Origin of the sequence: Streptomyces viridochromogenes DSM 40736, assembly GCF_000158955.1 — a bacterium.
In the GTDB taxonomy this organism is placed as follows: domain Bacteria; phylum Actinomycetota; class Actinomycetes; order Streptomycetales; family Streptomycetaceae; genus Streptomyces; species Streptomyces venetus.
This window is the reverse complement of sequence record NZ_GG657757.1, coordinates 303,291-413,643: the sequence shown is the minus strand read 5'-3', so window position 1 is coordinate 413,643 and position 110,353 is coordinate 303,291. Positions and strand designations below refer to the sequence as shown.

Annotated in this window: 111 protein-coding genes and 5 pseudogenes (1 of these 116 running past the window's edge); 53 read left to right on the top strand and 63 right to left on the bottom strand. The window is 72.1% G+C overall.

Annotation, left to right across the window (positions count from 1 at the left end; all coding sequences use genetic code 11):
• The 6 genes from SSQG_RS01970 to SSQG_RS01945 form a co-directional block, all read left to right on the top strand.
• Positions 1-452, top strand: partial view of a Zn-ribbon domain-containing OB-fold protein gene (locus SSQG_RS01970; protein ID WP_003987993.1) — the end only. It extends 499 nt beyond the left edge of the window; 452 of the gene's 951 nt are visible here — the last part of the coding sequence; the start codon falls outside the window, past its left edge; its stop codon occupies positions 450-452.
• The gene (locus tag SSQG_RS01965; RefSeq protein WP_003987992.1) at positions 449-1,513 is read left to right on the top strand and encodes a thiolase domain-containing protein; all 1,065 of its coding nucleotides are present in this window, start codon (positions 449-451) and stop codon (positions 1,511-1,513) included. Before SSQG_RS01970 ends, SSQG_RS01965 begins: the two co-directional genes overlap by 4 nt.
• On the top strand, positions 1,510-2,676 hold the full coding sequence (locus SSQG_RS01960; RefSeq protein WP_003987991.1) for a thiolase domain-containing protein: 1,167 nt from the start codon (positions 1,510-1,512) through the stop codon (positions 2,674-2,676). Before SSQG_RS01965 ends, SSQG_RS01960 begins: the two co-directional genes overlap by 4 nt.
• An 82-nt stretch (positions 2,677-2,758) precedes the next feature.
• Entirely contained in the window at positions 2,759-3,001 is a 243-nt protein-coding gene (locus SSQG_RS01955) for a DUF397 domain-containing protein (RefSeq protein ID WP_003987990.1), read from the top strand.
• A gap of 162 nt (positions 3,002-3,163) precedes the next feature.
• Positions 3,164-4,066, top strand: coding sequence for a universal stress protein (locus SSQG_RS01950; protein ID WP_003987989.1), 903 nt, complete (start codon positions 3,164-3,166; stop codon positions 4,064-4,066).
• Positions 4,067-4,257: 191 nt separating this feature from the next.
• Entirely contained in the window at positions 4,258-4,755 is a 498-nt protein-coding gene (locus SSQG_RS01945) for a hypothetical protein (RefSeq protein WP_003987988.1), read from the top strand.
• A 74-nt stretch (positions 4,756-4,829) separates the two neighbouring features.
• Here the strand turns inward: SSQG_RS01945 and SSQG_RS01940 are convergent, their stop codons facing one another.
• The gene (locus SSQG_RS01940; RefSeq protein ID WP_039931773.1) at positions 4,830-5,969 is read right to left on the bottom strand and encodes an aminoglycoside phosphotransferase family protein; all 1,140 of its coding nucleotides are present in this window, start codon (positions 5,967-5,969) and stop codon (positions 4,830-4,832) included.
• A gap of 234 nt (positions 5,970-6,203) precedes the next feature.
• Here SSQG_RS01940 and SSQG_RS01935 point away from each other — a divergent pair, with 234 nt between their 5' ends.
• Positions 6,204-7,697 carry a hypothetical protein gene (locus SSQG_RS01935; RefSeq protein ID WP_003987985.1) on the top strand — a complete coding sequence of 498 codons (1,494 nt, stop codon included), beginning with the start codon at positions 6,204-6,206 and terminating at the stop codon, positions 7,695-7,697.
• A 5-nt stretch (positions 7,698-7,702) separates the two neighbouring features.
• Here the strand turns inward: SSQG_RS01935 and SSQG_RS01930 are convergent, their stop codons facing one another.
• The 3 genes from SSQG_RS01930 to SSQG_RS01920 all read right to left on the bottom strand — a co-directional run bounded on the left by SSQG_RS01930 (position 7,703) and on the right by SSQG_RS01920 (position 12,134).
• A complete protein-coding gene (locus tag SSQG_RS01930) occupies positions 7,703-9,109 on the bottom strand; it encodes a PP2C family protein-serine/threonine phosphatase (protein WP_003987984.1) in 1,407 nt (468 codons plus the stop codon).
• 272 nt (positions 9,110-9,381) lie between these two features.
• Positions 9,382-10,476 carry a hypothetical protein gene (locus SSQG_RS01925; RefSeq protein WP_003987983.1) on the bottom strand — a complete coding sequence of 365 codons (1,095 nt, stop codon included), beginning with the start codon at positions 10,474-10,476 and terminating at the stop codon, positions 9,382-9,384.
• A gap of 89 nt (positions 10,477-10,565) precedes the next feature.
• Positions 10,566-12,134, bottom strand: a complete 1,569-nt coding sequence (locus tag SSQG_RS01920) for an alpha/beta hydrolase (protein ID WP_039931772.1) — start codon at positions 12,132-12,134, stop codon at positions 10,566-10,568.
• Between the two features lie 298 nt (positions 12,135-12,432).
• Here SSQG_RS01920 and SSQG_RS01915 point away from each other — a divergent pair, with 298 nt between their 5' ends.
• Positions 12,433-13,101 carry a chaplin gene (locus SSQG_RS01915; RefSeq protein WP_003987981.1) on the top strand — a complete coding sequence of 223 codons (669 nt, stop codon included), beginning with the start codon at positions 12,433-12,435 and terminating at the stop codon, positions 13,099-13,101.
• Positions 13,102-13,169: 68 nt separating this feature from the next.
• On the opposite strand, the gene SSQG_RS01910 is transcribed toward SSQG_RS01915, so the two are convergent.
• A complete protein-coding gene (locus tag SSQG_RS01910; protein WP_003987980.1) occupies positions 13,170-13,655 on the bottom strand; it encodes a nucleoside deaminase in 486 nt (161 codons plus the stop codon).
• Between the two features lie 124 nt (positions 13,656-13,779).
• On the opposite strand from SSQG_RS01910, the gene SSQG_RS01905 reads away from it, so the two are divergent.
• Complete coding sequence (locus tag SSQG_RS01905; protein ID WP_039931771.1) at positions 13,780-14,556, top strand: GNAT family N-acetyltransferase; 777 nt, start codon at positions 13,780-13,782, stop codon at positions 14,554-14,556.
• A 92-nt stretch (positions 14,557-14,648) separates the two neighbouring features.
• Positions 14,649-15,608: an NAD-dependent epimerase/dehydratase family protein gene (locus SSQG_RS01900; RefSeq protein ID WP_003987978.1), complete on the top strand. Its 960-nt coding sequence runs from the start codon at positions 14,649-14,651 to the stop codon at positions 15,606-15,608.
• A 150-nt stretch (positions 15,609-15,758) separates the two neighbouring features.
• On the opposite strand, the gene SSQG_RS01895 is transcribed toward SSQG_RS01900, so the two are convergent.
• Positions 15,759-16,022 (bottom strand): GlsB/YeaQ/YmgE family stress response membrane protein, encoded by a 264-nt coding sequence (locus tag SSQG_RS01895; protein ID WP_003987977.1) that lies wholly within the window; start codon positions 16,020-16,022, stop codon positions 15,759-15,761.
• A gap of 174 nt (positions 16,023-16,196) precedes the next feature.
• The gene (locus SSQG_RS01890; protein ID WP_003987976.1) at positions 16,197-16,637 is read right to left on the bottom strand and encodes an SPW repeat protein; all 441 of its coding nucleotides are present in this window, start codon (positions 16,635-16,637) and stop codon (positions 16,197-16,199) included.
• Between the two features lie 229 nt (positions 16,638-16,866).
• Between SSQG_RS01890 and SSQG_RS41680 the strand changes: the two genes are divergently transcribed.
• The 4 genes from SSQG_RS41680 to SSQG_RS01880 all read left to right on the top strand — a co-directional run bounded on the left by SSQG_RS41680 (position 16,867) and on the right by SSQG_RS01880 (position 19,288).
• Positions 16,867-17,043: a hypothetical protein gene (locus SSQG_RS41680; RefSeq protein ID WP_167545774.1), complete on the top strand. Its 177-nt coding sequence runs from the start codon at positions 16,867-16,869 to the stop codon at positions 17,041-17,043.
• A gap of 121 nt (positions 17,044-17,164) precedes the next feature.
• Positions 17,165-17,248 carry a putative leader peptide gene (locus SSQG_RS43845; RefSeq protein WP_423654966.1) on the top strand — a complete coding sequence of 28 codons (84 nt, stop codon included), beginning with the start codon at positions 17,165-17,167 and terminating at the stop codon, positions 17,246-17,248.
• Between the two features lie 185 nt (positions 17,249-17,433).
• The gene (ssuE, locus tag SSQG_RS01885; protein ID WP_003987972.1) at positions 17,434-17,988 is read left to right on the top strand and encodes an NADPH-dependent FMN reductase; all 555 of its coding nucleotides are present in this window, start codon (positions 17,434-17,436) and stop codon (positions 17,986-17,988) included.
• 100 nt (positions 17,989-18,088) lie between these two features.
• On the top strand, positions 18,089-19,288 hold the full coding sequence (locus SSQG_RS01880; protein WP_003987971.1) for a serine hydrolase domain-containing protein: 1,200 nt from the start codon (positions 18,089-18,091) through the stop codon (positions 19,286-19,288).
• On the opposite strand, the gene SSQG_RS01875 is transcribed toward SSQG_RS01880, so the two are convergent.
• Positions 19,285-20,334, bottom strand: a complete 1,050-nt coding sequence (locus SSQG_RS01875) for an acyl-CoA dehydrogenase family protein (protein ID WP_003987970.1) — start codon at positions 20,332-20,334, stop codon at positions 19,285-19,287. The genes SSQG_RS01880 and SSQG_RS01875 overlap by 4 nt on opposite strands.
• A 107-nt stretch (positions 20,335-20,441) precedes the next feature.
• Here SSQG_RS01875 and SSQG_RS01870 point away from each other — a divergent pair, with 107 nt between their 5' ends.
• Entirely contained in the window at positions 20,442-20,792 is a 351-nt protein-coding gene (locus tag SSQG_RS01870; protein ID WP_003987969.1) for a YciI family protein, read from the top strand.
• Positions 20,792-22,024 (top strand): RNA polymerase sigma factor, encoded by a 1,233-nt coding sequence (locus SSQG_RS01865; protein ID WP_003987968.1) that lies wholly within the window; start codon positions 20,792-20,794, stop codon positions 22,022-22,024. The genes SSQG_RS01870 and SSQG_RS01865 overlap by 1 nt, the downstream gene beginning before the upstream one ends.
• On the opposite strand, the gene SSQG_RS01860 is transcribed toward SSQG_RS01865, so the two are convergent.
• Positions 21,999-23,102 carry a substrate-binding domain-containing protein gene (locus SSQG_RS01860; RefSeq protein WP_003987966.1) on the bottom strand — a complete coding sequence of 368 codons (1,104 nt, stop codon included), beginning with the start codon at positions 23,100-23,102 and terminating at the stop codon, positions 21,999-22,001. The genes SSQG_RS01865 and SSQG_RS01860 overlap by 26 nt on opposite strands.
• A gap of 79 nt (positions 23,103-23,181) precedes the next feature.
• Here SSQG_RS01860 and SSQG_RS01855 point away from each other — a divergent pair, with 79 nt between their 5' ends.
• The 4 genes from SSQG_RS01855 (at position 23,182) to SSQG_RS01840 (ending at position 27,077) form a co-directional block, all read left to right on the top strand.
• Complete coding sequence (locus SSQG_RS01855) at positions 23,182-23,619, top strand: MarR family winged helix-turn-helix transcriptional regulator (protein WP_039931770.1); 438 nt, start codon at positions 23,182-23,184, stop codon at positions 23,617-23,619.
• 185 nt (positions 23,620-23,804) lie between these two features.
• Entirely contained in the window at positions 23,805-24,695 is an 891-nt protein-coding gene (locus SSQG_RS01850; RefSeq protein ID WP_003987963.1) for a glycoside hydrolase family 19 protein, read from the top strand.
• A 66-nt stretch (positions 24,696-24,761) separates the two neighbouring features.
• Positions 24,762-26,123, top strand: coding sequence for a hypothetical protein (locus tag SSQG_RS01845; RefSeq protein WP_003987962.1), 1,362 nt, complete (start codon positions 24,762-24,764; stop codon positions 26,121-26,123).
• A gap of 42 nt (positions 26,124-26,165) precedes the next feature.
• The gene (locus tag SSQG_RS01840) at positions 26,166-27,077 is read left to right on the top strand and encodes an oxidoreductase (RefSeq protein WP_003987961.1); all 912 of its coding nucleotides are present in this window, start codon (positions 26,166-26,168) and stop codon (positions 27,075-27,077) included.
• An 83-nt stretch (positions 27,078-27,160) separates the two neighbouring features.
• Here SSQG_RS01840 and SSQG_RS01835 read toward each other — a convergent pair whose 3' ends face one another.
• Entirely contained in the window at positions 27,161-27,994 is an 834-nt protein-coding gene (locus SSQG_RS01835; RefSeq protein WP_003987960.1) for a PIG-L family deacetylase, read from the bottom strand.
• Positions 27,995-28,132: 138 nt separating this feature from the next.
• Between SSQG_RS01835 and SSQG_RS01830 the strand changes: the two genes are divergently transcribed.
• A complete protein-coding gene (locus tag SSQG_RS01830; RefSeq protein WP_003987959.1) occupies positions 28,133-28,411 on the top strand; it encodes a hypothetical protein in 279 nt (92 codons plus the stop codon).
• 270 nt (positions 28,412-28,681) lie between these two features.
• Here the strand turns inward: SSQG_RS01830 and SSQG_RS01825 are convergent, their stop codons facing one another.
• Entirely contained in the window at positions 28,682-29,140 is a 459-nt protein-coding gene (locus tag SSQG_RS01825; RefSeq protein WP_003987956.1) for a pyridoxamine 5'-phosphate oxidase family protein, read from the bottom strand.
• A 296-nt stretch (positions 29,141-29,436) separates the two neighbouring features.
• On the opposite strand from SSQG_RS01825, the gene SSQG_RS01820 reads away from it, so the two are divergent.
• On the top strand, positions 29,437-29,829 hold the full coding sequence (locus SSQG_RS01820) for a VOC family protein (protein ID WP_003987955.1): 393 nt from the start codon (positions 29,437-29,439) through the stop codon (positions 29,827-29,829).
• A gap of 48 nt (positions 29,830-29,877) precedes the next feature.
• Positions 29,878-30,957: an adenosine deaminase gene (locus SSQG_RS01815; protein ID WP_003987954.1), complete on the top strand. Its 1,080-nt coding sequence runs from the start codon at positions 29,878-29,880 to the stop codon at positions 30,955-30,957.
• Here SSQG_RS01815 and SSQG_RS01810 read toward each other — a convergent pair.
• Both SSQG_RS01810 and SSQG_RS01805 read right to left on the bottom strand, forming a co-directional pair.
• Positions 30,939-31,454: a mycothiol transferase gene (locus SSQG_RS01810; protein WP_003987953.1), complete on the bottom strand. Its 516-nt coding sequence runs from the start codon at positions 31,452-31,454 to the stop codon at positions 30,939-30,941. The genes SSQG_RS01815 and SSQG_RS01810 overlap by 19 nt on opposite strands.
• Before the next feature lie 41 nt (positions 31,455-31,495).
• Positions 31,496-32,380 (bottom strand): LysR substrate-binding domain-containing protein, encoded by an 885-nt coding sequence (locus SSQG_RS01805; protein ID WP_003987952.1) that lies wholly within the window; start codon positions 32,378-32,380, stop codon positions 31,496-31,498.
• A 117-nt stretch (positions 32,381-32,497) separates the two neighbouring features.
• On the opposite strand from SSQG_RS01805, the gene mgrA reads away from it, so the two are divergent.
• On the top strand, positions 32,498-33,490 hold the full coding sequence (gene mgrA / locus SSQG_RS01800; protein ID WP_039931769.1) for an L-glyceraldehyde 3-phosphate reductase: 993 nt from the start codon (positions 32,498-32,500) through the stop codon (positions 33,488-33,490).
• 50 nt (positions 33,491-33,540) lie between these two features.
• Here the strand turns inward: mgrA and SSQG_RS01795 are convergent, their stop codons facing one another.
• Positions 33,541-33,828 (bottom strand): DUF1905 domain-containing protein, encoded by a 288-nt coding sequence (locus tag SSQG_RS01795; RefSeq protein WP_003987949.1) that lies wholly within the window; start codon positions 33,826-33,828, stop codon positions 33,541-33,543.
• Between the two features lie 78 nt (positions 33,829-33,906).
• Entirely contained in the window at positions 33,907-34,290 is a 384-nt protein-coding gene (locus SSQG_RS01790; RefSeq protein ID WP_003987948.1) for a nuclear transport factor 2 family protein, read from the bottom strand.
• 335 nt (positions 34,291-34,625) lie between these two features.
• Here SSQG_RS01790 and SSQG_RS01785 point away from each other — a divergent pair, with 335 nt between their 5' ends.
• The 4 genes and pseudogenes from SSQG_RS01785 to SSQG_RS01770 all read left to right on the top strand — a co-directional run bounded on the left by SSQG_RS01785 (position 34,626) and on the right by SSQG_RS01770 (position 39,412).
• The gene (locus SSQG_RS01785) at positions 34,626-35,036 is read left to right on the top strand and encodes a hypothetical protein (protein ID WP_003987947.1); all 411 of its coding nucleotides are present in this window, start codon (positions 34,626-34,628) and stop codon (positions 35,034-35,036) included.
• A gap of 46 nt (positions 35,037-35,082) precedes the next feature.
• Complete coding sequence (locus tag SSQG_RS01780; RefSeq protein WP_039931767.1) at positions 35,083-37,413, top strand: FHA domain-containing protein; 2,331 nt, start codon at positions 35,083-35,085, stop codon at positions 37,411-37,413.
• Positions 37,414-37,422: 9 nt separating this feature from the next.
• Positions 37,423-37,973: pseudogene (locus SSQG_RS42380) on the top strand (hypothetical protein); the annotation flags it as partial.
• Positions 37,974-38,425: 452 nt separating this feature from the next.
• Positions 38,426-39,412 carry a serine/threonine-protein kinase gene (locus tag SSQG_RS01770; RefSeq protein ID WP_003987943.1) on the top strand — a complete coding sequence of 329 codons (987 nt, stop codon included), beginning with the start codon at positions 38,426-38,428 and terminating at the stop codon, positions 39,410-39,412.
• Between the two features lie 107 nt (positions 39,413-39,519).
• Here the strand turns inward: SSQG_RS01770 and SSQG_RS01765 are convergent, their stop codons facing one another.
• Positions 39,520-40,818, bottom strand: a complete 1,299-nt coding sequence (locus SSQG_RS01765; RefSeq protein ID WP_039931765.1) for a streptophobe family protein — start codon at positions 40,816-40,818, stop codon at positions 39,520-39,522.
• Positions 40,819-40,997: 179 nt separating this feature from the next.
• Between SSQG_RS01765 and SSQG_RS01760 the strand changes: the two genes are divergently transcribed.
• Entirely contained in the window at positions 40,998-42,125 is a 1,128-nt protein-coding gene (locus SSQG_RS01760; protein WP_244299012.1) for a DUF6777 domain-containing protein, read from the top strand.
• A 1-nt stretch (position 42,126) separates the two neighbouring features.
• Here SSQG_RS01760 and SSQG_RS01755 read toward each other — a convergent pair whose 3' ends face one another.
• Genes SSQG_RS01755 through SSQG_RS41675 form a run of 3 tightly spaced genes read right to left on the bottom strand, consistent with a single transcriptional unit; the run spans position 42,127 to position 43,261 of the window.
• A complete protein-coding gene (locus SSQG_RS01755) occupies positions 42,127-42,543 on the bottom strand; it encodes a PRC-barrel domain-containing protein (RefSeq protein WP_003987940.1) in 417 nt (138 codons plus the stop codon).
• A complete protein-coding gene (locus tag SSQG_RS01750; RefSeq protein ID WP_003987939.1) occupies positions 42,540-43,124 on the bottom strand; it encodes a PRC-barrel domain-containing protein in 585 nt (194 codons plus the stop codon). The genes SSQG_RS01755 and SSQG_RS01750 overlap by 4 nt, the downstream gene beginning before the upstream one ends.
• A complete protein-coding gene (locus SSQG_RS41675; protein ID WP_167545773.1) occupies positions 43,121-43,261 on the bottom strand; it encodes a hypothetical protein in 141 nt (46 codons plus the stop codon). The genes SSQG_RS01750 and SSQG_RS41675 overlap by 4 nt, the downstream gene beginning before the upstream one ends.
• 189 nt (positions 43,262-43,450) lie before the next feature.
• On the opposite strand from SSQG_RS41675, the gene SSQG_RS01745 reads away from it, so the two are divergent.
• Complete coding sequence (locus SSQG_RS01745) at positions 43,451-43,915, top strand: ATP-binding protein (protein ID WP_003987938.1); 465 nt, start codon at positions 43,451-43,453, stop codon at positions 43,913-43,915.
• A gap of 92 nt (positions 43,916-44,007) precedes the next feature.
• Here the strand turns inward: SSQG_RS01745 and SSQG_RS01740 are convergent, their stop codons facing one another.
• A complete protein-coding gene (locus tag SSQG_RS01740) occupies positions 44,008-44,895 on the bottom strand; it encodes an RNA polymerase sigma factor SigF (protein ID WP_003987937.1) in 888 nt (295 codons plus the stop codon).
• Positions 44,896-45,111: 216 nt separating this feature from the next.
• On the opposite strand from SSQG_RS01740, the gene SSQG_RS01735 reads away from it, so the two are divergent.
• Complete coding sequence (locus tag SSQG_RS01735; protein ID WP_003987936.1) at positions 45,112-45,534, top strand: helix-turn-helix domain-containing protein; 423 nt, start codon at positions 45,112-45,114, stop codon at positions 45,532-45,534.
• Positions 45,535-45,552: 18 nt separating this feature from the next.
• Here the strand turns inward: SSQG_RS01735 and SSQG_RS01730 are convergent, their stop codons facing one another.
• Positions 45,553-46,155, bottom strand: a complete 603-nt coding sequence (locus SSQG_RS01730) for a ClpP family protease (RefSeq protein WP_003987935.1) — start codon at positions 46,153-46,155, stop codon at positions 45,553-45,555.
• Between the two features lies 1 nt (position 46,156).
• The gene (locus SSQG_RS01725; protein WP_039931763.1) at positions 46,157-46,795 is read right to left on the bottom strand and encodes an ATP-dependent Clp protease proteolytic subunit; all 639 of its coding nucleotides are present in this window, start codon (positions 46,793-46,795) and stop codon (positions 46,157-46,159) included.
• A 350-nt stretch (positions 46,796-47,145) separates the two neighbouring features.
• Here SSQG_RS01725 and SSQG_RS01720 point away from each other — a divergent pair, with 350 nt between their 5' ends.
• Positions 47,146-47,628, top strand: a complete 483-nt coding sequence (locus SSQG_RS01720) for a VOC family protein (protein ID WP_003987933.1) — start codon at positions 47,146-47,148, stop codon at positions 47,626-47,628.
• A 33-nt stretch (positions 47,629-47,661) separates the two neighbouring features.
• Here the strand turns inward: SSQG_RS01720 and SSQG_RS43610 are convergent, their stop codons facing one another.
• The 6 genes from SSQG_RS43610 to SSQG_RS01690 form a co-directional block, all read right to left on the bottom strand.
• Positions 47,662-47,931, bottom strand: coding sequence for a hypothetical protein (locus tag SSQG_RS43610; RefSeq protein ID WP_003987930.1), 270 nt, complete (start codon positions 47,929-47,931; stop codon positions 47,662-47,664).
• Between the two features lie 31 nt (positions 47,932-47,962).
• Positions 47,963-48,862: an SGNH/GDSL hydrolase family protein gene (locus tag SSQG_RS01710; protein ID WP_003987929.1), complete on the bottom strand. Its 900-nt coding sequence runs from the start codon at positions 48,860-48,862 to the stop codon at positions 47,963-47,965.
• Positions 48,863-48,951: 89 nt separating this feature from the next.
• Positions 48,952-49,839 carry a geranyl diphosphate 2-C-methyltransferase gene (locus SSQG_RS01705; protein ID WP_039931762.1) on the bottom strand — a complete coding sequence of 296 codons (888 nt, stop codon included), beginning with the start codon at positions 49,837-49,839 and terminating at the stop codon, positions 48,952-48,954.
• 43 nt (positions 49,840-49,882) lie between these two features.
• On the bottom strand, positions 49,883-50,950 hold the full coding sequence (locus SSQG_RS01700) for a family 2 encapsulin nanocompartment cargo protein terpene cyclase (protein WP_052310425.1): 1,068 nt from the start codon (positions 50,948-50,950) through the stop codon (positions 49,883-49,885).
• Between the two features lie 34 nt (positions 50,951-50,984).
• The gene (locus SSQG_RS01695) at positions 50,985-52,442 is read right to left on the bottom strand and encodes a family 2B encapsulin nanocompartment shell protein (protein WP_039931760.1); all 1,458 of its coding nucleotides are present in this window, start codon (positions 52,440-52,442) and stop codon (positions 50,985-50,987) included.
• A 990-nt stretch (positions 52,443-53,432) separates the two neighbouring features.
• Positions 53,433-54,440 carry a zinc-binding alcohol dehydrogenase family protein gene (locus SSQG_RS01690; protein WP_208865704.1) on the bottom strand — a complete coding sequence of 336 codons (1,008 nt, stop codon included), beginning with the start codon at positions 54,438-54,440 and terminating at the stop codon, positions 53,433-53,435.
• Between the two features lie 151 nt (positions 54,441-54,591).
• Between SSQG_RS01690 and SSQG_RS01685 the strand changes: the two genes are divergently transcribed.
• Together SSQG_RS01685 and SSQG_RS01680 are read left to right on the top strand one after the other, a co-directional pair.
• Positions 54,592-55,389, top strand: a complete 798-nt coding sequence (locus tag SSQG_RS01685; RefSeq protein ID WP_003987923.1) for a VOC family protein — start codon at positions 54,592-54,594, stop codon at positions 55,387-55,389.
• 43 nt (positions 55,390-55,432) lie between these two features.
• Positions 55,433-56,134: a ribonuclease H family protein gene (locus SSQG_RS01680; protein ID WP_003987922.1), complete on the top strand. Its 702-nt coding sequence runs from the start codon at positions 55,433-55,435 to the stop codon at positions 56,132-56,134.
• A gap of 1 nt (position 56,135) precedes the next feature.
• On the opposite strand, the gene melC2 is transcribed toward SSQG_RS01680, so the two are convergent.
• Together melC2 and melC1 are read right to left on the bottom strand one after the other, a co-directional pair.
• Positions 56,136-56,957, bottom strand: a complete 822-nt coding sequence (gene melC2 / locus SSQG_RS01675; protein ID WP_003987919.1) for a tyrosinase MelC2 — start codon at positions 56,955-56,957, stop codon at positions 56,136-56,138.
• A gap of 31 nt (positions 56,958-56,988) precedes the next feature.
• Positions 56,989-57,354 carry an apotyrosinase chaperone MelC1 gene (melC1, locus tag SSQG_RS01670; protein ID WP_039931758.1) on the bottom strand — a complete coding sequence of 122 codons (366 nt, stop codon included), beginning with the start codon at positions 57,352-57,354 and terminating at the stop codon, positions 56,989-56,991.
• Between the two features lie 417 nt (positions 57,355-57,771).
• Here melC1 and SSQG_RS01665 point away from each other — a divergent pair, with 417 nt between their 5' ends.
• Together SSQG_RS01665 and SSQG_RS01660 are read left to right on the top strand one after the other, a co-directional pair.
• Entirely contained in the window at positions 57,772-59,226 is a 1,455-nt protein-coding gene (locus tag SSQG_RS01665; protein WP_039931757.1) for an MFS transporter, read from the top strand.
• Positions 59,223-59,807, top strand: coding sequence for a TetR family transcriptional regulator (locus tag SSQG_RS01660; RefSeq protein WP_003987916.1), 585 nt, complete (start codon positions 59,223-59,225; stop codon positions 59,805-59,807). Before SSQG_RS01665 ends, SSQG_RS01660 begins: the two co-directional genes overlap by 4 nt.
• Here the strand turns inward: SSQG_RS01660 and SSQG_RS01655 are convergent.
• Positions 59,797-61,522: pseudogene (locus SSQG_RS01655) on the bottom strand (cholesterol oxidase substrate-binding domain-containing protein). The gene SSQG_RS01660 and the pseudogene SSQG_RS01655 sit on opposite strands and share 11 nt — an antisense overlap.
• 154 nt (positions 61,523-61,676) lie before the next feature.
• Here SSQG_RS01655 and SSQG_RS01650 point away from each other — a divergent pair.
• The gene (locus SSQG_RS01650) at positions 61,677-62,660 is read left to right on the top strand and encodes an aldo/keto reductase (RefSeq protein ID WP_003987915.1); all 984 of its coding nucleotides are present in this window, start codon (positions 61,677-61,679) and stop codon (positions 62,658-62,660) included.
• A 15-nt stretch (positions 62,661-62,675) separates the two neighbouring features.
• On the opposite strand, the gene SSQG_RS01645 is transcribed toward SSQG_RS01650, so the two are convergent.
• Positions 62,676-63,023 (bottom strand): hypothetical protein, encoded by a 348-nt coding sequence (locus SSQG_RS01645; protein ID WP_003987913.1) that lies wholly within the window; start codon positions 63,021-63,023, stop codon positions 62,676-62,678.
• A gap of 149 nt (positions 63,024-63,172) precedes the next feature.
• On the opposite strand from SSQG_RS01645, the gene SSQG_RS42375 reads away from it, so the two are divergent.
• On the top strand, positions 63,173-63,670 hold the full coding sequence (locus tag SSQG_RS42375; RefSeq protein ID WP_003987912.1) for a DUF6328 family protein: 498 nt from the start codon (positions 63,173-63,175) through the stop codon (positions 63,668-63,670).
• 126 nt (positions 63,671-63,796) lie between these two features.
• On the opposite strand, the pseudogene SSQG_RS01635 reads toward SSQG_RS42375, so the two are convergent.
• From SSQG_RS01635 to SSQG_RS01625, 3 genes and pseudogenes are all read right to left on the bottom strand, one after another.
• Positions 63,797-64,303 (bottom strand): annotated as a pseudogene (locus SSQG_RS01635) (DUF2238 domain-containing protein); the annotation flags it as partial.
• A gap of 82 nt (positions 64,304-64,385) precedes the next feature.
• On the bottom strand, positions 64,386-64,811 hold the full coding sequence (locus SSQG_RS01630) for an SsgA family sporulation/cell division regulator (protein ID WP_003987910.1): 426 nt from the start codon (positions 64,809-64,811) through the stop codon (positions 64,386-64,388).
• A gap of 62 nt (positions 64,812-64,873) precedes the next feature.
• Positions 64,874-65,914, bottom strand: a complete 1,041-nt coding sequence (locus SSQG_RS01625; protein WP_039931755.1) for a hypothetical protein — start codon at positions 65,912-65,914, stop codon at positions 64,874-64,876.
• Positions 65,915-66,062: 148 nt separating this feature from the next.
• Between SSQG_RS01625 and SSQG_RS38730 the strand changes: the two genes are divergently transcribed.
• Positions 66,063-66,755, top strand: coding sequence for a hypothetical protein (locus tag SSQG_RS38730; protein WP_003987908.1), 693 nt, complete (start codon positions 66,063-66,065; stop codon positions 66,753-66,755).
• Here the strand turns inward: SSQG_RS38730 and SSQG_RS01620 are convergent.
• Positions 66,652-67,623, bottom strand: a complete 972-nt coding sequence (locus tag SSQG_RS01620) for an LLM class F420-dependent oxidoreductase (protein WP_003987907.1) — start codon at positions 67,621-67,623, stop codon at positions 66,652-66,654. The two genes, SSQG_RS38730 and SSQG_RS01620, sit on opposite strands and share 104 nt — an antisense overlap.
• Positions 67,624-67,695: 72 nt before the next feature.
• On the opposite strand from SSQG_RS01620, the gene SSQG_RS01615 reads away from it, so the two are divergent.
• Positions 67,696-69,129, top strand: a complete 1,434-nt coding sequence (locus SSQG_RS01615; RefSeq protein ID WP_039931754.1) for a serine hydrolase domain-containing protein — start codon at positions 67,696-67,698, stop codon at positions 69,127-69,129.
• Here the strand turns inward: SSQG_RS01615 and SSQG_RS01610 are convergent.
• The 4 genes from SSQG_RS01610 to SSQG_RS01595 all read right to left on the bottom strand — a co-directional run bounded on the left by SSQG_RS01610 (position 69,121) and on the right by SSQG_RS01595 (position 74,108).
• The gene (locus tag SSQG_RS01610) at positions 69,121-70,767 is read right to left on the bottom strand and encodes a serine/threonine protein kinase (RefSeq protein ID WP_003987905.1); all 1,647 of its coding nucleotides are present in this window, start codon (positions 70,765-70,767) and stop codon (positions 69,121-69,123) included. The genes SSQG_RS01615 and SSQG_RS01610 overlap by 9 nt on opposite strands.
• Positions 70,768-71,110: 343 nt before the next feature.
• Complete coding sequence (locus SSQG_RS01605) at positions 71,111-72,169, bottom strand: polyprenyl synthetase family protein (protein WP_039934616.1); 1,059 nt, start codon at positions 72,167-72,169, stop codon at positions 71,111-71,113.
• Positions 72,170-72,180: 11 nt separating this feature from the next.
• Positions 72,181-73,248, bottom strand: coding sequence for a tetratricopeptide repeat protein (locus SSQG_RS01600; RefSeq protein WP_003987903.1), 1,068 nt, complete (start codon positions 73,246-73,248; stop codon positions 72,181-72,183).
• A 182-nt stretch (positions 73,249-73,430) separates the two neighbouring features.
• Positions 73,431-74,108, bottom strand: a complete 678-nt coding sequence (locus SSQG_RS01595; RefSeq protein ID WP_003987902.1) for an AIM24 family protein — start codon at positions 74,106-74,108, stop codon at positions 73,431-73,433.
• Between the two features lie 333 nt (positions 74,109-74,441).
• Between SSQG_RS01595 and SSQG_RS01590 the strand changes: the two are divergent.
• A pseudogene (locus SSQG_RS01590) lies at positions 74,442-75,639 on the top strand (SGNH/GDSL hydrolase family protein).
• A gap of 24 nt (positions 75,640-75,663) precedes the next feature.
• Here SSQG_RS01590 and SSQG_RS01585 read toward each other — a convergent pair.
• From SSQG_RS01585 to SSQG_RS01570, 4 genes are read right to left on the bottom strand one after another with little or no spacing between them, the layout of a single operon-like run.
• Positions 75,664-78,582 carry a helix-turn-helix transcriptional regulator gene (locus tag SSQG_RS01585; RefSeq protein ID WP_244299009.1) on the bottom strand — a complete coding sequence of 973 codons (2,919 nt, stop codon included), beginning with the start codon at positions 78,580-78,582 and terminating at the stop codon, positions 75,664-75,666.
• A 43-nt stretch (positions 78,583-78,625) separates the two neighbouring features.
• The gene (locus SSQG_RS01580; RefSeq protein ID WP_003987898.1) at positions 78,626-78,979 is read right to left on the bottom strand and encodes a UBP-type zinc finger domain-containing protein; all 354 of its coding nucleotides are present in this window, start codon (positions 78,977-78,979) and stop codon (positions 78,626-78,628) included.
• Positions 78,976-80,421: an ATP-binding protein gene (locus SSQG_RS01575; protein ID WP_003987897.1), complete on the bottom strand. Its 1,446-nt coding sequence runs from the start codon at positions 80,419-80,421 to the stop codon at positions 78,976-78,978. Before SSQG_RS01575 ends, SSQG_RS01580 begins: the two co-directional genes overlap by 4 nt.
• On the bottom strand, positions 80,418-82,094 hold the full coding sequence (locus SSQG_RS01570; protein WP_003987896.1) for an FAD-dependent oxidoreductase: 1,677 nt from the start codon (positions 82,092-82,094) through the stop codon (positions 80,418-80,420). The genes SSQG_RS01575 and SSQG_RS01570 overlap by 4 nt, the downstream gene beginning before the upstream one ends.
• A gap of 204 nt (positions 82,095-82,298) precedes the next feature.
• On the opposite strand from SSQG_RS01570, the gene SSQG_RS01565 reads away from it, so the two are divergent.
• The gene (locus SSQG_RS01565; RefSeq protein WP_039931752.1) at positions 82,299-83,180 is read left to right on the top strand and encodes a universal stress protein; all 882 of its coding nucleotides are present in this window, start codon (positions 82,299-82,301) and stop codon (positions 83,178-83,180) included.
• Positions 83,181-83,193: 13 nt separating this feature from the next.
• Here the strand turns inward: SSQG_RS01565 and SSQG_RS01560 are convergent, their stop codons facing one another.
• From SSQG_RS01560 to SSQG_RS01550, 3 genes are all read right to left on the bottom strand, one after another.
• Positions 83,194-84,426: a DUF4032 domain-containing protein gene (locus SSQG_RS01560; protein WP_003987894.1), complete on the bottom strand. Its 1,233-nt coding sequence runs from the start codon at positions 84,424-84,426 to the stop codon at positions 83,194-83,196.
• Between the two features lie 41 nt (positions 84,427-84,467).
• Positions 84,468-85,214: an MBL fold metallo-hydrolase gene (locus SSQG_RS01555; protein WP_003987893.1), complete on the bottom strand. Its 747-nt coding sequence runs from the start codon at positions 85,212-85,214 to the stop codon at positions 84,468-84,470.
• 115 nt (positions 85,215-85,329) lie between these two features.
• Positions 85,330-85,953: an alpha-ketoglutarate-dependent dioxygenase AlkB gene (locus SSQG_RS01550; RefSeq protein ID WP_003987892.1), complete on the bottom strand. Its 624-nt coding sequence runs from the start codon at positions 85,951-85,953 to the stop codon at positions 85,330-85,332.
• 113 nt (positions 85,954-86,066) lie between these two features.
• Between SSQG_RS01550 and SSQG_RS01545 the strand changes: the two genes are divergently transcribed.
• Entirely contained in the window at positions 86,067-86,705 is a 639-nt protein-coding gene (locus SSQG_RS01545; RefSeq protein ID WP_039931751.1) for a TetR/AcrR family transcriptional regulator, read from the top strand.
• Between the two features lie 16 nt (positions 86,706-86,721).
• The gene (locus SSQG_RS01540; RefSeq protein WP_003987890.1) at positions 86,722-88,395 is read left to right on the top strand and encodes an FAD-binding dehydrogenase; all 1,674 of its coding nucleotides are present in this window, start codon (positions 86,722-86,724) and stop codon (positions 88,393-88,395) included.
• 22 nt (positions 88,396-88,417) lie between these two features.
• Here SSQG_RS01540 and SSQG_RS01535 read toward each other — a convergent pair whose 3' ends face one another.
• The 3 genes from SSQG_RS01535 to SSQG_RS01525 form a co-directional block, all read right to left on the bottom strand.
• Positions 88,418-88,768 carry a DUF488 domain-containing protein gene (locus SSQG_RS01535; protein WP_003987889.1) on the bottom strand — a complete coding sequence of 117 codons (351 nt, stop codon included), beginning with the start codon at positions 88,766-88,768 and terminating at the stop codon, positions 88,418-88,420.
• A 150-nt stretch (positions 88,769-88,918) separates the two neighbouring features.
• Complete coding sequence (locus SSQG_RS01530; RefSeq protein WP_003987888.1) at positions 88,919-89,170, bottom strand: WhiB family transcriptional regulator; 252 nt, start codon at positions 89,168-89,170, stop codon at positions 88,919-88,921.
• A gap of 103 nt (positions 89,171-89,273) precedes the next feature.
• Positions 89,274-90,491: a saccharopine dehydrogenase family protein gene (locus tag SSQG_RS01525; RefSeq protein ID WP_003987887.1), complete on the bottom strand. Its 1,218-nt coding sequence runs from the start codon at positions 90,489-90,491 to the stop codon at positions 89,274-89,276.
• A gap of 110 nt (positions 90,492-90,601) precedes the next feature.
• On the opposite strand from SSQG_RS01525, the gene SSQG_RS01520 reads away from it, so the two are divergent.
• On the top strand, positions 90,602-91,309 hold the full coding sequence (locus SSQG_RS01520) for a TetR/AcrR family transcriptional regulator (protein ID WP_039931750.1): 708 nt from the start codon (positions 90,602-90,604) through the stop codon (positions 91,307-91,309).
• A 4-nt stretch (positions 91,310-91,313) separates the two neighbouring features.
• Here the strand turns inward: SSQG_RS01520 and SSQG_RS01515 are convergent, their stop codons facing one another.
• Positions 91,314-92,210, bottom strand: coding sequence for a LysR family transcriptional regulator ArgP (locus SSQG_RS01515; RefSeq protein WP_039931749.1), 897 nt, complete (start codon positions 92,208-92,210; stop codon positions 91,314-91,316).
• 80 nt (positions 92,211-92,290) lie between these two features.
• Between SSQG_RS01515 and SSQG_RS01510 the strand changes: the two genes are divergently transcribed.
• The gene (locus SSQG_RS01510; protein WP_003987883.1) at positions 92,291-92,908 is read left to right on the top strand and encodes a LysE/ArgO family amino acid transporter; all 618 of its coding nucleotides are present in this window, start codon (positions 92,291-92,293) and stop codon (positions 92,906-92,908) included.
• Between the two features lie 84 nt (positions 92,909-92,992).
• Positions 92,993-94,285, top strand: coding sequence for an MFS transporter (locus tag SSQG_RS01505; RefSeq protein WP_003987882.1), 1,293 nt, complete (start codon positions 92,993-92,995; stop codon positions 94,283-94,285).
• 4 nt (positions 94,286-94,289) lie between these two features.
• On the opposite strand, the gene SSQG_RS01500 is transcribed toward SSQG_RS01505, so the two are convergent.
• Together SSQG_RS01500 and SSQG_RS01495 are read right to left on the bottom strand one after the other, a co-directional pair.
• Positions 94,290-94,745 (bottom strand): cyclic nucleotide-binding domain-containing protein, encoded by a 456-nt coding sequence (locus tag SSQG_RS01500; protein ID WP_003987881.1) that lies wholly within the window; start codon positions 94,743-94,745, stop codon positions 94,290-94,292.
• A 361-nt stretch (positions 94,746-95,106) separates the two neighbouring features.
• Entirely contained in the window at positions 95,107-95,328 is a 222-nt protein-coding gene (locus tag SSQG_RS01495; RefSeq protein WP_039934613.1) for a hypothetical protein, read from the bottom strand.
• 279 nt (positions 95,329-95,607) lie between these two features.
• On the opposite strand from SSQG_RS01495, the gene SSQG_RS01490 reads away from it, so the two are divergent.
• From SSQG_RS01490 to SSQG_RS01470, 5 genes are all read left to right on the top strand, one after another.
• The gene (locus SSQG_RS01490; protein ID WP_003987879.1) at positions 95,608-96,042 is read left to right on the top strand and encodes an ATP-binding protein; all 435 of its coding nucleotides are present in this window, start codon (positions 95,608-95,610) and stop codon (positions 96,040-96,042) included.
• A 202-nt stretch (positions 96,043-96,244) separates the two neighbouring features.
• Complete coding sequence (locus tag SSQG_RS01485) at positions 96,245-97,108, top strand: SigB/SigF/SigG family RNA polymerase sigma factor (RefSeq protein ID WP_003987878.1); 864 nt, start codon at positions 96,245-96,247, stop codon at positions 97,106-97,108.
• A gap of 29 nt (positions 97,109-97,137) precedes the next feature.
• A complete protein-coding gene (locus SSQG_RS01480) occupies positions 97,138-97,404 on the top strand; it encodes a DUF5133 domain-containing protein (protein ID WP_003987877.1) in 267 nt (88 codons plus the stop codon).
• 174 nt (positions 97,405-97,578) lie between these two features.
• Positions 97,579-98,418 (top strand): DUF1206 domain-containing protein, encoded by an 840-nt coding sequence (locus SSQG_RS01475; protein WP_003987876.1) that lies wholly within the window; start codon positions 97,579-97,581, stop codon positions 98,416-98,418.
• 28 nt (positions 98,419-98,446) lie between these two features.
• A complete protein-coding gene (locus tag SSQG_RS01470) occupies positions 98,447-98,884 on the top strand; it encodes a hypothetical protein (RefSeq protein WP_003987875.1) in 438 nt (145 codons plus the stop codon).
• 31 nt (positions 98,885-98,915) lie between these two features.
• On the opposite strand, the gene SSQG_RS01465 is transcribed toward SSQG_RS01470, so the two are convergent.
• The 8 genes from SSQG_RS01465 to SSQG_RS01430 form a co-directional block, all read right to left on the bottom strand.
• The gene (locus tag SSQG_RS01465) at positions 98,916-101,156 is read right to left on the bottom strand and encodes an FUSC family protein (protein ID WP_003987874.1); all 2,241 of its coding nucleotides are present in this window, start codon (positions 101,154-101,156) and stop codon (positions 98,916-98,918) included.
• An 87-nt stretch (positions 101,157-101,243) separates the two neighbouring features.
• Entirely contained in the window at positions 101,244-102,614 is a 1,371-nt protein-coding gene (locus SSQG_RS01460; RefSeq protein WP_003987873.1) for an NAD(P)/FAD-dependent oxidoreductase, read from the bottom strand.
• A 220-nt stretch (positions 102,615-102,834) separates the two neighbouring features.
• Positions 102,835-104,565: a PP2C family protein-serine/threonine phosphatase gene (locus SSQG_RS01455; RefSeq protein WP_003987872.1), complete on the bottom strand. Its 1,731-nt coding sequence runs from the start codon at positions 104,563-104,565 to the stop codon at positions 102,835-102,837.
• The gene (locus tag SSQG_RS38725; RefSeq protein ID WP_244299007.1) at positions 104,562-105,602 is read right to left on the bottom strand and encodes a SpoIIE family protein phosphatase; all 1,041 of its coding nucleotides are present in this window, start codon (positions 105,600-105,602) and stop codon (positions 104,562-104,564) included. Before SSQG_RS38725 ends, SSQG_RS01455 begins: the two co-directional genes overlap by 4 nt.
• A gap of 430 nt (positions 105,603-106,032) precedes the next feature.
• Positions 106,033-106,473: an anti-sigma regulatory factor gene (locus SSQG_RS01445; RefSeq protein WP_003987870.1), complete on the bottom strand. Its 441-nt coding sequence runs from the start codon at positions 106,471-106,473 to the stop codon at positions 106,033-106,035.
• Entirely contained in the window at positions 106,473-106,889 is a 417-nt protein-coding gene (locus SSQG_RS01440; RefSeq protein ID WP_003987869.1) for an STAS domain-containing protein, read from the bottom strand. Before SSQG_RS01440 ends, SSQG_RS01445 begins: the two co-directional genes overlap by 1 nt.
• Positions 106,886-107,773 carry an STAS domain-containing protein gene (locus SSQG_RS01435; RefSeq protein WP_003987868.1) on the bottom strand — a complete coding sequence of 296 codons (888 nt, stop codon included), beginning with the start codon at positions 107,771-107,773 and terminating at the stop codon, positions 106,886-106,888. Before SSQG_RS01435 ends, SSQG_RS01440 begins: the two co-directional genes overlap by 4 nt.
• A gap of 173 nt (positions 107,774-107,946) precedes the next feature.
• Positions 107,947-108,426 carry an STAS domain-containing protein gene (locus SSQG_RS01430; protein ID WP_003987866.1) on the bottom strand — a complete coding sequence of 160 codons (480 nt, stop codon included), beginning with the start codon at positions 108,424-108,426 and terminating at the stop codon, positions 107,947-107,949.
• Between the two features lie 344 nt (positions 108,427-108,770).
• Between SSQG_RS01430 and SSQG_RS01425 the strand changes: the two genes are divergently transcribed.
• Complete coding sequence (locus tag SSQG_RS01425; protein WP_039931748.1) at positions 108,771-109,142, top strand: hypothetical protein; 372 nt, start codon at positions 108,771-108,773, stop codon at positions 109,140-109,142.
• A gap of 42 nt (positions 109,143-109,184) precedes the next feature.
• On the opposite strand, the gene SSQG_RS01420 is transcribed toward SSQG_RS01425, so the two are convergent.
• Positions 109,185-109,619 (bottom strand): ATP-binding protein, encoded by a 435-nt coding sequence (locus SSQG_RS01420; protein WP_003987862.1) that lies wholly within the window; start codon positions 109,617-109,619, stop codon positions 109,185-109,187.
• A 116-nt stretch (positions 109,620-109,735) separates the two neighbouring features.
• Positions 109,736-110,353 (bottom strand): annotated as a pseudogene (locus SSQG_RS01415) (AMP-binding protein); the annotation flags it as partial.

Here is a 110,353-nt window from a genome sequence, read left to right as displayed (position 1 = left end):
CCGCCGCCCGCCTCGACTACACCTACTCACCCGGCCGCGCCCAGACCGCCTACATCAACGCCCTCGCCGGCCGGCGGACCGTCGGCGAGCGCTGCCCGTCCTGCCGGAAGGTGTACGTCCCCCCGAGGGGTGCGTGCCCCACATGTGGGGTGGCCACATCCGAACAGGTCGAGGTGGGGCCGCGCGGCACCGTCACCACCTTCTGCATCGTCAACATCAAGGCTGCGCATACGGCGAATCTCGACATCGAAGTGCCCTACGTATACGCCCACATCGCCCTCGACGGCGCCGGTCTCGCGCTGCACGGCCGTATCGGCGGCATCCCGTACGACGAGGTCCGCATGGGGCTGCGCGTCGAACCGGTGTGGACGGAGGGCGCCCGCTATCCCGACCACTACCGGCCCACGGGCGAGCCCGACGCGGACTACGACACCTACAAGGAGCTGCTGTGACGAGCGCACCGCGGGACCGCGAGATCGCCGTCGTCGCCTTCGCCCAGACCGCGCACCGTCGCACCAGCGAGGAGCTCTCCGAGGTGGAGATGCTCATGCCGGTGCTGCACGAAGTCCTCGACCGGACCGGACTGAAGACCGCCGACATCGACTTCACCTGCTCCGGCTCCAGCGACTACCTCGCCGGACGCGCCTTCTCCTTCACCCTCGCCCTCGACGGTGTCGGCGCCTGGCCGCCGATCTCCGAGTCGCACGTCGAGATGGACGGCGCCTGGGCCCTCTACGAGGCCTGGACCAAACTCCTCACCGGCGACGCCGACACCGCCCTCGTCTACGCGTACGGCAAGTCCTCCCCCGGCTCGGTCCGCGACGTCCTGACCCGCCAGCTCGACCCGTACTACGTGGCACCCCTGTGGCCCGACTCCGTGGCGCTCGCCGCCCTCCAGACGCAGGCCCTCATCGACACCGGCGACACCGACGAGCCCGCCCTCGCGGCCGTCGCCGCACGCAATCGGGAGGCGGCGTCCGCCAACCCCCACGCGCAACTCAAGGGCACCGTGCCGCACGGCGAATACCTGGTGCGGCCGCTGCGCACCGGCGACTGTCCGCCCATCGGCGACGGCGCCGCAGCCGTGATCCTTGCGGCCGGGGACCGGGCCCGTGACCTGTGCGCACGTCCCGCCTGGATCCGGGGCATCGACCACCGCATCGAGGCCCACGGCCTCGGCGTGCGCGACCTGACCGACTCACCCTCCACCCGCCTCGCCGCCGAACGGGCCGGAGCCTTCGAGCGACCCGTCGACACCGCCGAGCTGCACGCGCCCTTCACCGCGCAGGAGATCGTCCTGCGCACGGCGCTCCGCCTCGGCGACGACGTGCACGTCAACCCGTCCGGCGGAGTCCTCGCCGCCAACCCGATCATGGCGGCCGGCCTGATCCGCGTCGGCGAGGCCGCCGCCCGCATCCACCGGGGGGAGTCCGACCGCGCCCTCGCCCACGCCACGTCCGGCCCCTGCCTCCAGCAGAACCTGGTCGCCGTACTCGAAGGGGAGCCCCGATGAGCAAGGAGCCCGTGGCCGTCGTCGGTATCGGCCAGACCAAGCACGTCGCCGCCCGCCGGGACGTGTCGATCGCCGGGCTCGTCCGGGAGGCGGCCCGCCGGGCCCTGGACGACGCCGAGCTGACCTGGGCCGACATCGACGCCGTCGTGATCGGCAAGGCGCCCGACTTCTTCGAGGGCGTCATGATGCCGGAGCTCTACCTCGCCGACGCGCTCGGCGCCGTCGGCAAACCCATGCTCCGAGTGCACACCGCCGGCTCGGTCGGAGGCTCCACCGCGCTCGTCGCGGCGGGCCTCGTCGCTGCCCGAGTCCACGGCACCGTCCTCACCCTCGCCTTCGAAAAACAGTCCGAGTCGAACGCCATGTGGGGGCTGTCCCTGCCCATCCCGTTCCAGCAGCCCCTGCTGGCCGGGGCCGGCGGATTCTTCGCCCCGCACGTGCGCGCGTACATGCGGCGCAGCGGCGCCCCGGAGACGGTCGGAGCCCTGGTCGCCTACAAGGACCGGCGCAACGCGCTCAAGAACCCCTATGCCCACCTGCACGAGCACGACATCACCCTGGAGCGGGTGACGTCCTCGCCCATGCTGTGGGACCCGATCCGCTACTCGGAGACCTGCCCCTCCTCCGACGGCGCCTGCGCCATGATCCTCACCGACCGCGCCGGAGCAGCCCGGGCCCCCCGGCCGCCCGCCTGGATGCTCGGCGGCGCGATGCGCAGCGAGCCGACCCTCTTCGCCGGCAAGGACTTCGTCTCCCCGCGGGCCGGCCGGGACTGCGCGGCCGACGTCTACCGGCAGGCCGGGATCACCGACCCCCGCCGCGAGATCGACGGCGCCGAGATCTACGTGCCGTTCTCCTGGTACGAGCCGATGTGGCTGGAGAACCTCGGCTTCGCCGCCGAGGGCGAGGGGTGGAAACTCACCGAGGCGGGCGTGACCGAACTGGACGGGGACCTGCCCGTCAACATGTCGGGCGGCGTGCTGTCCACCAACCCCATCGGCGCCTCCGGCATGATCCGCTTCGCGGAGGCGGCCCTCCAGGTGCGGGGACAGGCCGGAGAACACCAGGTGGAGGGCGCCCGCAGGGTACTCGGCCACGCCTACGGCGGTGGATCGCAGTTCTTCTCGATGTGGCTCGTGGGAGCACAGCCACCCGACTCCTGAAAGGTCCCCTTCACGTGCCCTGTTGGCCATGGGGCACGATCGCTAGGCTGGCCGCGTTCGACGAATCGGGAGGAGCACGGACGTGGCCGAGACCACCATCCAGCAGCGCCCGCTCACGGGCTGGGACAAGCCGGAGCTGGACCTCAGCAACGCGGCGTGGCAGTCCAGCAGCCGAGGCTTGGGGGATGTCCAGATCGCCTTCGTGGAGGGCTTCATCGCCATGCGGAACAGTGCCCGCCCGCAGAGCCCTTCCCTGATCTTCACGCCCGCCGAGTGGGGCGCGTTCGTGTCGGGGGCGCGGGAAGGGGAGTTCGACCTCACCTGAAGACGGGGCGGCGAGTCAGCCCGGCGGCCGTGATCCGACGGCCGATCCGGGGGTGTTCCGCCCGCTTTTCCGGACACGAGACCGGAGACATCCTCCCGGGGCCGGCCCCTGAGCCACGTCGGCCCCAGGAGGGACGGTCCGTATCCCGGAGGTGAGGAACACATGAGCACCCTGCCGGTCATCGCGGCGGTCGACGGTTCGGACGACAGCCTGCGCGCCCTGGAGTGGGCCCTCGACGCCGCCCGCAGGTGCTCGGCGCCGCTGCGCGTGGTGCACGTACGCCAGTACGCCCACTGGGCACAGCCCGAGGTGCTCACCGCCGGACCCCCGGACCCGCAGGACGACCCGGTCCTCGCACAGGTCCGCACCCGTCTGGAGGGCCGCGCCGACCCGCCCGACACGGAGTATCTGGGACTGGAGGGCGCGCCCGGCGCCGTCCTGCCCGAACTGGGCGCCTCCGGCCGACTGCTGGTGCTGGGCTCGCGGGGCCGCGGTGGTTTCGCCAGTCTGCTGCTCGGGTCCACCGGCATGGCCGCCGCCCGCGACGCCGAGTGCCCCGTCGTGGTGGTGCCGCGATCGGCAGGCGAGGTGCGGGACGAGACCCCGGCCGGCCCCGGGGCGCGCGTGGTCGTCGGCCTGAAGGTGGACGGCCCCGACGAGGCCACACTTGCCTTCGCCTTCGCCGAGGCCGCCCGTCGCGGAGCCCGGCTCCAGGCGGTCGCCGCCTACCCGTGGCCGGCGCAGCCCTGGATGATGCCCGGCGAACTGCCGCCGCCGACCGTCGACCAGGACGTGATCGAGGACGAGGCCCGGGTCCTCGCCGAGGGCTTCCTCGCCCCGTACCGCGAGCGGCACCCCGAGGTCCCCACCGAGACGGTCGCGGTGGCCGGCGACGCGGCCGGCCGGCTCGTGGCGGCCTCCCGGGACGCCGATCTGGTCGTCGTGGGCCGCCACCGACGTCACCTGCTCGCACCCGCCCGCATGATGGGCTCGGTCACCCAGGCCGTCCTGCTGCATGCGGCGAGCCCCGTGGCCGTGGTCCCGCCGGCGCCGCCCGAGAGCTGACCCCGGGGGCGATCAACACCGGCAGGCCTGCCATCAGCACCGTGCGCGAACAGATCAGCGGGGACGCCAAGCCGTCCTGCGGCAGCCGGGCCAAGGTGGCCCCCAACCTCGAACGGCACAGGGCGACGGCACAGCGGATCGGGTCGGCGCCCGCCCGGCACTTCGCAGGCCGGGGCACGTACCATGGCGACATGTCGTTCCTCCGCCGCCGCAGCGCCACCCCCGCCGGGCCCGACTTCGACGTACTGGCCATGGACCCGGGCGACTGGCCCGGCAACCTCGGTGCGGGACTGCTGCCCGCGCCCGACGGCACCTGCCAGGGCGTCTTCCTGCGCTACGACCTCTTCGGCGGCCGCGGTCCCGCGATGATCATCGGCAACCTGCCGGAGGGCTCCCCGGCCCGCGAGGTCCCCGAGGGACAGGTCCCCTTCGAGGTGGCCCAGCTGCTGCTCGCGCTGGAGAACGACGAGGAGGTCACCGTCGTCAGCACCGAGGACGTGCCGGTGATGCAGGGCGACAACCTGCTGATCGTGCGCCGCGTGAAGCTCTCCGAGGGCCGGATCTCCTGCGTGCAGTTCGACCGCAGCGACAACGTCCTGGTGACCATCGCCGCCTGGGACCGCCCCATCACGGACGACCTGTACGCCCTCCTCAAACCACTGCCCGCGGAGCTGTTCCAGCAGGGCTGAGCCCCCGCGAAAGACGCATACACGAAGGGGCCGCTGTGCGCCTGACCAGGCACGCAGCGGCCCCTTCGGATGCGTCAGCGAGTACCGACCGCCGCGCGCACCGCCCGCCGGGCCAGCTGACAGTCGTCGTGCAGCCGCCGCAGCAGCAGCCGCTGCTCCTCGCCGGACGGCACGGCACCGGGCTGGGCCGCCCCCGGTGCCGCCGGGGTCGCGTCGTTCATCGAACGCTGCACGGCCGTCTCGTAGGTGCGGATCTCACGGGTCAGCACCAGCATCAGGTTCACCAGGAAGGCATCCCTGGACGCCGGGCCCGCCGACTGCGCGATCTGGCTGATCTGGCGACGGGCCACCGGTGCGTCCCCGAGCACCGACCACAGCGTCGCCAGGTCGTACCCCGGCAGGTACCAGCCCGCGTGCTCCCAGTCCACCAGCACTGGACCGGCCGGTGAGAGGAGGATGTTCGACAGCAGCGCGTCGCCGTGGCAGAACTGGCCCATGCCCTGCCGCCCGGACGCCTGCGCGATGCCGTGCAGCAGCTTCTGCAGGTCGCCCAGGTCCCGGTCGGTGAGCAGGCCCAGTTCGTGGTACCGGGAGATCCGGGTCGCGTAGTCCAGCGGGGCGTCGAACGTGCCCGCCGGCGGCCGCCAGGCGTTCAGCCGGCAGATCGCGCCGAGTGCCGCTCTGATGTCCGCCCGGGGCGGCGCCTCGGCCGGGTGCCGCTGGAGCGCCGCCACCCGCCCGGGCATCCGTTCGATGACCAGTGTGCAGTTGTCCGGGTCCGCCGCGATCAGCCTCGGCACACGCACCGGAGGGCGGTGCCGGACGAACGAGCGGTACGCCACTATTTCGTGGCGGATCCGCTCGGACCATGCGGGGGAGTGGTCCAGTAAACACTTGGCGACGGCCGAGCTGCGACCGGTCGTACCGACCAGGAGCACGGCCCGTCCGCTGCGGCGCAGGACCTGCACCGGGGCGAACTCCGGGCAGATGCGGTGCACCGACGCGATCGCCGTGCGCAGCTGCGCGCCCTGGGCGCCGGACAAGTCGAGTCTCCCGCTGAGCGGTTGGGAGCCGAGGACCGCGCCGCGCCGTGCCCTGCCCGCACCGAGCACGGGGGCCACCGGCCGCGCGGGGGCGAGGTAGGGGCCGCTGTCCGTGGGACGGGGGTGGAGCGACCGGGGCGGTGCGGACACGGAGGACGATGCTGCGTACATGGGCGAGACAGATCCCTTCGTGTGCCTGCGACGACAGCGCACCACCCGGCCCGGACGCCCGGGAGCACCCTGGGGAATGTCCCTGCGGCGACCGGGTCGGGGTGGCGCGTTCCTACCTGACACCGGATGGCACGTGGCACACCATCTGGCGCACCCTGGCGAACCCTGGCGAATAGTCGCCCGGCAAGTCTGGCCGGGCTACTGTCAACTCAGCCGAGAACCTGGGGGCTTGATGTGAGCGGACAACCCAACACCCGGCTCGCGGATCTGTTCGGTCTGGCCGGCTGGTCCAAGGGCGAACTCGCGAGGCTGGTCAACCGGCAGGCGGCGGCCATGGGCCATCCCCAGCTGTCGACCGACACCTCCCGGGTGCGGCGGTGGATCGACACGGGAGAGATCCCGCGCGATCCGGTGCCGCGGGTGCTGGCGGCTCTGTTCACCGAGCGTCTCGGCCGTGTCGTGACCATCGAGGACCTCGGTCTGGTCCGGCACGGGCGTGCGGGGAAACGGCAGGGCGGCGGGAGCGCGGAGCCTCCCGACGGAGTGCCGTGGGCGCCCGAGCGGACCGCCGCGGTCCTCACCGAATTCACGGGAATGGACCTCATGCTCAACCGACGCGGCTTGGTGGGCGCGGGCGCCGCGCTCGCCGCGGGATCCGCACTCAGCAACGCCATGTACGACTGGCTGCACACCGACCCTGCCCTGGCGGCCGACGCCCCCGACCCGGACCGTTTCCTGCACGCCGACCCCGCTGGGTTCGACCGTTACGAGGCCGCCCCCATCGGGTCGCAGGAGATCGAGGAACTGGAGCGCTCGGTCGAGGTGTTCCGCGCCTGGGACGCGGCCCGCGGCGGCGGGCTCCAGCGCAAGGCCGTGGTGGGCCAGCTCAACGAGGTGGGCGGCATGCTCGCCTACCGTCACCCACCCCACCTCCAGCGGCGCCTGTGGGGCGTCGCCGCCAACCTCGCCGTCCTCGCGGGCTGGATGTCGCACGACGTCGGCCTGGAGCCCACGGCCCAGAAGTACTTCGTCATCGCCGCGCACGCGGCCAGAGAGGGCGGGGACCGGCCCCGCGCGGGCGAGGCCCTCTCCCGCGCGGCCCGCCAGATGGTGCACCTGGGCCGGCCCGACGACGCCCTGGACCTGATGAAGCTCGCCACGTCCGGTTCGGGCGACGAGGTGCTGCCCCGTACCCGGGCGATGCTCTACACCATCGAGGCCTGGGCACAGGCCGCCATGGGCAAGGGCCAGGCGATGCGCCGCACCCTCGGGCAGGCGGAGGACCTGTTCGTCTCCGACAAGGCCGACGTACCCCCGCCGGACTGGATGCAGACCTTCAAGGAGGAGGACCTGTACGGCATGCAGGCGCTGGCCTACCGCACGCTCGCCGAGTTCGAGCCGGGCGCCGCCGCGCATGCCCGGCACTACGCGGAGAAGGCGCTGGCCCTGCGGGTCGACGGCCGGCAGCGGTCGAAGATCTTCGACTACCTGTCGATGGCCTCGGCCTGCTTCATCGCCGACGACCCCGAACAGGCGGACCGGTACGCGCGGCTGGCCCTGGTGTCGATGGGATCCAACTCCTCCCACCGCACCTGGGACCGGCTGCGCCAGATGTACCGGCTCACGGCCGAGTACTCCGGTTACCCGAGGATCCAGGAGCTGCGGGAGGAGATCAAGCTCGCTCTGCCGAAGACGAAAGGGAGGGGCGGGAACAGCACATCGGCCTGAGTTTCCTATGACATGACCTTGGCGACGAGCACGCAGGCATTGTCCTCGCGCGCGCTCTCGCCGAACTCCTGGACGACCGTGCGCACGCAGTCCTCCGCCGTGCGGTTCCCGGCCAGACGCGGGGCCAGGTCGAGCAGGAGGGCCGCGGCCGCCGTGCCGGTGTGCCCGGGTACCAGGCCGTCGGTGTGCAGGAGCAGCAGGTCGCCCACCTCGAGGGTCTCCTCGGCCTGCCCGTAGGAGGCGCTCGAGGTGGCGCCGAGCAGGACACCGTCCGGTGCGCTCAGGGCGCGCCCCGTCCCGTCGCGGAACAGCAGCGGGGCGGGGTGTCCGGCCTGTGCCCACACCAGGGTGCGCGTGGCGGGCCGGTAGCGGCAGCAGACGGCGCTGCCGAGGGCGGGTTGCACGGTGGCGTCGAGTAACTGGTTCAGCAGGGCCATCAGTTCTCCCGGCCGTGCACCCGCCATCGCCATTCCGCGCACGGCACCGAGCAGCATGGTCATGTTCGAGGTGACTCCGACGCCGTGCCCGGTGAGGTCGCCGACGCCGAGGAGGGTCTCGCCGTCGGTCAGTTCGAGCGCGTCGTACCAGTCACCGCCGATCAGGGTGGCGGTGGACGCCGGCAACTGGTGGGTCGCGACGTCCAGGGCCCCGGGGCCGCGTTGCGGGAGCCGCAGGGAGCCGCGCCACGGCGGCAGCACGGCCTCCTGCAGCTCGACCGCGAGCCGGTGCTCGGTCCGCGCGGCCTGCCGCTGGTCGTGGAGCGAGTCACGGGTCTCGCTCACCACCCGCTGGCTGCGGCGCAGTTCGCTGACGTCGCGCAGCACGGCCCACATCGAGGCGGTGCTGCCGTCGGCGTCGAGTACCGGTTCGCCCATCATGTGCACGGTCCGTACGTCACCGTCCCGGCGTGCGATGCGGAACTCGCCGTCGATGGGCCGGGCGTCGACGAGGCAGTCGGTGACCATCGCCGTCAGCTTCGGCCGGTCCTCGTCGAGGACCACCGACGGCAGCTCGTCGAGGGTGAGTGGGGGAGCGTCGGGGTCACGGCCGAGGATGTGGTACAGCTCCCCCGACCAACTGGCCTCGTCCGTCAGCAGGTTCCACTCGGCGCTGCCCACCCTGCTGAGCAGCGAGCCGGGTGCGGGTGCGGGGGGTTTTGCGGACGCCGTGGGCAACGGCCCGTCCCGCAGCTGGGCCAGGTGCTCGTCGAGATCGTTGAGCTGGTGCAGGGCCAGGTCGTACAGGGCGCGCTGCCAGCGTCCCCGCGGGTGGTCCGACTCTTCCCCCTCGGCGTCGCGCCGCACCGCGTCCACATCGCCTTTGAGCCGCCGCGTCTGCGAGATGAGCGCGTCGACCGAGCCGCGTCCGGGCGGCTGGGCGGCGGGGCGGTCCGCGGAGAGGTGGGACGGCATGACGCACTCCGATGCGGGGACGGTACGGCCAAAGGCGGACGGAGGGACCGTTACGACTGTTGCACAGGCCGCCACGGCCTGTAAGGGATTTGGCAACACACGATACGGTGGTGCTTCTGGCATATGCCACAGTCTCGCGGAGTTACTCCGAGGTAGGTGCGGGGCGCCCTACCGGAAGGTCCAAGTCGTAGGTTACACAGGCGAATTGACGACCCGTCGGTAACCTGGGACGCGACTGCCCCGGGTGTTCGACGGCCCTGTGTTCGACGCTTTCAGTACCGCAGTACTCCGGCGATGCCGTCCGCCTCTCCGAGCATGCCGTCCGGTACGAAGCGCACGTCTGCTCCGGTCTCCAGACACTGCTCGACGATCTCGTCCACGACGTCCTCGCGGGAGCCGAGATCGCCGCTCTCGGTGAGGATCAGGTGGTCCCCGGCGTCGTGGGCCGACACGCGGTAGTTCTCCTCGACGGCCAGCAGCCGGACGCGGCCGTCCCGGGCGCTCTGCCACAGCTCGTCGACGCCGGCGGCGAACTCCCGTCGCCCGCGGGCGGTTTCGAGGGCCCGCGCCACGGCGTCCGTGCTCCTGCGGGCCTCCGCCTCGAGAACCGGCCGCATGGCCTGCCACACCGCCTCGGGCGTACCGTGCGCGAGTCCGCCGCGCGGGACGTGCACCGCGCCCCCGGCGGTGCCGCCGACCTCGTCCAGCAGCGTCAGCGCGGCCGGCTCGCCGGTCACGTACAGCCGTCGCGGGTGGTCGCGCAGGACGGCGCTCATCGCGGCATCGGTCTCGCGCAGGAACTGGCGGGTGCGCTCCTCCCGGAAGGCGCTCGGCAGGTCACCGACCCGCTGCTGCCGTTCCGGGTCGAAGTTCTCCACCCGCCGGGTCAGCGGGAAGCCGCCGACGCGCGCCTCGGTGACGCGGTCCGCGCCGCCGTTCCACAGCGTGACGCGGTCGGCGGCGAGCGACAGCACCCAGTACGGCCGGTCGGCCGTCTGGGCGGAGACGAGGTTGCGGGTGAGGAACGTGTCCGAGAGTACGACGCGTTCGGGCACGCTCCGGGCGAGCGACCACACCTGGTGCTCGCCGGAAGCCGCGAAGATCACCAGGCCGTCCTCGGCGTGCGTCAGGTCGACCTCGGACAGGGCCCGGTCGAGGCGCCGCGCGACCTCGGCCCGTCGTTCCCGGCTGACCGCCGGATCGGCCTCCAGCTGCCGTTTGGCCTCGGCCACGACATTGCGCAGCCGGACCTGGTCCTGGGCGTTGTAGGGCTCGCGCCGGTGCGTCGGCGTCAGTACGGAGACCGCCGGGTAGGGGCGCGGGCGCCGCAGCTCGGTGAGGGTCGCTGGACTCAGAACGTGCTCCATGACAGCACGATAGAGCCAATTCACCGTTAGGGCATTTGGGGTAATCGATCTGAATGCGGCACCGGGTGTCAGGGGCGTGTACGCCCTGATCAGGAAGGCTCGGTGTCACGGTCGGGACCGCAGGAACTGCCGTTCGGCGGGAGAGTGCCGTACAGCAGGAACGCGTCGACCTTGCGGTGCACGCACTTGGAGGAGCCGTAGCCGGTGTGACCCTCGCCCCGGTTGTCGAGCACCACGGCCGACGATCCGAGCCGCTCGGCCGTCTCCACCGTCCATCGGTACGGGGTGGCCGGATCGCCCCGGGTGCCCACGAGCAGCATCCTCGGAGTGTCGAGGTCCTTGACCTCGTCCCGGATGAAGTCGGTGCCCTTGGGGCGGCCGTAGCACATCAGCACCTGGGTGAGCCGGTACCGGCCGAAGACCGGGGACGCCTGCTCGTACCGGGTGCGCAGCCGGCCGAGGTCCCTGGCGACCTGCGCGGCGGCGGGGCGGTCGGGATCGTCCGCGCAGTTGACCGCCATCAGCGCCGCCGGCAGGTTGTCCAGCGGCACGTCCTCCGGGTCGACCAGCCCGCGGTGGGGGCGCAGCGGCGGCAGCGTGACGCCCCCGGAGGCGAAGACTTCCAGAGCGCGTGTGTCGCCGTCCTCCAGCAGCTGCGCGATGGCCCGCTGGAGTGAAGGCCACAGCTCTCTGCTGTAGAGCCCCTGAGCGAGGGCCCCCACGAAGTCCTGGCCGGAGAACGCCTCGCCGAAGTCCGTCGGCACCGGGTCCTCGTCGAGCGACTCGACCACCTGGACGATGTCCTCCCTGGCCTCCCGCGGGTTCTGCCCGAACGGACAGGCGATGTCCTCGGTGCACCAGGTGAGGAAGTTCTCCAGAGCGGTCTGCTGACTCTGCGCGCTCACCACACCCTGCTCGGACAGCGGCTCGGTCAGTGTGTCGACGCCGTCCAGCACCATCCTGCCGACCTTGCCGGGGAACTGGGCCGCGTACACCGCGCCCAGCCGGCTTCCGTAGGAGAAGCCCAGGTAGTTCAGCTTGGAGTCGCCGAGCGCGTCGCGTATGACGTCCAGGTCGCGTGCCGCGTTCACCGTGCCGATGTGGGGCAGGACGGGGCCCGAGTGCTCGGTGCACTCGGCCGCGGCGTCGCGCAGCCTCTCCAGTACGGCCTGCGGATCGGCCACGGCGGCGTCCGTCTCGCCCAGCGCGTCGTCGGGGGCGTTCCCGCAGCTGACCGGCGAGGAGCGACCGACGCCGCGGGGATCAAAACCGACCACGTCGTACCCGTTCGTCAGGCCCATGAACTCCTTGCCCGCGATGGCGAGTTGTCCCACGCCCTGACCGCCGGGGCCGCCGAAGTTCAGCAGCACCGAGCCCCGGGACTTCCCTGTGGCCCGGAAGCGGGCCACGGCGAGATCGAGCGTCCCCTTCCCGGGTGCGGCGTAGTCGAGCGGGACGGTGACCTTCCCGCACCGGAGGTCCTTCGGCATGTCCGTGCCCTCGCAGGCCGACCAGGTGACCTTCTGGTCGTAGAAGCGCGACAGGCCGGGCGGGGGGTCGTCCGCGGCCGGCAGCCCCGCACCCAGCAGTGCGAGCCCGGCCGCGCCGGCGACGGCGCAGCGCCGGACCGAGGGGCGCACGGACAGCTTGGCCAGCATCAATGCCTCCAGGGGGCGCCCCACAGCGGACCGGGTACCGGCGCCCTCGCTCACCATATGCGGGCACCGGAAGCCCCGCCTCCGGGCGAGCCGGGGAGCCGGTCGGGGCGGTGAACCGGGCGGGGCGGAGGCCTGCGCCGCGTGAGGGCGTCGCACATACGAAGGGCTTTACCGCTAGTTCGACAACCGGGCCGCTCGATGGAGTGAAAGGCCGATTAGCCACTAACCAGGATCGGGCGTCCGCGTTCTACCCCGTGCGGGTGAGTGCCCGCGACGATGTCTGGAAGGCAGGGACCCTATGAGACGGGTTACCCGAAAGGGTGTGATCGCTGTCGCCGCCGCCTCGGGCGCGATGGCCGTGACCGTACCCGCGTACGCCGGTTCCGGGGCGGACGGCTCGGCGGCCGGTTCGCCCGGGGTGGTCTCCGGCAACACGGTTCAGCTGCCGGTGCACGTCCCGGTGAACGTGTGCGGAAACACCGTGAACGTGGTGGGACTGCTCAATCCGGCCGCGGGAAACACGTGCGCGAACAAAGACCGGCCGGGCGACCGGCCGGGCGGCGGGCCCGGCGGCGGTGCGGTCGCCGAGGGCAGCGGAAAGCATTCACCGGGCGTGGCCTCCGGCAACAGCGTGCAACTGCCCGTCGACCTGCCGGTCAACGTCACCGGCAACACCGTGAACGTGGTCGGCGTCGGCAACGCGTCGGTGGGCAACGAGTCCTCGAACACCCCGGGCGACCGCCCCGTGCGCCCGGACCGGCCCCGGCACCAGAAGCCGACGCCCGAACCGTCGACGCCGCCCCCGGCGCGGACGGCCCCCGAACCGGCCCCGCACACCCCGCGGCACACACAGGCCCTGGCCCACACGGGTGCGGACCACACCCTCCCGGCCGTGGCGGCGAGCGCGGCGCTCGTGCTCGGCGGAGTGGCCCTCCGCCGCCGCTTCCGCTCCGGGGCGGACGACTGATCGCACGGCCGGGGCGGTGAGGGGGGAACAGCACCCCTCACACCGCCCCGGCCGTCCCGGTCGGCGGCTCAGACGCGTCCGCTGTGGAAGCGCGCGTGCAACTCCCGGATCCGCTCCGCCAGTTCGGGCACCGGGCCGTCCACGACCACGCCGGGCGCGACGTCGTGGACGGGGAGTGTCCGCACGGGCGGGGCGGGGACTCCCAACTCGTCCAGCCAGGACGCGAGTTGTTCCGACGAGGCGACGTAGACGATGCGTCCCAGGCCGACCCAGGCGTGCGCGGCCGCGCACATCGGGCAGTGCTCGCCGGAGGTGTAGACCGTGGCCGCCGCTCGCTCCTCGGGCGTGAGATGAGAGGCCGACCAGCGGGCCAGTTCGAACTCGGGGTGCCGGGTGTGATCGCCCGAGGCCACCCGGTTGTGGTCCTCACCGAGGACCGTGCCGTCTCCGCCCACCAGAACCGAACCGAACGGCTCGTCCCCGGCGTCCAGCGCCTCGGCCGCGAGCTCCACGCAGCGGCGCAGGTACGGCAGTTCCGTGTCCTTGACGACCATGGTGCCGGGCCCTTCCTCGTGACGACGTGATCAACAGGACTCTACGGCGGGCGGGGCCCGCGGACGTACGGGAAAACCCGTTGCCGGGCCGCCCGGCCGATGGTGGGGTGTGCCCATGCCATCTGTGGATCACGCCGCGCTGCTCGCCCTGTTCGATCGCGAGCTGCGGGAGGGAGCGCGGCCGGACGGCCCCGGCGCGCGGGTCGAGCGGACCGGTGACGTGGTGCGCTGCGTCAGCACCGCGCAGGGCTGGAACGGCGTGGTGTGGTCCGCCCTCGACGAGGCCACGGCGGACGCGGCGATCGCCGGGCAGATAAAGGACTACACCGCGCTCGGCCTGGACTTCGAGTGGAAGCTCTACGGACACGACCGCCCCGCCGACCTCGGGCCCCGCCTGCGCGCCGCCGGGTTCACACCCGATCCCGAGGAGACCGTGATGGTCGGCGAGATCGCGGACCTGGACCTCGGCGCCACACCGCCGCAGGGCGTCCGCGTCGTGCCGGTCACCGACCGGGCCGGAGTCGATCTCGTCGCCGACGTCCACGAGAAGGCGTTCGGCGAGGACAGCTCCTGGCTGCGCCACCAGCTTCTCGCCCGGCTCGCGGCCGATCCGGACACCGTCGTCGCCGTGGTGGCGATGGCCGGGGACGAGCCGGTGAGCGCGGCCCGTATGGAACTCGTACCGGGCACGCGGTTCGCCGGCCTGTGGGGCGGCGGTACCGTCGAGGGCTGGCGCGGACGCGGGATCTACCGCTCCCTGGTGGCCCATCGCGCCCACGTCGCCGCGGCACGCGGCTACCGCTGTCTCCAGGTCGACGCCACCAGCCAGAGCCGCCCCATCCTGGAACGCATCGGCTTCGTACCGCTGACCACGACGACGCCGTACGTGTACAGGCCGTAGCCGCGAGCCGGAACCGGGAGCCGACGCAAGCCCTGGCCGACTCGCCGCGGCCCGGATGTCACATCCGCGCCCGCCCGATCCGTCGCATCGTCATGACGACGATCCAGAAGGACCAGAAGGACCAGAAGGACCACAGGGACCAGAAGAAACAGAGCATCCTCCTCGCCGGTGCGAGCGGAGTCCTCGGACGGCACGTCGCCCACGCCCTGACCGGGGCGGGCCACAAGGTCACCGGACTCGGCCGGGGCCCGGACAACGGCGTCCGCGCCGACCTGGGGGACCGCGACGCGCTGCTGCGCGCCATCGACGGCCGGCATTTCGACACCGTGATCCACGCCGCGACGGCCCTGCGCAAGCCCCCCGTGCGCGACCGCGACATGTATGCCACCGACGCGCTGCGCACCGAGGGCACGGCCCACCTCGTCGAAGCCGCCCGGCTCACCGGTGCCCGGCGCTTCGTCGTGGAGTCGATGGTCTTCGGCTACGGCTTCGGGGACCACGGGGACCGCCCGCTCACCGAGGACACCCCGTTCGGCCCGCGCGGCCGGACAGCGAGGCTGGAGCGGCACATCGCGGCCATGCGGACCAAGGAGCGGCTCGCCTTCGACTCGGAGGGGCTGGAGGGCGTCGCGCTCCGCTTCGGCCTGTTCTACGGCCCCGGCGGCACCGAAGCCCTGCTGCCTCTGCTGCGGAAGCGGCAACTGCCCATGCCCGCCGACCACGGACGGGTGCTGCCGTGGGTGGAGCTCACCGACGCAGCCCGCGCGGTGGCCGCCGCCGTGGAACGCGGGCGGCCGGGCCGGGCGTACAACATCGCGGACGGCACACCGCTCGGCTTCCGCGCCCACGTCGAGACCGTGGCCATGGCCTTCGGGCTGCCGAAGCCGATGACCGTACCGCTGTGGCTGATGAGACCGATGTCGTACGCGCACACCGTGATGGCGTCACGGCTCCGGGTCTCCAGCGCCAGGGCGGATCACGAACTGGGCTGGACGCCGCGCTACCCGTCCACCCGTGAGGGGCTCGACGCGATGGTGCCGGCCGACCGCTGACACCCGGACCCGGCCGCCGCCATGGCCGCCACCACGGCCGACGGTATGGGCCAGGTGTGCCGGGCCGCCGGGCCACGGCACACCGGATGCCGGGTTCTCCTGTCGCGCACGCATGGTGCGCCGCGGGTGCGCCGCCGCTGTCCTACGCTGTCAGCGACGTGCCTTCGCGCGGTCCAGAGCGGCCACGCCGAGCGCGGCCAGAGCGATCTGGATGAGCCACTCGACCCAGTCGACTCCGTCGGTGTCCGCCACGCCGAGCGCGGCGGCGAGCGCGGAGCCGACCAGCGCGGCAAGGATGCCGACGAGGATCGTCCACAGAATGCCGATCCGCTGACGGCCCGGGACCACGAGGCGGCCCAGGACGCCGATGACGATGCCGATCACGATGGCACTGATGATCCCGCCGATCTCCATCTCCGCCCCTTCTCCTCAGAACCCCCGCAGTAGTGCGTGTGCCCCCTGGCGGCCGGGACACTCCGGGCCCGGGGCCCTCTCGTGGGCTCGCGGCCTGGTGCGCACACGGAAGGGGCCGGTCCGGAGCGCGGACCGGCCCTCTGCTCCCTTCCGGCAGAGTCATGTCAGCGGGGTCTAGGGACTCGGGGCCGCTTTCGCCGCCGTGCCGGCGCACACCAGCCCCAGGATCACGGCCAGTGCGCCGATGACGATGTTGTTCCACACGACACCGGCGTCCGGGCTGTCGCCGACGATCCACGGCGCGATGATCATCCACACCCCGAGGGCGCACATGGCCCAGCTCAGGCCGTACATACGCTCGGGAGCGCGCGTGAACCCGAGCGCCAGCAGGCCGATCGCGATCCCCATGATCAGGTTGTGGGTGACGAGCGGCGGCTGGCTGGTCGTGTAGTGGAGTATCCACGGGGAGGTGGCGCAGTACAGACCGAGCAGGAACACCGGTCCGTCCACGAGCGCCACATCACGACCACCGAGCATGCGGGCGTACCGGGCCCGCATTTCGGAGGCATCAGGGTGGCTGGTTATGTCACCTCTGCTGGGCGAGACGTTGGCCATGACTCGTCTCCTTCGTCTTACAGGGCGACCGCGTCTGGTGGGGTATGCGGTAAACGCCGCGTAAAGCTCATTCTGCTCTTATTTTTCCTTTATGTGTAGAGGTCCGTGGGGGCTGTGGTGTCTTACCGGGCGGTACATGTCCGGGCGGATCGGGGGCAGCCGGATGTGTACGACAGCGACCGATCGGCGCCGCCCCGGCGGGCGGCCCGGGACAGGGAGGGCAGCGGACGTGTCAGCGGCCACGAGCGCGAAGGTGTTGGAGCGGTTTCCGGCGGGAGCACCGCGCGGATCGTGGCCGGCGGAGGAGTACGCGGCACGCCGCCGCGCGGAGGGCGAGCCCGCCACCGTCGTGATGGACCTGGAGTCGGACGCCTTCCTCGTGGTGGTCCCGTCGGACGACGACTGAACGCAACTGCCGGGGCGACCAGGCGATTCCGGGAGCCCATCGCCGAAACGCCTGGTCCGGGATACGAGATGAGCCGCGGATTCCTTGACGGGCCTCGCTCGCCACTGCGACGATCGATGGCATGACCATGCGACTGGACCTCACGCGGCGACGCCACGTCGACCTCGCACGCGTATCCAGCGCCTTCTGTCGCGCCGCAGCCTGAGTCTCCCGGCTCGCCGCTTCTCCACACCGCCGTATCCGCGGCCGGCCGAACTCCGCTTCGCCCGGGCCGTCATGGGCGGTGCTTCCCCTCCCGCCTGAATCCGGTGTCCATCACGCCTTTTCCCCGCGCGCCCCCGGATTCGGCGCTGCCACGTGCAGTCGCGCCTCTCCCGGAAAAGAGAACCCATGGCCACCGTCCTGTCCGTCTCCGGAAGCCCCTCCGCCTCCTCCCGCACCGGCCGGCTGCTGCGCCACCTGGACGAACGGCTCGTCGCCCAGGGGCATGACGTGATCCCGCTCGACGTCCGCACCATCCCGGCCGACGCCCTGCTCGGCGCGGACTTCAGGCACCCCGCCATCGTCGAGGCCACCGAGTTGTTCGCGCGGGCCGACGGCGTCGTCATCGGTACCCCCGTCTACAAGGCGTCCTACTCCGGTGTCCTCAAGGCCCTGCTGGATCTGCTCCCGCAGTACGCGCTCACCGGCAAGACCGTGCTGCCCCTCGCCACCGGCGGCAGCATCGCCCATGTGCTGGCCATCGACTACGCCCTACGGCCCGTGCTCACCTCCATGGGCGCGGCCCACACGGTGCAGGGCTGGTTCACCCTCGACACGGACCTCACCGTGCACGACGACGGCTCCCTGACCATCGCGCCGTCCGCCGCCGAGGCGCTCGTCCAGGTCGTCGACCAGTTCTCCACGGCACTCGGCCGCACCCCGCTGCTGGCCGTGGCAGGGTGACGGCCATCGCCGCACCCAACGATCAACCCCGTGGCCCGCGTTCGGCGTCCTCGGCATCAGGGGCAGGCGTTGCCCCTCGGTGACCGGGAGGCACACATCCATGAAGCAGCGGGCCGCGCGCACTGTCTCGTCAGCCCTTGCCGTGGCGTTGTCCGCCGCCGGAGCGGCACTCGCCCCGGCGGCGCAGGCGGCAGAGCAGGGGCATCGACATGAGGCGACCAGAGCCGCACTGCGCGACATCGTCGACCAGGGCGGACTCCCCGGAGTGGCCGCGAAGGTCCGCGACAGCAGAGGCAGTTGGTTCGCGGCCTACGGCCACGCGGACACCGCCACAGGACGGGAGCGTTCGGCCGCCGACCACTTCCGCGGCGCCAGCATCACCAAGACGTTCGTCGCGACCGTCCTGCTCCAACTGGAGGCGGAAGGCGGACTGAGCCTGGACGACACCGTCGAGAAGTGGCTGCCGGGGCTGCTGCGCGGCAACGGCTACGACGGCGGCGAGATCACCCTGCGTCAGCTCCTCAACCACACCAGCGGCATAGCCGACTACACCGACGACCCCGCGTTCATCCACGGCGCCGCCGGCCCCGGCTTCCCGGAACACCGGTACGACACGCACACGCCCGAAGAACTCGTGGCGATCGCCCTGAAATACCCGCCCCGGCCCGACCAGCGGGCGGCACCCTCGTACTCGAACACCAACTTCGTCATCGCAGGCATGGTCATCGAGAAGGCGTCGGGGCACTCGTACGCGCACGAGATCACCCACCGCATCATCCGGCCGCTGAAGCTGAGGGGCACGTCCTTCCCCGGTACGGCGCCGCAGATGCCGAAGCCGCACCCCGTCGGCTACTCCCGGCTCCACCAGGAGACGCCCGACGCCGAGATCCACGACGCCACCGAACAGAACATGACCTGGCTGGGCGCGGCAGGTGACGCCATCTCCACCAGCGGCGACCTCAACCGCTTCCAGCGGGCCCTGATCAAGGGCGAGTTGCTGCCCCGGGCGCAGATGAGGGAGATGCTCGAAGAGGTCCCGGCCGGGGGCGGGTTCGGGTACGGACTCGGCGTCGAGTTCGCCGAGCTGTCCTGCGGTGTGCGGGTGGTGGGCAAGAGCGGCCGTACGAACGGCTCCCTGTCCGCGATGGTCGGCACCCCGGACGGGGAGCACCAGCTGACGTTCAACATCAACGGCGACTGGCTCCAGGACTCCACGCTCTACACCGACGTGATCGAAGCGGAGTTCTGCGGCAAGGTACCGGCCCGCGCCGGCCGGCCGGCGCCGCCCCAGCTCGGCTAGCCGGACGCCAGCGCGCCGAGGTGCGCCCGGCGTGCCTCGGCCGTCTGCCCCTGCACCAGCAGGAACATCCCCTCGCGTGCCAGCCGCTGGGCCCGGCTGTCCAGGGTCATGGACCGGCCGCCCCCGGACACGATCGCCGCGGTCGTGGCCGCGCGCAGCACGTCGTACGCCCTCGTCCGCACCGCCAGACGTTCCGGGACGGACTCGTGCGGGGCGGGGTGGTCGGCCAGGGCGTAGGCCTCACGCCGGACCTCGTCGAGCCGGGCCCGCAGCGACTGTGCCGGCCCCTCGCCGTCGGGGCTGCGTGCCAGCAGGTCCAGCGCCGCCTCGGCCACTCCGAACACGGCCGGACTGGCGTTGGCGGCCCTGGGCAGGTCGACCAGGGCGAACTCCTCCCGCGGGGTGCGCAGCACCACGTCCCCCTCCGGCACCCACAGGCCGTCCAGCTCCAGGGAGACCGTACGGGCGGCGCCGAGGGCCGCGAGCCGCAGCGGCGCCGACGGGCGCATCCCCCGCTGCTCGCGGGCCTCGGTGATGACGAACACCACCTCGGCCGTGTCCGTCACCCCCGCCAGCAGCAGCACGTCGTTGAGACCCCAGCCCGTGTACCAGGGCACCGTGCCCTCGAAGCGCCAGCCGCCCCGCTCCGGCACGGCCCGCACGGGAACGCGGGGGAAGGCACGGACATGCGCGTACGCGATGCCGGCCAGCACCTCGCCGGTCGCCAGCGGGCGCAACAGCTTCTCCCGGACCGGCGAGTCGTATGTGGCGAGCAGCTTCACCGGTGTGTGGTGCTGTGTCTGCACGAACCATGTGGAGCAGCACGCCCCCGCCAGGATCTCCGCGGTCTCCCGCGCCACGCCGACGGGCGCGTCCGCCCCGCCGTACTCCCGGGGCGCGCCCATCCCGAGCAGCCCCGACCGCTTCACCGCCTCGATATGACTCGCCGGCACACCTTCCTGGTCGACGCGCTCGGCGTGCGGGACGAGGAGTTCGTGCGCCAGCCGCCGCGCGGCGGCGACGAGGGGATGGGGTGCGGTGGTCATGAGGGGAATTCTCGCGCTCGCGCTGCGCGGGTTGTCGATCCGGGGGTGTGTCGTTCGTGTAGGAGGTGCAAGGACACCCGGACGACCAGAGGCCGAGGAGGCCCGTCATGAAGTACTACCTGCTCAGCGTGATGCAGCCGGTCGGCGACCCGCCCGCCCCCGAGGTCCTCGAGGAGATCGGCGAGAATCTCGGCGCCTTCCACCGGGAACTGCGCGAGGCGGGCGCGTGGGTCTTCGCCGGAGGGCTGCACGGTCCGGAGTCCTCCACCGTGCTGCGGCCCGGCGACGGCGACGTCCTGATCACCGACGGCCCCTACGCCGAGGGCAAGGAGATGCTCGGCGGTATCTGCCTGCTCAAGGCACCCGACCTGGACGCCGCTCTGGAGTGGGGACGCAAGGCGGCCCTGGCCACCACCCTGCCGATCGAGGTGCGCCCCTTCATGGGAGACGCCGACTGATGGATGTGGATGTCGAGGCGGTCTTCCGCGCGGAGTACGGCCGCGCGGTCGCCGTCCTCGTCCGCTTCCTCGGTGACATCGACCTCGCCGAGGAAGCGGTCCAGGACGCCTTCACCACGGCGGTCCGGCGCTGGCCGGAGACCGGCGTCCCGCCGAGCCCGGCCGGGTGGATCATCACCACCGCCCGCAACCGGGCCGTCGACCGTCTGCGCCGCGAGTCGTCCCGGCCCGCCCGGCACGCCGAGGCGGCCCTGCTGCACGCCCCCGACGCACCGCCCGAGGAGGGCCCCGTGCGCGACGACCGGCTCCGCCTGATCTTCACCTGCTGCCACCCCGCGCTCGCCCTCCGGACCCGGGTCGCCCTGACCCTCCGGCTCCTCGGCGGCCTCACCACGGCGCAGATCGCCCGTGCCTTCCTGGTGCCGGAGCCGACCATGGCGCAGCGGCTGGTCCGCGCGAAGGCGAAGATCCGCGACGCCGGCATCCCGTACCGGGTGCCCCGCGACGCCGACCTGCCCGACCGGCTCGGCGGCGTCCTGGCCGTCGTCTACCTGATCTTCAACCAGGGGTACGAGGGCTCGCCCGAGTTGTGCGCGGAGGCGCTGCGGCTGGGACGGCTGCTGGCCGCACTCATGCCGGACGAACCCGAGGCGACCGGCCTGCTCGCGCTGATGCTCCTCGTCGAGTCACGTCGCGACGCCCGCGAGAGCGACCGGGGCGACCTGGTGCCGCTGCCCGAACAGGACCGGGCCCGCTGGGACCGCGACCTGATCACCGAGGGGCAGGCACTCGTCCGCCGCTGCCTGCGCCAGAACCGGCCCGGGCCCTACCAGGTCCAGGCCGCCATCCAGGCCGTCCACAGTGACGCGCCCCGCGCGGAAGCCACCGACTGGGCCCAGATCCGGCAGCTGTACGACCAGCTCATGGCGATCGCGCCCAGCCCGGTCGTGGCGCTGAACCGGGCCGTCGCCGTGGCCGAGACCGACGGTCCGGGGCCCGCCCTCGCCCTCGTGGACGCCCTCGACCTCGACGGCTACCACGTCTTCCACGCCGTCCGCGCCGACCTGCTGCGCCGCCTGGGCCGTGTCAGCGACGCCGTCCAGGCCTACGAGGAGGCCGCCACGCTCGCCGGGAACCCCGCGGAACGCGCGTTCCTCGCCGGCCGCGGGAGGGCGCTCGCCCGGCGACGCGGACCGGACGGTCCGGTCACCGACGCGGATCCAGCTCCGTGAGCACGTCGAAGTCGAGCCCGCCGGCCCGAGCCAGGTAGATCCGCTGGCGCACATGCGCGTCCCGCAGGTGCAGCAGCCCGCGCGGGCCCTCGTACGACACCGCGCCCGCCGCCGCCCCGATGGCCGCCACGTCCAGTGTCCCGGCCCTCCTCAACAGTGCGGCCAGCAGCAGCACGCCCTCGTAGCAGGACTCACCGAGGCTGCCGACGGCGGGCGCCTCGACGCCGAAGCGGGCCGCGTACCGGCCGTGGAAGTCGAGGGTGTCCCGGTTGGCCAGCGAGGCGAAGAAACCGGCCGTGCTGTACAGGTCCTCGGTGGCCGCCGGGCCGCTCGCCATCAGCATGTTCTCGTCCATGAGCGTGCTCAGCCGCAGACAGCGCGCGTGCAGGCCGTGCGTCGCGAAGGCCCGGTTGAAGCGCACCGCGTCGCTGCCGACGAGCAGCATCAGGACCCCGTCGGCCTCCGCGTGCTCGATGCGCCGCATCACCGGCTCGAAGTCATGGGTGCCGAGCGGGAGATACGCCTCGTCGGCGACGCATCCGCCGGACGCCCGCGCATACCCGCGGGCCGCCCGAGCCGTACGCCGCGGCCACACGTAGTCGTTGCCCACCACGAACCACCGCCGCACCCGGCGCTCGCGCGCCAGCAGGTCCATCGCGGGCCGCAGTTGGTCGCGCGGGGTCTCGCTGGTCAGGAACACGCCCGCGGTGTGCTCACCGCCCTCGTACAGCGCGGTGTACACGTACGGAACGCGGTGCGCGACCCTCGGTGCCACCGCCCGGCGCACCGAGGAGATGTGCCAGCCCGTGACGCCCTGGACGACGCCCAGGTCCACCAGCGCCTCGACGTGCCCGGCGACCTCGCCCGGCGGGCCCGAGCCGTCGACCGGCACCAGCCGCAGCTCCCTGCCGAGCACGCCGCCGTCCCGGTTGACCTCCTCGGCGGCCAGCCGCGCGCACAGCTCGCAGGTGGGCCCGAAGATACCGGCCGGCCCCTGCAGCGGAAAGACGAGCGCCACACCGAGCACGGAGTCGTCGGCCGTGAACCACTCGGGCGCGGTGAGGTCGTGCCGGAACATGGCGTCATGATTACGGCTCGCCCGTACGAACTCCAGTGCGTCTCCTACGATGGACATCCCTCTTGAGCTAGGAGCAGGGATGCTGACCCCAACCCCGCGTCGGCCCGACGACCTCGTGCATCTGCTGACACGGGCCGAGCGGCTCGCGGCGCGGCGGCTGCAGGCCGTGCTGGAGGTGGAGGGCTGCTCGCTCGACGCGTGGCGGGTGCTGGCCCTGCTGTCCGACGGCGAGGGGTACCACATGACGGCGATCGCGGAGGCCGCCCTTCTGCCGCCCCCGACGCTGACCAAGCTGATCGACCAGCTCGTCGACCAGAACCTCGTGCACCGGCGGGTCGACCCGTACGACCGCCGCCGCGTCCTCGCCCATCTCACCCCGCGCGGCCGGGAGTACTGGCAGCGCGTCGACCACGCGGTCCGCGCCGGCCGGCCGACTCTCGGTGACGACGAGGACGACCTGTTGCGGTCCCTGCTGGCCCGGCTGGCGGCGACGCTGGAGGAACAGGCCCACGTCTGAGGCCCCGTCGCACGATGACTGGTCTACACCCTTGACTGGTACAGACCAACGCGGTTGAGTGTGCCTCCACACCCCCCACCCACGGCCGCCCCACGCCGTGACCGGTCCACCGGTGCGTGCGGTCAAGGCTCTGCTCCGCCCTGCCCTTGTCGGCGTGCGGCCGTGCTCCGCAAAGGAGTTGATCCGTGTCGAGACGCCGTGTCTCCGCCGTCCTGGCTACTCTCGTCCTCGCGGGCACCGCGCCCGTCCTCCTGCCCGCCTCCAGCGCCTCCGCCGCCGCCTGCTCCAGCTACCCGAGCTGGGTGGCGGGGAGGTCGTACGCCGCCGGTGACATCGTCCGCTACACCGACGGCAAGGCGTACATCGCCGAGCACGCCAACCCGGGCTACGACCCGACCATCAGCACCTGGTACTGGGAGCCGTACGCCTGCGACAGCGGTCCGGGCACGCCCAACGCGCGCTTCGTGGTGAGCGAGGCACAGTTCAACCAGATGTTCCCGAACCGGAATGCGTTCTACACCTACAGCGGTCTCACCGCGGCCCTGAGTGCCTATCCCGGTTTCGCCAACACCGGCAGCGACACCGTGAAGAAGCAGGAGGCCGCCGCCTTCCTCGCCAACGTCGGTCACGAGACCGGCGGTCTGGTGCACGTGGTGGAGCAGAACACCGCCAACTACCCGCACTACTGCGACTGGAACCGGCCCTACGGCTGTCCGGCGGGCCAGGCCGCCTACTACGGGCGCGGCCCGATCCAGCTGAGCTGGAACTTCAACTACAAGGCCGCGGGCGACGCGCTCGGCATCGACCTGCTGAACAACCCCTGGCTGGTGCAGAACGACGCGGCCGTGGCCTGGAAGACGGCCCTGTGGTACTGGAACACCCAGACCGGCCCCGGCACCATGACCCCGCACAACGCCATGGTCAACGGCGCCGGTTTCGGCCAGACCATCCGCAGCATCAACGGCTCCCTGGAGTGCGACGGCAAGAACCCGGCGCAGGTGCAGAGCCGCGTCAGCAACTACCAGCGGTTCACGCAGATCCTCGGGACGTCGGCCGGCGGCAACCTCTACTGCTGACGCCCCGGGCGTGGTGTCATGCGGGATGTCATGCACCTGACCCAAGTTGGATGAAGGGCACCTCCCATGCGCACCCCCCACGCACTGCTCGCCACGACCGTCGCGCTGGCCGCGGCGGTCGTGGCACCTCAGCCTGCCGCCGCCGCTGTCCCGGCGCCGGGCACGTACTACGTCCAGAGCGCCACGACCGGGCTCAACGCGGCCGACAGCGGCGGAGCCGTCGAGCAGCACAGACCCCGCGGCAACGAGGACCGCCAGCAGTGGCGGCTGAAGCCGAACGGGACCTCCCACCTGCTGGAGAACACCGACGCGCCGGGCAACTGCCTCGGCCGCAGCGGCGATCAGGCCGCGACCGTCACGTGTGCGAGCGCCGACGCCGCCTGGGAGATCACCCCGGCCGGGGACGACCGGTACACGCTCACGGCCCCGGGCACCACGCGTCACCTCACGGTGGCCCCCAAACCGTCAGGCGCAACCTACCCCGCCCGCCTCGGTGTCGGCGGGGCGGGCGACCTCGCCACCTGGTACCTCACCCCCGTCGACCCCGCCACCGCCCCCATGCCGCCCGAGGACCGGCGCACCCTGGACCAGGTCACGTTTCTCACCGCGCACAACGCGTACGCCAACGGCGTCGACGGCGGCTTCGCCCCGCCCTTCGTCAACCTCGTGCCCAACCAGACCCGCGGCATCGAGCGGCAACTCTCCGACGGTGTCCGCGGATTCATGCTGGACATCCACCAGACCCCGGACGGCGCGATCCTCTGCCACAACAGCTGCACCCTCGTCAGCAGGCCCGTCGCCCTGTGGGTCGACCTCCAGCGCATGGTCGACTTCCTCGAGGCCCACCCCGACCAGTTCGTCACCGTCTTCCTGGAGGACTACGTCGACCCGGGAGTCCTGCGCGCCGAACTCGCCCGTGTCGACGGCCTGTCGGACGTGCTGTACCGGCCCGACCGCACCGGCGTCCGGCAGAACGGCTGGCCCGCCATGGCCGACCTGATCGCCGCGAACGACCGGCTCCTGATCTTCACCGACCACAGCCGCTCGGCCGACCAGTCCGCGGGCCTGACCCGGGACAGCTTCGGCGTCATGTACCAGCGCGAATGGACCGTCGAGAACTACTGGTCCATGGGTTCCGGTGTCGGCTCCTCCGACTGGTCCTGCTACAGCCGCTGGTACGACGCCGGCACCAACATCCCGCTGACCCGCACCGAACCCGGATTCCGCCCGCTGTTCGTCATGAACCACTTCCGTGACGTCCCGATCGCCGGCACGGCCGGCACGGACAACACCAAACTCGCCGACCGGGCCCGGCGGTTCTGCCAGCCCGCCGCCCGGAAGAAGCCCACCTTCCTCGCCGTGGACCACTACGACCTCGGCAACCCGGCCTCCGCCGTCGCCACCCTCAACTCGTACACGTATCCGTAAAACGGCTATGCCGGTCCACGCGCCCCGTGTGAGACTCCGCCGATGAGCTCACAGACGATCACCGCGGACGCCGCGGGCACCTGGAAACTCGGCGACCTGCCCGTCCACCGCCTCGGGTTCGGCGCGATGCGGCTGACGGGCAGCGCCGCCTTCCACCACGGCACCCCGAGCGACCGCGACCGGTCGATCGCCGTCCTGCGCGGGGCGATCGACCTCGGTGTGAACCACATCGACACGGCCGCCTTCTACTTCTCGTCGGTGCGCTCCGCCAACGAACTCATCAACAGCGCGCTGGCGCCGTACCCGGACGACCTGGTGATCGTGACCAAGGTGGGCCCGCACCGGACGTACTCGGGGGAGTGGGGTACCTCGGCCCGTCCCGACGAACTGCGCGGGCACGTGGAGGAGAACCTGCGCCAGCTCGGCCGCGACCACCTCGACGTGGTCAACCTGCGCCGGATGCCGAAGTACGACTCGATCGCCGAGCACTTCGGTGCCCTCGCGGAACTGCGCGAGGCGGGCCTGATCCGGCACCTGGGCATATCCAACGTCGAGCCCCGCCACCTCGCCGAGGCACAGGCGGTCGCGCCGGTGGTCTGCGTGCAGAACCGGTACGCCATCGACCGCCCGGACCCGGCCACCGACGAACTGCTGCGGATCTGCGGCCGACAGGGCATCGCCTTCGTGCCGTTCTACGCCGTCGCCGGCGAGGTCGGGGAGCGCGGCGCCACCACCGCCCATGACGAGGAGGTGCGTGCCGTGGCCCGGGCTCACGGTGCGAGTCCGGCGCAGATCCGCATCGCCTGGACACTGCACCAGGGCCCGCACGTCCTCGCCATCCCGGGCACCGGCGACCCCGACCACCTCGCGGAGAACGTGGCAGCGGGTGCGATCCGCCTCACCGGCGAGGAACTGGAGCGGCTGGGCGCGTCGCGGGGCGGGGCCGAGACGTGAAAGGGGTTCTGACCGCGTTTCCGTGATGACTATCGCGCCGTGCGGCCGATGAGCTTTCCCGGGCTCCGCTCCGGATGGGTGGATCAGCGCAGTCCGGCGAAGAGATCGTTCTCGGGTACGGCCGCTCCGGTGGGGTCCTTGACACGTACGAAGGTCTCCATGCCCATCAGCTCGCCGAACCTCTCCTTGCCCATCTTGAGGAAGAAGATGTTCTCGCCCTGACTGGCGTGCGCGGCCAGCGCGTCGAACTTCTGACCACTGAACGCGGTGGTGTCCACCCACGTGGTGATCTCATCGTCGGGCAGACCGATCTCGGCCATCGCGGCGGCTTCGGCAGGATCCGGCTCCGGCATGTCCGGATGAAACTCGCGCATGATCTCCCCGAACCGGCGCATCCCGGAGCGGGGCATCGTGGTCCAGTACACCTTCGGTGTCAGCGCGGTCATCTCCAGCGCCGCCATCGTGATGCGGTGGGCCTGGATGTGATCAGGGTGGCCGTAGAAGCCGTTCTCGTCGTAGGTGACGACCACATCAGGTCGGTAGTGCCGCATGAGTTCCGCGAGTCGGGCCGCGCCTTCCTCCACGGGGGTCTGCCAGAAGGACCCGGGGGCGTCGTTGCTCGGCCAGCCCATCATCCCGGAGTCGGCATAGTCCAGCATCTCCAGATCGCTGATCTTCAGGACGTCGCGGCTCGCCTCGAGTTCTTGACGGCGTATCAGGGCGACCGCGGCGGGATCGTGCCCGGGGTCGCCCGGCTTGGCACCCCCCGGTCCGTCACCGCAACCGCCGTCGGTACATGTCACGAGAACCGTGCGGATGCCTTCCGCCGCGTACCGCGCGAGGACCCCTCCGGTTCCGGTGGCCTCGTCGTCGGGGTGGGCGTGCACCGCCATGAGCGTCAAGGGCCGGTCAGTCATCAAGCAGTCCTCCTGCAGAAATACGTCTTGGTCCGAGTGCGCCGCGGGCATCCCGCGATCGCAGGGCCCGGATCCTGCCGGGGCGGACGACCTTGCGATCCCCGTGTTCCCCGCCCGTGCGGTCCGGTCCCTCGGTTGATGCAACCGTGCCGGCCGGCCCGCCTGTTCCCGGCGCGGCTCCTCGTCGCTCGCCTCGGCGTCGTAGAGGTCGAAGAGCTTCTCCTCGGCCGCGTCCAGTCCGGCCGCTTCCATGGCCTGGAGCAGGGCCTTGTGGTGGGCGCAGTGCTGCGCGGCGAGTTCTTCGACTTGCGGGTCATGGGGATCGACGCTGTCGTCGAGGGCGGCGTCGGCCGCGTCGAGACGGTCTGCCTCGGCCCGTGGGTCGGGGTGGCCAGGACGATGAACACGCTGGCCTGAAGCTGTGGGCCTGGGCCACCGCCCTGATCCCCGTACCGCTGGTCGCGGGCATCTGGCGCCACCAGCGCCACCGCGTGCCGCTCGGTTACGAGCCGGCCTAGTGGTGCATCGTCTTCCCGCTGGGCATGTACGCCACGGCGACCGCCCAACTGGCCGCCACGCACAGGGGTGTCGGGCCGTCGGCCGTGGTGCCCCTGGCGATCCGGGCCGCGGCGGTCGTATGGCTCGTGGTGGCCGTCCGCTGCCTGACCGCTCACGCCGGTCAGGCGCTCAGACCACCCAGGCCCCGTCCCGCATGAGGTGCCGCCGGGGCAGCTCGTGCGCCTCGCACCACGCCTGCACCGCGTACGGCCGTACCCGGAAGAACGCGTACGAGGCGTGGTCCTCGCGTGGGTCCCAGCCGGTCTTCGCGTGGAAGGCCTCGACCGCTGTCCGTGGTGCCTCGGCGGTCGTGAAGGTCTCCACGTCACCATCGACGAGCACGACGTCCCTGGTGTCCCCGAGGGCCAGCCTGGCGCGTCGGCCGTCCCGCAGATTGCGGCCGGTGGGATTGGTCAGCCGGGTGCACAGCCACACGGACTCCTCATGCCACACGAACCACAGCGGGACGAGGCACGGCAGACCGTCGGTGTCGGCCGTGGCGACCCAGATGTCCATTTCCCGCCGCAGGCGCTCCAGCAGGTCCGTCTTGCGCTGCCCTGGCGTGCGGGACGGCTGGGTGATCTTCATGGTCGGGACGCTAGCGTGCGGGCCGGGTGTCCCGCCTCGGGCTGTGGGCCTAGGTCTTCCGGACGTTGAGCTTCTGGGGACGACGAACACGTGCTTCTGGTAGTCGTCGTACCGGAGGATGCTGCCCGTGCCGTCGTGGTCCACCAGGACCTGGAACGGGTCGTCGGGCGGGATGCCCGTATGTGTACATGTGTACATGTGTACACACCAGTGGTTACAAAAGTTGGAGCGTGGTTGGCGTCCTGCGGGTTTTACGTATAACCTCTCGCGTCAACCCCACCCTCCGAGAGGCCCCGATGAGACGTATCGCCCTGGTCACCCTCGTCGTCGACGACTACGACGAGGCGATCCGCTTCTACACCGAGGCCCTCGGATTCAGGCTCGCCGAGGACGCGCCCCGGCCCGACGGGTCCCGCTGGGTCGTCGTCGAACCCGGCACCCCGGGAGCGGGCACCGGCCTGCTGCTCGCCCGCGCCAAGGGAGAGGGCCAGGCCGGCCGGGTCGGGGACCAGACCGGCGGGCGGGTCGGGTTCTTCCTGCACACCGGCGACTTCGCCCGCGACCACGCCCGGATGACAGCCGCGGGCGTGACCTTCCTGGAGGAGCCGCGACACGAGCCCTACGGAACCGTCGCCGTCTTCCAGGACCTGTACGGAAACCGCTGGGACCTGCTCCAGCCCGCCGGCTGACCCTCTCCTCCCTTCGATTCGAACCACCCGCTCGAGGAAAGACCCGCCATGACTGCTACGCGCGTAGACGCTGACGTGATCCGCCGCCTCCCCAAGGCCGTGCTGCACGACCACCTCGACGGCGGCCTGCGCCCCGCGACCGTGGTGGAGCTCGCGGACGCGGTCGGCCACACCCTGCCGACGACCGACCCCGGCGGGCTCGCCGACTGGTACTACGAGGCCGCCAACTCCGGCGACCTGGTGCGCTACATAGCCACCTTCGAGCACACCCTCGCCGTCATGCAGAACCGCGAGGGGCTGCTGCGCACGGCCGAGGAGTACGTCCTCGACCTCGCCGCGGACGGCGTCGTGTACGGCGAGGTGCGCTACGCCCCCGAGCTGATGCTGAACGGCGGGCTGACCCTGGCCGAGGTCGTGGAGACCGTCCAGGAGGGCCTCGCGTCCGGGATGGCCAAGGCGGCCGCCGCGGGCACGCCGGTGCGGGTCGGCACCCTGCTGTGCGGCATGCGCATGTTCGACCGCGTGCGCGAGGCCGCCGACCTGGCCGTGGCGTTCCGGGACGCCGGTGTCGTCGGCTTCGACATCGCCGGCGCCGAGGACGGGTTTCCGCCCGCCGACCACCTCGCGGCCTTCGAGCACCTGCGCCGCGAGAACGTGCCGTTCACCATCCACGCGGGTGAGGCGCACGGCCTGCCCAGCATCCACCAGGCCCTGCAGGTGTGCGGCGCCCAGCGCATCGGGCACGGTGTGCGCATCACCGACGACATCCCCGACCTCGCGGTCGGCAAGCTCGGCCGGCTCGCCGGCTGGGTCCGTGACCGCCGGATCGCGCTGGAGATGTGCCCCACCTCCAACCTCCAGACCGGCGCCGCGACCTCCATCGCCGAGCACCCGATCACCGCGCTGAAGGACCTCGGCTTCCGCGTCACCCTCAACACCGACAACCGGCTGGTCTCGGGCACGACGATGACCCGCGAGATGTCCCTGATGGTCGAGCAGGCGGGCTGGACCATGGAGGACCTGCGCACGGTCACCGTCAACGCGCTGAAGAGCGCGTTCCTCCCGTTCGACGAGCGGAACGCGCTCATCCGGGACGTGGTGCTGCCGGGTTACGAGGCGAGCGTCTGAAGCAGTCCCCGGAGGTAGGCGGCCTGTCCGATGTGCTGCAGATCGTCGGACAGGACGCTCACCAGCCGCACGCCCAGGGTGACCGGCGGGTCCCAGCGGTCGTCGACCACGCGCTCCAGGTCCTTGGCGGCCAGTGAACGCAGGGCGCCGAGGGTCTGCGCGTGCACCGCGTCGTAGTAGCCGGTCAGCAGGTCGCCGGAGTCGACCCGGACCTTGGCGACCTTGGCCGGGCTGTGGCCGTAGCCCGTGTCGTGGCGGGGCAGGCCCAGCCCGAAGCGCTTCTCCCAGTCCTGGGACAGCCACACCTGGTCGAGGTCGAAGGCGTCGGCGATGTGATCGTCCTGGACGCGGGTGAGGTGCCATACCAGCCAGGCGACGGAGTTGGTGTCGGGGGAGGGGCGGGCGCTCAGTTCGTCCGGCCCGAGCCCCTCGACGGTGGCGTGGACTTCTTCCTGGACGCGGCTGTAGCCCTCGATGAGGATGTCCTTCGCATGCATGGCTCCACCATCGCGCATCGCCGCGTGCCGTGCGTCCCCGTCTACCCGCCCGTGGTCTCCAGCAGCGCCATCAGTGCCCGGGCCGCCGGGCTGGTGGCCTGCCGGGGCGGCAGCAGCGCCACCGTCTCGTAGACGGCCTCACCGGTGCCCTTCACGGGCAGCGCGGTCAGGGAGGAGCGCTTGTGCGCGAAGTGCCGCGGCACGACGGCGACGCCGAGGTTCTCGTCGACGAGGTCGAGCAGCGTGTGCACGTCGTTCACCTCCAGGGCCACGGTCCGCCGTACCCCCGCGGCGGCGAACACCGTGTCGGTGGTGCGGCGCGGACCCCAGTCCGGGTGGAAGTCGACGAACACCTCACCGCCCAGCTCCTGCGGTGTGACCGCCGCGCCGGCGGCGGCCAGCGGGTGACTGGAGTGGCACAGCAGCGTCATCGGTTCGCAGGTCAGCGGCACCGACCGCAGCTGGTCGGTGTCCGCCTGTGTCCGCACGGCGAACGCCAGGTCGAGCCGCCCGGCCTCGACGTCCTCCGCGAGCGCGCCAGAGCCGGCCTGCCGCAGACAGATCTCCACGTCCGGATGCCGGTGCCGGAATGCGGCGAGCAGCCCCGCCACATGCACCCCGGCGATGCACTGCTCGCTGCCCAGCGTGAGCATGCCGCGCAGCACACCCTGCACCGCCGCCACCGCCTCGTGGGCCGTCCGCACCTGGGCCAGGATGCGCTCCGCCTCGACGAGCAGTGCCCGCCCGGCCGGGGTGAGCGTCACCCGGCGGGTCGTGCGCACGAACAGCGGCGTCTGGAGCTCCCGCTCCAGCGCCCGGATGGAGGCCGACAGGCCCGACTGGGACACCAGGAGCCGTTCCGCCGCCCGGGTGAAGTGTTGGTCCTCGGCGACCGCGACGAAGTGCTGCAGGTGACGCAGTTCCATGACTGAGAAGCGTAGCCGCTGAATTCCATCGGATTCTTCTGTTGGACGCATGGGAGCAGGTCACGCCAGAGTGGGCAGCGGTTGTTTCCCGACCGTGCCAACCCCTCTGGAGTCGCGTTGTACACCGCACACCCCGACCGCTACGCGGATATGCCCTACCGGCGCACCGGACGCAGCGGCCTGAAGCTGCCCGCGCTCTCGCTCGGCCTGTGGCACAACTTCGGCCCGGACCGGCCCGTGGAGACCCAGCGCGCCATCCTGCGCCGCGCCTTCGACCTCGGCGTCACCCACTTCGACCTCGCCAACAACTACGGTCCGCCGCCCGGTGCCGCCGAGTCCGCGCTGGGTGAGTTCCTGAAGTCGGACTTCGCGGCCTACCGAGACGAGCTGGTCATCTCCACCAAGGCCGGTTACCTGATGTGGCCCGGCCCGTACGGCGAGTGGGGCTCGCGCAAGTACGTGCTGTCCTCGCTGGACCAGAGCCTGACGCGGATGGGACTCGACTACGTCGACATCTTCTACTCGCACCGGCCCGACCCGGACACCCCGCTGGAGGAGACGATGGGGGCCCTGCACTCGGCGGTGCAGCAGGGCAAGGCGCTCTACGTCGGTGTCTCCAACTACTCCGCCGAGCAGACCCGCGAGGCTGCCCGCATCCTGGGCGAGCTGGGCACCCCGCTCCTCATCCACCAGCCGCGCTACTCGATGCTGGACCGCCGTCCCGAGGACCAGGGACTGCTGGACGCGCTCGACGAGCTCCAGGTCGGCTCGATCGTCTTCTCCCCGCTGGAGCAGGGCCTGCTCTCCGCCCGCTACCTCGACGGCATCCCCGAGGGCTCCCGGGCCGCGAGCGACAGCCCGTTCCTGAACTCCGACGCCGTCACCGAGGACCTGGTGGGACGGCTGCGCGAGCTGAACGACCTCGCCGAGTCGCGTGGCCAGAGCCTGGCCCAGATGGCGCTCGCCTGGGTGCTGCGCGGTGGCCGGGTCACCTCCGCGCTGGTCGGCGCGAGCAGCGCGCAGCAGCTCGAGGACAGTGTCGGCGCCATCCGCAACCTGGACTTCGACGCGGACGAGCTGGCGCGGATCGACGCGATCGTCAAGCCGTAGCCCGCTGCGCCCGGCCCGGGGGCGGCTGCCCGCCCCCGGGCCGGAGAGGTCTAGGAGCCGATCCGCTCCTCCAGGCGCACGGTCACCGTGTCGCCTTCCTGCTTGCCGATGGCCCTGCGGAGATCGGCCTTCACCGGCAGCTTGTGCGTGCCGTCGCCCAGTGCCATGAAGGAACTGCGGAACGGGTGCCCGTCGATGGTCCCGCGGACCTTGACCAGGCCGCGGGTGCCGAAGAACTCGGCGGACCGGGGCCAGACCAGGTAGGTCCAGCCGCCGCCGGCGGGGCTCTTGCGCAGGGTCGCGGTGAATTCCGTGTCCAGTTTTCCGTGCGTGGTCATGACGTGCGTCCTTCGCTCCCGGTGGCCTCTCACGGAAAAGACCCCCGGGAGCCGGGAAACTCATCGCTCCCTTCGGTCTCAGGCGCCGGCGGGCACCCGGTCCAGGAATCCGAGCACGGCCCTGATCCGGCCCTGCTCGTCGAGCGTGATCACATCCGAGCCGGCGACCGGTGCCGAGCCGTCGGCCGCGCTGACCAGCTCCCACGAGAAGCGCGCGATGTCGTGGTGGCCGTCGACAGCGCCGGAGAGCCGGAACACGAACCCGGGGAACTGCTCGTGGGCCGCCGTGATCACCGCGGCGATCTGCTCGTGGCCGCTGACGTCGGCCAGGGGGTCGGTGTAGCCGCCGTCCTCGGTCCAGGCGGCGGCCACCGCCTTCTCCCGTGCGGCCGGGTCCTCGGCGTTCCAGGCCTCGAAGTAGCGGGCGACGGCGTCCTCGTAACGGCGGGTGGTTGCGGACATGGGCGATCAGCCTCCAGGGAGGTCGGGTCTGCTGGTCGGGAGCCGGATCGACGCTCGCGGTGAACCCGGCACCCACCACCCTGCCCGGGCCCGGCAAGAGCGTCGATTACCTCCGGAGTCATGCGCCCGAGGGCAGCCCGACGCGTTTCGGCCAACTCGAGGTGTGAATATGCCAGGAGACTGGCCGGAAAGACATGGTGACAGTGTTTCAGCAGTGAACATACTGACCTGCGAGAGCGTTTTCACATCCAGCGACGGCGCCCTCACGCACAGCACGCGAGTCGCGGGACGACTTGGCCGGGCCGGCAGACGGGCGGGCGACGGGGGAGGGTCACGTGCACGACGAGTTTCTGTGCCATGTCACGGCCTACGGAGTCTGCGACGGCCGCCGCATCGGCGTCCCCCTGGGAACCTACCGGGCGCCCACCCTCGCCCTCGCCCTGTGGTGGCTGCGCGACCGCGCCTCCTGGATCGCCCAGCGCCTCGACCCCCGGCCCGACGCCGAGCACTTACCGCCGGGCGCGCTCGTGCCGGTCGCCGAGACCGTACCCGACGTGCCCACGCTGCTGCGCGCCTGGTGCGCCGATCCCGCCCAGCAGGAGCGGGTCGCCGAGGAGTTGGCGGCCGGACGGCTGGTACGGATCGCCACCAGTGACGACACCACCGAGTACGAACTGCTCGCCGAGTCCGTGGACGCCCTCCGGATGCAGCGGGCGGCGCCCGTCCTGGGCATCCCCGTGGCCTGACCCGCTCGCCGAGTCAGATACCGGGCAGATCGGTAGAATCTTGGCCATGGCGCAACCGTCGGTAGCACCAGAACTCGTCCTGGAGACCGAGACGGGCTCCACGGTGATGCTGCCGGGCCACGACTACCACGTGGGACGCGACCCGTTGAGCGACATCGTCATCGACGACGACCGGGTCTCCTGGCACCACGCCGTGCTACGGCCCGAAGACGGACACTGGACCATCGAGGACGAGAACAGCACCAACGGCACCTACGCCGAAGGGCGGCGCATCCGCGAGCGGGACGTCGGCCCCGGCAGCGTCATCCGCTTCGGCAACCCGGCCGACGGGCCGCGCATGGTCCTGCTGGGCCGCCCCCCGCCCGCACCGGAACGCCCCTCCGGCGTCTCCATGCCGGCCATGACCGGCACCTACCGGCGGCCCACCACCGTGCGCCCGTTGCCCACCCGGACCGTCCGTATCGGCCGTGCCGCGGACAACGACCTGGTCATCGACGACCTGGTGGTCTCCCGCCGGCACGCCGAACTGCGCGCCCTGCCCGACGGCACGTACGAGATCACCGACGTCGGCAGCCACAACGGTACGTACCTCAACGGCAGCCCCGTGACCAGCGCACCGGTCCGCCAGGGCGACATCGTCGGCATCGGCCACTCGGCGTTCTGCCTGGTCGGCGACGAACTCCAGGAGTATGTCGACACCGGCGAGATCTCGCTCGACGTGCAGGACCTCACGGTCAGTGTCGACCACGGCCGCAAGACCCTGCTGGACCACGTGTCGTTCCCGGTGGGGGAGAAGTGCCTGCTCGCCGTCGTCGGCCCGAGCGGCGCCGGCAAGTCCACGCTCCTCAACGCCCTCACCGGCCAGCGGCCCGCCGACCACGGCACCGTGCTCTACGACGGCCGCGACCTCTACCGCGACTACGCCGAGCTGCGCCAGCGCATCGGCCTGGTGCCGCAGGACGACATCCTGCACGCCCAGCTGACCGTCCGCAAAGCCCTCTCCTACGCCGCGGAACTGCGCTTCCCGCAGGACACCGCCAAGGCCGAGCGGCGCGCCCGGGTCGACGAGGTGATCCGTGAACTGGGCCTGGAACAGCGCGCCGACCAGCACCTGCACAGCCTCTCCGGCGGCCAGCGCAAACGCGTCAGCGTCGCCCTGGAACTGCTGACCAAACCGTCGCTGCTCTTCCTCGACGAGCCGACCTCCGGCCTCGACCCCGGCATGGACCGCTCCGTGATGCACATGCTGCGCGGCCTCGCCGACGACGGCCGGACGGTCATTGTGGTCACCCACAGCGTGCTCAGCCTCGACGTGTGCGACCGGCTCCTCGTGCTGGCACCCGGCGGGAAGATCGCCTACTACGGGCCGCCCGAGGACGCCCTGGCGTACTTCGGCTTCGAGCAGTGGCCGGAGGCCTTCGAGGCGTTCGACCGGGACACGGACCGGGACTGGGCCGAGGAGTACCGCGCCTCGCCCTTCTACGGCCGGTACATCGCCGACTCCACCGCCCAGCCCCGGCAGCCGCGGTCCGGGCCGGTCGTCATCACCGCGCCGCCCCGGCCGCGCAGCAGGACCGCCCAGCTGAACACGCTGGTGCGCCGGTACGCCTCCGCGCTCAGCGCCGACCGCACGTTCCTGATCATCATGATCGCCCTGCCGTTCGTGATGGGGGTGATGGCGCGGGCCCTGTCCGGCGGCGAGCTGACCGCTGACACGGCGATGAACACGCTGCTCATCCTGTGCGTCGGCGCGGTGCTCACCGGCGCCGCGAACGCCGTGCGCGAACTCGTCAAGGAACGCGTGATCTACCAGCGGGAGCGGACGGTGGGCCTGTCCAGATCGGCGTACCTGATGTCCAAGGTCGTCGTACTGGGCGTCATCACCGTGCTGCAGGCCCTGGTGCTCACCGTCGTCGCCCTGCTCGGCGTCGACCTCGGCGCGCCCGGCGACGAAGGTGTGATGATGCCGCCCCTGGTGGAAATAGCCGTCGCCGTCGCCCTGTTGGCGTTCACGGCGATGATGCTCGGGCTGCTCATCTCGGCGCTGGTGCGCAAGGAAGAGGTGACGATGCCGCTGCTGGTGCTCGTCGCCATCGTCCAGGTCGTCTTCTGCGGTGCCCTGCTGAAACTGGACGGCGTGCCCGGGCTTGAGCAACTCGGCTGGCTGGTGCCGGCGCGCTGGGCGCTGGCCGCGATGGCCGGCACCGTCGACCTGGCCCGGATCGTGCCCGACGATCTGACCAAGGACCCGCTCTTCGACCACTCGGCGGGCACGTGGCTGCTCGACGTCGGGATGCTGGTCGTGCTGTCGGTGCTCTTCGGCTTCCTCGTGTCCCGCCTGCTGCGCCGGCACGAACCGGCCGTGATGCGGAAGTAGAGGGCGCCCGTGACGACTCCCGATTTCCGCCCCACCCACGTCGTCCCGCAGCACGGGATGCCGGCCTGGGAGGCCCCCGACCCGGCGCGGCCCACCGTGGACCTCGACCCCCTGCTGCCCGTGCAGCTCCTCGAACGGCAGGGCGACTGGGGGCATGTGCTGTGCTTAAACGGCTGGTCGGCCTGGTCGACGGCCGCCGCCTGGTCGCCGTACCGCAGGACCCGCCCTCGGCGGACGGCCCGCTCACCCGCACCGCCGACCCGCGTCCGCTGCTGGGGCGCGCGCAGGAGGCGCTGGCGCGCTACCGCTCGGCGGTCGAGGATCTCGCGAACGGCCTCGACCGGGAGTCGTTCCACACCCGCACACGCGGGCTGCGCATCGGTGTCGTCGTCGACGGCGAGTCCGTGTGGCTCTACGACGCCGCGCACGGGCACTGGGTGTACGCCGAGGGCGCCGGGGCGAGCACGTACGCGACGGACGAGACACCCCGGGCCGACGACTCGTCGCCCGGCCCGGCCGAGGCCCCGGCGCGCGCCCCCACGCGGGTGGTGCCGCCCGAGCCCACGGAGGAGCCCCCCGTGGCCGCCGAGGAGCCACCCGGTCCGCAAGAGCCGCCCCACGCCGAGGAAGCCCCCCACCCGACCGAGCCGCCCCTCACCCCGGCCGAACCCCCAGAACCGACACGCGTGGTGTCGCCGGAGGCGCCTGAGCCGACGCGCGTGGTGGCGTCTGAGGAGCTGGGGCCGGAGCAGGCCGTGCCGCCCGAGGCTCCCGCATCCACGCCGGCCGTGTCGCCTGAGGGGCCTGAGCCCACGCGGGTGGTGGCGCCCGAGCCGGAGGAGGCCGGGGAAGCCGCCCGTCCCGCGGAGGCGGAACCCACGCGGGTCGTGTCGTCCGAGGAGGCCGCGCAGGGGCAGGAGGCGCAGGAAGGGGACAACTCCGCCGAGGCGCCGCCCACTCGGGTCGTGGAGCCCGAGCCGACCCGGGTCGTATCGCCCGAGGGTGATACCCGATGAGCCGCGAGACGAGCCTGTTCTCGGGGCGGCCGTCCGAGCTGATCGGGCAGCAGATCGCCGGGTACCGGATCGAGCAGGAGATCGGGCGCGGCGGCATGGCAGTCGTCTACCGGGCCCGCGACCTGCGTCTGGAACGCACCGTCGCGCTCAAGCTGCTCGCCCCGGAACTCGCCCGCAACGACACCTTCCGGCGTCGTTTCACCCACGAGTCCAGAGCCGCCGCCGCGATCGACCACCCGCACATCGTGCCGATCTTCGAGGCCGGCGAGACGGACGGCGTGCTGTACATCGCCATGCGGTTCGTCGCCGGCAGCGACCTGCGCCATCTTCTCGACCGTGAAGGGCCGTTGCCGTCCGCGACCGCCCTGCGCGTCGCCGCCCAGGTGGCCTCCGCGCTCGACGCGGCCCACGAGCACGGGCTGGTGCACCGGGACGTCAAACCCGGAAACATCCTGGTGTCCCGTGGCACCGACAGCGACCACCCCGAGCACGTCTACCTCACCGACTTCGGTCTGACGAAGAAGTCGCTGTCGCTGACCGGGTTCACCACGGTCGGCCAGTTCGTCGGCACGCTCGACTACGTGGCCCCGGAGCAGATCTCGGGCCGCCCGGTCGACGCCCGTTGCGACGTGTACGGCTTCGCCTGCGTCGTCTACGAGGTGCTCGCCGGCCACCCGCCGTTCCGCCGGGACGACGACATGGCCCTGCTCTGGGCCCACCAGTACGACGATCCGCCGCCGTTGACCGAGTCCCGCCCCGACGTCGCCCCGCAGGCCGACCCGGTCTTCGCCAAGGCCCTCGCCAAGAGCCCCGACGACCGGTACCCGTCCTGCCTCGATTTCGTCGCCGCTCTGCGCGCCGCGACGAAGGGCGGCGGACCCGCCCCTGGGCGCGGGGCCACCCGGGTGACTCGGCAGCCCCCGGAGAGGCGGCCGAAGCCACCGCCGCGCTGGGCCGAACCCGTCTTCGTGGAGCGGGAGTAGGCCCTCGCCACCGCGTGAGCCTCCCGCCACCGCGTAGCCGGTGAGCCTCCCGCCACCGCGCAGCCGGTGAGCCTCCCGGCACCACCGCGCAGCCGGTGAGCCTCCCGTCAGCCCGCCCTCTCGGCGCGCACCTCACCCCGTCGCCGGACGTGCCGCGCCAGCAGCGCACCGGCGAACCCGGTCACCAGCCCCCACGGGACGGCCAGACCGACCGCACCCCACACCTGGGGCCTGAGGAACAGCCGGCCACCGAGGCTGCCCCCCAGGTCGCCGATGCCGAGCACCGACAGGCCGAAGTGCGCGGAGACGCGCCCGACCAGGCAGATCATGAACACGGTGAGCACGAGGGCGGCCGCCATGTGCACGGCGTGCTGCCAGGCCCGGATCCGGGCAGGCGACCGGGCCGCCATCACGAACGCGGCGCCGACCAGCAGCACCACGTCGACGACCAGCAGCCACCACACCCGGCCGTCGTACTGGGAGAGGGTCCGCAGGTTCAGCTCGGCGATGTCCGGAGTGCGCAACACCTCGTCGAGGACGTGCGGCATGGGCAACCCGAACGGCCCCTCCACCCTGCCGTTCCACGTGGCGCCGAGGCCGATCGTCAGTGCCAGCCACACCACGTTGGGCAGGCCCAGCAGGATCACCGCGAACGTCTCCCTCGCGTGTCCCTTGGCCGCCGCGACGACCAGGGCGATGAGCACGCCGATGACGACACAGGCCAGCAGCAGCGCGACCATCGCGTACGCGGCCGGACGCACCGAGGTCTGGAAGCGCAGCAGCCCGCCCGGCAACGGGGCGCCGCGCGACACCAGCAGGGCCAGCACCAGCACACCGGCCAGCCACACCATGCCGACGAACACGGACAGCGGAACGTCCGTGGTGAAGCCGATCCGCGGCGAAGCGCCGAACAGGTCACCGAGTTCGCCCAACTCGTCGTCGCCGAGGGAGACGTCGAACGTGTGCCGTGCGGCGAGCGTCAGGCCGATCAGCCCGAGCAGCCACAGGGCCGCGACCCTGCCGGCCCAGCCGGCCAGCTCCGTCGCACCGGCGACCGCGCGGTGCCGCAACGGCCGCAGGAACCCCCAGGCGACCACCAGCGCGCCGGTGAGCGTGACGGACAGCGGGGTCACGGTCAGGCCCGCCTGGGTGCCGGCGAGGTCGCCGGCGTTCCCGGAGAGCCTCACCGTGCCCCCGACGGCCGTGACCATCGTCGCCGCGGTGACCGGCACGAAGGCGCCGTCCGGGAGGTCCGCGGCTCCCGCCGCCCACAGGCCGAGCGCGGCCACCACCGCCATGGCGAGCAGCCCGCCGACCACCGTGACGAGGGCCTGCACCCAGCCGTGGCGGGCGACCGCCCGCTCGCCGGAGGTGCGTGCCTGCCTGGAGGGAGTGCGCGAACTCACGCTGCCACGCTAAGCAGCACCCGTGCCGGGCGCCCGTCGGAAGGTCCGTCCGCGTCGGCTTGCGGGGCGTACGGAACCCGAGCACACAATGAACTCATAGTGGACCAAGTGGCATAGACCAGGACCAAACGCATACCCTGTGCGAAGGCCGCAGAGAACTCGCGTGGGAAGAAGAGCTCGTGAGCGTCGAACCGCCGTCGTCCGGCCGCCCCACAGGCCCTCCCTCGGGCCCGCTGTCGGGCCCGTCCCAGCCGCCGTCCGGCGGCGGCCCGCCCTCCGAACCACCGACCGGGGGCGGCGAGTCACCGGAGCCGCGCCGCCCGTGGTGGGGGTCCGCGCCCCGGGTCGCGCTGATCGCCGGTGCGGTCGTGGCCGCGGTGATCCTGGCCGTGGTGCTCACCCGGCCCGACGGCGGCACCGGCGCGTCCGACGGCGGCACCAGTACGTCCGACGGTGAGATCTTCCTCCAGCCCGCGGCCGACACCGGACCGGACCCGTTCACCGACTCGACGGCCGAGGAGAGTTCCGCCCCGCCGACCACTCCCACGCCCGCAGGAACGACGTCGCAGAACGCCGTCCAAGGGGTGGACGGCGGATCGCCCGGCCTGTACGGCGGCACCCGCAACGTCTCGAGCTGCGATGTGGAGAAGCAGATCACGTACCTGAAGGGGGCCCCGGACAAACAGCGCGCGTTCGCCTCGGTCCTGCGCATCGACCCGTCGGACGTTCCCTCCTACCTCCGCTCGCTCACTCCCGTGCAACTGCGCATGGACACCCGCGTCACCAACCACGGTTTCCGGGACGGCCGTGCCACCGCTTACCAGGCGATCCTCCAGGCCGGCACGGCCGTACTCGTCGACGACCGCGGCGTGCCCCGGGTGCGCTGCGCGTGCGGCAACCCGCTGACCCCGCCGGTCGCCCAGCAGACCGCCCCGAAGACGACCGGCAGCAAGTGGCCCGGTTACAAGTCGTCCGGCGTCGTCGTGGTGACACCCGCTCCGGATCCGATCGACGTCTTCGTGATGTGCGAGCCCGACGGCGACTGGTTCAAGCGCGACACGGGCGACACGGGCAAGAAGGACCGCAAGACCCGGCCGCCGCACCAGCCGACGCCGTCGGTGACCGGCACCACGCCGACGTCGACCGGTTCGGCCTCGCCGAAGCCGCCGCCCACGAGCGAACAGCCGACCTCCGGCAGGGAGACGACGTCCGAACCGCCGACGTCGGAGACCGTGCAGTCCCCGCCCGGGAACGACACGGGAAGCGGCACGGGGGGCGGCACGACCGAGCAGGCCCCTTCCTCCTGACTCAGCCGGAACGGACCACCAGGGCGTAGTCGCCGAGCCCGAGCAGCCGATCGGCCGGCAGATCGCCCTGGGCGGTGCGGACCGCCTCGATACGGCCGGTCTCCGGCTCGAACACGACGTCCTGGACGGTGCCGAGCTGGTCACCCGTCTCAGCGAGGATCCTGAGACCCGGCAGCTCGTGATGGGGCGGCACCTCGGCCGGGGGAGCGGCCGAACGGACGAGCACGGCGTCCGGCCCGATGGCGTGCAGGGCACCCCAGGCCAGCACCGTGTCCTTGCGGGTGTGCCTGCCGCGGACCCGGACATGGGTGACCACACCGGACGGGGCGTCGACCGTCAGCGACCTCACGACGCCGATCTCGTCCGCCTCGGCCAGCGTCAGGACCGGCAGACCCCGGGTCTGCGAGAAGAGCATCATGACGGTGTCCCCTCCCGGCCGTCGTGGAAGGCACCGACCCGGGCCGCGAAGGACGGCAGGTCGTCGGCGACGTAGCGGGTGGCGTCCGCGGGGATGACCAGCGCCCGGCCGGACACCGCGAGCGTCTCGCCGCGCGGTACGTACACCCGGTGCCGGCGGCGCCTGGAACCCCGCACCAGGGCCTTGCCCGCGGCGATCCGGAAGCCCACGACCCGGCCGCTCGTGCCGCCCTCGACGACCACGTCGAGCACCGTGCCGACCTCGGCGCCCTCGTCGGTCAGCACCCTCGCGTGCAGCACCCGCCCCTGCTGGGCCTCACGGCGCGCCACCACGGCCGGTGTGTCCGCGAGGACACCCGCGTCGACGATCATGACCGCTTCATGGCCGAGCGAGTGCACCGCCGTCCAGGGCAGGCTCTGCTTCAGCGGGCCCGACAGCAGCCCCCGGCCGCTGAGGGTGAAGCCGGTGATGCGCCCGGCGGCGGCGTCGAAGACGGTGTCCTTGATCTGGGCGACGGCCTCGCCACCCAGGGTGACCACCGGCAGGGTGGTCAGGCTCCGTGCTGCCATCAGCTCGGTCATCGCGGGCCCTTCCCGCCGGGCCGGCGCCGTACCGCGATGACCGTGCCCGACCGTCGGCCGGCCTGCACGGCGAGCGTCACCACGGCGACGACGGCGAGCGCCGCGATCACCACGACCAGCCATATCCACCAGACCACCGCGCACCTCCGGCGATCCGGACCGGCCGCCGTCGACCGGTCCTGATTCCTTCCGGGTGCCCCGTCGGCGGGGGACAATACCCCGGGGGGCGGGACGGGCCGAGAACCAGTCAGGACTGCGAAGCCCCGCTCGGGGTACGAGCACTGGTGCAGAGCGTCCGGCCAGTCCGGCTTCCCAGAGAGAAAAGTATGATCGACCACCTGGACGGGGCAGTGATACCGACTGGTTTCGACGTGCCCGTGGAACCGCTGAGGCGGGCGGCACACTACACCGGCGAGCAGGGCTGTATCGCCGAAGCGCGGTCCTTCGCCGCGCTCTTTCTCGAACAGCTCAGGACCGAGTGGTGCGCGCGCATCGACGACCGGGCCGACGGCGCGGTGCAGCTCGTGGTGAGCGAGCTGGTCACCAACGCCGACCGGCACAGCAACGGGCCGTACATCCTGGAGCTCGTGGGTACGGACACCTCGGTGACGGTGTCGGTCTACGACAGCAGCTCCGCACTGCCCCGCATCTTCCCGCGCAACCCCGAGCGCATCGGTCGGCACGGCCTGGAGATCGTCCACGCGCTCGCGGAGCAGGTCAGCGTGGAGCGGGTGCCGGTGGGCAAGCGGGTGCGCGCCGTGCTGCCGCTCAACGGCGAGACCGACGGATAGGAACGCGAGGCGGACATGACGGCGGGTGCCGCCCCACTCCCGCGTGGGGGACGGCACCCGCTGGTCTTTCGCCGGGCCGGTACGCCGCCGCGTCAGGCGCAGCCCAGCTCGCCCAGCATGCCCTGGCGCAGCCGCGTGATGATCCGCTTGATCAGGCGGGAGACGTGCATCTGGGAGCAGCCGAGCCGCTCGCCGATCTCCGCCTGGGTGGCTTCCTCCACGAAGCGCATGTGGATGATCTGCCGGTCGCGCTCGCTGAGCTCCGCCATCAGCGGGGCCAGCGAGTGGAAGTCCTCGACGAGCCGCAGCCCGTCCTCCTCCACGCCGATGAAGTCGGCCAGGACGGCCTCGCCGCCCTCGGGCCCGTCGCCGGTGAGCGCGGCGTCCAGCGATGACGAGTTGTACCCGTTCGCGGCGATCTGCCCCTCGACGACCTGGTTCTCGGAGATGTTCATCAGTGTGGCCAGTTCGGCGACCGTCGGCTCGCGGTCCAGCCGACTGGCGAGCTCCTCGCGGGCCTTGGCGAGATCCACCCGCAGCTCCTGGAGCCGGCGCGGCACGTGTACCGCCCACGTGGTGTCCCGGAAGAACCGCTTGATCTCGCCGACGATGTACGGCAGCGCGAAGGAGGTGAACTCGACCTCGCGCGACAGCTCGAACCGGTCGATGGCCTTGATCAGGCCGATCATGCCGGTCTGGACGATGTCCTCCATGTCGTCGCCGCGGCCCCGGAACCGGCCGGCCGCGAACCGCACGAGCGACATGTTCATCTCAATCAGGGTGTTGCGCGCGTACTGGTACTCGTGCGTGCCCTCTTCGAGTTCCGTCAGGCGCTGGAAGAACTGCCGGGACAGTGCCCTGGCGTCCCGCGGAGCGACGGACCGGGGGTCCACGACTCCGGGCAGCGCTCCGTCACCCGTGCTGGCCTCGGAGTTCTTCTCCACGACCTGTACCTTCGGCCGGATCACGGCGGTCTCCATTACCTCTCCCACGAAAGTCACGGCTGGCATCTGCCTGGGTCACTCCGGGTTTCGCGTACCCGGATACGCGCCGCACATGCCCGCCGAATCGCCGGCCGGCGGAAAATCTGTTACCAGCACCGGACAGGCCCGTCCGTTCCGCCCCGTTCATCCCATTCCACTGAAGGCGGAACGCCGATCCCTTCCCCTCACGACCAGGAATTCTAGGCTGGAGCGGTGACCAACCACCTGCCCGAGGAAGCCCGCGTCATCCCGCTGCGTCCGCCCGGCACACGCCCCGCGGCCGCCCGACCCGCCACCGCTCCGCGACACCACGGACCCCCGGCCGCGAAGGAGCCCCTCTGGCGCGACCTGGTCGGTGACGTCCTGCGCCGCGAACGTCTCGCGCAGGAGCGCACGTTGAAGGACGTCGCCGACGCGGCCCGGATCTCCATGCCCTACCTCTCGGAAGTGGAGCGCGGCCGCAAGGAGGCCTCCTCGGAGGTCCTCGCGGCCGCCGCCCACGCCCTCGGACTGGGCCTCGGCGACCTGCTGTCGAGGGCCCAGGGCGAACTGACCCGCGTCACCTCGCGGTACGCGGGCGGCAGCCGCCGCGGGGCGTCGCCGTCGTCGTACGACGGACTGTGCCTGGCCGCCTGAACCGGTCCGGCCGGCGCCTCACACCGTCACGAGGCGCCGGCTGAGCACCTCGTCGGCCAGCCCGTAAGCCACCGCTTCCTCGGCGGTGAACACCTTGTCCCGGTCCATGTCCGCGCGCAGGGTCGCGAGGTCGTGGTGGGTGTGCCGGGCCAGCACCTCCTCGACCTGGGAGCGGATCCGGACCATCTCCTTGGCCTGGAGCGCGAGATCGGAGATCGCGCCCCGGCTGCCGCCCGCGGCCGGCTGGCCGAGCAGCACACGCGCGTGCTCCAGCACGAACCGCCGCCCGGGATCCCCGCCGGCCAGCAGGACGGCCGCCGTGGAGGCCGCCTGCCCGACGCAGCAGGTCGAGATCGGTGCCTTCACGTACGACATCGTGTCGTAGATCGCCATCAGTGAAGTGAACGAGCCGCCGGGGGAGTTGATGTAGACCGAGATCTCGCTCTCCGGCGCCGACGACTCCAGGTGCAGGAGCTGGGCGATCACGACGTTCGCCACGCCGTCGTCGATTTCGGTACCGAGGAAGATGATCCGCTCGGACAGCAGCCGGCTGAAGACGTCGGAGGAACGCTCGCCGTGCGCGGTCCGCTCGACGACGTACGGAATCGTGTAGTTGGCCATGTCAGAGCCCCATCCGTCGCTTCTGGGCGGTCGGGCGGATGTCGGCGAGCGACTCCACGACCTGGTCGACGATGCCGTAGTCCCGGGCCTCCTCGGCCGTGAACCAGCGGTCGCGGTCGCCGTCCCGGGAGATGGTCTGCGCGCAGTGGCCCGTGTGCTCGGCGATGAGCCGCTCCATGGTCCGCTTGGTGTGCTCCAGGTTCTCCGCCTGGATCTCGATGTCGGCGGTGGTGCCGCCGATGCCCGCCGACCCCTGGTGCATCATGATCCGCGCGTTCGGCAGGGCGTAGCGCTTGCCGGGCGCGCCGACGCAGAGCAGGAACTGACCCATGCTCGCCGCGAATCCCATGGCGAGCGTCGAGACGTCGTTGGGGATCAGCTGCATCGTGTCGTAGATGGCGAGTCCCGCGTGCACGGAGCCACCGGGACTGTTGATGTACAGGCTGATGTCGGTGCGCGGGTCCTCCGCGGACAGGATCAGCAGCTGGGCGCAGACCCGGTTCGCGGAGACCTCGTCGACCTGGGTGCCGAGCAGCACGATGCGCTGCGCGAGCAACTGGGCGGCGAGGTGGTCGTCGAACCGGGTCGGAGGGGTGTCGCCCTCCTCCGCCCGCGGGGTGAGTGTGGTGAGTGGGGTCATCGGTTCTCCTCGTCGTGGCAGGAGCACCGCGGACGTGCCGCGGATGTGCCGTCGACTCCACTCTTGACCTCGGGCGACGCCCCCAGGCGATTTCTCTGCCGTCGGCAGATCCGCTCCCGGCAGAGCGCGGGCTCAGCCCTTCTCGCGCAACTGGCGGAAGAACGCCCGCACATCACCCACCAGCGACCCCGCCGTCCCGGTCAGCGACCGCCTCCTCCGGCAACTCCTTCGAGTCCGCTGGTTCGCCCGGGTGTACTCGCCACCCGTAATGGTGGCCGGAACGGCCGATGAGTTTCCGGGCCCGGACCGGTCGACACAGATGACAGCGACCCACACCCCGGGAGGTACTCATGGCATCCGACGGTTTCACCACGTGTCTCTGGTTCGACGGCCAGGCCGAGGAGGCTGCCCACTTCTACGTCTCGATCTTCAAGAACTCCAGCGTCGGCAAGATCGCCCGCTACCCCGAGGGAGCGCCCCAGCCCGCCGGCAGCGTGATGACCGTCGAGTTCACGGCCAACGGGCACCGGTTCCTCGGACTCAACGGCGGACCCGAGTTCAAGTTCAGCGAGGCCGTCTCCTTCATGATCTTCTGCGAGAACCAGGAGGAGATCGACTACTACTGGACCAGGCTCGCCGAGAACGGTGGCGAGCCCGGCCCCTGCGGCTGGCTCAAGGACCGGTACGGCGTGTCCTGGCAGGTCGTCCCGGACCGGCTCGACGAGATGATCACCGACCCGGACCCGGCGAAGGCGGCCCGCGTCACCCAGGCGTTCATGGCGATGGGCAAGTTCGACATCGCCGCCCTGGAGAAGGCGTACGCGGGCGAGTGACGTGCCGGCACGGGGGCGGAGCCGTCTCCGCCCCTACACCGTCTCGGCCGTCCGTCCGTGACGAGCAGGTTCCCGGCCATCAGGTCGCCGTGCGCCCAGGCCGGCGGCCCGGTGTGCCCGGGGGGCGCGCAGGGACTCCTCCCACACGGCCGTCACCGCCGCGGTGCCGGCCCGGCCCGCCGGCTGACCGAGGGCCTCCCGCACGAACCGGTCCCGGGTCGTCAGCCCCGACCGCTGCGGCAACTGTCCCGCGGTCAGCCGGCCGACGAGCCAGATGTCGATGTCCCTTTCGTCCTCATACATGCGCAGTGCGCACAGGGCGCCATTCGAGCGGTCAGCCGGCCGACTGTCGAATGGTTTTGGTGATCTCCCGGGCGATGCGCAGGATGCCGGGGGAACGCACCGGGCAGGGCTTCGGCGTGGAGGTGGTGGGCGCCAGGCAGAAGTGCAGGTAGTCGTCGTCGCGGTGCAGGGCCGTCCGGCCGCGGCCCGGCTGGGTGCAGTAGTCGGGATGGGCGCGCTCGTAAGGGGTGCAGGGCAGGTACTGCGTCCAGGTGTAGCGGCCGGTGGCCGGGCTCACCGCCTTTCCGGCGTCGGCCACGAGGCCGCCCGACGCGTCGGCCCGTTGCTCGTAGAGCGCGTTGACGCGCCGGACCCGGTCCGGGGTGATCGGGTCCGGACCCTGGGACACCCAGACGACGCTCGGGCGTGTGCTGCCTCCGGCCGCGGCGATCTGCTCGGTGAGCCGGCGCGCGTCGGCGGCGTACCGGGTGAAGTACCGGGCCGGGGACCTGTCATAGGTGATGCCGTCCATGCACGGTGTGTAGCCCCAGGAGTTGCCCCAGAACTGCAGCACCACGAAGTCGGGCCGCAGCCTGCGGACCAGAGCGGCGGCCTTGTCGGCGGCCGGTACCAGGGACCGGTCCGCCGTACCCTCCAGGTAGTCGCACAGCGTGGTGCCGGAGTACGGGGCGCTGGTGTACTCCGCCTTCAGCTCCCGGCGCACCTCCTGCCCGAGCACCCGCCGGCCCTCCATCGCCAGTGAGTCGCCGAGGTACAGCACCTTGGGCGCCGTCCTCGGTCCCGGGCCGGGGGAGGCGGGGACGCGCTGGTGGGTGGTGGCCGACGCGTGTGGCGCCGTCGGCGGTGGCTCCCCGGGCGCGGACGCCGGATCCCCGCACCCGCCGAGCAGCACCCCGGCCAGCAGCACCCCCACGACCCACGGCTTCCGCATGCGGCAACTCCCGCCCCCCGGCCACCGAAACGGCACTCAGGCAAGCACAGCCGGGCGCCGGGGGGAAGGCGTGTGCCGGACACGGTGGCTCACACGCGGTCGGCCGCGATCAGCAGATACTGGAAGCTGCCGTTCTTGTACGCGGTCAGGAACGTGTCCTCGATGCCCGTGACGAGATGGTCGGCCCGCTTGCGGAGCTCCCAGTAGGGGATGGTCGCGGCGGTGAGGTCCTCCACGTGGACGGGGACGAGCCGGTTGCGGGCCATGGCCCGGAAGTAGGCCGAGCGCGGATGGATGTCGCAGATGTAGTGGGCGTTGATCAGCGAGACCTCCCGGGAGGCCCGCCCGTAGGTGTCGTTGTAGCAGCCGGTGATCACCACGTAGCGGCCGCCGCGGCGCAGCAGCCGGGCGTGCTCGGCGAACAGCAGGTCCAGCTCCACGTACATCGTCGACTCGTTGTTCCACGACGCCGCGAACGTGCCCTGGGGGAAGCCGGTGTCGAGCATGTTCCGGCAGTGGTAGCGGACCTTGCCGTCGATGCCCCGGTGCCGGGCCTGCTCGTTGGCGAAGTCGGCCTGCTTGGCGGAGAGGGTCACTCCGTCGGCGCGGCAGCCGTACCGCAGGTGCGCCACGACACTGCCGCCGCCGCGCCCGCAGCCGGCGTCGAAGACCCGGTCCGCGGGGGAGAGGGGGCCGAGGTGTCCGGCGAGCAGTTCCGCCTGGGCGTGTTCCAGGCGGTGCAGTTCGGCCGTGACCCGGTCGCGGCGCCGGCCGGGATCCGGTTCGTCGAGCACGGACCGGTCGGCGTCTCCGACGCCGTAGTGATGGTGGTACAGGTCGTCGATCTTCCCGAGTTCGAGATTGACCGGGTTCTCCTCCGCGTTCCAGTAGTCGGCCACGCGGGTCTGGTACGTCGAGTCGGCGGCGGGGGACGGGGCCGGCAGCGATGCTGTCTTGGCGTCTGCGGTGGTGGTCAAGGACGGCTCCTCATCATTCCGGGTGGCGTCAAAAGACGGTCGGTCACCAGTAGTTGGGCAGGTGGTAGCGGTGGGTGTTGGTGGCGTGCCACTCGTGGTTGCCGGACACCCAGGACGCCAGGCCGCGGGCGTAGCGCTCGACGAGGGGCGAGCCGGCGGACAGCGCGGCGGACTCCTCCTCGAAGGCGTCCATGATCTGGTTGTGGATCTCCACGGCCTTCAGATAGGCGGCCTTCAGCCCGCACCGTTCCTCGGCGGCGACGACCAGCGGCAGGTTGAGGTGGTCGGGGTCGCCCGCCAGCTCCTTGGTGAAGGAGTACAGGTCGTTGACGATCGTGGTGGCGTTGCAGGCGAGCGCCGTGATGCGCTGGATCTCGGGGCGGGCGTAGACGGCCTCGGGCAGTTCCCAGCCGTCCACGGCGTCGACGATCGACAGACAGGGGCGGAAGTTGTTGAACTGCCGCATCACCAGGTACTCCCAGACGCGGGGCGTGTACCGCGTCTGCGCCCAGGCGGCCTCGGCGACGTAACCCAGGTGGAGCCGGGCGACGTCGTGGACGAACCGGTTGGTCTGGCTGGGCGTGGCGAAGGCGGCGTAGTCCCTCAGCGCGCAGTGGTACGAGCGCAGCGGCCCGTCCGCCGTCAGGCCCCGGCGCCACTCCCGCTCCACTTCGGGTGGGCCGTGGTAGGGATCGAGCGCCGACTGGGCGATGACCAGCCGTCCGCCGAGGCCGCGTGAGGATCCGCCCCTGTCCTCGTCCTCCGAGCAGTAGCAGCTGTCGACGAGGTTCTCCGCCAGCAGCAGCTCGCCGGCGACGGTGAGGCGGTCCAGGTCGGCGGCGCCGGGATGCTGCAGCACCACGGCCCTGCCGAACTGGAACCCCGCGAAGTCGCCCGTCCACGCCGGCGGGAACAGCTTGAGCTCGTGCGCCCAGGCCTCCAGCCTGCGGTCGATCTCCTCGACCTTCTCGGGGTCGGGAGGCACGGCGGGCCGGTGGCGGAGCCCGGGGACGGGTTCGCCGGGGCGGGGGTGTCCGCCGCGGGTGACGGACGGGGGGCCGCTCGGGGGTGAGGGGGGTGTGAATCCCGGGGAGGGCGCGGGTGGGGTCAGGGGCGTGTTCACCGAGGTACTCCGCTCCACCCCGTCAGCCGGCCGTCCGGCCGATCTGGACGTTCTCCAGGATGCCCGCGGCGTCGGGGACCAGAATGGCCAGGGAGTAGTACGCGGTGACGAGGTAGCGGATGATCGCGGTGCCGTCGACGCCCATGAACCGTACGTTCAGGCCGGGCTGGTACTCCTCCGGGATGCCGGTCTGGAACAGGCCGACGACCCCCTGGTCGGCCTCGCCGGTGCGCAGCGCGATGATGCTGCTGGTGTGCTGGTCGCTGACCGGGATCTTGCCGCACGGGAAGAGCGGGACACCGCGCCACGCGGGCACCTCGTGCCCGTCGACGTCGACCGTGCCCGGCACGAGCCCGCGTTTGTTGCACTGCCGGAAGAACGCCGCGATGGCCTTCGGGTGGGCCAGGAACAACCGTGTCTTGCGCCGCATCGACAGCAGCTCGTCCAGGTCGTCCGGGGTCGGCGGGCCCGAGAAGGTGCTGATGCGCTGGCTGTAGTCGACGTTGTGCAGCAGCCCGAACTCGCGGTTGTTGACCAGCTCCCACTCCTGCCGCTCGCGGATCTCCTCGATGGTCAGCCGGAGCTGCTGCTCGGTCTGGTCCATCGGGTCGTTGTAGAGGTCGGCGACCCGGGTGTGGACACGCAGCACGGTCTGGGTCAGCGACAACTCGTACTCGCGCGGGGCGAGTTCGTAGTCGACGTATCCACCCGCGAGCACCGGCTCGCCCACGTGCCCGGCCTGCACCGGCACGTCCGCCTCGCCCTTGCGGTTCACGGGCTTGCTCTGCCGCTCGGCATAGGCCGCCAGATGGGCCGCGAGGGACGGGACACGGTCGGTGTACTCCTGGAGCGCGTCCCAGGACAGCACCAGCACGACGCCGGAGGTCTCGGCCCGTACGGACGTGAGCCACAGCGGGTCGGCCCGTCCCACGGCCTCGTCACCGAGCCCCTCGCCGTCCGTGACGACCCCGATGACCTCCTCCTCGCCGTACTTGCCGGTGGCGTACCGGGTGAAGCGGCCGTGCACGATCAGATAGGCCTCGGTGACGGGCTGGCCGGCCTCGAAGAGCACCTCGCCGACGCGGACCTCGCGGGCCTCGAACCGGGAGGCGATCTGCTGCAGCGCCTCGGTGTCGGAGTAGCCGCGCAGCGCGGGCAGTTCGGTCAGCGTCTGGGGGATGACCCGGATGTCGTCGGCGCCGTTCTGCTCGAACTGCACCCGCCCCCGGCCGAGCCGCAGTGTCAGACGCCGGTTCACCCGGTAGGCGCCGCCCCTGACGTCGACCCACGGCAGTGTCTTCAGCAGCCATCGCGAGGTGATGGCCTGCATCTGGGGGACGGACTTGGTGGTCGTGGCGAGGTTGCGTGCCGCCTGGGTGCTGAGGCTGGTGATCGGCGCCCCGGCCGCGCCGGCGCCGTCGGACGGATCGGGGGCGGGGTCGTCGGTGGTGGGGCCGGTGGTGCTCTCGGGTGCGGACACATTCCCTCCCTGAGGGTGAACGGGGTGATCGGGCGCGCGGAACGGATGCGCGGGGACGAGCGGAAGTGATCGCCCGGGCGTGCGGCAGCCGACGGGCCTGAGGGGAGCGGTCGACAGGGGTGGGTGAAATGGAGTGGTCGGAGGGGACGGCGGAGTGGCCGGCGCAAACGGCGGCCTCGTGGCGCCGGTGAGCCGGACGGGCCGCGGGTCCAAGCCAAACAGCGGGAGAGGCGGCTGGATAACGGCGTGAAGGGGGCGGTTTCTCGCGCCGGAGGTGGCAAACCCCGGATCGGAGCGGAGAGGAAACGCTCGCACGACCGCACGCCGCCCCACACCCGCTGCCGCCCGGCGCGCAGGCCGCACAAACGCCACCCCACCGCGCCCCCCGGGGGGACCGCGCACCACGTCCCTGCGCTCCCTCGCCTCCCGACCACGTCCCCGCCGCCTGCGCCCCGGCCACCGGTCCGTACAAGGCCACCGGCCACGGCCACCGCCCGCGCGCTCCCGGCCGCCGGCCCCGCGCGGGGCCTGCTGGCGACATGCCGCGTTCGTCTCCCGGTCACCGATCCGAATGCGACCCCCACGGATCTGTGGTCGCGGCGACCGTCAGCCGGCTTTCGCGGCCATGGACACGCCCGCGCGATCTGCCGGCGACGGGCTGCGATCGCCTCCCGGTTCCCACGCTCATACGGCCACCGACCACTGGCCACCGGTCAGCGCTCCCCGCCATAGGTGCGTCCTCGCGGTCCGCCGGCGACGGGCCGCGCTCGTCTCCCGGTCCTTGGTCCGTGTACGGCCACCGGCCACCGGCCACCGGCTTCCGGTCGCAGCGAGCGCAGGCCCGCGCGCCCCTGTCCATGGCCTGCCCACGCCTCCGTCCACCGGACGGGTGCTTCCGGCCACCAGACCGTCCACGACCACAGGCCCCCGCGCCCGGCCCGCCCACGGCCCTGCCACGCCCGCCCCCAAGGGCGCAGCCACCGCCCGTCCTCACCCCAAGTCGTTCACCAGTACGGCCGCCCCGTCGAATCGCCCTGCCTTCAGGTCGCTGAGGGCCTCCGTGGCGCGGGACAGGGGGTACGGGTGGGTCGTCGCGTGTACGCCGTGTCTCGCCGCGAGGGTCAGGAACTCCCGGCCGTCCTCGCGGGTGTTGGAGGTGACGCTGCGGAGCTGTTTCTCGTAGAACAGTTCGGTCTCGTAGTGCAGGGGAGGCGTATCGGTGAGGTGGATGCCGGCGACGGCCAGGGTGCCGCCGCGGTCCAGGGCGCGCAGGGCGACCGGGACCAGGTCACCCACCGGGGCGAACAGGATCGCGCTGTTCAGCGCCTCCGGCGGCCTCGCGTAGGCGTCCTGCGCGGACGCGGCGCCGAGCTCCAGCGCCAGCCGCCGGGCATCGGCGCCGCGCGTCATGACGTGCACCGTGGCTCCCTCGGCGATCGCCACCTGCGCGCACAGATGGGCGCTGCCCCCGAAGCCGTACAGCCCGAGCCGCCCGCCGGGCGGCAGCGCGGCCCGTCGCAGGGCGCGGTGGCCGATGATGCCGGCGCACAGGAGGGGCGCCAGCGCCAGGTCCGAGACGTCCTCCGGCAGCCGGTAGGCGAACGCGGCGGGCACCGTCGTGTACTCCGCGTAGCCGCCGTCGGCGTGCCATCCCGTGTACGCGGACCGCGCGCAGAGGTTCTCGGCGCCGCGACGGCAGTATGCGCAGCTGCCGTCCGTGTGGCGCAGCCAGGCCACGCCGACCCGGTCGCCCGGGACGAAGCCACGTACCGCCGCCCCCGCCCCGGCGACCTCGCCGACGACCTCGTGACCGGGCGTGACGCCCACCCGGCGCACCGGCAGGTCGCCCTCGGCGACGTGCAGGTCGGTACGGCACACACCGCAGGCGCGAACCCGCACCAGCAGCTCGTCGTCCGCGGGCACGGGCACCGGCTTCTCGACCAGCCGCAGAGCCCCCTCCTCGACCGGCCCCGGCCGCACCACCGACCACGCGCGCATCGTCCCGTCCGCCATGCCGTCGCTCCCCGTACCGCCTGACGCCCTCCCTGCCCAGTCTGCGGCGGAACCGCCCGTTCGGCGCGCGGGCGGGCCCAGGGGTGACTAGCGTGAAGAAACGGACCAATCCACCCTTTTCGAGAGGCTCGCAGTCATGGCCGTGCAACCCGAAGGAACCCCCTGCTGGGTCGACGCGATGTTCAGCGACCTGGAGGGCGCCAAGAACTTCTACGGAGACGTTCTCGGCTGGACCTTCGCCGAGGCGTCCGCGGAATACGGCAACTACACCCAGGCCTACGCGAACGGCAAGGCGGTCGCCGCCGTCGTCCCGCCCATGCCCGGCCAGGAAGGCCAGTCGCAGTGGTGCCTGTACTTCGCGGCCGACGACACCGCCGCCACCGCGGCCCGGATCCGCGACAGCGGAGGCGAGGTGCTGATGGAGCCGATGCAGGTCGGCGACTTCGGCACCATGTGCCTGGCCCGCGACCCCAGCGGTGTCGTCTTCGGAGTCTGGCAGGCGGGCAGCCACGAGGGCTTCGAGGCCACGGCCGAACCGGGCGCCTACACCTGGGGCGAGGTCTTCACCCGCGAGCCCGAGAAGTCCGACGCGTTCTTCCCCGCCGTCTTCTCCTACCGGCAGCGGGACATGGAGGGCGGAGAGATGGACTTCCGCATCTACGACCTCGGTGAACGCCCCGTGCTGGGCCGGATGAAGATGACGGAGGAGTTCCCGCCCGAGGTGCAGCCGTACATCAACGTCTACTTCGGCGTCGAGGACTGCGACGAGGCCGTGGCGAAGGCCACCAAGCTCGGTGGTGTGCTGAGGTTCGGGCCGATGACCACGCCGTTCGGCCGGTTCGCCGCCCTCAGTGATCCGCAGGGCGCGAACTTCTCGGTGATCGACACCACGACGACCGAGGGTGACATGCCGAAGCTGACCGACGTGTCGTAGGCGCGCCCCACCCTCCCGGCGGAGCCACTCGTGCGGCCATGGCATGATCGAGCCCATGCCTGAACGTGTTGTGGCCGCGTGTGACGGGGCTTCGAAGGGAAACCCCGGGCCCGCGGGCTGGGCCTGGGTCGTCGCCGACGCTTCCGAGAGCCCGGTGCGCTGGGAGGCGGGGCCGCTCGGCAAGGCCACCAACAACGTCGCGGAACTCACCGCGCTGGAGCGCCTGCTGACAGCCACCGACCCGGACGTGCCGCTCGAGATCCGGATGGACTCGCAGTACGCGATGAAGGCCGTCACCACCTGGCTGCCCGGCTGGAAGCGCAACGGCTGGAAGACGTCCGGCGGCAAGCCGGTCGCCAACCAGGACCTCGTCGTGCGCATCGACGAGCTGCTGGACGGCCGCTCGGTCGAGTTCCGCTACGTGCCCGCCCACCAGGTCGACGGCGACCGGCTCAACGACTTCGCCGACCGCGCGGCCAGCCAGGCCGCCACCGTCCAGGAGGCCGCGGGCAGCGATCAGGGTTCGCCCGAGCCGCCGCCCGCCCCCGACGTCCCGGCCAAGGCGCCTCGTTCCCGGTCACGCGGCGGCGCGGCACGCACCGCGAAGAAGACCTCGTCCCGCACCATCAAGGCCAAGTTCCCGGGCCGCTGCCAGTGCGGCCGCTCCTACGCGGCGGGCGAGCCCATCGCCAAGAACGACAGCGGCTGGGGTCACCCGGAGTGCCGCACGGCCGCGACTGCCTGAATCAGGCGTCGAACGTGTAGTGCGCCGTGTGGTCCAGCAGATCCGCCGGACTCGTGTCGTGCCACGGCCTCATCGTCTCGTTGAGGTCGATCACGTTGGGGGTGCCCGAGACCGGAAGATAGCCGGAACCGGGGTGCCGCCGCTGCCACTCGGCCCACAGCTTGTCGATGTACGCGTGGTGCAGCCAGAACACCGGGTCGTTGGGGGAGGCCCCGGTGGCCATGTGCCCGCCCACCCAGACGTGGACGCGGTTGTGCAGGTTGACGCCCCGCCACCCTTCGAGGTGGTTGCGGAAACCGTCCGAGGCGCTGTTCCAGGGCGCCATGTCGTAGGTCGGCATGGACAGCACCGACTCGACCTCGGCCGCCGTGGGCAGCGGGCGTCCCCCTGAGCCGAGGGAGCGCCGCAGGAACGTACGGCCGTCGACGCGCACATTGACCGGCCAGCCGCCGGAGGCCGCGGCGAACGGCCCGTCCGACACGCGGCCGTCCCGCTCGCGCCCGGTGCCCCCCAGGAAGTCGGGCGCCCACAGGGAGGCGCGCGGCGACCGGTCGACGGTCCAGTCCCAGTACGGCAGCGCCACCGACGCGTCCACCGACTGCAGTGCCCGCTCGAACTCCAGGAGGAATCTTCGGTGCCAGGGCAGGAAGGACGGTGAGCGGTGGCCCGTCCGCTCGCCGTCGTCGGTGTCGGAGACGATGAACGCGTTGTGCGTCGTGACGAACGCGTCGTAGCGGCCGCTGCGCTTCAGTTCCATGAGGGCGGCGACGAAGCGCCGCTTCTCGTCGGTGGTCAGGGCGGACTGGTTCTTGCGGACGGTCATGTGCGGGTGCTCCAGATGCCTTTCGGTTGGGTCAGTTGGCGGGGAAGGGCAGCAGTGGCGCGCCCTGCAGCTCGTCGACGGCGGCACGGGCGGCGGCACGCGGGCTGGCCACCGGGTCGTAGTGGCTGACGACGCTGATCCAGGTGCCGTCGGCGTTGCGCATCACGTGCAGCTCCACCCCGTCGACGAACACCGCGTATCCGGCGCCGTGGTGGTGATGGCCGACTCCTTCGGCCGGCCGGCCCTGTATCCGCCGGCCCTTGTAGACCTCGTCGAAGGTCCCGGGGGAGTCGTGGTGTGCGGCGGCGACGGCCGGTGCCGTGCCGGACAGCGTTCCCGCGGCCGTGGCGAGGACGGCCGCGGCGGTGAGCGCACGGCGACGGCTGAGTTCCGGCATACGGATCTCCTGGGTTCGTTCGGCTGATGACCCCGCATGCCTACCGGCCCCTCCGCTACCGGAAGAAATCCGCACGATCCGGTTGGCAGCGATCCGGGCAATTCCCCTTATGTCGTGCAAGGTTGAACGAAGATGATCTTGCTGTGCGGCGCGGCCGCGCCGGTTGCGGAGGGGGAAATTCCGCCCGCTGCGGGGGCTGCGGCGGCTGTTTCTCCCCGTGGGGTCCGGTGCTCGTGGTGAGCGTCACGCCGCGAAACTGGCGCGATCCGGTGGTCCGGTCGATGGCGGCGCCTCGGGGGCCGCAGCCCTGACGAGGGGTATCCGTACCCCACCCCTGTTTGGTGAATGAGAATTCACCAAGTATGGTGAATGGAAATTCACCCGCCACCCTCACCAGGCGCAGCCGCTGGAGTGCCGATGGACCGGACCGCCGCGATACGCACCCGGCTCACCGTCCCGGTGCTCGCGTTCGGCGGCATTCTCATGGCCGTCATGCAGACCGTGGTCGTCCCGCTGCTGCCCGACCTGCCCCGGCTGACCGGCGCCTCGGCGGGCGCCGTCTCCTGGATGGTCACCGCCACCCTGCTCTCCGGCGCCGTCCTCACTCCGGTCCTCGGCCGGGCCGGCGACATGTACGGCAAGCGGCGGGTGCTCATGTCCGCCCTCACACTGATGACGGCGGGCTCGGTCCTGTGCGCCCTCTCCTCCGACATCGCGGTGCTGATCGCCGCCCGCGCCCTGTCCGGAGCCGCCGCCGCGGTCGTCCCGCTGTCCATCAGCATCCTGCGGGACGAACTGCCGCCGGAGCGCCGGGGATCGGCCGTGGCCTTGATGAGCTCCACCGTCGGCATCGGCGCCGCGCTCGGCCTGCCGCTGGCCGCGGTCCTCGTGCAGTACGCGAACTGGCACACCATGTTCTGGGTGGCCAGCCTCCTCGGGGCAACGGGCGTGACACTGGTGTGGTGGGCGGTGCGGGAGTCGCCGGTGCGGCAGCCGGGCCGTTTCGACGTGCCGGGCACGCTGGGACTGGCCGCCGGGCTGGTGTGCCTGCTGCTCGGAGTGTCCCAGGGCGGGCAGTGGGGGTGGGGCAGCCCGCGCGTCATGGGCCTGTTCGTGGCCGCCGCCGTCGTGCTCGCGCTGTGGTGCCGGCAGCAGCTGAGGACCGCCCAGCCCCTGGTGGACCTGCGGCTGGTGGCGCGGCCCAGGGTCGGACTGTCCCATGTGGCGGCCCTGCTCGCCGGGTTCGCCTTCTACGCCAACACCCTCGTCACCGCCCAACTGGTGCAGGCACCCGAGGCCACGGGATACGGGCTCGGTCTGTCCATCGTCGCCACCGGCCTGTGCCTGCTGCCCAGCGGCATCGTCATGCTGCTGCTGTCGCCGCTCTCCGCCCGGATGTCCGCCGCGCGCGGGCCGCGCGTCACGCTCGCCGCCGGAGCGGTGGTGATCGCCGCCGGGTACGCGGTCCGCATCGCCGACAGCCGGGAGCTGTGGATGATCGTCGCGGGCGCCACGGTCGTGGCGACCGGGACCACCCTGTCCTACTCGGCGCTCCCCACACTCATCCTGCGGGCCGTACCGGCCGAGCAGACCGCCTCAGCCAACGGCGTCAACGTCCTGATGCGGACGATCGGCCAGGCATGTTCCAGCGCCGCCGTGGCCGCCGTCCTGGTGCACCACACCAGCATGGTCGCCGGCGCACCCGTGCCCACCCTGCACGGCTATCTGCTGGCCTTCGCGATGGCCGCAACGATCGCCCTCCTGGCCGCCGCGGTGGCGCTGTGCATCCCCCGTGACGCCGCCCCCGACGGACCGGAGCCGGCCGCGGACCGCACCCGGGGCGCGCGCGAGAAGGCGATGGAGGGACCATGAGTGCCGTGAGCACCCCACACGTCACGCCCACACCCGCCCGCCGGGACGCCGAGGCGACCAAGGCGGCCATCCTGAAGGCGGCCCGTCACCTGCTGGCCCGGCACGCGCACGCCGACATCACGCTCAAGGCGGTCGCCGACCGCGCCGGCGTGAGCCCGCCACTGATCCTCAAGTACTTCGGCAACAAGGACACGCTCTTCGCGCGCGTCATGTCCTTCGAGACCGACGCCGACGCGCTGCTGGCCGCTCCGCTCGACGGACTCGGCCCGCACATGGTCCGGCACATGCTGCTCAGCCAGTCCGAGCAGGGCGCCGACCCGCTGCTGCGGATCGTCTTCGCGCCCCTGCACGGCGAGCAGGGCGACATCCTGCGCGCCAACTTCCGCACCCAGGTGACCGACCGCCTCACCGCCCGCCTCACCGGCCCCGACGCGGGCCTGCGCGCCGAACTGGCCGTCGCGACCCTGCTCGGCCTGGGGGTGATGTACGGCATCGCCCGCGGCACCGAGGTGCGGGCGACCGCGATCGACGCCCTGGTGGACCGGTACGCGCCCACGGTGCAGGCCTATCTCAGTCCCTGAGCACCGGGCCGAACAGCTTGTCCAGGAAGGCGTTGCCGTACACGCGGTGCGGGTCGAGCCGGTCCAGCGCCGCGTCCGCCTCGGCCCACTCCGCCGTGCCGACGGCGGCGGGCACCACCGTCCTCAGCACCTCCTCGTCGCTCCACACCCCGTCGTCCGTGTACGCCCAGCCCTTGGACCACTCCACCCGGGTCAGGGCGAAGCCGCCGTCGAAGGTGCGCAGCAGGAACCGCTCGATCTCGCGCAGGAACGCCTCCGCGTCCGGCGTGCCCGGCAGCGTCAGGACGTCCAGCCACACCGCCGTGTCCCACTCGGGGTGGTCGGCGCGCGGGCGGAGCGCGGACAGCAGGGGCGGGCGGGCCCCGGCCACCCCGGCGTCGGCCGGGTCGTCCAGACCGGTCACCCGGATCTCCACCGAGCCGTTGACCGGGAAGCTGCCCCGGGCCGCGTACGCCGTCAGCCGCTCCCGGTAGAACGCGGCGAACTCGGAGACGACCCGCTGCACCCGGTCCCGCGAGGTGAGCACCGCGTAGCCGTCGGCGTGGACCCGCAGAGTGCTCGGCTTCAGATACAGCAGCGTGTTCTTGGACGGTCCCCACAGATCGGCGGAGGCCGTCGTCACCAGCCCGAGCGCGGCCGCGTCGTACTGCGCCGTCCCGAGCAGCGGAGCCAGGTACCAGGCGGCGTCCGACGTCATCCGGCCCACCAGCCCCGCCACCGGGGCCGGGATGTTGTCGGAGAACGGGTAGTTGTACGGGTGCCGCACGTGCCGCGACGTCAGCGGCCAAGGTGGGGGAGACGCTCCACACCTTCAGCCAGGGGTGCTCGGTGAAGGCGAACCAGATCGCCTCGACCCGCCCGGCCTCGTCCAGGAAGCTCGCGAAGCTGCGCCTGTCGCCCGAGCCGGGCGCGGCGAACAGTTCTCCCGCCGGGATGTCCGTGCGGCTCACACACCGCAGGCTGGTGTTCGCGCCCACCCGCAGCACCACCTCGGTCACCAGGGACCGCCCGAGGTGGGTCAGCAGCGCGGCGCAGTCCGCCTCGTCGCGGTGGAACGTGCGCAGCGCGTACGCGCCGGTCCGGGAGTCCCACACCACGGCCGTCAGGGACAGGACCAGGTTGCTCAGCGAGCCGTACGTGTGCCCGGCCGGGCGCTGCTCGCCCCGCGCGGGTACGGCGGTGCCGTGCGCGTCGACGGCCAGGGCGCCGCCGAGCGTGAGCACGCCGGGAGCGGGCGTGGCCGTGACGCCGAGGCCGTGCTCCTCCAGACAGGTCAGCAGAGCCTCCATGGTCACGCCGGTTCCGGCGCGCACGGACGTGGGCGACTCCAGGGCGAGGCCCGTGAGGTGGGGAGCGGTGTCGACCAGGAGGACGGGTGCACCGGCCGGTGTCCCCTCCGTCACCGTCAGGGGCGACCAGCCGTGCGAGGCGCCCCGGGCGCGCACCCGCCACCCGTGCCGCCATGCCCAGTTGACGACGTCGACCACCTGTTCCGGCCCCGCGGGCGCACAGGCCCACAGGCCGTCGGCCGTGATCTCGCCGACCCAGTTCCGGTACGCCGAGCGGTACAGCGCGACGTCCGCCGGGAAGTCCGGCAGCTCCGCCGCGGCCACCGCCGGATCCGCCGGCAGCCCCGGTACGGCGGCCAGGGTGGCGGCAGTGAGGAGGAAGCCCCGGCGCGTCCAACGCGGGTCGTTCGACGGAAAGTTGCTCACTGAACCAGTTGTCACGTGAAGCCACGCTAGAGGCCCGTTGACACGTGACGTGTTCCTGTCGAATGTATTCACTCGTGTGAGTGAATCGGTCGGGATCCGTCGACCGGATCCGGATGTTCCGCGCGTGTCCGTGCCGGATGACAGACTGACGCCCATGGACGAGCGCACATTCGACAGGTCGGGTCAGCACGCCTCCGTCGTCGGTCTCGGTACGTGGCAGCTGGGGGCCGACTGGGGCGACGTCGACGACAAGGAGGCCCTCACGGTACTGGAGACCGCCGCCGAGTCCGGGGTGACCTTCTTCGACACCGCCGACGCGTACGGCGACGGCCGCAGCGAGCAGACCATCGCCACGTTCCTCAGCGGCAGGCCGGACCTGCACGTCCTGGTCGCCACCAAGATGGGCCGCCGGGTCGACCAGATCCCCGAGAACTACGTGCTCGACAACTTCCGCGCCTGGAACGACCGCTCCCGGCGCAACCTCGGCGTCGACCGCGTCGACCTGGTGCAGCTGCACTGCCCGCCGACGCCCGTCTACTCCATGGACGAGGTGTTCGACGCGCTGGACACCCTGGTCGAGGAGGAGCGCGTCGCCGCGTACGGCGTCAGCGTCGAGACCTGCCAGGAGGCCCTGACCGCGATCGCGCGGCCGGGCGTCGCGAGTGTGCAGATCATCCTCAACCCGTTCCGCATGAAGCCCCTGCGCGAGGTGCTCCCGGCCGCGCGTGCGGCGGGCGTCGGCATCATCGCCCGCGTCCCGCTGGCCTCCGGCCTGCTGTCCGGCAAGTACACGCGGGAGACGGTCTTCCCCGAGAACGACCACCGCACCTACAACCGGCACGGCGAGTCCTTCGACGTGGGCGAGACCTTCTCCGGCGTCGACTGGGCCACCGGTGTGGAGGCGGCCGCCGAGTTCGCGGCGCTGGCCCCCGAGGGGTACACCCCGGCCCAGCTGGCCCTGCGCTGGATCATCGAGCAGCCCGGCGTGACCACCGTGATCCCCGGCGCCCGCTCGCCCGAGCAGGCCCGGGCCAACGCGTCCGCCGCCCGGCTTCCGGAGCCGCCCGGCGAGACGATGGCGGCGATCCGCGACCTCTACGACCGGCGCATCAAGGACCAGGTGGAGTCCCGCTGGTAGGGGAGACGGTCCCCGTCACGGCACCAGGAGCAGCTGCCTCTCCTGCTCCTGGTCGCCGGAGGCGACACCGTCGTCCCGGGCGGTGAAGACCCGGGTGAGCGTGTCGCTCGCCCGGCGCACCGCCTCCGGGGAGCCCTGCACGGTCACGGTCACCGGCGCCGACAGGCGCTCGCCGCCCTCCCCGGCACTCCCTCCGGCGCCCGCGTCCGTGCCGCTGTCGAAGGTCGCCATGTGCACCGTCGCCTTCTCGTCGCCGGGAAGCTCGTCCGGTGCCCCGAACGTCCCTTCCAGCGCCCGGACGACCGCGCGTGCGTCGTCGGCGCCCCCGCCGCTGAGCGTCACGGTGAGCTGCGTACCGGACATGCGTCCACGACCTCCTCGGGCTGTGCTTCAGGTCGCCGTCCGTGTAACCGCCCGCCGATCCCTCAAACCGCCGCGCCGGCCGGGAGGACGGCCGCTTACGGGGAACTCGCGGCACAGAAGCACATCGGGATTCACACCGGGGAGGAACCGTGGCGGACGCGGCAGAGGGCGCGGTCAGGCGCCGGGGGCGCAACGAGACGGAGGAGGAGAGAGCGGACCGGATGTGGCAGGAGCTCATCCAGGAGGTCCGCGTGGCCCAGATGGGCGTGCAGATCCTGTTCGGATTCCTGCTCACCGTCGTGTTCACCGAGAAGTACGCCACTCTGACCGACACCGACCAGACGATCTATCTCGTCACGGTCGTCCTCGGCGCGTGCGCGACCGGCGCGCTGATCGGGCCGGTGTCCCTGCACCGCCTCGTCTCGGGGCGGCGCATCAAGCCCCAGGCCGTGCGGGTGGCCTCCCATCTGACGCTGCTCGGCCTCCTGCTGCTGCTCGCCACGACAACCGCCTCACTGCTGCTGATCCTGCGCGTGGCGACGCACGACGGCTTCGTGCCCTACCTGGTCGCCGGTGTGGTCGGCTGGTATCTGCTGTGCTGGTTCGTCCTGCCCCTGTGGATCCGCTACCGCCACACGTCGGAGTGACAGCTTCACCAGCTGCCGGTCGTGCACCCGGCCGAGCAGCAGCAGCGACACGGTCGCACCGATCAGCGCGCAGAACATGTCCCACTGCGTGTCCCACACATCGCCCTGGGTGGCCAGGAAGGCGTCCGCCGCGTGCCCGCCGGCCACGGCCGCCGCCCACTCGAGCATCTCGAAGACGGCGCTGAAGGCCAGGCACGCGCACACGGTCAGCGGCGCCAGCCAGCGGCTGCCGCGCAGCGGCGAGGTACGCACCAGCAGCTCCCGCACCAGTACGGCGGGGACGAAGCCCTGCATGAGGTGCCCGAACCGGTCGTACGGATTGCGGTCCAGGCCGAAGGTGTCCCGGACCCAGTCGCCGAGGGGCACCTGGGCGTAGGTGTAGTGGCCGCCCACCATCAGCACCACGGCGTGGGCGGCCAGCAGGCAGCACAGCAGGTTCGTGAGCGGGAAGCGCCGCCACACCAGCACGAGCAGCGGCAGCCCCACGACGACCCAGACGGTCTCCAGGAACCAGGTCGTACGGTCGTGCGGGCCCCACGCCGACAGAACCAGCACCGCGAGCACGCCCCAGGCGAGCGCGGCGGGCAGCGACAGCCGTGGGGCGGGACGACGCACGTCGGATACGGCGGCCATGGTGGGCTCCTCTCGTGGCAGCCCATCGTCGCGGCCGGGGCGAGTCCTCCGCATGAGTACGGCTACTCAGCTCTCCCGCGGATCAGCCCCCGGCGATGACGTCCGCCAGGAAGTCGTCGACATGGACCTCCTCGCGGCCCGGTCGCACGATCTCGTAGGTCTCCCGCAGGAACGCCGCGAACGCCGGGGCCCACGCGAACACCACCGCGTGGTGACGGCCGCCGTCCGCACGGGCATCCCCGAGGAACTCCATGCGCAGCTCCTGCCACATGCCCCGGGACTCCGGCCGCATCCGCACGTCCCCGATCCCGACCGGGCGCCGCAGCGCGTCACCGAGCATCTCCCGGTCCAGCTGCCACCGGGCGAGGACGCGGCCGTCGTGGCTGAAGACCACGGTGACGGCGAAGGGGTCCGTGGTGTCGTAGCTCAGGTGGGCGAGCACGGAGAAACGGTCCGTGTCGCCCGCCTGGAGCTGCACCACCAGGGTCTTGTGCACGAAGGAGTTCACGAGTGGGCCTCCGGTAAGAACCGACGTAGAGCCCTCTAGTACCCCTCATACGCACAAGATGCTCAGCCCTCCGGGTGATTCGCGCGGGCTCCGCGCAGGGACGCGATGCAGACGGCCACGGCCTGCTGGAGGTCCTCCAGCCGCTGGACCATGTCGTCCTCGTAGAACTCCCCGGCGTCGTCGAAGGTCAGCTCCTCGAACACCTTCGTCGCCTTCTGCAGGCTGCTGTAGAACTTCGTGCGCCGCTCCTGCACCCGCAGGCCCGGGTCGGTCTCCACGGCCTCGACGACGAGGGACTTCATGGTGTCGTAGGCCTCGGCGGCCCACTCACCGGAGTCCTCGCCCTCGTCCAGTTCGTCGATGAGCGACAGGTGCCGCTCGGCTTCCTGGCGGAGGTCGGCGGGCGCGTCGACGGTCTGTCCGGCGGGCGTCTTGATCTGCCCCGACTCGGCGATCTGGCGGACGTACCCGATGCGGTCGGCCGCCCTGCTCTCGCCGGCGACCGCCTTCTTCAGCTCGTCGGTGCGCACCACGTCACGGGCCAGCTCGGCCTGCAGGTCCGGGTCTTCCCGGACCCGGTCCAGCAGGGCCTGACGGGCCGCGCGGGCGGTGGAGGGATCGGCGAGGATCGCGGCGCGCAGGGCGGTGGGGTTCTCCGCGACCTCCAGCGCCTTGGTGGGCCGGATGCCCTCCGCCTCGGCGGCCTCGGTGATGGCGGTACCGCGCTCGGAGGTGGCGCTGTTGCGGGAGACGTAGTAGCTCAGCCACACGTCGGCGTCCGGCAGCTCCACCTCCTGACCCGGCGTCAGGGCCTCGAACTGCGGGACCAGCCCGTCGTCGGCCGCCCGGTCCCACGCCTTGTAGTAGCGCATGACCCGGTCGGGGGAGCACCCGGCGAGCTCCGCGAACTCCTTCGCGGACACCTTCGGCGTCTCGTCCGCGCCCTGCCCGCCGGGCCGGACGCTGCGCGCCACCTTCAGCCCGAAGGCCCACCCTCCGGTCCGGGCGTACGCCCCGAACTCCCGCGCGTCCCGCGCGATCGGGTCGGAGACGGGCGCCGGCGGCGCGGGGGACGTCTCGGGCGGGGTGAAGGCTACGGTCACGGACGACTCTCCTGGGACGGGGCAGATCGGGTGCACGAGGTGCGGACGGAAGCCTATCGGCATCCACCGTCCCGCTGTTCACCGTCTGCGCAGGCCAGGGCCGTAAATCGGTTTTCCCGCCGGTCGTGGGTGCGCGAGGATGCCCACCATGGTGCGACCCGAGGTCGGTGCGGCGCCGCGCCGCTGCGCCCGGTGCGGCGGACACGAGTACGCCGGTGCCCCCGCCTGTGCCGCCTGCCGTGAACTGGTGGACGGCATCGTCGAGGGGGAGTGGGCGGCCTTCCTGCACCGGTGGGACGTCTCCGGCGCCGCTCAGGAGAGGGCCCTGGCCGAGATGGTCGCGGCCGAACCCGACCGGCACGACTGGCGGGTGGTGGACGCCGCCCTCGACCGGCTGGTGTGCCCCGACTGCGGCGACCGGCTCGCACGCGGCCCGGCCGGCTGCCCCTCCTGCGACCTGGCGCACGGTTTTCGCTACGCCGCGATCGAGACGGACCGGCCGGGTGTTCCGCCGGGCAACGAACACGCGGTCCGGGTCAACGTCTCGGTGGTGCGCAGACCGCAGGGCACCTCCGCGACCGAGGTGCTCGTCCGACGCCTGCTGCTGCCGCTGCTCCTGGTCGGGTACCTGCCCACCACCGAGGAGGCGCAGCGGATCAGCGCCGTCGTGAAGAAGAGCCCTCCGGAGCGGAGGGCTCAACTCGTCGAACAGGTCGTCGAAGCGCTGTTGGCGGACCTCAGCCGAACGCGTCGCGCAGAGCGGGCAGCAGGGTCTTCTCCGACCAGTCCAGATACGCCGGCTGCGACTCGCCGCCGATCTGGACCAGGGCGACCTCGGTGAACCCGGCCTCGGCGTACGGGCGGACGGCCTCGACGAACGCCTCCGGGTCGTCACCGCACGGGATGGCGCCGGCGACGTCGTCGGGCCTGACGAACTGGGTCGCCGCCTCGAAGGAATCCGGGTGCGGCAGCTCCGAGTTGACCTTCCAGCCGCTGCCGAACCAGCGGAACTGGGAGTGGGCACGTTCGATCGCCGCGTCCCGGTCGGGGTCGTAGCACACCGGCAGCTGGCCGACCCGGGGCTTGCCCTCACCGCCGTGCCGGTCGAACGCCTCCAGCAGTCCCGGCTTGGGCTCCGTGGCGATCACCAGGTCGCCGAGCCGGCCCGCGAGTTCGCACGACTGCTCGCCGGAGACGGCGACACCGATGGGCGGCGCCTCGTCCGGCAGGTCCCACAGCCGGGCCGACTCCACGTCGAAGTGCGTGCCGTGGTGGTTGACGTGGCCACCCTTGAAGAGAGCGCGGATGATCTCCACTGCCTCCTCGAACATCTCGTGCCGTACGTCGACGGCCGGCCAGCCGCCGCCCACCACGTGCTCGTTGAGGTTCTCGCCGGAGCCGAGCCCCAGCCGGAACCTGCCCTCGGACAGCAACTGCAGCGTCGCCGCCTTCTGCGCCACCACCGCGGGGTGGTAGCGGAACGTCGGGCACGTCACGTACGTCATCAGCGGGATACGTGACGTGGCCTGGGCGGCCGCGCCGAGCACCGTCCACGCGTAGGGCGAGTGGCCCTGCGAACGCAGCCACGGGAAGTAGTGGTCCGAGGTCACCGAGAAGTCGAAGCCCGCCTCCTCGGCCCGCACGACATGGTCGACGAGCTCACGAGGGCCGGCCTGCTCGGTCATCATCGTGTATCCGATTTGCACCATAACCGTCGAGTCCCCTGACAACGGGCCGGAAAACTGCTCGATCAAGGTGCGCCGACGGGGCAGGATGCCCCCATGAGTGCCTCCGCCCTGCCCACCGGCAGCCCCGCCGCCCAGGGTGTCGACGCCTCCGGCGTCCACGCCTTCCTGGACGCCCTCGAAGCGGCCCCGGAGATCGAGCCGCACAGCCTGATGATCATGCGGCACGGACACCTGGTCGCCTCCGGCTGGTGGGCGCCGTACACCCCCGACCGCCCCCACCTGCTGTACTCGCTCAGCAAGAGCTTCACCGGGACCGCCGCCGCCCTGGCCGAGGCCGAGGGACTGCTCGACTTCGACGCGCCGGTGATCTCCTACTTCCCCGAGTTCGAGGCCGACATCACCGACCCGCGCAGCCGGGCCATGCTCGTACGGCACGTGGCGTCCATGTCGAGCGGCCACGAGAAGGAGACCGTCGACGAGGCCTACCGGACGGACCCCCTGGAGCCGGTCCGCGGGTTCCTGCTGCAGCCGCCGGACCGCGACCCCGGCACCGTCTTCGCCTACAACCAGCCCACCACCTACACGCTGGCCGCGATCGTCCAGCGGGTCACCGGGCAGCCGCTCACCGCGTATCTGCGACCCCGGCTGCTGGATCCGCTGGGCATCGGCGAGGTGTCCTGGCGGCGCGACCGCACCGGCCGCGAGATCGGCTTCAGCGGACTGCACGCCACCACCGACGCCGTCGCGCGGTTCGGCCAGCTGTATCTGCGCGACGGCGTCCGGGAGGGCGAGCGGCTGCTGCCCGAAGGCTGGGTGTCCCGGGCCGCGCGCCCGCACATTCCGACCTCCGGGGCGATGGGAGACACGGACCGGCAGGACTGGGACCGGGGCTACGGATTCCAGTTCTGGATGTCCCGGCACGGCTTCCGGGGCGACGGCGCGTACGGCCAGTTCTGCCTGGTGCTGCCCGAGCACGACGTGGTCATCGCGACGACCGCGGCGACGGAACGGATGCAGGACTTCCTGAACCTCGTGTGGGAGCACCTGCTGCCCGCCTTCGGCCCCGAACCTCTGCCCGGCCGGCAGGCCGCCGACAGGGCCTTGCGGGAGCGCCTCGCCGGCCTCGCGCTGCCGCCCGCCCCGGGCAGGCCCGCACCCCCGGACCGGGCCGAGGAATGGTCGGCCGCCGAGTTCGCGTCTCCCCAGGGGGACGGTCCTGCCCGGGTGGCCGGGCTCGTACAGGGCGCCGACGGCTGGACGCTCAGGCTCATGGAGGGCGAGGACCGGCTCGATCTGAGGATCGGGGCGGACGGCTGGACGGTGGCGGAGGAGCCGCTCCCGACCGCGGTGAGCGGCGGCTGGACCGATGCCGGCACGCTGGCCGTGGACGTGACGTTCCTGGAGACCCCGCACCGCCTGGCGCTGACCTGTTCCCTCGCGGACCGTACGCTCACGGCGCGCTGGCGCACCCAGCCCCTCCACCCAGGCCCGCTCACCTCCCTGCGCGCACCGCGCGGCTCAGCCTGAGTCCGGCCGGAACGTCTTCAGGACGGTCCGCAGCGCCTCCTGGTTCGCGACGTCCTCCCAGTCGGCGTCCGGGGTGCTCCAGCGCAGCGAGAAGCTCCGGCCCCCGCCCAGCAGGAAGCCCCTGCCGAAGGTGTGCGTCCGGGTGTCGCCGACGTCCGCCGTCCACTCCATGTCGGCGGCCTCGAGCCCCCGGTACGTCGTCGCGCGGATCTCGCCGATCCGCCGGTAGTCGCCGGACTGCTCCAGGTTGGGTTCGACCTCGTCCCGCCACACGGCCACGGGGTCCGGGCCCACGCCCTCGCTGTAGGTGACGGCCAGCGTGCGGTCGTCGCCGTCGGCGCCGAAGACGACCCGGTACCGCAGATCGCCCTGGCGGTCGGTGTCCAGCCGCTTCCAGTCCTCGGGCAGTGCGACGGAGAAGCCCTCCGGCGCGGAGTAGCGGTGAAAACCCGGCGGCAGGGCCGTGGCCGGGGCGGACGGTGTGGGCGTGGGTGTGGGGGTCGACGGGGTGGGCGTCGGCGAGGAGGGGCTCTTGGTCGGACTCGGGGCGCCGGACGGACCGGTGCCGTCGCCGCCGGTGGGCTCGCCCGGCGTGGCCGCGGAGGCCGGGGGCCGGGTCGGCGAGTCGGCCGCGTCGCTGCCGGAGTCTCCGCCGGGCAGCCCCTGCGTCGCGGCGAGCACGGCGACCGCGACCGTGATGACGGCCAGGGCGGTCCCGGCCACCATGGTCCGTCTGCTCCACGCCGGACTCCCCGGCCGGATGGCGGCGTACGCGCCCCGCAGCCGCGGAGCCGGCACCGACGCCAGGCCCGCCTGGGGGTCCTCGCTCAGCGCACGGGTCAGGGCCTCACGGACCACCGTGCGGGTCAGCCGCTCCCGTGAGTCCTTGCGCAGCAGCCCCTGCACGACCTGCGTCAGCGGCCCGGCGCGCACCGGTGTGCGCAGCGGCAGCCGGTCCACGGCCTTCAGGGTGTTTTCCGGACGCCCGCGGTCCCGGAACGGCGGGCGCCCCTCGACCATCGTGTAGAGGATCGCCCCGAGCGCCCACAGGTCGGCCGCCGGCCCGATGCGCTCGTCACGGGCCTGCTCCGGCGAGGCGTACGCGGGTGCCGTGAGCCGGGGCGCCAGGGTCGCACCGGCCAGGCCGAAGCCGGTGACGACGATCGAGTGGTCTTCCCGTACGAACACCTGGCCGGGGCTGAGCTCGCCGTGGGTGATGCCCTCGGCGTGCGCGGCGTCCAGCACGTCGAGCAGTTCCAGGCCTACGCGGGCGGCCCGCACGTAGTTGAACGTGCCCTGCTCCGACAGGAGTTCGCCGAGGGGAGTGCCGTCGATCCACTCGTTGACGGTCCACAGGGCGCCGGCCTCTTCGACGGCGTCCACGACCGCGGCGATCCGGCCGGGGCTCAGCAGCGCCATGTTCTCGGACGTGCGCAGCAGGCGGGCGGCGGCCCGCCGCTCGGTCTCGAACGTGTCGTCCGGGAGCCCGACCTGCGTGACGAGGCACGGCCGGGAGATGTCGCCGGTGCCGATGTCCTCGGCGTACCAGCAGATGCGGTTGGTCTCCCGCTGGATGATCTCGAGCAGCCGGTACCGGCCGGCGACCAACTGGTGTGTGGAGACGTGCGCCCTGCCCATGGCCATCCCTCGCTGGAAACCTGGCTCTCACCTTTTCCAGAAGTACGGGGGACGAGGCGTACCGCGTTCAAACGGATCGCAACTCCGCGGTCATTCTTGTCTTTTATTCAAGAGTCGGGGACAAGTGTGCGAGAGAAAACGGTCTTTCGCGGGCTCGGCGGCCGCTCACTTCGGCCGTCTCGGGTCGCCGAGGGCGGTGCGAATTCGCCCGCCGAAGCCCGGGGATTCGCAAATCCCGGGCTGGCCTGGTGGTAACCGGCGGTAAATACGAAGGTGTCCGACGGCTGAACTCGAACCCCTCCGACGAATTCGGCGGCTGATTCCCCCCGGGGGGGCGGTCGGCTCAGATGTCTCGCCGGACCAGGAAGCCGAGCAGCGCGCGCAGTTCGGCGGCGGCCCCGGCCCCCAGCGGAACCCCGGCGAGCGCCGTGTCGACGACGGCGATATGGCGCCTGGCTTCCGCCATGGCCGCCGCACGGCCGCCCGCCTGCTCGATCAACTCCGCCGCCGCACCGGGCGCGTCCCCCGCCTCCAGCAGCGCGACGAGCCGGCCGCCCACGGGGGAGTCGAGCGCGACCAGGACCGGAAACGTCTTCTTCCGCTCCCGCAGGTCGCCGTGGACCGGTTTGCCGGTGACCCGTGGGTCTCCCCAGATGCCCAGCACGTCGTCGACGATCTGGAAGGCGATCCCGAGGTGCCGGCCCACCCGGTCGAGGGCCGCGACCGTCTCGGGGGCGGCCCCGCCGAGCGCGGCGCCCAGCGCGGCCGCGCAGCCGAGCAGGGCGCCGGTCTTGTGCTCGGCCACCGCCCGGTACTCGTCGGGCCGTACTCGTTCCGGCCCCGTCCAGGGACGCTCGGTGAACAGCAGGTCGTCGGCCTGGCCGCGCACCAGGTCGCCCAGCGCCGCGGAGAGCGTCCGCACGGCCTCGGCGCCGCCGGGCTGCGCGGCGAGTGTCTCGACAGCCAGCGCGAACAGGGCGTCTCCGGCGAGGACCGCAGGGCCCGTCCCGTAGGCCTTCCACACGGCCGGGCGGCGGCGCCGGTCCGCGTCGCCGTCCATGATGTCGTCGTGCAGCAGGGAGAAGGTGTGCACCAGCTCCACCGCGACGGCCGCCGCCACGCCCGCTCGCGCGGGTGCGCCGGCCACCTCGGCACCGAGCACCGCGAGGGCCTGCCGAACGCCTTTGCCGCCGGGGGCGGCCACCGGGGCGCCGCCCACCTCGCACCAGCCGAAGGAGTAGGCGGCCATCTCGCCGATCCAGGGGTGCAGCCGCCCCACGGCTTCGCTGAGGGCGGGGCGTACGAGCGCGCGGCAGCGGTCGAGGACCCGGTGCGCGTCGGCGGGGTGGCCCTGCCGCTCACCGTGCGGTGACGTGGCCTGCCGCGCCGTCTCCACCGTCATGGAGGACACCGTCACCGGGCCACCTCCGCCGTCCTCGCCTCCGCGTACCCGGCATCCGGTATGCCGAGCTCCTCGTACGCGCGAGCCACCATCTTGCGGGCGTGCTGAAGGCCGATCCGCTCCAGCGTGCCGGCGAGATCGGCCAGTTCGGCCGCCGTCTCGGCGTGATCGTGGCCCAGCCGGGCCCGGGACTTGGCGAGACCGAGCCGCGACAGGGCCTCCCCGCGTGGTTCGCTCATGGTGCGGAACTCATCGAGCGCCTGCTCGTACAGGGCGCGCGCCTCGGCGTAACGCCCTGCCCGGTACAGGACGTTGCCGCGCATCTTGTGGTTGTAGGCCAGCGCGCTGGAGAGCCGCATCGCACGGCACGTCGTCTCCGCCTCGCTCAGCAGCTCCAGCGCCCGCTCGGTGTCCCCGTCACGCACCGACACGACATCGGCCAGACCGCGCAGTGCCCAGGCGTGGCCGCGCCGGTCGTCGGCCCGTGCGGCGATCTCGGCGGCCTCCTCGAAGAGGGCGTACGCGGTGTCGTAGCCCCCGGTGTTGCGGTGCATCTGGGCGATGCCCTCCAGCGCCCAGACCGTGTGCCGCGCCTCCCCGCGCCGCCGGGCCTCGGCGAGCAACTGCTCGTGCAGCCGGCCGACGGCCTCGTAGTCGCCCTGGATGCGGCCCGTCTCGGCCAGGCCGGCCAGCGAGTAACCGCGTACGACGATGTCCCCGCCGCGTTCGCCCAGGTCGGCCGCGAGCTGGAGGAGCCGCCGGGCCAGGCGGAACGCGCCGCGCTGCCGGGCGAGCGTGCCGCCGCTCCACAGCGCCCAGGCCATCGCCCCGACGTCCTCGGCCTGGCGGGCGGCACGGTAACTCGCCTTCCAGGCGCGGTCCGCGTCCTCGACCCGGCCCAGCCGGCGGTGCGCCTCGGCCACCGCGAGTCCGGAACGCGCCACCTCGCCGGGCCTTCCGGCGCGCTCGGCCGCCTTCAACTGCTCGGTGCCGGCGGCCAGGACGTCGGTCAAGGAGGAGTTGACGGACAGGGTGGTGAGGGCGCCCTGGTATTCCGGGGCGAATGCCTTGCCGTACATCGATGCCTTCCCGTCGGTGAACATCTCGGTATACGCACCATGTATACACAGAGCGTATACATATCGTGCATAGCAGGCTGGAAACCTGCCCCGGCCACAAGGGCCAGGGCATCACCTGTTGTCGATCAAGACGACGACGGGTCGAACGGGGTTGCCTGTGAGGCGCAGATCACCTCGCGGGGTCAGTGCTGACCGGCCTTCTGCGGTGTCGCCTCGCTCGGCCGTACGACGACGTATCCCTCGCCCTGGAGCATGAGTTGCACGGCCTCGCCGGAGCCGCCGCGCAGCATCGACCCGATGGACTGGGAGCGGTGCAGGGAGGTCTGGAGGCCCGTGGTCCAGCCGACGATCGCGTCGGTGTCCACGTACACCGGGTACTGCGGGGAGACGGGGATCACGAGCGGATTGCCCTCGCAGACGAGGCCCAGCTTGCCGTGCCCGGAGAAGACGCTGTTGAACAGGCCGCCGCCGGTCATGCCGGCGCCCTTCACGGTCGCGATGCGGTACGACAACGTGGCGTCGAAACACAGGACGTTGCGGCCGTTGACCGTGAACTCGTCGCCGGGTTCGACGTCGACGACGAAGCAGTTCTGCGCCTCGTGGGCGAACCAGGCCTCGCCCTGCCCCCGCACCGCCATCAGCGGCAGACCCTCCCCGGTGACCGCGCGCTTGAGCATGCCGCCCACGCCCTGGCCCTTGCGCTCGAACTGGAGCTTGCCGCGGTAGGCGATCATCGCGCCCTGCCGGGCCATCATCTCGCCGTGGACCGTGTACCGGACGCACTTGGCGTTCTCGACCGTCATGCCCGGTGCGACGGCCGGCCGCACCATGTGCTCGCTGGAAAAGAGGTCACCCTTCATGCGGGCATCCTCGCCCGGAGCCTTCCCCTCCGCCAAGATCGCGCCGGCTGGAACCCGCGCCGGCGGCACCGCCGGGCCGGCTCGAACCCGCACTGGCGGCACCGCCGCTCGCCGGGGCCACCCTGCACGGCCTCGGAGGCCACACCGCTACCGTGTGGTACGCCGGGAGGGCACGGCGGATCCGACGCGCTCCCGGCGGCTCCGCGACCCTGCGGGATCCCGCCTGCTGACCACTCCCGCCCCTGCACACCGGCCGAAGGAGCGCCCACGTTGCCCCGCACCGCACGCCCCCGCCGCCGCACCGCCCTGACCGCCCTCTCCACCTGCCTCGTGATGGGCTGCGCGTCCGGCGAGATCCCCGGGGGAGAGGAGCCGCCCCCTTCTCCCGGAGCCTCGGCGCCGTCCGGGGACGGCGTGGTCACCTGGTCCTCCTCCGCCGACCGCATCGGCGCGGCGGTCGACGGCCGCGGCTACCGGCTGGTCGTCCGCACCAGCGTCGGCGGCACCGGTCTGCGGGTGCGGCTGTCCAACGCGTTCGGCGACCAGCCGGTGACGTTCCGGAACGTGCACGCGGGTCTCCAACGCGAGGGAGCCGCGCTCGTGCCCGGCAGCAACCGGCGGCTGACCTTCGGCGGCGCCCGCTCCGTCACCGTCCCCGCCGGCGGCATCGTCTACAGCGACCCGCTGCCCGTCCGCGTCCCCGCCGCGAGCGCCCTCGTCGTCAGCCTGTTCGTGCCGCGGGCGGGAGGAGTGCTCACCGGACACTGGATGGCGATGCAGACGTCCTACACCACCGACGGCGACCACACCGCCCAGGAGAGCGCGGCGAACTGGACGCAGCGGATCGGCTCCTGGTTCTACCTCGACGCCGTCACCGTGCGGCCCCGGCCCGCCGCGGGCGCCGTGGTCGCACTGGGCGACTCCATCACCGACGGCTGGCACTCCACGACCGACCTCGACCGCCGCTGGCCCGACCAACTCGCCCGCAGGCTGCGCGCGTCCTCCACGTCGGCCGTCAAGGGGGTGGCCAACGCGGGGATCGCCGGCAACCGGGTCCTGACCGACGGACCGGGGCAGAGCGCCCTGAACCGTCTCTCGCGGGACGTGCTCTCGCTGCCCGGCGTGCGCACGGTGTTCCTCTTCCAGGGAGTCAACGACATCAAGGCCGAGCCCGGTGCGACCGCCGAGGGGATGATCGTCGGATACCGCACGCTGACCGAGCGGGCCCACGCGGCCGGGAAATGCGTCGTCGCCGCCACGATCGCCCCCTACAAGGGCTGGGGGGAATGGGACCCCGCAGGGGAGGCCGTACGGCGGCGGGTGAACGAGTTCATCCGCACCAGCGGCACGTTCGACGCGGTCACACGACTTCGACCGAGTCCTGCGCAACCCCCACGACGCCGACCGGATCCGTCCGGCCTTCGACGGCGGCGACCATCTCCACCCCAACGACAAGGGGATGCGGGCGATGGCCGACGCCGTCGATCTGGAGAGCCTCGACTGCGAAGGAGGGCCGCGCGGTCAGGGATAGACGACCACAAGAATCTGCGGGAGCTCAGCCGGACGTCGACGGCTCCGGAGCGATCAGACCCTCCCGGTAGGCGACCGCCACCGCCTCACCACGGCTCGAAGCGCCCAGCTTGGCGAGGATGTTGGAGACGTGAACGCTCGCCGTCTTGCCGCTGATGAACAGCTCCTCGCCGATCCTCCGGTTGCTGCGGCCGAGCGCGAGCAGCCGCAGCACCTCCTGCTCACGTGCGGTGAGCACACCGGCACGGTCGCCGGAGCCCGGGGTGTCCGCCAGGCGGCCGCGCCGGACCAGGGCGTCGACCTGCTCCCGCAGAGGCAGGGCGCCGAGATCGTCCGCCGTCTCCCGGACGGCCCGGGCCTCCGCCACCGCTTCCTCGCGACGCCCGGCCGCGACCAGAGCCTCGGCATAGCGCAACCGGCAACGCGCCCGCTCGTAGACGTCTCCGTAGCCGAAAGCCGTCACCACCTGCGCCCATGCCGCCGCGTCCGGCCCCGACACGGCCCGGATCCACTCGGCCTCCGCGCGGGCCAGCCATGCCTGTCCCTCGGGTCCCTGGGGAGTGCCGTTCGCGCCGTGGGCGGCGGTGGCCCGCGCCAGTTCCACCAGTTCGGTCGCGACGTCCGTCCAGCGGCGGGCCCCGGCCTCGTCACCGGCCGACCGCAGACCGGCCGTCGCGTCGGCCACCGCGGACAACGCCAGGGTCGCGAGCCGGACCGTGACGTCCGGGCGGGTGCCCGCCTCGTCCGTCAGGGTCGTGACCGTGGACCGCATCCACCGCACCGCGTCCTCGGGATCGCGGCGCAGCCCCGCGGCCTCGGTGAGCACGATGCCCGCGACCAGGGTGGCCATCCAGTCGAAGGGCCCCTCCAGCAGGGAACGAGCCCGGTCGGCGGCTGTGAGATCGCCGCGGGCCAGCGCCACGTACAGCGCGGGACCGACCGTGTGGCCGCCGGCCGCCGGCAGCACCTCGGCATCGGCCGCCGCCGCGCGCACGCACTCGTCCCAGCGGCCGAGGACATGCAGCACCACCAGCCGCAGATACCGCATCTCCAGCGGGTACGACGAGGACAGCAGCCCCGCGCGCCGGGCCCGGTCCAGGCCCTCGGTCAGCCAGGGCACACACTCCGCCAGGGCACCGGACTCGTAACAGCCCATGGCCAGGTTGAACAGGGCACGCAGCTCCACGGGCGCGTTGCCCGAACTCCGGGCCAGTTCCCGGGCCTTGAGCAGCCGCTCCCGGCCCTCCGGGCCGCGGCGCCCGCCGATGTCGCTGACGGCCAGCGAGATCAGCAGGTCCGCCTGGGCGTCGGTCACCCGCAGCCGCTCCGCCACCCTCAGGGCCCGGCGGGCGACCCGCAGCGCGGTCTCGTTCTCCCCGACGTGGCGTGCGGCCATGACATGGGTGGCCGCCGCCCACACCCAGGTACGCGACGGAGGATCCTCGGGGATCATCCCCAGGGCCTCGCTGCTGTAGGCGAACGCCGCCGTCAGGCTGTCCACGTTCAGCAGGTTCCCGGCGAGGGTGTAGCGGACCCGGGCAGCCAGCTCGGGGCCGGCGTCCTGGCCGAGTTCGGCCAGCGCGGACCGGCTGAGGGAGACGGCGCGGTGCAGCTCCCCGGCGTGCGCGGCGGCCGCCGAGGCACGCAGCGTCAGCGTCACCCGGTCGACGCCACCGCCCGAGGGCCTGGCTGCGGGATCCACCGCCGGCCACAGATCGAGCGCCGCTTCCAGATGCCGCTGCTCCTCGGCGGGCGCACCGACGCGCTGCGCGTGTTCGGCGGCCTCCAGTGAGGCGGCCAGCGCCTCGGCGAGGTCGTGGCTCTCCCGGTAGTGGTGGGCGCGCTCGGCGGCGCGCTCGGCGGTCCGGCCGTGCCCGGTGAGCAGCCGGGCGAACGCGCCGTGCAGTCGGGCCCGCTCCCCGGGGAGCAGATCGGCGTAGACGGCCTCACGGGCGAGGGCGTGCCGGAAGGAGTACGTGTCGTCGTCCCCGGCCACGAGGAGCTGCCTCCCCATCGCCTCGCGCAGCGCCGACTCCAGCTCTTCCTCGGGTAGCCCGACCGCCTCCCGCAGCACCTCGTGCTCCACCCGGCGTCCGGCCACGGAAGCGGTCCGCAGCACCTGCTGCGCGATGTCGGAGAGCTGCTCGAAGCGGATCAGCAGCACGTCGGCGAGCCCGCCGGGCACTCCGCCGGACTCCGTGTCGGTGGCCGCGAGCAGTTCCTCCGCGTAGAAGGCGTTCCCCTCGGCGCGCTCCACGATCCGCCGGACCGTGGCGTCCGGCAGCGGCCGGTGCTCCAGGGCACGCACCAGCCGCGCCACGTCGGAATCGCCCAGCGGACGCAGCTCCAGCCGCTCCACGGCGGGCAGTCGTACCAACTCGGCCAGCAGCGGCCGCAGCGGATGCCGGCGGTGCAGGTCGTCGGCCCGGTACGAGGCGAGAACCGCCAGCCGGTGCCGGAGGACACCCCGGCCGAGCAGGAACCGCAGCAGGTCTCGCGACGACTGGTCGGCCCAGTGCAGATCCTCCAGCACGAGCAGCAACGGGGCGACCTCCGCCGCGGCGGCCAGCAGCCCCGCCACCCCCTCGAACAGCCGCAACCGCCCGTCCACGTCCCGCACGGCATCGGTCCCGGCCCCCAGCAGCCGCTCGACGACGGGATGAGCGGCGAGAGCGGCGGCGAACCGCTCATCGGCGGCGAGCACGCGGAGCACTTCGGTGAACGGCAGATAGGGCAGCCCGACGTCCCCGAGGTCGACGCAGTGCCCGGTGACGACGGTCGTCCCGTCGGCCTCGGCCCGCGCGGAGATCTCGTTCAGGACCCGGGTCTTGCCCACGCCGGCGTCCCCGGCGACCAGCACGGCCCGGGCTTCGCCCCCGCGCGCACGCTCCAGCACACCGGAGAGCCGGTCGAGCTCGGCATCCCGCCCGACTACGGGCGTCACCGATGAAGCCTGAGGCAACACATCCAACTCCCCCTGCGAGCTCCTAGGCCCGCAACACCTTCGCCCAGTCCACCGGCACCCGCCCCGCCGGCCCCGGCGTCGGCTGGTCCGCGGGATGACTCACGGGCGGAGCCAACTCCGGCCCCGACTCGTACAACTCGTTCGTCCCGTAGTCCCAGTACCAGCTCTCACCCGGTTCGAAGCTCTGCACCAGAGGGTGCCCGGTCTCCCGGAAGTGCCCCGTCGCGTGCTTCGCGGGCGAACTGTCGCAGCACCCCACGTGCCCGCACCGCGCACACCGCCGCAGATGGAACCACCATCCCCCGGCGGCGTCGCACTCGGCACACCCGCTCCCGCTCGGCGGAACACTCGGGTCGATCGCGTTGTCGTCACTCATGAAGGCTCCTCCTCGACCGCGCTCAGCGGCAGCAGCACCTGGAACCGTGTGTCCCCCGGCTCCGACTCCACCTGAATCGTCCCGTGATGCTTGTTCACCACGATCCGCCAGGAGATGTCGAGCCCGAGCCCGGTCCCCTCACCCACCGGCTTCGTCGTGAAGAACGGATCGAAGATCCGCCCCCGGTCCTCCGGCGGAATACCGACTCCCGTGTCCCGGAACTCCACCAGCAGCCGGTCGTGATCGCGAGCGGTCCGCACGGTCAACGTCCCTTCGCCCCCGGCGCTGTGGATGGCCGCGACCGCGTTGTCGATCAGGTTCGTCCAGACCTGGTTGAGCTCCGCCGGGTACGCCGGGATCCTCGGCAGCGTCCGGTCGTACTCCTTGACGACCTTGATCTCCTTGCCGATCTTGGCCGACAGCATCAGCAGGGTGCTGTCGAGGAGTTCGTGGACGTCGGCGTTCTGGAAGGGCGCGCGGTCGAGCTGGGAGTACTGCTTGGCGGCGTCGACGAGATGCGAGATGCGGGTGGTCGAGTCGTTGATCTCGTCCATCAGCAGCTCGGTCTCGACGGTGTAGTTGAGCCATCCGATCGCGCTCGTCAGCATCTCCTCGTCCACCGCGGCAGCGACCTGGTCCAGCCAGTCCACGTCGAGACCGGCCTGGACGAAGGTGGGCGCGATCCGCCAGCCCTCCGGGATCCCGTGGTCGTCGAGCCAGTCGGTGACCGTGTCCTCCCGGTCGGAGGCCTCCAGCGGACTCAGCGTGGGGGCCTTGGCGACGCGCTCGGCGGTCCGCTCCTGGATGTCGATGAGGTTGGACATGACCTCGGGGGAGTACGACCCCTGGGCGATGATCGCCAGCTTGTGGCGCATCTTGCCCACCCGCTCCCGCAGGGTCGCGGTCGCCCGTACGGCCGCGGCGGCGGGGTTGTTGAGCTCGTGCGTGAGCCCGGCGGACAACGAACCCAGCGCCAGCAGCCGTTCACGCTGCCCGATGGCCCGCTGGGTGCTCTTGGAACCGAAGAAGAGCCCCTCCAGCAGATGCACCGCCATCGGGAACCACTCCTGCATGATCTCCGCGAAGGTGTCGGCGGGCAGCACGAAGAACCGCGTCGGTTCGGTGACGCGCATGGAGTTGTTGTAGACCTGCCGCACCCGGTCGCCCAGGTACGCCTGCATCGACCCGGCGTACACCCCGCGCTGCGAGGTCCGGGTCACCTCCACGTCGTCCCCGCCGACCCGGCGGTACAGCACGACGGTGCCCTCGAGCATGACGTAGAAGCAGGTGGCGGGCTCGCCCTCGGTGTACACGGGGCCGGGCTCGCACCGCTCCACGCGTCCGGCGGCGCACAGCCTGCCGAGCTGTTCCGGGGTGAGCTTCTCGAACAGGAACAGCGCCCCGATCTCCTCGGGGTCGCACGGGGGCGACTGCCCGCTCACGACTGCTCCAGATACCGGTGGACGAGCATCACGGCCATGGCTCCCTCTCCGACGGCGGACGCGACCCGCTTGGCGGACTCGGAGCGGGCGTCGCCCGCCACGAACACACCGGGCACGTTGGTCTCCAGGTGGTACGGCGGCCGGTCCAGCTCCCAGCCCTGCGGTGGGCGGCCGTCGGCGGTCAGGTCGGGCCCGGCGAGGATGAACCCGCGCTCGTCCCGCCGCACCGTGCCGTCCAGCCAGCCGGTCAGCGGGGCCGCGCCGATGAACACGAACACCCACTGCGCGTCCACCCGTTCGGTCGTGCCGCTGTCCACGTCCCGCAGGGTCAGGTGTTCCAGGTGACCGTCGCCGTGCGCCTCCTCGACGACCGTGCGGCAGCGCACCCGGATGTTGGGGGACTCCTCGATCTGCTGGACCAGGTAGTGAGACATCGACGCCGACAGCGACGCGCCACGCACCAGCAGGGTGACCGACTTGGCGCCCCGGGACAGGTACATCGCCGCCTGCCCGGCGGAGTTGGCGCCGCCCACGATGTACACGTCCTGCCCCTGGCAGGAGGGCGCCTCCGTCAGGGCCGACCCGTAGAACACCCCGCAGCCGGTCAGGTCCTCGCAGCCGGGCGCCGCGAGCTGCCGGTAGGACACGCCGGTCGCCAGGATCACGCTGTGCGCGGCGACCGCCGAGCCGTCCGAGAACCGTACGATCCGGGCGGCGCCGTTGACCTCCAGCGCGGTCACCTCGCGCGCGGTGAGGATCTCGGCGCCGAACTTCGCCGCCTGCCGCCGCGCCCGGTCGGTGAGCTGCGCGCCCGACACACCGTCAGGGAAGCCGAGGTAGTTCTCGATGCGGGAGCTCTGGCCCGCCTGACCGCCCGTCGCCGACCGCTCCACCAGCACGGTCCGCAGCCCCTCGGAGGCGCCGTAGACCGCCGCACCGAGCCCGGCCGGGCCGCCGCCGATCACGACCAGGTCGTAGAAGTCGGCCGTCGGAGTCGTGGCCAGACCGACCCGGGCCGCGAGGTCGACGGCCTCCGGCTCGACCAGTGGCGTCCCGTCCGGGGTGACCACCACCGGCAGCCGCATCCCGTCCTCACCGGCCGCGGCCAGCAGGCGCCGGCCCTCCGGTTCGTCGGAGGAGTACCAGCGGTACGGCACCTGGTTGCGGGCCAGGAACTCCCGTATGTCCGAGGAGCGTGAGGACCAGCGGTGCCCGACGACCTTCGTGCTGGGCACCGACCGGTAGTCGCTGGACCGCCACGCCTGCAGCAGGTCGTCCAGGACCGGGTACAGCTTCTCCTCGGGCGGGTCCCACGGCTTGAGGAGGTAGTGGTCGAGGTCCACGACGTTGATCGCGTCGATCGCCGCGTTCGTGTCCGCGTACGCGGTCAGCAGCACCCGCCGCGCGCCCGGGTACACGTCCAGAGCCTGTTCGAGGAACTCGATGCCGTTCATCTGCGGCATCCGGTAGTCGGCCAGGATCACCGCCACGAGATCGCCGCGCAGCTTCAGCTCCCGCAGCGCGTCGAGGGCCGACGCGCCGGACTCGGCGCGCACGATCCGGTACGACGCGCCGTAGCGCCGCCTCAGGTCCCGGGCCACGGCCCGGGAGACACCCGGGTCGTCGTCCACGGTCATGATGACGGTCCGCGCCGTATCGGCGGCCTGTGCCATACGTCCCCCACACCGGGCGGTCGATTCACGACACGGAGTCCCGGGGCACCGCGCCGACCTCCGCCCATCGTATGTTCGATCGCCGCGCCGCGCCGCGCTCCGATACGGAGATCGGCTCCGGCGGGGACCCGGCCGGTGGGACGCGTCGCCCCGGTAGTGAAGACTGGGCGGCACGCAGGGACCTTTTCTCAGGGAGGCAGCCGAATGACACGCCCGATCACCGCAGGGGTCGACGGATCGCAGGAGAGCCTCGCCGCCCTGGCCTGGGCCGCGCGGGAGGCGGTACGGCGCGATCTGCCGTTGCGCGTGGTGCACGCCTGGCGCTTCCAGCCGCAGGAGGTGCTCGAAGCGGGGATCGAGGGGGACGCGGACAGCCACGCCGAGTGGGTGCACAGCGCGGTGGCCGAGGCGGTCCGGGCCGTCGCCGAGCAGCACCCGGACCTCGATGTGACCACCGACGTCCTGGAGGGCGCCGTCGTCGACACCCTCGTCACGGCCGCCGCCGACGCCGAGTCGCTGGTGCTCGGCTCGCGCGGCCACGGACCGATCGTCGGGTTCCTGCTCGGCTCCGTCGGCCAGCAGGTCATCGCCGAGGCCGGCCGGCCCGTGGTGCTCGTCCGGGCCGGTGACCAGCCCTCGGCCGAGGCCGCCGGACGCGAGATCGTCGTGGGCCAGCAGGGCGACCCGGAGGACAGCGCCGACGCACTGCGGTTCGCCTTCGAGACGGCCGCGGCGCGCGGCGCGACCGTCCGGGTCGTACGCGCCTGGACGCTGCCGCCGGTCTTCGCCTACAGCCCGGGCTCGCTGAAGCTCGCCGACGAGGCCGGGGGACTGGAGCCGTACGAGAAGAAGGCACTGACCGCCGCGGTCCGGCCGTGGCGGGAACGCCACCCCGACGTGCCGGTGGAGGAGCACGTGGAGATGGGCAGCGCGGGCCAGGTGCTGCTGTCGGTGGCGGGGACGGCCCAGCTGATGGTCGTCGGGCGCCGGGCGCACCGCACGGCCGTCGGCGCCCGGATCGGCTCGGTGGCGCACGGGGTGCTGCACCACGCGGACTGCCCGGTGGCCGTGGTGCCGCACATGTGACGCCGGCTGTTCCTCAGTCCGCCGTCGGCTGCAGCGTCTTGCGGGCCTTGGGGAGGATGTTGGTGATGTAGTCCTCGACGACCGCCTCGATGCCGATGTCCTGCTGGGCCCGCTCGGACATGTACCAGCGGTGTTCGAGCAGTTGGTGGTAGATCTCGGCCGGGTCCATGGCGCCGCGCAGCTCCGGCGGCACGGCCCGCACGGTCGGCCGGAACACCTCCCGCACCCAGCGGTGGGCCAGCACCTCGGGACGCGCGCCCAGGGGATCGCCCGGGGCGTAGTCGTCCTGGGTGGCCATCCAGCTCTCCAGGTCGTTCAGCAGCCGCCGGGCCTGGTTCTCCTCCGTGTCGAGGCCGGTCAGTCGCAGCAGCTGCCGCTGGTGGTGGCCCGCGTCGACGACCTTGGGCACAAAACTGACCGTGTCACCGTTCGAGGCGTGCTCGATCTGCATCTCGGCGACGTCGAAGCCGAGGTCGTTGAGGCGGCGGATGCGACGTTCGATGTAGTGGTACTTGCCGGCCGGATACACGGAGGTGCGGGTCAGTTCGTCCCACAGGCTGCGGTAGCGCGCGCAGATCTCCATGCCGAACTCGATCGGGTCCACCGACGGGTGCAGCGCCCCGGACGCCTCCAGGTCCAGCAGCTCCCCGCTGATGTTGACCCGGGCGAGATCCAGGTCGTACTCGCGCTGCCCGTCGCTGAGCCGCGGATGCAGATCACCGGTCTCGGCGTCCACCAGGTACGCCGCGTAGGCGCCGGCGTCACGCCGGAAGAGGGTGTTGGACAGCGAGCAGTCGCCCCACGCGAACCCGGCCAGGTGCAGCCGCACCAGGAGCACGGCGAGCGCGTCCATCAGCCGGTGCATGGTGGCCGGCCGCATGGTCGTCTCGAACATCGAGCGGTACGGCATGGAACCGCCGAGGTGCCGGGTCACCAGAACGCTCTCCAGCGGGGCGCCGCTCGCGTCGAGGCGGCCCGTGACCACGGCCAGCGGGTCCACCGCCGGGATGCCGATCCGGTCGAGGTCCCGCAGCAGCTGGTACTCGCGCAGCGCGGGCCGCTCGGCCAGTTCCTTGACGGCGATCACCTCGTCACCGGCCCGTGCGTAGCGCACCACGTGCCGGGAGATGCCGCGCGGCAGCGGCACGAGGTACTCCTCCGGCCACTCCTCCAGGGGCAGGTGCCAAGGCAGCTCCAGCAAGAGCGCGGGATGCTCCGGGTTGGTCGCGCTGATCTGCAGTGCCATGAGCCGGGTGTCCTTGTCTAGCCGCCGATCGTCACATCAGATTAGAGGGCGCGTTCCCGGGCCCGGTGCGCGGCGTCCCTCACCGGACCGCGGTGGACCGGCCCGTGCCCCGGCAGCAGCAGTTCGCCGTCCAGCTCCGCCAGGACGTCCAGGGAGGCCACGGCCCGCGGGCGTTCGTGGTGGAACATGTCCGGCAGCAGCTGCGGCCCCTCGATCCGCGCGGTCGGATGTCCGCTGACCAGAGCGTCGCCGGAGATCAGCACACCGGTGCCCGGCACGTGGTAGGCGCAGTGCCCGTCGGTGTGGCCGGGCGTGTGCACCGGCACGGGCCGCCCCGGCAGGTCCAGGGCGCCGGCCGCCGGAAACGGCTCGGGGGTCGTGACCGGGTTGTGCATCGTGCCGCCGGAGCGCAGGGCGTGCACGACCCACGGCAGCACGCCGGGGCGCCAGCCGTTCCTCAGCACCGTGCCGACGGACACCTGGTGCAGGAAGTCCCGCCGCGCGTGCGGCACTTCTGCCTCGTGCAGGTAGACGGGCGTGCCGTACGTGGCACGCAGGTACTCGGCCGAGCCCACATGGTCGTTGTGCGCGTGCGTGATCAGTACGGCCGCGACCGCCTCCGGGGAGCTTCCCACCTCCGCGAGCGAGGCGAGGACCTGTTCCCGGTCGCCGGGGTACCCGGTGTCGACCAGCGTGACGGCGTCCCCCTCGGTGAGGATGACCCAGTTCGTGTTGGAGCCGTGCACCAGATAGGTGCCGTCCGCGACGTGGTGTACGTCTGCCCGCATGTTCGCCCGCCTCGTGTGGTCCCGGCCCGACGGGAAAAGGAAAGCAGAAACCCCCAGCAGGCGGAATCGCCGGGTCCGCCTCAACGGTCCGGCGCGGCGGGGTCGTTCGGCCTGCTCACTGCACGCCGTGCGGGCGGAACTGGATGCTGATGCGCGGGCCCGTGGCGCGCGCGCTCTTGGGAACGGAGTGCTCCCAGGTGCGCTGGCAGGAGCCGCCCATCACGACGAGGTCGCCGTGGCCGAGCGGACGGCGCACGGTGTCACGGCCGCCCCGCATCGGGCGCAGCAGCAGGTCCCGGGGCGCTCCCACGGACAGGATCGCGACCATCGTGTCCTCGCGCGCTCCGCGCCCTATGCGGTCGCCGTGCCAGGCCACACTGTCCCGGCCGTCGCGGTAGTAGCACAGTCCGGCCGTGGCGAAGGGCTCGCCCAGTTCCTCACCGTAGTGGGCGCTCAGCGCGTTCCGCGCCTCGGTCAGCACCGGGTGCGGCAAGGGGTCCTCGGCGGCGTAGAACGCGAGCAACCGGGGCACGTCGACGACGTTGTCGTACATCTTGCGCCGCTCGGCCCGCCACGGCACCTCCGAGACCAGCTGTTCGAACAGCGCGTCGGAGCCGCTGAGCCACCCGGGCAGGACATCGAGCCAGGCGCCGAAGCCGAGGTGGGTACGGCCGATCCCGTCGAGGGGACCGAGGCGCAGCTCGTCGGTCTGGTCGAAGAGAGAGCCCTGGAGGTGCATGCCGCCAGAGTACCTCTGAATCGAAAATCTGTTCCATAGAAAAAGGGGCATGGGTTCGGCCTTTCGATACACCGATGTATCGAATACAGTTCTGTATCGAAAGGGGGCCGAGCATGGCCGTCGAGGGAACCACCGGGCGCGTGACCAGGCGCCGTGTCCAGACCCGCGCCAATCTCCTCCGCGCGGCGTTCTCCGTGTTCGCCGCCAAGGGCTTCGGGCACGTCTCGATCGAGGAGGTCTGCGAGGCCGCCGGCTACAGCAGGGGCGCCTTCTACTCCAACTTCTCCAGCCTCGACGAGCTGTTCTTCGCCCTCTACCGCGAGCGGGCCGACGTGATCGCCGAACAGGTCTCCGGCGCCCTCGCCCTCGACGGTCCCGATCTCGACGTGCCCGCCGCCGTCGACCGGGTCACCGAGGTGCTGCTCCTCGACCGGGACTGGCTCCTGGTGAAGACGGACTTCCTCGTGCACGCCGCCCGCGACCCGGAGGTGGCCCGAAGCCTGCTGGAACACCGCGCGCGGCTGCGGCAGGCCGTCGCCGACCGGCTCGCCCGGGCCCGTGGCCACACCGCGCTGCCCGCCGTGCTGGGCGACACGGACGGCGCCGCCCACGCCGTGGTCGCGGCCTACGACGGCGTCACCACGCAACTGCTGCTGGACCGGGACGTGGAACACGCCCGCACCTGGCTGAAGCAACTGCTCACGGCCCTGCTGACCGATGGCAGCGGCACCCCCGACCACACGCGGAACTGACGAAGGGAACGGTCGCATGGACGCCGACGTCATCGTCGTCGGAGCGGGCCTCGCCGGCCTGGTCGCGGCACACGAACTCACCAGCAGGGGCAGGAGGGTCGCCCTCGTCGACCAGGAGAACGCCGCCAACCTCGGCGGTCAGGCCTTCTGGTCCTTCGGCGGGCTGTTCCTCGTCGACTCCCCGCAGCAGCGGCGCCTCGGCATCAAGGACTCCTTCGACCTGGCCTGGAGCGACTGGCGGGGCAGCGCCGGCTTCGACCGGCTCGACGACGAGGACTCCTGGGCCGTGCGCTGGGCACGTGCCTACGTCGAGTTCGCCGCGGGGGAGAAGCGGTCCTGGCTGGACCGGCACGGCATCACGTTCCTGCCCACCGTCGGCTGGGCCGAGCGCGGCGACCTCACGGCGCACGGGCACGGCAACACCGTGCCCCGCTTCCACATCGCCTGGGGCACCGGCACCGGCGTCGTCGAACCGTTCGTCCGGTACGCCAGGCAGGCCGCCCGCGACGGTCTGCTCACCTTCCACCACCGTCACCGTGTCGACGCGCTCGTCGTCGAGGACGGCACCGCCACGGGCGTGCGCGGCACGGTCCTCGCCGAGGACACCTCACCCCGCGGCGTCGCCTCCAACCGCGACGCCGTCGGCGAGTTCGAACTCACCGCCCAGGCAGTGATCGTGACCAGCGGCGGCATCGGCGCCGACCACGACATCGTCCGCCGCCACTGGCCCGAGCGCCTCGGCACCCCGCCGCGGGAGATGGTCACCGGCGTCCCCGCCTACGTCGACGGGAGGATGCTCGACATCAGCGCCGAGGCGGGCGTCCGGCTGGTCAACCGCGACCGCATGTGGCACTACACCGAGGGCCTGCGGAACTGGGACCCCATCTGGCCCGGCCACGGCATCCGCATCCTGCCCGGACCGTCCTCGATGTGGTTCGACGCCCTCGGCCGCCGTCTGCCCGGCCCGTACCTGCCCGGCTACGACACCCTCGGCACCCTGAAGCACCTGCGCACCACCGAGGACATCGCCGGGTACGACCACTCCTGGTTCGTCCTCACTCAGAAGATCATCGAGAAGGAGTTCGCCCTCTCCGGCTCTGAGCAGAACCCCGACATCACCGCCAAGGACCGCGCCGGGTTCCTCAAGGAACGCATCCTCGGCAAGGGCGCGCCCGGACCGGTCGACGCGTTCCTGCGCAAGGGCGCCGACTTCGTGACCGCGAACAGTGTGGAGCAGCTCGTCGCGAAGATGAACGAGCTCACCGACAAGCCGCTCCTCGACGCGGCCGGGATCAAGCGCCAGATCGAGGCGCGCGACCTGCAGTTGACCAACCCCTACGCCAAGGACGCCCAGGTGCAGGGCATCCGCAACGCCCGCCGCTACGTCGGCGACCGGCTCGGCCGGGTCGCGACCCCGCACCGCATCCTCGATCCGGCGGCCGGCCCCCTCATCGGCGTCAAGCTGCACATCCTCACCCGCAAGACCCTCGGCGGCATCCAGACCGACCTCGACTCCCGCGCGCTGGGCACCGACGGCAGGCCGGTGGAGGGGCTGTACGCGGCCGGTGAGGTGGCCGGTTTCGGCGGCGGCGGTGTCCACGGCTACAACGCGCTGGAGGGCACCTTCCTCGGCGGCTGCCTCTTCTCGGGCCGGGCGGCGGGCCGCGCGGCGGCGACGCAGACGGCCTGAGGACCGCAGGGGGGAGCCGGGCTCAGTCCTCCAAGAGGCGGGCCAGCACCGTGGCGTGGCTCCGCTCGGGCGTCTTCGACGCGGTCAGCAGCGTGACATCTCCCTTGCGGACCAGGTCACGGACATGGTCGAGGAGCTCGGCGGCCTCGTCGGCGGCGAGCTCCGCCTCGTAGCGCTCGGCGAACTCCTCGTACGAGCCCTCGTCCGCGTGGTACCAGCGGCGCAGCTCCGTCGACGGGGTGAGCGCCTTCGGCCACTCGTCCACCCGCGCCGCGTCCTTCGCCAGTCCGCGTGGCCACAGCCGGTCGACCAGCACCCGCACGCCGTCGTCCGGCTCGGGCGGTTCGTAGACGCGGCGCACACGAACGCTCATGGTCGGCCCCTTCGGCGACGGACGGGTGTGCCGCGAGCCTAACTCCGCTCCCACGGTGCAGCGCGCCGAGGCGAAGGCCGAGGTCTTTTGGCACGAGAACCCCTGGGGGCCGCCGCGTCGCGGCTGAACCCCCAGGGGTGATGGCGGACGTCAGCCGGAGCGGCGACGGGCGGCCGCGCGCCGCTTCAGCGCACGCCGTTCCGTCTCGCTGGTCCCGCCCCACACGCCGATGGACTGTCCTGTGTCCATCGCCCACTCCAGGCACCGATCCTGCACGGGGCAGCCGCGGCACACCGTCTTGGCCTGCTCCGTCTGCAGCAGGGCCGGCCCGGTGGTGCCGATCGGGAAGAAGAGTTCGGGGTCCTCGTGCCGGCAGGCAGCGTGGTCTCGCCAGTTGTCCATCGAAGTCACCTGCATCACAGTAGAAACGTGCCTGTTCGGATGCTTACTCCTTTTCGGGTCACCTGTCGATGCTTGGTGAAACAGCGTCTCGCCGGACTACCGTTCACATCTCGCGCATGCCCCAGGGCGAGCCGTAGGCCGTCAGCAGCTCCAGGAACGGGCGGGCCGGGAACGCCTCCGGGCCGAGCACGCCCGCGCCGGACCAGGCGCCGGTGGCGAGGAGTTCGAGCGCGACGACAGGGTTGACGGCCGTCTGCCACACCACCGCCTGGGAGCCGTACTCCGCCATCGACCACTGGTTGTCAACCACGTGGTAGAGGTACACCTCGCGTGGTTTCCCGTCCTTGACGCCCCGCACCCAGGTGCCCGCGCACGTCTTGCCGTGCATCCGCTCGCCCAGGGTCGCGGGGTCGGGCAGGCAGGCCGCGACCACGTCCCGGGGCGAGACCGCCACCGGACCGTCCGGCCCCGGCACGGTCTCCGGCTCGGTGCGGTCCAGGCCCAGCAGGTGCAGCGTCTTCAGCGTCTCGACGAACTCCCGTCCCAGCCCGTACTTGAAGGTGACCCGGCGCGCGTCGACCCAGCGCGGGACGAGCAGCACCTCCTCGTGCTCCACGTTCACACACTCGACCGGGCCGATGCCCTCGGGGAAGTCGAAGACCTCGGGCTCGCTGAAGGGTTCGGTGGTGAACCAGCCCCGGTCCCTCTCGTAGACGACCGGAGGGTTGAGACATTCCTCGATGGTGGTCCAGATGCTGAACGACGGCGCGAAGTCGTATCCGTCGACGGTCAGGTTCGCGCCGTCGCGGACGCCGATCTCCTCGATCTCGTCGAAGAGTTCGTCGGCGGCGTGGCGCGCGAACACGTCCGACAGGCCCGGCTCCACCCCCATGCCGACGAGGGCCAGCACGCCCTCCTTCTCCCAGTCGGCCGCCTGCTCGAACTGTTCGTCGCCGAGCTTGACCCCGCACTGCGCGTACGGTCGCTCGGCGTGCGGGCGGGACAGCGACATCGCCATGTCGAGGTAGCCGGCGCCCGCGGCGCGTGCCGCGCGGAACAGGGGCATCACGAAACGCGGGTCCGTGGCGTTGAGGAGAACGTCGCAGCGGTGCCGCGCGAGCAGCCGGGCCACGGCCTCCTCGTCGCTCGCGTCCACCCGCTCGGCGGTGAACCGGGCGTCGCCGCCCAGCGCGGCGACCGCGGCCCCGGACCGGGCCGGGTCGTAGTCGGCCACCACCATCGCCTCGAAGAACGGCCGTCGGGCGGCGATCCGGGTGATCGCGCCGCCCACACCACCGGCACCCACGAGCAGTACACGCATGACGGAAACTCCCTTTTTGCGAAGAACGTGACACGTCCTTGGAGAGATCCAACGCCGCCGTGTGTCTTAAGGTCAATGGTGTTGGCATAAGGGGGAGGAGGGAGCTTGTCGTGCCCAAGCCCGTGGTGCCCGAGGAGAAGCGCCGCCGGCGCAGGCCCACCAAGAGCGGCACCGTGCTGTCCGAGGAGCTGATCGTCGAGACCGCGTTGCGCATGCTGCGCGAGCACGGCAGCGCGGGGCTGTCCGCCCGCAGGCTCGGCCTGGCCCTGGACGCCGACCCGAGCACGCTCTACCGGTACTTCCGCGGCATGGACGACCTGACGCTCGCCATCGGCGACGCGCTGATCGGCCAGGCGCTCGACGGCTGGGCGCCGACGGGGGAGTGGCGGGCCGACCTGCGGGCCGTCGGGCTGCGCATCCACGCCGCGTACGTGGCGCACCCGCAGGCGGCGGTGCTCACCGCGAGCCGGGTCTCGGGACGGGCCAACGAACTCGCCGCCGACGAGGCCGTCCTGGACATCCTGCGCAGGGCGGGCTTCCCGCTGCCGGAGGCGGTGCGCGTCTACCACGCCTTCATCGACACCACCCTGGGCATCGCCGCCCTCGACGCGGCGTCGCTGGCCCTGCCGAGCGTCTCGCTCCATGCCGACGAGGAGATGTGGCGTTCGACGTACGCCCGCCTGCCCGCCGCCACCCACCCCCGCATCGCCGAGGCGGCACCGCTGCTCGCCACCCGCATGGTCACCAGCGCCTATCCGACGGCCCTGGACATGCTGCTGGACAGCGCGGCGGCCCGGCTGGACGGATCGCGGGAGTAGTGCCTCACGCCCGCAGCGCCTGCGCGGCGGTCGCCGTCACCGTCTCCGCCACCTGCGCCAGCGCCGGCGAGTCGAGCTTCCACTGCTGCCAGTACAGCGGCACGTCGACCGTCCTGCCCGGGGCGAGCCCGACGAGCCGGCCGGTGCGCAGCAGCGGTTCAGCCTGGGCCTCGGGCACCAGGCCCCAGCCCAGCCCGGCGGCGACGGCCTCCACGAACCCCTCCGAGGTCGGCACGTAGTGCCGCAACGCGCTCGCCCCGCCACGCCCGCGGGTCAGCCGGCGGACGAAGCCGTCCTGGAAGTCGTCCCGGCGGTCGAACGCCACCACGGGCACGTCGAGGAGCACCCGCTCCAGAGGGCCGTCGAGGTGGCGGGCGGCGAAGTCCGGCGCGGCCACGGGGATGTAGCGCATCCGCCCGAGGGACCGCACGGAGCAGCCCGGCACGGGATCGGGCGACGAGGTCACCGCGGCCATCACCACGCCCTCGCGCAGCAGCGCCGCCGTGTGGTCCTCGTCCTCGCGGCGCAGTTCGAAGCAGAGCCGCAGGTCCTCCGGTACGCGCGTGAGCACCGGGAGGAACCAGGTGGCCAGCGAGTCCGCGTTCACCGCCACCGACACCCGGGTCGGCTCCCCGGTCCCGCTCAGCCCGAGTTCCGCGTGGGCGTCCTGCTCCAGGCGCGCCACCTGACGGGCCAGCCGCACCAGCACCTCGCCCGACTCGGTCGGCCGTACCGGCTTGGTCCTCAGCAGCAGCACCCGTCCCGTGCGCTGCTCCAGCGCCTTGACGCGCTGGCTGATCGCCGACGGTGTCACATGCAGGGCGGCCGCCGCCGCGTCGAACGTCCCCTCGTCCACGACCGCGAGCAGGGTCCGCACCTGGTCCAGAGGGAGGTCCGTCATCACCGTGCCATCACGCCGGCTAATGATACGTAAGAATCATTAGCTGTACCTGAAGACTGTCCGTCCGTAGCGTCGGGGTCATGACCAGCACCTTCACCGCCGCCGCCGCGGGTTTCGGCACCGGCCTGTCCCTCATCGTCGCCATCGGCGCCCAGAACGCCTTCGTCCTGCGCCAGGGGATCCGCCGTGACGCCGTCCTCGCCGTCGTCGGCATCTGCGCCCTGTCCGACGCCGCGCTCATCGCGCTCGGGGTCGGCGGGGTCGGAGCGGTGGTGGTGGCGTGGCCAGGCGCGCTGACGGCGGTCGGCTGGATCGGCGGCGCGTTCCTGCTGTGCTACGGCGCCCTGGCCGCCCGCCGGGTGTTCCGGCCCGAGGGCGGCGGGCTCCGGGCGGAGGGGGAGGCGGCCGGGTCGCGCCGCAGTGCCGTGCTCACCTGTCTGGCGATGACATGGCTCAACCCGCACGTCTATCTCGACACCGTGTTCCTGCTGGGCTCCGTCGCCGCCGACCACGGCCCGCTGCGCTGGACGTTCGGTCTGGGCGCCGTGCTGGCCAGTCTGTGCTGGTTCACCGCCCTCGGCTTCGGCGCCCGGATGCTCGGCCGCTTCCTCGCCAAGCCGGCCGCCTGGCGCGTCATGGACGGCGTGCTCGCCGTCACGATGATCGTGCTCGGTGCCGCGCTCATCGCCGGAAGCTGACACCTCGGCTCCGAGCCCTCCGGCAGCCGGTGCGATAGTGAACCCCGGCCCGGACAGATGTAGGAACCATCCAGGAAGCGGCGAGTGGACACCAGCGAGAGCCTGACCGAAGAGCAGGACCCGGCGCCGCAGGCGCCCCGCAGACTCGGCTGGCGGCGCTGGGCCATGGACACCCGCCCGCTGCGCCGCCCGGCCTACCGCCGCCTGTGGATCTCGACCATCGTCACGGCCGTCGGCAGCCAGCTCACCGCCGTCGCGGTACCCAAGCAGATCTACGACATCACCGGGTCCTCGGCCTGGGTGGGCGCCGCGAGCCTCGCCGGGCTGGTGCCCCTGATCGTGTTCGCGCTGTGGGGCGGGGCGATCGCCGACAGCATGGACCGGCGCAAACTGCTGCTCATCACCAACAGCGGCATCGCCGTCACCTCGCTGCTGTTCTGGCTCCAGGCCTTCGCGGGCCTGGAGTCGGTGCCCGCGCTCATGCTGCTGCTCGCGATGCAGCAGGCCTTCTGGGGTCTCAACGCGCCGGCCCGCAGCGCCTCCATCGCCCGCCTGGTCCCCGAGAACGAACTGCCCGCGGCGGGCGCCCTGGGCTCGACCGTGATGCAGACCGGCCAGGTGGCCGGGCCCCTGCTCGCCGGCGCTCTCATCCCGGTGGTCGGCCTGCCCGAGCTGTACCTGATCGACGCCCTGGCCCTGTGCGTGACGGTGTGGGCGGTGTACCGGCTGCCGTCGCTGCCGCCGCTGTCCGCGACGGCGGCGGCGCGGCGTGCGGGAGTCCGGGAGATCGCCGCCGGCTTCCGCTACATCTCCGGGCACACCGTGCTGCTGCTGTCGTTTCTCGCCGACATCATCGCCATGGTCCTCGGCATGCCCCGGGCGCTGTTCCCGCAGCTCGCCGCCCAGACCTACGCGCCCTACGGCGAGGGGCTCGCGCTGGGGCTGCTGTTCGCGGCGATCCCCATCGGCGCGGTGCTCGGCGGACTGTTCTCCGGCACCTTCTCCAGGGCGCGGCGGCACGGCTGGATGGTCATCGGGGCGGTCGTCGTCTGGGGCGTGGCCATCGCGGGCTTCGGGCTGAGCCGGAACCTGTGGGTCGCCGTGGCGTTCCTGGCCGTGGCAGGGGTGGCCGACATGGTCTCGATGGTCTTCCGAGGGGCGATCCTGCTGTCCGCCGCCACCGACGAGATGCGCGGGCGCATGCAGGGCGTCTTCACCGTCGTCGTGGCGGGCGGCCCGCGCCTCGCCGACGTGCTGCACGGCACCGCGGGTTCAGCCTTCGGTCCCCGGACCGCCGTCGCCGGGGGCGGGCTGCTGGTCGTCGTCGTGATGCTGGCGCTGGCCGCGGCGGTCCCGGCGCTGCGCTACCGGGTCTGACGTCTCACAGGGCCCCTCTGCGGTGCAGGGTGTACTGCTCCATCAGCTTGCCCCGGGTCATCTCCAGCCGGTGCGCGAGCACCTCGGCGACCGACCGCACCAGCGTCACCCCGAGCTGGGGATCCTCCTCGCACAGCGCCAGCACGGCCCCGGCGTCGAACTCGTAGGCGCGTACCGGGCTGAACGCCACCGCGCCGAAGTCCCATCTGTGCGGGGGGAACAGCCAGGACCAACCGAGCAGGTCGCCCGCGCCGAGGCTCGCCACGGTCACCCGTTGCAGGGAGTTCACCTCCTGGTCCAGGGAGACGGCACCGGAGCGGATGACCCAGAAGCGGTCGGCCGTACCGCCCTCTTCGAAGATCCGGGCGTCCTCGCGGAAGGACACCTCCCGGGCGAGCGCCATCAGACGCTGCCGCTGGGGCGGAGGCAGGGCGTTCAGGAGTTTGATCGCTTTGGTCATCCGGAGCTCCTCGCCGTGCGGTCGACTTCCGGTGCGTTCCCTACGCCCATTTCAGCCGCTGGCGGGGCCCCGGGCACCTCGACGGACACAACTTTCTCGGAGCATGAAAAAGCCCTGGCTGGACGGGGGAGACCAGCCAGGGCCGTCAGAGGTGATGCACGGAGGACGAGGGGTCGACTCCGTCACCACGTATGAGTGAACCGTAAACCATTCACCGGGGCCCAGCGTACCCGAGACCGGGCCGCGTGACCCGTTTCACTTCAATCCGCGTCCTCGGCGAGGGCCCGGACCGTCCCCAGCTCCGGATCCGTGGGGTCCGTCAGGTGCACCCGGGCCCGTCACCGGGCCCCGGCTCACCAGGTCAGCCCTCGGCGGCGTGTTTGCCCGGAGTCAGGATCTCGTCCAGCACCCTGAGCACCGCCTCGTAGGACATCCGCCGCACGGTCGCGTCCCTGGCGCCCTGCGGGTCGGTCGCACCCAGTTCCTCGCTCCTCGTCCGCCACGCCCGCTCCTCGCGCACCGCACAGGCCCGCGCACGCTGGATGCGCCGCAGGAGTTCATCCGAATCCACCACATCGGTCATGCGGACCGCGTACCCCCGCAACGCCTGAGGATGGCACCGATTCGCATCCGTCCGGGGGCTTTCCGGCCTCGTCGAGGGGGCTTTTCGGGCGAACCGGAGGTTTGCAGGTGCGGGGAGAGGTGAGCCGAAGAGTGAGACCCGCGGCGCTCGCGCGATGCGCGCCTCGAACACCGCGGGCGGCAGCAGTCAGCGGGTCCGTGAGCCCGGGGTGTGCCCGTGCGGCGGCCACGGTACGCGGCCCGGACCCGGCTTCGTCCTCACCGACCAGGGAGCTGAAGGATGTGCGAGGAGCACATGATCGAATCCGTATTCGAGCCGCCCGGTGCCAGCCGGGTCCGGCCGTGCAAGCCGGCCGAGGCGCGCCGGGCCGTGGAGCGCGCGATCGCCGAACGCTGCCGGGCCACCCACACCCCGTGTGACGTGAACGCCCTGTCCGACGCGCTGCTGGTCGCCTCGGAACTGACGACCAACGCGATCCTGCACGGCGGCGGCGTCACCGACTTCCAGGTCGACATCGACGGCCCCGGCCTGCGCGTGTCGGTGAGCGACGGCAGTGACGAACTGCCCGTCACGGCACCGCGGACCGACCCGCACGGACGGCTGCGGCACGGCGGCCACGGCTGGCCCATCGTCTGCCGGCTCGCGCGTGACGTCCGGGTGTCGGACCTCCCCGCCGGCGGCAAGTGCATCACCGCCGTCGTGCCCCTCTCCTGAAGACCGTGTGCGAGTTCCCGAAAGATTGCACAGCAAAGCGGAGTTTGTTCCCCCGGGTGCAGGGCAGTCGCAGTCTCGTGCTTCGGACCGGAGGCGCGCCAGCGGGAGCGGTATGACTGCCCCGGGGGCCCTCCAGGCGATCCGGGCGGCGACCTTCCCGCGGTAAGTCCCTGAAATCCCTGTTGGTCAGGAGCGAATCCGCATGCTCATCGATACGCCCACGAACCGTCCCGGCACGCCCGAAACGGCGACCACCGCCACCCGGCGGCGGCACGACGACGCTCCGGACACCGCGACCCTCTTCGCCCGGATGGCGGAGCTGGAGGAAGGACCCGAGCGGGAAGCCGTCCGCGACGAACTCGTCGCCCTGTGGCTGCCCATGGCCCACCGCATCGCCGGCCGCTTCCGCGACCGGGGAGAGTCGATCGAGGACCTCCGGCAGGTGGCCGCCCTGGGCCTGGTCAAGGCCGTCGACCGCTTCGACCCGAGCCGGGGCGCCTTCGAGAGCTACGCCGTCCCCACCATCACCGGCGAGGTCAAGCGGCACTTCCGGGACCGCATGTGGGCCCTGCGGGTCCCCCGCCGTGTGCAGGAACTGCGCAACAAGGTGCGGGTGGCACGCCGTGAACTCACCCAGAACCCGGGCAGCCCCGAACCCTCCGTGCCGGCCCTCGCCGCGCACACGGGCCTCACCGAGGAAGAGGTCAACGCCGGGCTGGAGGCCCTGGACAGTTTCAGCACCCTGTCGCTGGACGCCGAGCTCTCGGCCGACGACGACGGTTACAGCCTCGCGGACACCCTCGGCGCGTCGGACACGTCCTACGACGTCGTGGTCGACCGCGAGTCCGCCAAGGAAGGCCTGCGCCGCCTGCCGGAACGCGAACGGGCCATCCTCTACATGCGGTTCTTCGAGGACATGACGCAGAGCCGCATCGCCGATCAGCTGGGCATCTCCCAGATGCACGTCTCCCGGCTCATCACCCGCAGCTGCGCCCGCGTGCGCGACGAGGTCCTGGGACAGCGCGGCGCCGGCCGGGGCCCCGACGGCACCTCCAAGACGGCCTGACCACCCGACCCACCAGGAGCGAAAAAAACATGCTGAGGCCCCATCCTGCCGTGCTGCGCCGCCTCGTCGACGAGTACGAGGCCCTGTCGGCCGCCGAGGCGGCGAGCGAACCGGCCGACCTGAGCACACGGAGCCGCGACCTGGCGTACACGCTGTGCGTGTCCACCGGGACCCGGGATGTCGAGCGCGCCCTCGAGCTCGCTCACCACTGGCTCGCGGCCGGCCCGGCACCGGCCCGCGGGACCGCCCCGCCGCCCACCATCGAAGAGCACCTGCGGACTCCGGAGCCGGCATGACCCTCGTGTGCGCCTGACACGACGGGAAGCGCCGGCACCTGAGGGGCCCGGCCGACGGACACCAGCCGTCGACCGGGCCCCTTCGTCCTGCCAAGTGACCGGAACCCACAGGTCCGGCGGCTACGCCGCGTATGCGGGGGAGAACCCGGGGCATCCGGACTCCGGGAGGTCCACATGAACACGAGTGTGTTGGCACGCAGCGGACGGTTCCGGGCCCGGCGGGTGGCGCGGGGGTCGGTGACCGAGGGGGCGGCACGGGCAGGACTCGCCGCACGAGGCGTGATCTATCTGCTCGTCGGCGCGCTGGCACTGCAGGTCGCCTTCGGCGACACCAAGCAGCAGGCCGACCGCGGGGGCGCTCTGGCGGAACTGTCGCAGAAGCCGTTCGGCGCGGTGCTGCTGTGGGCGCTGGGCATCGGGCTCGCCGGCATGGCCCTGTGGCGGCTGTCCGAGGCGCTCTTCGGCTCCGTCGGACCGGACGGCCGCAGCGCACGCAAGCGGCTGCTGGCGACGGTCCGCTTCGGCTTCTACGTCTTCGTCGCCTACTCCGTGCTGTCCTTCGCGGCGAGCCGGAACCAGAGCGGCGGCGGATCCAGCGACCGGCAGTCCCGGGACGCCACCGCCAAGGTGCTGGAGATGCCCGCCGGCCAGTGGCTGGTCGGCGCGGCCGGGATCGCGATCGTCGCGGCGGGCGGGTGGATCGGGGTACGGGCGGTGCTCCGCAAGTACCGCGACAAGCTCCGCCTCGGGGAGATGGGTCCCCGGACCCGGCAACTGGTGGACGTCGCCGGTGTGGCCGGGGGCGCCGCCCGCGGGCTGGTGTTCGCCGCGGCCGGCGTCTTCGCCGTCCGCGCGGCGATCGACTACGAACCCGACCGGGCCAAGGGGCTCGACGACACCTTGCGCACCTTCGCCGACACCCCGCTGGGCCCCTGGCTGCTGGTCTGCGTCGCGGCCGGGCTCGTGCTCTTCGGAGTGTTCTCTTTCGCCATGGCCCGCTGGCGACGGGTCTGAGCGGCGTCTCGCGGGGAACACGGGACGGATGAGCGATTCCGAGATTCCGCAAGACGACGGCCGTCCCGTGGTGGACGTGTACCTGGACCTCCTGCGCATCCGGATGGACACGGAGGACTACCGCCTCCTGATGCGTGTGGTGGAACCGGTCCTCCAGGCGATAGACGAGGAGCGCCTGTCCAGCCTCGACTTCGCGCTCGACTCCGGGCGCGACGACGAACTGCCCCAGGAGATCCGTGACGAGGTGGCCCTCGTCATCGCCACCGCGGTCACCGGCCGCCTGGACAACGAAGTGATCGAACTCGACGTCGACGACACCGGACCGGTCAGGATCGTCACGGACGCGAGCACCGCGTCCGACCCGATCCGCCTGAGCGAGATCGCCGACTACATCAAGGAACGTCACCGGCAGACGGAAGAGCTGCGCGGCATCGCCGAGGTGAGCGGACTGCCCACGGACTTCTGATGCGGCCCGGACGCCCTTCTCGCGCGGCCCCTCACTTCTGGGGCGCCGCCACCGGCACGTCGAGCGGCCGGGCGAGACCGACCACGGCCTCGTCCAGCCGCTCCAGATGCCGCAGCACGCGGTCGGTGATCCGGCCGTAGCGCGGAGTGCCGGCGTCGGATCCCAGCAGTGAGGCGATGCTTGGCCCGGTCTCCACCAGCGCGGCGGCGTGCTGGTCCGCGACCCGGACCGCGATGGTCTCGATGTTGCGCACGGTGCGCGCCGCGGCCCCGCGCAGTCGCGGGTCCGCCGCGATCGAGGGATGTGTGGGCAGCAGCTCGGCGGTCGCCGCCAGCGTCCGCGCGTGGTAGGCGCAGGTCTCCAGTAGCGCCACGACGTACCGGGCCGTGTGCCGCCGGGCCCGCAACGGCGTGACCGGGTGGATCAGAGGCTGCGTGGCGGCCCGCAGATCGGCCAGCGCCTGGTCCAGGTCGCGCGCCTTGTCCAGCAGTTCGTCCGGCGGTCCGCCGCTCAGCTGGCCGACCGCGGCCTCGGTGACGGAGACCAGCCGCTCCAGCACCGTGCCGAGCAGCTCGTTGGTACGGCGGTCGGTCCGCACCGGCAGCACCAGCGCCGCCGCGGCCACTCCGCAGGCCGCGCCCAGTGCCGTCTCCTCCACCCGCAGCAGCAGCACGTCGAGGCTGTAGGTGTGCAGGAGCGTGTACAGCAGCCCCAGCATCGCGGTGACGAAGAACGACATCAGTGTGTACGACAGCGGCGCCACGTAGAACATCGCGAAGATCAGCACCAGGACCAGGGCGAACGCCGTCCACGTGTGCTGCCCGACCAGACCCGCCAGCACGATCCCGGCCACCACGCCGAACACCGTGCCCAGCAGCCGGCGATAGCCCTTGACCAGGATCTCGCCCGTCGAGGCGGTGTTGAGGAAAACGATCCAGCAGGTCAGCACCGCCCAGTACCAGCGCTGCGCGGACAGCAGCTCACCGCCCGCGATGGCCAGCGACGAGCCGACGGCCACCTGCACGGCCGCACGCGTCGTGGGCCGCCGCAGTCCCGTCTCCTCCTGCGGCTCCGCCTCCTCGCCGCCGTCGATCGCGGCGTCCTCGGCATCCAGTTCCTCGCGGGAGCGCGCCGTGGCGGGGGAGTCGTCCGACTCGTCCTGCGGGCCGTCCAGCGCGATCCGCAGCCCCAGCACCGCCCGGGCCGACTCTCCGATGCCCCGGAACACGTCCTGGACGGCGGCGGACGCGGGCGGCAGGTTCTCCTCGTCCCGGTAGCCGAGGAGCCGGTTGCGCACGTGGGCCAGCGCGGTCCCCGAGTCCCCGCCGCCCGCCCGCAGCACGAGGGTGCGCAGCGCCTGGAGATCACGACGGAGCGTGGCGGTGGCCTCGTCCGGCACCGCGGCCTGCCCGACCGAGGGCGCGGGCGCGCCCGGCAGATGCAGGGTGAGCGTGTCGGCCCGTTCGGCGGTGCGGGCGGTCAGCAGCAGCAGACCGAGCCGCTCGGCGGCGATCTCGGCGTCCGCGATACGGCGCTGCACGAGCCGCGCCGCCGACTCGTCCGGCGTGCCCTCCTCCAGCCGCGCCTGGATCATCATCGCGCTCTCGTGCAGCCTCGCGGTGCCGTCCCGCACGGCCTCCAGGGCCTTGTCCATCTCGTCCGTGCCGGCGTCGAGGAGGTCGAGCTGCGCGGACACCAGCTGGGCCAGCCGGGCGCGGAAGGCCAGGCGCAGCCGCTGCAGGACGGCCGTCGGGGTCGCGGGCACGACCGCGAAACGCAGCAGGGCGCTGGAGCAGAAGGCCAGGGCGATGACGCCGCACAGTGCGGGCAGCGAGGAGAGCGTGGCGCCGACGAACAGCGACAGGAAGTAGACCTGGAAGCCGATCAGCCCCAGCGCTGTGCCGCGGTCACCGAACCGGCGGCAGTACACCGCGCAGAAGATCAGGACGACGAAGAAGATGTCACCGGCGTAGAGACGGGCGTTGAGCACAGCGCCCAGGCACACGGAGGCCAGGGCCACCGGCAGGCCCAGTGCCAGTGTCACGGCCTGGGGACCGAGCTGCTTCTCCCGGATGGCGAAGGTGGCGACCATCGCCGCCATGGCCCCCGCCACCAGAAGGTGCACATCCGCCCCCAGCGTGGCGAGCACCGCCAGGGTGAGGGCGATGGCGCCCACCGTCCGCAGCCCGGCCGTCAGGCGCAGCAGCCCGGGGTCGGACGCCGCGATCCGGTCCCGCAGTCGTGTCCGCACCGAGCGTCCCGCTGCCCTCACGCCGCCGCACTCTCTCCCGACTCACACCGCACACCAAGATCCGCGCCTCAGCATGTCATGCCGCGAACGGAAGCTCCCGCCCGGCCCTCACCCCTGCCGGCCGGCTCCCTCGATGTGCGCCCGTACCTGCTCCGGCGTCAGGTAGGCGTCCGTGTACTCGAAGTCCTTCAGCCGGGCGGCCTTGCCGGTCTGGAAGCCGGTCCGTACGAAGTCGTCACCGGCCACCGCGTTGAGCAGCCAGTTCGTCATCACCCGGGTCTTGGCCACATTGGTGCGCAGCGCCGACCAGTGGTAGCCGCGGGCGACGGCCTGGGCGGGCAGGCCGCGCAGCTCGATGCCCAGGGGCTTGGAAACCGCGTCCGTGCCGCCGAGGTCGACCACGAGCCCGAGGTCCTTGTGCACGTACGGCTTCAGCGGGCCGCCCCGCAGTGACGCGATGACGTTGTCGGCGACGTGCCTGCCCTGCCGCTGGGCGTGCTGGGCCGTGGGCGGGCACATCGCCCCGTCGCCCTTGGCGAGGTCGGGCACGGCGGCCGAGTCGCCGAGCGCGAACACCCCGTCGTCGCCGGGCAGCTTCAGCTCGGGGGCGACCGCGAGCCGCCCCTTGACCGTCTCCGCGCCGAGCGTGGCGATGAGGGGACTGGCGACGACCCCGGCGGTCCAGATGAGCGTGCGGGTCGGGATCACACGCCCGTCGGTGAAGGTGACCTCCTCCGGGCCCGCCTTGGCGATGGAGACGCCGAGGGAGATCTCGATGCCCCGCCGCCGCAGGATCTCCTGTGCGCTGCTGCCGAGCTTCTCGCCGAGCTCCGGCATCAGCTTCGGAGCGATGTCGATCAGATGCCACTTGATCAGACCCGGGTCCAGCCGGGGGTAGCGCTTCACGGCGGCATGCGTCAGGCGCTGCAGGCACGCCGCGGTCTCGGTGCCCGCGTAGCCGCCGCCGACGACCACGAACTGCAGCCGCGAGGCCCGCTCGTCGGGGTCCTGGCTCGCGTCCGCGAGATCGAGCTGCGAGATGACGTGGTCACGGACGTAGGCGGCCTCGGCGAGGGTCTTCATCCCGAACGCGTGGTCCGTGAGCCCCGGGATGTCGAAGGTGCGGGTGATGCTGCCGGGGGCCAGCACGATGTAGTCGTACGGCTCGTTGACGATCTGGTCGGTGATGGTGCGGATGACGCAGACCTTGGACTTCAGGTCGACGCCGATGGCACCGCCCGGAATGATGCGGGTGCGGTACTTCTTGCTGCGGCGCAGCGAGACGGCGATCGACTGCGGCGTCAGCACGCCGGAGGCGACCTGGGGGAGCAGCGGCAGGTAGAGCTGGTAGGCGAACGGCGTCACCAGCGTGACGTCGGCCTCGTCCGGCGAGAGTTTCCGTTCCAGACGGCGGACGCACTCCACGCCGGCGAAGCCTGCGCCAACCACCAGGATCCTGGGTCGTGTCACGGTGTTCATCCCTTTCTGCGGCTCCAGGCGGTCTGCCTCGAACGCCTTTCGACTGCCCCTGGATCGCTGGTTCGCACCCCATCGATCCCATCGCGTCCCGGACCGGCACGCCAGCCGGACGCGGCAGGCAGACGAACACGTCGATCACCACCATGCCCGCCCCGTGGCCGAAAAGCACCAGGCCGGCGTGAAGAACGCGTGCACAGACCCCGCAGAACCGGCCCTTCCGTCAGGGCCGGGCGCCCTCCCCCTGGAGGTGACACAGCAAGAGACACACGTCGTCGTCGCGCTCGGAGTCGCTCAGCAGCGGATGCAGGATCCGGTCGGCCGAGCCCTCCAGGTCCGCGTCGAGCTCCGCGGAGCGGAATCCGCCGAGTGCCTCCGCCAGCCGCTCGATGCCGGGGTCTATGCCCTGCGCGCGCCGTTCGACCAGCCCGTCCGTGTACAGCGCGAGCGTCGAGCCGGGCGACAGACGCACCGTGTGGTCGGCGATCTCCTGAGTGAGGGGGATACCGAGCATGGCACCGGGTTTGGCGTCGAGGGTGCGCACGGTTCCGTCGGGCAGCCGCAGCACCGGCGGTGGATGGCCCGCTGCCGCCCACGTCAGCGTGGGCTCGTCGGGGTGGAACCGCGCGATGACGGCGGTGGCGTACAGGTCCGGCTGCAGATGGTGCAGGAACCGGTGCAGCCGGGTCAGCAGCCGGCCCGGGCTGTCGCCGTCCACGGCGTACGCCCGCAGCGCGGTGCGCAACTGGCTCATCATGACGGCCGCGTGCAGACCGTGCCCGGTCACGTCGCCGATGACCGTGATGAGACCGCCGTCGCGCTGGCGGAAGGCGTCGTACCAGTCACCGCCGATGTTCAGCCCGTGGGTGGCGGGCAGATAGCGCGCCGCGAGGCTCAGGCCCGGCGTGGCCGGGAGATCCGTGAGCAGGGCCCGCTGCAGCGTCTCGGCGATGTCGCGGTTGTGTTCGAAACGCCGGGCGTTGTCGATCGCGATGCTGGCCCGCCGGGTCAGCTCGATCAGCATCACCGCGTCGTCCGGGTCCCAGCGGGGGCCGGGCGGCGACAGGGTCAGCACCCCGAGCGGCGCCCGCCGCGTCGGCAGCGGAACGCACAGCAGCGGACGCCCGGGATCGAGCGCCGACGGCGGATGGTCGTCGACGCCGGGCAGGCCGCCGGGATGGTCGGCGGCGTACTGGGGCCGGCCGGTGCGGGCCGCGACCACGGCGGCGGCCGGGTGCGGCGTCGACCGGCGCTTGTCCTCCTCGTGGTCGAACAGCCAGATGTCCACACTGTTCGCGTACTCCGGAACCAGCAGGTCCGGTAGCCGGCGCACGATCTCCTCGTGGTTGAGCGAGGAGGTCAGCACGGCGCTCGCGTCCGCGAGGAACGTGAGTCTGCGGCGGGCGCTCTCCGCCTCGTTCCGGGCGCTGCGCTCGGCGGCGAAGGCCTCGCGCTGGGCCAGCCCGGCCGCGTCCAGCTCCGCGTGCAGCGCGAGGACGCCCTGGTTGGTCTGGTGCAGCTCCTCGCGGTGGAAGGCGACCAGATCCTCCTGCTCGGAGAGCTTGTCCAGCACCACGGCCGTGTCCTCGTCGGCGCCGAGCAGCGCCTCCGCGAGGGCCGCGGGGTCGTTCGCGACGGCGCCGTCCTCCGCGGCGCGGGCCGCCTCGGGACAGGGGACCGTGACCTCCCACGGCGGCTCCCCGGCGGCACAGGCCTCCGGCGACGGCGTCACCACGGCGTGCAGCAGTCCTTCCTCGGCGGGGGAGCCGGCCATGTCCAGGGTGAGCAGCCAGGTGCCGCCCTTGGTGAGGCACTGCCGCAGGTGGGCGCTGAGGGCGGCGGCGAGCCGGGTCCGCTCGACGGTGGGCACACCGTACGCCGCGGCCAGTCGCGCGAGGGCGATGCGGGCGCGGGCCGCGTCGGTGACGGTGGTGATCTGCCAAGTACGCATCATGGGTGTTCCGGCGGGGTCGGAGTCAGCACGGCCACGGCGGTGTCGTCCCGCACCGGCCGGGCGGGACTGCTCGCGTCACGTATCGTCATGGCGGCCGTCACGGCGGGGTCGGCCGGGGCCGGGCCGGCGTCGGACGGCGGTGTCCAGCGGCTGGGCAGGCCGTCGGTGTGCAGGATCAGCAGCGGGTCGCCCGTCCAGCCGGCCTCCTCCGCACGGAGGGTGGCGGGACGGTGCACACCGACGATGCCGGGCCGGGACAGCAGGGGATGCCAGGTGCCGCCCGTGCGAAGCCGCGCTCCCACGTTCCCGATGCCGGCGAACCGCAGTCGCCCGGCACGCAGGTCCAGCTGGGCCAGGGCGACGGCCGCGCCGCGGGTGCCCTTCAGGGCGTCGTGGAGCTGCCGCAGCGACTCGGCGGGACCGAGGTGGGCCCAGCGGTGCAGTGCCGCGACCGCGGCCGACGAGGCCCGGGCGGCCTCCGGGCCGTGCCCCAGCCCGTCCGCCAGCATCAGCGTCACCAGGTCCCCGGAACGCACCCACGTCCAGGCGTCTCCCGAGAACTCGGCACCCGCATAGGGAATGTTCACCCCACCGGCCCGCACACCGGCGCCCGGCACGGAGTGCTCCCCCGACGGGTCGGACGGCGCGGCGTCCCCGACCCCACCGTCCCCTGGAAGCCCGCGGCCGGAAACCGCCTCGCCGTCCGGCGGTCCCTGAGCAGGCGCTCCTTGGAGACCGGGCTCGACCGCCCACCCCGCACTGTCCGCGGGTGCGCCGCCCGGCAGGGGCCTGCCGGCCACCGCCGCGTGTCCGGTCAGGCCGCCGCAGGCCACGGTGCCCGCCGGCGTGGTGCCCTGTGAGGCGCTGTCCGGCACGCCGGACGGCCAGCGTCCGGAGCCGGAGGTCCCGCCCCCGGACCACACCGAGTCCGGGGCGCCGGGCCCCGACCTGTCGCCCCAGCCGCCCGACACCCCGTCGGACCACACCGTCACGGCCGGTCCGGCGGACACGCCGTCACCGCGCTGCGTGGTGCCCACACGGGCCACCGCGACCGTGCCGCGGCCGGGCGTGGTTGGTGCAGGTTGAAATCGTCGGCAAGCCGCAAACACGTGCCGGGGCCGGGCGCCAAGGCGAGCGCGTCGGGGAAACACCGTCACGCAGCGCCGCGCGCAGATCGGCGATGCCCCGGGCCCGTGGTCGATCGCGACGATCTTGCACCATTCGGGACCCCGCACGGGCGGCCCGGCCGAAGCACCGGGAGGGTTCCACGACGTTCGAATGAGTAACTTGACACCTCTCGTCGTGCCTTAGAGACAGCAGGTTCGTGGCGAGCTCGGTCGCGACCAGCGCGGCGGCCGCGGTGCGCTCGCTCGTCGAGTCCGGCCAGGGCCGCCGCCTCCTCCGCGGCGACCCGCGTGTCGCGCACCCGGGTCGAGTCGCGCACCGGGACGTCCCACAGGCGGGGCATCAGACCCCCTCGCGCGGACGGGGCGGCCGGACCACCCAGCAGGTGACCCGCACGGTGGTGCCGGAGCCCGGTGCGCTGTCGATCTCGAAGTCGTGGACCAGGCGCCGCGCACCGCTCAGACCCATGCCCAGACCGCCACCGGAGGTGTAGCCGTCGCTGAGCGCCAGCTCCAGGTCGGCGATGCCCGGCCCCTCGTCGCTGAAGGCCAGCCGGAGCCCCTGCGAGCCCCGGCTGCTGACGTGTTGCGCCGCCATCTGTCCGCCACCGCCGTGCACGAGGGTGTTGCGGGCCAGCTCACTGGCCGCCGTGACCAGCTTCGTCTGGTCCACCAGACCGAAGCCGAGACGGGCCGCGGCCTGCCGCACGTGCTGTCGCACCCACACCAGGTCCATGTCGGACCGGATGGGCAGGCAGGCCTCCACGCCCGCGGCAGTGTGCATCACGGACTCTCCTGACGCGGACCGCCCGGACGGGACGGGGCCTGCTGCGAGAGGAGCTCCATGCCCGCCTCGGTGCTGAGCGCGGTGCCGAGACCGGGCAGCGTCAGGCCAAGTTCCACCAGCGTGATGGCGACCGCGGGGCGCATACCGGCCACCACGGTCCGCGCGGCCAGCAGCTTGGCCTGCGCGGCGATCTCGGCCAGCACCCGGCCGAGGAAGGAGTCGACGATCTCCACGCCCGAGATGTCGATCAGGACACCGCGCACCCCGGTACGGGAGACGGTCTCCGCGAGGTCCTGCTGGAGCTGCTGGGCCGTGCTGTCGTGCAGATCCCCCTGGAGCGTGACCAGCAGGACGTCGCCGAGCCGGAGCACCGGCACGTGCCCCGTCACGGGACCGGAGTAGGCGTCGCTCACCGCTGACCCGCACCTGGCTTCACGATGTCCGCGCCGAGCTGGTGCAGCGCGTAACCCAGCGCGTCGGCGAGGCTCGCGCGAGTGATCACGTCCAGGTCCAGGCCGAGGTGGACGATGGTCTGCGCGATCGCGGGGCGGATGCCCGAGACGATGCACTCGGCGCCCATCAGCCGCGCCGCCGCGACGGTCTTCATCAGATGCTGCGCCACCAGCGAGTCGACCGTCGGAACGCCGGTGATGTCGAGGATCGCGAACCGGGCGTGCTCCTCTACGACGGCGTTCAGCAGCGTCTCCATCACGACCTGGCTGCGAGCGCTGTCGAGCGTTCCGATCAGCGGCACGGCCACGATGCCGTCCCACAGCCGGATGACGGGGGTGGCCACCTCCAGCAGCTGCATCCGCTGCCGGTCGCTGAGCGCCTGCCACTCGCTCAGCGCCGTCTGCATCGCCACCAGCCGCAGGGTGCCCATCAGTACGGTGAGGACCGTCGAGCACGCCCGCAGGTGCTCGGGCGGCGCCTGCTGCAGATCGGCGGCCAGCAGGTTCTCGACGGGCGGCCGCAGCGCGGCCAGCTCGCTGGAGACCTGCGTGTTCGACAACCCGGCGCGCGAGCGGGCGGCGCCCATCCGGCCCAGCTGCTCGCGCACCGCGCTGAACCCGGCGGAGTCCGGATCCTCCACTTGCTCCGAGTCCGCCACCTGGGTCAGCGCGTCCACGACGACCTTGCCCGCCTCCACCGCCTCGTCACGCGAGACGGTGAACACGGCGCGGAACAGGGGCTCGTCCGCCCACCGCTGGGCGATCTGCTCACGCCGGCGGTGCAGGAAGTCCCTCACCTCGTGCGTGGGCGTGGCGAGCTGTCCGTCCGCTTCGTGCTCCGGCACCTGGTTCTCTCCTCATCCGCTCATCCGCGTTGCGTCGGCCGAACCCGCTTCAGGCAACGAGACGGCGCTGTGTCGCTTGCCGGGCGACAACTCTAACCATGCGCCGACCTCGTACGACACCTGATCCGGCCGCAAGCGTTCGGTCCCGACGAACGGCGTTTCGACCATCGCCGTCACCGGCGCACGCGGGTGACCGACGTCGGGCAGGCGGAGCGAGGGCACTCGCCGCCGGTCCTGCAGGCGTGCCCCGGGCACCGCTTCGTCGACCCGTCAGCCCGGCTCACGGCCGGCCCGGCGTCGACACGGGCCAGGGCCTCTTCCAGGCTCTCCGATATCGGCACCGTGATGCTGACGCCGGTCAGGTCCAGCACGCGTCGTACGGCCGGAGTCGGGCTGATGACGTGCACGCTGCCGCCGTCCCCGCGGGTCTCCTGGTACACCCGCAGGATGATGTTCATCCCGGACGAGTCCATGAACGGGACGGACGAGAGGTCGAGCAGGAAGTGCCGTCGGCCGTGGTGGAGTTGGTTGGCCAGATGGGCCTGGAACTCGGTCGCGGTGTCGACGTCCAGGTAGCCGTCGACCGTGATCAGGGCCACGTCCTCCCGGGGCAGTTCGACTTCCACGGACAGCGGGTTCTGGGCGAGGGGCACGGGTACCTCCAACAAGTGCTACGGCCTGGGCAGGTCACCTCTGCGGATGACCGCGGTGCGGGGCGATGCCGGTCCTGGGGCGGGCTCTGATGCCGTTTCTCATGCGCCTCCCTTCACTGCCGCTCTCCGTTTTCACCGCGCCCCGCGATTACCCCGGAAAAGACCTTCCATGCCCTCCGGCGGCGAACCCGTCCGAGACCCGGACGTCGACAGCCCGCGGACCGCCGGGCCGTGGGCCGAATGCGCTTGCGGCAGGGGGGTAATTGCTGCTGTGGAGCGGGGCGGACGGGAACCGTCCGCCCGGGCTCGAGGGATCCGCACACCCCCAGGGAGGATGGAGCAGCGTGGCCATCGACAGAATCTGGTCGTACGCACCGGACAGCGGTCACGTCGAGGGGCAGGACCTGACCGGGTTCACCGTCGCCGTGACCGACGGCACGATCGGGCACGTGGACCGGGAGGCGGCCCCGCACGGCATGCGGCATCTGGTCGTCGACACCGGCGTCTGGGTGTTCGGCCGCAGTGTCCTGGTACCGGCCGGAGTCGTCACCGCGGTCGACCCGCAGGCCCGCAAGGTCATGCTGGCCTGCAGCCGGTCAGACGCCAAGGCGGCACCTCGCTTCCAGACGGACAGCGAGACCAGGGACCGGGAGTACCTGAGCGCCGTGGGCGACTACTACGACCGGCTGCCGCCGCGCGAGACGGCCTCGGCCTGAGCGAACCGGTCACGGGCGCATCGCGCCCGTGACACGCGCGGTTCACCAGGGCAGGAAGACGTGCACGTCCTTCCCGCGGTCGTCGGCCACCACGCTGACCTGGTCGCACAGGGTGTGGATCAGGTGCCAGCCGATTCCGCCGCCGCCGCTGCGCGGATCGAAGGGGCGGGGGGCGGGCTCCGTGCTGCTGGTGTCGTGCAGGACCACATGCACCCCGTCGAAGGTCCGGCGCATCCGCAGCGCGAACGGACCCGGCGCGTACTGGACCGCGTTGGCGGCCAGTTCCGTCACCACCAACAGGATGTCGTCCCAGTACTCGGGGGCGGAGGGGGGTGCGGAGCGTGCCAGATCACGCAAGAACTCCTCCGCTGCGAGCCGCGCTCCCGTCACGTCGTGCGGCTCGCCCACGAAGCTGTTCGTGCGGCTCGGGATCTCCTCGGAGGTCAGTGCGTCATCCCCACGCGGCTCGGTTGACATATCGCCTTTCCGGCCCGGCGCCAGCAAGGGCTGTCGTCAGGGCTGTCGTCCTTTCTCTTGCGTCGCCACTGTTGCGTGTTCCCGAGGGGGCGAGAGCTACGCGTCCAGCTCCGAGCTCAGCGGAACACATTGTCCGAGTCATCCCAGTTCGACGCTTCGTCCGCGGTGATCGTCGCCCGCCCGGGACGCCTGCGTGACTGGTACATCGCGTCGATCTCGGACGCGTAGTGCCGCACGATCTCGTCCCGGCGCAGCTTCATCGACGGCGTCAGCAGTCCGTTGGTCACGTCGAACGGCTCCGGCAGGACCCGGAACACCCGGATCGACTCCGACCGGGACACGGCGCTGTTGGCCGCCGCCACGGCCCGCGCGACCTCCTCCCGCAGCGCGTTCTCCTCCCGCGCCTCCCGCATCTCGCCCTGGAGCGCCAGCGCCGCCCGCCAGTGCGCGAGGAACTCCGGATCCAGCGTGATCAGGGCGCCGACACAGGGCTGGTTGTCGCCCACGACCACCGCCTGGTGGATCAGCGGGTGCATCCGCAGCCGCTGTTCCAGGGCGGCCGGGGCGACGCTCTTGCCGCTGCTGGTGATGATGACGTCCTTCTTGCGGCCGGTGATCGTCAGATAGCCCTCGGAGTCCAGGTGCCCGAGGTCCCCGGTGGCCAGCCAGCCGCCGCGCAGCGCGGCCCGGGTGGCACCGTCGTCACCCAGGTATCCCTGGAACACCGACGGGCC

Coding starts and splice junctions, on each gene's coding strand:
- SSQG_RS43845 (WP_423654966.1), top strand. CDS start 17,165: ATGACCATGCGACTGGACCTCACGCGGCGACGCCACGTCGACCTCGCA.
- SSQG_RS01720 (WP_003987933.1), top strand. CDS start 47,146: ATGGCATCCGACGGTTTCACCACGTGTCTCTGGTTCGACGGCCAGGCC.
- SSQG_RS01580 (WP_003987898.1), bottom strand. CDS start 78,979: ATGAGTGACGACAACGCGATCGACCCGAGTGTTCCGCCGAGCGGGAGC.
- SSQG_RS01500 (WP_003987881.1), bottom strand. CDS start 94,745: ATGACCAAAGCGATCAAACTCCTGAACGCCCTGCCTCCGCCCCAGCGG.
- SSQG_RS01540 (WP_003987890.1), top strand. CDS start 86,722: ATGGACGCCGACGTCATCGTCGTCGGAGCGGGCCTCGCCGGCCTGGTC.
- SSQG_RS01475 (WP_003987876.1), top strand. CDS start 97,579: ATGAACACGAGTGTGTTGGCACGCAGCGGACGGTTCCGGGCCCGGCGG.
- SSQG_RS01930 (WP_003987984.1), bottom strand. CDS start 9,109: ATGCCGTCCCACCTCTCCGCGGACCGCCCCGCCGCCCAGCCGCCCGGA.
- SSQG_RS01890 (WP_003987976.1), bottom strand. CDS start 16,637: ATGGCCAACGTCTCGCCCAGCAGAGGTGACATAACCAGCCACCCTGAT.
- SSQG_RS01680 (WP_003987922.1), top strand. CDS start 55,433: ATGATCGAGCCCATGCCTGAACGTGTTGTGGCCGCGTGTGACGGGGCT.
- SSQG_RS01750 (WP_003987939.1), bottom strand. CDS start 43,124: ATGACCGAGCTGATGGCAGCACGGAGCCTGACCACCCTGCCGGTGGTC.
- SSQG_RS01605 (WP_039934616.1), bottom strand. CDS start 72,169: ATGACGGTGGAGACGGCGCGGCAGGCCACGTCACCGCACGGTGAGCGG.
- SSQG_RS01770 (WP_003987943.1), top strand. CDS start 38,426: ATGAGCCGCGAGACGAGCCTGTTCTCGGGGCGGCCGTCCGAGCTGATC.
- SSQG_RS01555 (WP_003987893.1), bottom strand. CDS start 85,214: ATGCGGGCAGACGTACACCACGTCGCGGACGGCACCTATCTGGTGCAC.
- SSQG_RS01615 (WP_039931754.1), top strand. CDS start 67,696: ATGAGTGCCTCCGCCCTGCCCACCGGCAGCCCCGCCGCCCAGGGTGTC.
- SSQG_RS01810 (WP_003987953.1), bottom strand. CDS start 31,454: ATGCATGCGAAGGACATCCTCATCGAGGGCTACAGCCGCGTCCAGGAA.
- SSQG_RS01730 (WP_003987935.1), bottom strand. CDS start 46,155: ATGGCCAACTACACGATTCCGTACGTCGTCGAGCGGACCGCGCACGGC.
- SSQG_RS01600 (WP_003987903.1), bottom strand. CDS start 73,248: ATGTACGGCAAGGCATTCGCCCCGGAATACCAGGGCGCCCTCACCACC.
- SSQG_RS01900 (WP_003987978.1), top strand. CDS start 14,649: ATGACGACGATCCAGAAGGACCAGAAGGACCAGAAGGACCACAGGGAC.
- SSQG_RS01945 (WP_003987988.1), top strand. CDS start 4,258: ATGTCGTTCCTCCGCCGCCGCAGCGCCACCCCCGCCGGGCCCGACTTC.
- SSQG_RS01755 (WP_003987940.1), bottom strand. CDS start 42,543: ATGATGCTCTTCTCGCAGACCCGGGGTCTGCCGGTCCTGACGCTGGCC.
- SSQG_RS01530 (WP_003987888.1), bottom strand. CDS start 89,170: ATGGACAACTGGCGAGACCACGCTGCCTGCCGGCACGAGGACCCCGAA.
- SSQG_RS01920 (WP_039931772.1), bottom strand. CDS start 12,134: ATGCTGGCCAAGCTGTCCGTGCGCCCCTCGGTCCGGCGCTGCGCCGTC.
- SSQG_RS01910 (WP_003987980.1), bottom strand. CDS start 13,655: ATGGTCGTCAAGGACACGGAACTGCCGTACCTGCGCCGCTGCGTGGAG.
- SSQG_RS01485 (WP_003987878.1), top strand. CDS start 96,245: ATGCTCATCGATACGCCCACGAACCGTCCCGGCACGCCCGAAACGGCG.
- SSQG_RS01420 (WP_003987862.1), bottom strand. CDS start 109,619: ATGTCAACCGAGCCGCGTGGGGATGACGCACTGACCTCCGAGGAGATC.
- SSQG_RS01665 (WP_039931757.1), top strand. CDS start 57,772: ATGGACCGGACCGCCGCGATACGCACCCGGCTCACCGTCCCGGTGCTC.
- SSQG_RS01745 (WP_003987938.1), top strand. CDS start 43,451: ATGATCGACCACCTGGACGGGGCAGTGATACCGACTGGTTTCGACGTG.
- melC2 (WP_003987919.1), bottom strand. CDS start 56,957: ATGACCGTCCGCAAGAACCAGTCCGCCCTGACCACCGACGAGAAGCGG.
- SSQG_RS01445 (WP_003987870.1), bottom strand. CDS start 106,473: ATGCACACTGCCGCGGGCGTGGAGGCCTGCCTGCCCATCCGGTCCGAC.
- SSQG_RS01950 (WP_003987989.1), top strand. CDS start 3,164: ATGAGCACCCTGCCGGTCATCGCGGCGGTCGACGGTTCGGACGACAGC.
- SSQG_RS01490 (WP_003987879.1), top strand. CDS start 95,608: ATGTGCGAGGAGCACATGATCGAATCCGTATTCGAGCCGCCCGGTGCC.
- SSQG_RS01660 (WP_003987916.1), top strand. CDS start 59,223: ATGAGTGCCGTGAGCACCCCACACGTCACGCCCACACCCGCCCGCCGG.
- SSQG_RS01835 (WP_003987960.1), bottom strand. CDS start 27,994: ATGACTGACCGGCCCTTGACGCTCATGGCGGTGCACGCCCACCCCGAC.
- SSQG_RS01830 (WP_003987959.1), top strand. CDS start 28,133: ATGCAACCGTGCCGGCCGGCCCGCCTGTTCCCGGCGCGGCTCCTCGTC.
- SSQG_RS38730 (WP_003987908.1), top strand. CDS start 66,063: ATGGTGCGACCCGAGGTCGGTGCGGCGCCGCGCCGCTGCGCCCGGTGC.
- SSQG_RS01690 (WP_208865704.1), bottom strand. CDS start 54,440: ATGCGCGCGTGGTCGGTGGTGCGGCCGGGGCCGGTCGAGGAGGGGGCT.
- SSQG_RS01565 (WP_039931752.1), top strand. CDS start 82,299: ATGACACGCCCGATCACCGCAGGGGTCGACGGATCGCAGGAGAGCCTC.
- SSQG_RS01795 (WP_003987949.1), bottom strand. CDS start 33,828: ATGACCACGCACGGAAAACTGGACACGGAATTCACCGCGACCCTGCGC.
- SSQG_RS01495 (WP_039934613.1), bottom strand. CDS start 95,328: ATGACCGATGTGGTGGATTCGGATGAACTCCTGCGGCGCATCCAGCGT.
- SSQG_RS01825 (WP_003987956.1), bottom strand. CDS start 29,140: ATGAAGATCACCCAGCCGTCCCGCACGCCAGGGCAGCGCAAGACGGAC.
- SSQG_RS01815 (WP_003987954.1), top strand. CDS start 29,878: ATGACTGCTACGCGCGTAGACGCTGACGTGATCCGCCGCCTCCCCAAG.
- SSQG_RS01870 (WP_003987969.1), top strand. CDS start 20,442: ATGAAGTACTACCTGCTCAGCGTGATGCAGCCGGTCGGCGACCCGCCC.
- melC1 (WP_039931758.1), bottom strand. CDS start 57,354: ATGCCGGAACTCAGCCGTCGCCGTGCGCTCACCGCCGCGGCCGTCCTC.
- SSQG_RS01515 (WP_039931749.1), bottom strand. CDS start 92,210: ATGACGGACCTCCCTCTGGACCAGGTGCGGACCCTGCTCGCGGTCGTG.
- SSQG_RS01535 (WP_003987889.1), bottom strand. CDS start 88,768: ATGAGCGTTCGTGTGCGCCGCGTCTACGAACCGCCCGAGCCGGACGAC.
- SSQG_RS01820 (WP_003987955.1), top strand. CDS start 29,437: ATGAGACGTATCGCCCTGGTCACCCTCGTCGTCGACGACTACGACGAG.
- SSQG_RS01560 (WP_003987894.1), bottom strand. CDS start 84,426: ATGGCACTGCAGATCAGCGCGACCAACCCGGAGCATCCCGCGCTCTTG.
- SSQG_RS01595 (WP_003987902.1), bottom strand. CDS start 74,108: ATGAAGGGTGACCTCTTTTCCAGCGAGCACATGGTGCGGCCGGCCGTC.
- SSQG_RS01940 (WP_039931773.1), bottom strand. CDS start 5,969: ATGTACGCAGCATCGTCCTCCGTGTCCGCACCGCCCCGGTCGCTCCAC.
- SSQG_RS01645 (WP_003987913.1), bottom strand. CDS start 63,023: ATGTCCGGTACGCAGCTCACCGTGACGCTCAGCGGCGGGGGCGCCGAC.
- SSQG_RS01960 (WP_003987991.1), top strand. CDS start 1,510: ATGAGCAAGGAGCCCGTGGCCGTCGTCGGTATCGGCCAGACCAAGCAC.
- SSQG_RS01915 (WP_003987981.1), top strand. CDS start 12,433: ATGAGACGGGTTACCCGAAAGGGTGTGATCGCTGTCGCCGCCGCCTCG.
- SSQG_RS01710 (WP_003987929.1), bottom strand. CDS start 48,862: ATGCGGAAGCCGTGGGTCGTGGGGGTGCTGCTGGCCGGGGTGCTGCTC.
- SSQG_RS01740 (WP_003987937.1), bottom strand. CDS start 44,895: ATGGAGACCGCCGTGATCCGGCCGAAGGTACAGGTCGTGGAGAAGAAC.
- SSQG_RS01925 (WP_003987983.1), bottom strand. CDS start 10,476: ATGGAGCACGTTCTGAGTCCAGCGACCCTCACCGAGCTGCGGCGCCCG.
- SSQG_RS01525 (WP_003987887.1), bottom strand. CDS start 90,491: ATGCGTGTACTGCTCGTGGGTGCCGGTGGTGTGGGCGGCGCGATCACC.
- SSQG_RS01860 (WP_003987966.1), bottom strand. CDS start 23,102: ATGTTCCGGCACGACCTCACCGCGCCCGAGTGGTTCACGGCCGACGAC.
- SSQG_RS01790 (WP_003987948.1), bottom strand. CDS start 34,290: ATGTCCGCAACCACCCGCCGTTACGAGGACGCCGTCGCCCGCTACTTC.
- SSQG_RS01725 (WP_039931763.1), bottom strand. CDS start 46,795: ATGACCCCACTCACCACACTCACCCCGCGGGCGGAGGAGGGCGACACC.
- SSQG_RS01865 (WP_003987968.1), top strand. CDS start 20,792: ATGGATGTGGATGTCGAGGCGGTCTTCCGCGCGGAGTACGGCCGCGCG.
- SSQG_RS01510 (WP_003987883.1), top strand. CDS start 92,291: ATGACCAGCACCTTCACCGCCGCCGCCGCGGGTTTCGGCACCGGCCTG.
- SSQG_RS01840 (WP_003987961.1), top strand. CDS start 26,166: ATGAGCTCACAGACGATCACCGCGGACGCCGCGGGCACCTGGAAACTC.
- SSQG_RS01805 (WP_003987952.1), bottom strand. CDS start 32,380: ATGGAACTGCGTCACCTGCAGCACTTCGTCGCGGTCGCCGAGGACCAA.
- SSQG_RS01685 (WP_003987923.1), top strand. CDS start 54,592: ATGGCCGTGCAACCCGAAGGAACCCCCTGCTGGGTCGACGCGATGTTC.
- SSQG_RS01460 (WP_003987873.1), bottom strand. CDS start 102,614: ATGAACACCGTGACACGACCCAGGATCCTGGTGGTTGGCGCAGGCTTC.
- SSQG_RS01480 (WP_003987877.1), top strand. CDS start 97,138: ATGCTGAGGCCCCATCCTGCCGTGCTGCGCCGCCTCGTCGACGAGTAC.
- SSQG_RS01780 (WP_039931767.1), top strand. CDS start 35,083: ATGGCGCAACCGTCGGTAGCACCAGAACTCGTCCTGGAGACCGAGACG.
- ssuE (WP_003987972.1), top strand. CDS start 17,434: ATGGCCACCGTCCTGTCCGTCTCCGGAAGCCCCTCCGCCTCCTCCCGC.
- SSQG_RS01550 (WP_003987892.1), bottom strand. CDS start 85,953: ATGCACCTCCAGGGCTCTCTCTTCGACCAGACCGACGAGCTGCGCCTC.
- SSQG_RS01545 (WP_039931751.1), top strand. CDS start 86,067: ATGGCCGTCGAGGGAACCACCGGGCGCGTGACCAGGCGCCGTGTCCAG.
- SSQG_RS01610 (WP_003987905.1), bottom strand. CDS start 70,767: ATGGGCAGGGCGCACGTCTCCACACACCAGTTGGTCGCCGGCCGGTAC.
- SSQG_RS01855 (WP_039931770.1), top strand. CDS start 23,182: ATGCTGACCCCAACCCCGCGTCGGCCCGACGACCTCGTGCATCTGCTG.
- SSQG_RS01470 (WP_003987875.1), top strand. CDS start 98,447: ATGAGCGATTCCGAGATTCCGCAAGACGACGGCCGTCCCGTGGTGGAC.
- SSQG_RS01895 (WP_003987977.1), bottom strand. CDS start 16,022: ATGGAGATCGGCGGGATCATCAGTGCCATCGTGATCGGCATCGTCATC.
- SSQG_RS01845 (WP_003987962.1), top strand. CDS start 24,762: ATGCGCACCCCCCACGCACTGCTCGCCACGACCGTCGCGCTGGCCGCG.
- SSQG_RS01880 (WP_003987971.1), top strand. CDS start 18,089: ATGAAGCAGCGGGCCGCGCGCACTGTCTCGTCAGCCCTTGCCGTGGCG.
- SSQG_RS01455 (WP_003987872.1), bottom strand. CDS start 104,565: ATGATGCGTACTTGGCAGATCACCACCGTCACCGACGCGGCCCGCGCC.
- SSQG_RS01875 (WP_003987970.1), bottom strand. CDS start 20,334: ATGACCACCGCACCCCATCCCCTCGTCGCCGCCGCGCGGCGGCTGGCG.
- SSQG_RS43610 (WP_003987930.1), bottom strand. CDS start 47,931: ATGTATGAGGACGAAAGGGACATCGACATCTGGCTCGTCGGCCGGCTG.
- SSQG_RS01570 (WP_003987896.1), bottom strand. CDS start 82,094: ATGGCACAGGCCGCCGATACGGCGCGGACCGTCATCATGACCGTGGAC.
- SSQG_RS01650 (WP_003987915.1), top strand. CDS start 61,677: ATGGACGAGCGCACATTCGACAGGTCGGGTCAGCACGCCTCCGTCGTC.
- SSQG_RS01620 (WP_003987907.1), bottom strand. CDS start 67,623: ATGGTGCAAATCGGATACACGATGATGACCGAGCAGGCCGGCCCTCGT.